The sequence below is a fragment of the Spirosoma harenae genome, from assembly GCF_054776975.1.
Window position 1 is genome coordinate 113,794 of sequence record NZ_BAAHBD010000013.1, and the last position, 115,343, is coordinate 229,136.

At 48.3% G+C, this 115,343-nt stretch carries 71 protein-coding genes (2 of these 71 only partly in view); 36 read left to right on the top strand and 35 right to left on the bottom strand.

Going from position 1 to position 115,343, the window contains the following annotated elements:
- Window positions 1-132 carry the 3' end of a RagB/SusD family nutrient uptake outer membrane protein gene (locus tag ACYVE4_RS19060; protein WP_461041789.1) on the top strand. 1,374 nt of this gene lie to the left of the window's left edge, so 132 of the gene's 1,506 nt are visible here — the last part of the coding sequence; its start codon lies off the left edge, out of view; its stop codon occupies window positions 130-132.
- 56 nt (window positions 133-188) lie between these two features.
- Window positions 189-710 (top strand): GreA/GreB family elongation factor, encoded by a 522-nt coding sequence (locus tag ACYVE4_RS19065; protein ID WP_461041790.1) that lies wholly within the window; start codon window positions 189-191, stop codon window positions 708-710.
- 569 nt (window positions 711-1,279) lie between these two features.
- Here ACYVE4_RS19065 and ACYVE4_RS19070 read toward each other — a convergent pair.
- The 14 genes from ACYVE4_RS19070 to ACYVE4_RS19135 all read right to left on the bottom strand — a co-directional run bounded on the left by ACYVE4_RS19070 (window position 1,280) and on the right by ACYVE4_RS19135 (window position 31,344).
- Entirely contained in the window at window positions 1,280-2,953 is a 1,674-nt protein-coding gene (locus ACYVE4_RS19070; RefSeq protein ID WP_461041791.1) for a serine hydrolase domain-containing protein, read from the bottom strand.
- A gap of 86 nt (window positions 2,954-3,039) precedes the next feature.
- Window positions 3,040-3,882: a LytR/AlgR family response regulator transcription factor gene (locus tag ACYVE4_RS19075; protein ID WP_461041792.1), complete on the bottom strand. Its 843-nt coding sequence runs from the start codon at window positions 3,880-3,882 to the stop codon at window positions 3,040-3,042.
- Window positions 3,883-4,267: 385 nt separating this feature from the next.
- Window positions 4,268-5,962, bottom strand: coding sequence for an AMP-binding protein (locus ACYVE4_RS19080; protein ID WP_461041793.1), 1,695 nt, complete (start codon window positions 5,960-5,962; stop codon window positions 4,268-4,270).
- A 36-nt stretch (window positions 5,963-5,998) separates the two neighbouring features.
- Window positions 5,999-6,811, bottom strand: coding sequence for a hypothetical protein (locus ACYVE4_RS19085; protein ID WP_461041794.1), 813 nt, complete (start codon window positions 6,809-6,811; stop codon window positions 5,999-6,001).
- Between the two features lie 24 nt (window positions 6,812-6,835).
- Window positions 6,836-7,501 (bottom strand): 4'-phosphopantetheinyl transferase family protein, encoded by a 666-nt coding sequence (locus ACYVE4_RS19090; protein ID WP_461041795.1) that lies wholly within the window; start codon window positions 7,499-7,501, stop codon window positions 6,836-6,838.
- The gene (locus ACYVE4_RS19095; RefSeq protein ID WP_461041796.1) at window positions 7,498-9,144 is read right to left on the bottom strand and encodes a PfaD family polyunsaturated fatty acid/polyketide biosynthesis protein; all 1,647 of its coding nucleotides are present in this window, start codon (window positions 9,142-9,144) and stop codon (window positions 7,498-7,500) included. Before ACYVE4_RS19095 ends, ACYVE4_RS19090 begins: the two co-directional genes overlap by 4 nt.
- Before the next feature lie 31 nt (window positions 9,145-9,175).
- Window positions 9,176-16,096, bottom strand: a complete 6,921-nt coding sequence (locus ACYVE4_RS19100; protein ID WP_461041797.1) for a beta-ketoacyl synthase N-terminal-like domain-containing protein — start codon at window positions 16,094-16,096, stop codon at window positions 9,176-9,178.
- Window positions 16,097-16,106: 10 nt separating this feature from the next.
- The gene (locus tag ACYVE4_RS19105) at window positions 16,107-18,608 is read right to left on the bottom strand and encodes an SDR family NAD(P)-dependent oxidoreductase (RefSeq protein ID WP_461041798.1); all 2,502 of its coding nucleotides are present in this window, start codon (window positions 18,606-18,608) and stop codon (window positions 16,107-16,109) included.
- 17 nt (window positions 18,609-18,625) lie between these two features.
- Entirely contained in the window at window positions 18,626-22,570 is a 3,945-nt protein-coding gene (locus ACYVE4_RS19110) for a beta-ketoacyl synthase N-terminal-like domain-containing protein (RefSeq protein ID WP_461041799.1), read from the bottom strand.
- A 137-nt stretch (window positions 22,571-22,707) separates the two neighbouring features.
- Window positions 22,708-23,277 (bottom strand): 1-acyl-sn-glycerol-3-phosphate acyltransferase, encoded by a 570-nt coding sequence (locus ACYVE4_RS19115; RefSeq protein WP_461041800.1) that lies wholly within the window; start codon window positions 23,275-23,277, stop codon window positions 22,708-22,710.
- 36 nt (window positions 23,278-23,313) lie between these two features.
- Complete coding sequence (locus ACYVE4_RS19120; protein WP_461041801.1) at window positions 23,314-24,093, bottom strand: response regulator; 780 nt, start codon at window positions 24,091-24,093, stop codon at window positions 23,314-23,316.
- Window positions 24,094-24,146: 53 nt separating this feature from the next.
- Window positions 24,147-25,946 (bottom strand): histidine kinase dimerization/phosphoacceptor domain -containing protein, encoded by a 1,800-nt coding sequence (locus ACYVE4_RS19125; protein WP_461041802.1) that lies wholly within the window; start codon window positions 25,944-25,946, stop codon window positions 24,147-24,149.
- A 111-nt stretch (window positions 25,947-26,057) separates the two neighbouring features.
- The gene (locus ACYVE4_RS19130; RefSeq protein WP_461041803.1) at window positions 26,058-30,131 is read right to left on the bottom strand and encodes an ATP-binding protein; all 4,074 of its coding nucleotides are present in this window, start codon (window positions 30,129-30,131) and stop codon (window positions 26,058-26,060) included.
- An 88-nt stretch (window positions 30,132-30,219) separates the two neighbouring features.
- Window positions 30,220-31,344, bottom strand: a complete 1,125-nt coding sequence (locus ACYVE4_RS19135; RefSeq protein ID WP_461041804.1) for a sensor histidine kinase — start codon at window positions 31,342-31,344, stop codon at window positions 30,220-30,222.
- Window positions 31,345-31,857: 513 nt separating this feature from the next.
- Here ACYVE4_RS19135 and ACYVE4_RS19140 point away from each other — a divergent pair.
- Window positions 31,858-32,685 (top strand): hypothetical protein, encoded by an 828-nt coding sequence (locus ACYVE4_RS19140; protein ID WP_461041805.1) that lies wholly within the window; start codon window positions 31,858-31,860, stop codon window positions 32,683-32,685.
- 71 nt (window positions 32,686-32,756) lie between these two features.
- Here the strand turns inward: ACYVE4_RS19140 and ACYVE4_RS19145 are convergent, their stop codons facing one another.
- Entirely contained in the window at window positions 32,757-33,071 is a 315-nt protein-coding gene (locus ACYVE4_RS19145; RefSeq protein ID WP_461041806.1) for a winged helix-turn-helix transcriptional regulator, read from the bottom strand.
- A gap of 246 nt (window positions 33,072-33,317) precedes the next feature.
- Here ACYVE4_RS19145 and ACYVE4_RS19150 point away from each other — a divergent pair, with 246 nt between their 5' ends.
- From ACYVE4_RS19150 to ACYVE4_RS19170, 5 genes are all read left to right on the top strand, one after another.
- Complete coding sequence (locus tag ACYVE4_RS19150; RefSeq protein WP_461041807.1) at window positions 33,318-34,034, top strand: DsbA family oxidoreductase; 717 nt, start codon at window positions 33,318-33,320, stop codon at window positions 34,032-34,034.
- Window positions 34,035-34,086: 52 nt separating this feature from the next.
- Window positions 34,087-34,476 carry a DoxX family protein gene (locus tag ACYVE4_RS19155; RefSeq protein WP_461041808.1) on the top strand — a complete coding sequence of 130 codons (390 nt, stop codon included), beginning with the start codon at window positions 34,087-34,089 and terminating at the stop codon, window positions 34,474-34,476.
- A 23-nt stretch (window positions 34,477-34,499) separates the two neighbouring features.
- On the top strand, window positions 34,500-35,195 hold the full coding sequence (locus tag ACYVE4_RS19160) for an SDR family NAD(P)-dependent oxidoreductase (protein ID WP_461041809.1): 696 nt from the start codon (window positions 34,500-34,502) through the stop codon (window positions 35,193-35,195).
- 558 nt (window positions 35,196-35,753) lie between these two features.
- Window positions 35,754-36,569, top strand: coding sequence for an oxidoreductase (locus ACYVE4_RS19165; RefSeq protein WP_461041810.1), 816 nt, complete (start codon window positions 35,754-35,756; stop codon window positions 36,567-36,569).
- Between the two features lie 3 nt (window positions 36,570-36,572).
- On the top strand, window positions 36,573-37,481 hold the full coding sequence (locus tag ACYVE4_RS19170) for a helix-turn-helix domain-containing protein (protein ID WP_461041811.1): 909 nt from the start codon (window positions 36,573-36,575) through the stop codon (window positions 37,479-37,481).
- Window positions 37,482-37,695: 214 nt separating this feature from the next.
- Here the strand turns inward: ACYVE4_RS19170 and ACYVE4_RS19175 are convergent, their stop codons facing one another.
- From ACYVE4_RS19175 to ACYVE4_RS19195, 5 genes are all read right to left on the bottom strand, one after another.
- The gene (locus ACYVE4_RS19175) at window positions 37,696-37,941 is read right to left on the bottom strand and encodes a hypothetical protein (RefSeq protein ID WP_461041812.1); all 246 of its coding nucleotides are present in this window, start codon (window positions 37,939-37,941) and stop codon (window positions 37,696-37,698) included.
- 261 nt (window positions 37,942-38,202) lie between these two features.
- Window positions 38,203-38,982 (bottom strand): TIGR03915 family putative DNA repair protein, encoded by a 780-nt coding sequence (locus ACYVE4_RS19180; protein WP_461041813.1) that lies wholly within the window; start codon window positions 38,980-38,982, stop codon window positions 38,203-38,205.
- A gap of 4 nt (window positions 38,983-38,986) precedes the next feature.
- A complete protein-coding gene (locus ACYVE4_RS19185) occupies window positions 38,987-40,243 on the bottom strand; it encodes a putative DNA modification/repair radical SAM protein (RefSeq protein WP_461041931.1) in 1,257 nt (418 codons plus the stop codon).
- 174 nt (window positions 40,244-40,417) lie between these two features.
- Entirely contained in the window at window positions 40,418-41,092 is a 675-nt protein-coding gene (locus ACYVE4_RS19190; protein WP_461041814.1) for a DUF429 domain-containing protein, read from the bottom strand.
- Window positions 41,093-41,272: 180 nt separating this feature from the next.
- Complete coding sequence (locus ACYVE4_RS19195) at window positions 41,273-42,592, bottom strand: cryptochrome/photolyase family protein (protein WP_461041815.1); 1,320 nt, start codon at window positions 42,590-42,592, stop codon at window positions 41,273-41,275.
- Window positions 42,593-42,843: 251 nt separating this feature from the next.
- Here ACYVE4_RS19195 and ACYVE4_RS19200 point away from each other — a divergent pair, with 251 nt between their 5' ends.
- Both ACYVE4_RS19200 and ACYVE4_RS19205 read left to right on the top strand, forming a co-directional pair.
- Window positions 42,844-43,035, top strand: a complete 192-nt coding sequence (locus tag ACYVE4_RS19200; protein ID WP_461041816.1) for a hypothetical protein — start codon at window positions 42,844-42,846, stop codon at window positions 43,033-43,035.
- A 560-nt stretch (window positions 43,036-43,595) separates the two neighbouring features.
- On the top strand, window positions 43,596-44,645 hold the full coding sequence (locus tag ACYVE4_RS19205; protein WP_461041817.1) for a sensor histidine kinase: 1,050 nt from the start codon (window positions 43,596-43,598) through the stop codon (window positions 44,643-44,645).
- Between the two features lie 172 nt (window positions 44,646-44,817).
- Here ACYVE4_RS19205 and ACYVE4_RS19210 read toward each other — a convergent pair whose 3' ends face one another.
- Together ACYVE4_RS19210 and ACYVE4_RS19215 are read right to left on the bottom strand one after the other, a co-directional pair.
- Window positions 44,818-45,060 (bottom strand): hypothetical protein, encoded by a 243-nt coding sequence (locus ACYVE4_RS19210; protein ID WP_461041818.1) that lies wholly within the window; start codon window positions 45,058-45,060, stop codon window positions 44,818-44,820.
- A gap of 142 nt (window positions 45,061-45,202) precedes the next feature.
- Window positions 45,203-45,541 carry a hypothetical protein gene (locus ACYVE4_RS19215; RefSeq protein ID WP_461041819.1) on the bottom strand — a complete coding sequence of 113 codons (339 nt, stop codon included), beginning with the start codon at window positions 45,539-45,541 and terminating at the stop codon, window positions 45,203-45,205.
- A 657-nt stretch (window positions 45,542-46,198) separates the two neighbouring features.
- Here ACYVE4_RS19215 and ACYVE4_RS19220 point away from each other — a divergent pair.
- Window positions 46,199-46,468, top strand: coding sequence for a T9SS type A sorting domain-containing protein (locus tag ACYVE4_RS19220; RefSeq protein WP_461041820.1), 270 nt, complete (start codon window positions 46,199-46,201; stop codon window positions 46,466-46,468).
- A 302-nt stretch (window positions 46,469-46,770) separates the two neighbouring features.
- Here ACYVE4_RS19220 and ACYVE4_RS19225 read toward each other — a convergent pair whose 3' ends face one another.
- Complete coding sequence (locus ACYVE4_RS19225) at window positions 46,771-48,456, bottom strand: glucosidase family protein (RefSeq protein ID WP_461041821.1); 1,686 nt, start codon at window positions 48,454-48,456, stop codon at window positions 46,771-46,773.
- Window positions 48,457-48,591: 135 nt separating this feature from the next.
- Here ACYVE4_RS19225 and ACYVE4_RS19230 point away from each other — a divergent pair, with 135 nt between their 5' ends.
- From ACYVE4_RS19230 to ACYVE4_RS19245, 4 genes are read left to right on the top strand one after another with little or no spacing between them, the layout of a single operon-like run.
- A complete protein-coding gene (locus ACYVE4_RS19230; RefSeq protein WP_461041822.1) occupies window positions 48,592-49,614 on the top strand; it encodes a hypothetical protein in 1,023 nt (340 codons plus the stop codon).
- Window positions 49,611-51,818, top strand: coding sequence for a hypothetical protein (locus ACYVE4_RS19235; protein WP_461041823.1), 2,208 nt, complete (start codon window positions 49,611-49,613; stop codon window positions 51,816-51,818). Before ACYVE4_RS19230 ends, ACYVE4_RS19235 begins: the two co-directional genes overlap by 4 nt.
- An 8-nt stretch (window positions 51,819-51,826) precedes the next feature.
- Window positions 51,827-53,368, top strand: a complete 1,542-nt coding sequence (locus ACYVE4_RS19240) for a sulfatase family protein (RefSeq protein ID WP_461041824.1) — start codon at window positions 51,827-51,829, stop codon at window positions 53,366-53,368.
- Window positions 53,365-56,331: a PVC-type heme-binding CxxCH protein gene (locus ACYVE4_RS19245; RefSeq protein WP_461041825.1), complete on the top strand. Its 2,967-nt coding sequence runs from the start codon at window positions 53,365-53,367 to the stop codon at window positions 56,329-56,331. Before ACYVE4_RS19240 ends, ACYVE4_RS19245 begins: the two co-directional genes overlap by 4 nt.
- A 7-nt stretch (window positions 56,332-56,338) precedes the next feature.
- Here ACYVE4_RS19245 and ACYVE4_RS19250 read toward each other — a convergent pair whose 3' ends face one another.
- On the bottom strand, window positions 56,339-60,403 hold the full coding sequence (locus ACYVE4_RS19250; RefSeq protein ID WP_461041826.1) for a two-component regulator propeller domain-containing protein: 4,065 nt from the start codon (window positions 60,401-60,403) through the stop codon (window positions 56,339-56,341).
- Window positions 60,404-60,486: 83 nt separating this feature from the next.
- On the opposite strand from ACYVE4_RS19250, the gene ACYVE4_RS19255 reads away from it, so the two are divergent.
- The 5 genes from ACYVE4_RS19255 (at window position 60,487) to ACYVE4_RS19275 (ending at window position 70,230) form a co-directional block, all read left to right on the top strand.
- The gene (locus ACYVE4_RS19255) at window positions 60,487-63,777 is read left to right on the top strand and encodes a SusC/RagA family TonB-linked outer membrane protein (protein WP_461041827.1); all 3,291 of its coding nucleotides are present in this window, start codon (window positions 60,487-60,489) and stop codon (window positions 63,775-63,777) included.
- Window positions 63,778-63,786: 9 nt separating this feature from the next.
- Window positions 63,787-65,289: a RagB/SusD family nutrient uptake outer membrane protein gene (locus ACYVE4_RS19260; protein WP_461041828.1), complete on the top strand. Its 1,503-nt coding sequence runs from the start codon at window positions 63,787-63,789 to the stop codon at window positions 65,287-65,289.
- Between the two features lie 244 nt (window positions 65,290-65,533).
- On the top strand, window positions 65,534-65,731 hold the full coding sequence (locus ACYVE4_RS19265; RefSeq protein WP_461041829.1) for a hypothetical protein: 198 nt from the start codon (window positions 65,534-65,536) through the stop codon (window positions 65,729-65,731).
- Window positions 65,732-65,758: 27 nt separating this feature from the next.
- Window positions 65,759-66,793 carry a GntR family transcriptional regulator gene (locus tag ACYVE4_RS19270; RefSeq protein ID WP_461041830.1) on the top strand — a complete coding sequence of 345 codons (1,035 nt, stop codon included), beginning with the start codon at window positions 65,759-65,761 and terminating at the stop codon, window positions 66,791-66,793.
- Window positions 66,794-66,807: 14 nt separating this feature from the next.
- Complete coding sequence (locus ACYVE4_RS19275; RefSeq protein ID WP_461041831.1) at window positions 66,808-70,230, top strand: VCBS repeat-containing protein; 3,423 nt, start codon at window positions 66,808-66,810, stop codon at window positions 70,228-70,230.
- Between the two features lie 326 nt (window positions 70,231-70,556).
- Here the strand turns inward: ACYVE4_RS19275 and ACYVE4_RS19280 are convergent, their stop codons facing one another.
- Together ACYVE4_RS19280 and ACYVE4_RS19285 are read right to left on the bottom strand one after the other, a co-directional pair.
- Entirely contained in the window at window positions 70,557-70,733 is a 177-nt protein-coding gene (locus ACYVE4_RS19280; RefSeq protein ID WP_461041832.1) for a hypothetical protein, read from the bottom strand.
- A gap of 466 nt (window positions 70,734-71,199) precedes the next feature.
- Window positions 71,200-71,679 carry an HAD family hydrolase gene (locus ACYVE4_RS19285; protein ID WP_461041833.1) on the bottom strand — a complete coding sequence of 160 codons (480 nt, stop codon included), beginning with the start codon at window positions 71,677-71,679 and terminating at the stop codon, window positions 71,200-71,202.
- Window positions 71,680-72,004: 325 nt separating this feature from the next.
- Between ACYVE4_RS19285 and ACYVE4_RS19290 the strand changes: the two genes are divergently transcribed.
- The 5 genes from ACYVE4_RS19290 (at window position 72,005) to ACYVE4_RS19310 (ending at window position 80,033) form a co-directional block, all read left to right on the top strand.
- The gene (locus ACYVE4_RS19290) at window positions 72,005-73,612 is read left to right on the top strand and encodes an OmpA family protein (protein WP_461041834.1); all 1,608 of its coding nucleotides are present in this window, start codon (window positions 72,005-72,007) and stop codon (window positions 73,610-73,612) included.
- Window positions 73,613-73,635: 23 nt separating this feature from the next.
- Window positions 73,636-75,099: a hypothetical protein gene (locus tag ACYVE4_RS19295; RefSeq protein ID WP_461041835.1), complete on the top strand. Its 1,464-nt coding sequence runs from the start codon at window positions 73,636-73,638 to the stop codon at window positions 75,097-75,099.
- 38 nt (window positions 75,100-75,137) lie between these two features.
- Complete coding sequence (locus tag ACYVE4_RS19300; RefSeq protein ID WP_461041836.1) at window positions 75,138-75,953, top strand: M48 family metallopeptidase; 816 nt, start codon at window positions 75,138-75,140, stop codon at window positions 75,951-75,953.
- A 46-nt stretch (window positions 75,954-75,999) separates the two neighbouring features.
- The gene (locus tag ACYVE4_RS19305) at window positions 76,000-76,638 is read left to right on the top strand and encodes a hypothetical protein (protein WP_461041837.1); all 639 of its coding nucleotides are present in this window, start codon (window positions 76,000-76,002) and stop codon (window positions 76,636-76,638) included.
- Window positions 76,639-76,760: 122 nt separating this feature from the next.
- The gene (locus tag ACYVE4_RS19310) at window positions 76,761-80,033 is read left to right on the top strand and encodes a tetratricopeptide repeat protein (protein ID WP_461041838.1); all 3,273 of its coding nucleotides are present in this window, start codon (window positions 76,761-76,763) and stop codon (window positions 80,031-80,033) included.
- Between the two features lie 106 nt (window positions 80,034-80,139).
- On the opposite strand, the gene ACYVE4_RS19315 is transcribed toward ACYVE4_RS19310, so the two are convergent.
- Together ACYVE4_RS19315 and ACYVE4_RS19320 are read right to left on the bottom strand one after the other, a co-directional pair.
- Window positions 80,140-81,024, bottom strand: a complete 885-nt coding sequence (locus tag ACYVE4_RS19315) for a hypothetical protein (protein ID WP_461041839.1) — start codon at window positions 81,022-81,024, stop codon at window positions 80,140-80,142.
- A 16-nt stretch (window positions 81,025-81,040) separates the two neighbouring features.
- Window positions 81,041-82,918: a hypothetical protein gene (locus tag ACYVE4_RS19320; RefSeq protein ID WP_461041840.1), complete on the bottom strand. Its 1,878-nt coding sequence runs from the start codon at window positions 82,916-82,918 to the stop codon at window positions 81,041-81,043.
- A gap of 191 nt (window positions 82,919-83,109) precedes the next feature.
- Here ACYVE4_RS19320 and ACYVE4_RS19325 point away from each other — a divergent pair, with 191 nt between their 5' ends.
- From ACYVE4_RS19325 to ACYVE4_RS19345, 5 genes are all read left to right on the top strand, one after another.
- Window positions 83,110-87,177, top strand: a complete 4,068-nt coding sequence (locus ACYVE4_RS19325; protein WP_461041841.1) for a tetratricopeptide repeat protein — start codon at window positions 83,110-83,112, stop codon at window positions 87,175-87,177.
- A 27-nt stretch (window positions 87,178-87,204) separates the two neighbouring features.
- Window positions 87,205-89,334: a caspase family protein gene (locus ACYVE4_RS19330; RefSeq protein WP_461041842.1), complete on the top strand. Its 2,130-nt coding sequence runs from the start codon at window positions 87,205-87,207 to the stop codon at window positions 89,332-89,334.
- Window positions 89,335-89,544: 210 nt separating this feature from the next.
- On the top strand, window positions 89,545-90,042 hold the full coding sequence (locus ACYVE4_RS19335; RefSeq protein WP_461041843.1) for a hypothetical protein: 498 nt from the start codon (window positions 89,545-89,547) through the stop codon (window positions 90,040-90,042).
- 895 nt (window positions 90,043-90,937) lie between these two features.
- Window positions 90,938-91,627 (top strand): hypothetical protein, encoded by a 690-nt coding sequence (locus ACYVE4_RS19340; protein ID WP_461041844.1) that lies wholly within the window; start codon window positions 90,938-90,940, stop codon window positions 91,625-91,627.
- Between the two features lie 12 nt (window positions 91,628-91,639).
- Complete coding sequence (locus tag ACYVE4_RS19345) at window positions 91,640-92,509, top strand: hypothetical protein (protein WP_461041845.1); 870 nt, start codon at window positions 91,640-91,642, stop codon at window positions 92,507-92,509.
- Window positions 92,510-92,610: 101 nt separating this feature from the next.
- On the opposite strand, the gene ACYVE4_RS19350 is transcribed toward ACYVE4_RS19345, so the two are convergent.
- Window positions 92,611-92,940, bottom strand: a complete 330-nt coding sequence (locus ACYVE4_RS19350; protein ID WP_461041846.1) for a hypothetical protein — start codon at window positions 92,938-92,940, stop codon at window positions 92,611-92,613.
- A gap of 203 nt (window positions 92,941-93,143) precedes the next feature.
- Between ACYVE4_RS19350 and ACYVE4_RS19355 the strand changes: the two genes are divergently transcribed.
- Window positions 93,144-93,581, top strand: a complete 438-nt coding sequence (locus ACYVE4_RS19355) for a DUF3592 domain-containing protein (protein ID WP_461041847.1) — start codon at window positions 93,144-93,146, stop codon at window positions 93,579-93,581.
- Between the two features lie 61 nt (window positions 93,582-93,642).
- Here the strand turns inward: ACYVE4_RS19355 and ACYVE4_RS19360 are convergent, their stop codons facing one another.
- From ACYVE4_RS19360 to ACYVE4_RS19385, 6 genes are all read right to left on the bottom strand, one after another.
- On the bottom strand, window positions 93,643-95,091 hold the full coding sequence (locus ACYVE4_RS19360) for a TolC family protein (protein WP_461041848.1): 1,449 nt from the start codon (window positions 95,089-95,091) through the stop codon (window positions 93,643-93,645).
- 21 nt (window positions 95,092-95,112) lie between these two features.
- Window positions 95,113-98,298, bottom strand: coding sequence for an efflux RND transporter permease subunit (locus tag ACYVE4_RS19365; RefSeq protein WP_461041849.1), 3,186 nt, complete (start codon window positions 98,296-98,298; stop codon window positions 95,113-95,115).
- Between the two features lie 21 nt (window positions 98,299-98,319).
- The gene (locus ACYVE4_RS19370) at window positions 98,320-99,477 is read right to left on the bottom strand and encodes an efflux RND transporter periplasmic adaptor subunit (RefSeq protein ID WP_461041850.1); all 1,158 of its coding nucleotides are present in this window, start codon (window positions 99,475-99,477) and stop codon (window positions 98,320-98,322) included.
- A gap of 109 nt (window positions 99,478-99,586) precedes the next feature.
- On the bottom strand, window positions 99,587-99,967 hold the full coding sequence (locus ACYVE4_RS19375; RefSeq protein ID WP_461041851.1) for a hypothetical protein: 381 nt from the start codon (window positions 99,965-99,967) through the stop codon (window positions 99,587-99,589).
- A 216-nt stretch (window positions 99,968-100,183) separates the two neighbouring features.
- Window positions 100,184-101,248, bottom strand: coding sequence for an acyltransferase family protein (locus ACYVE4_RS19380; RefSeq protein ID WP_461041852.1), 1,065 nt, complete (start codon window positions 101,246-101,248; stop codon window positions 100,184-100,186).
- A 43-nt stretch (window positions 101,249-101,291) separates the two neighbouring features.
- A complete protein-coding gene (locus tag ACYVE4_RS19385; protein WP_461041853.1) occupies window positions 101,292-104,738 on the bottom strand; it encodes a two-component regulator propeller domain-containing protein in 3,447 nt (1,148 codons plus the stop codon).
- 384 nt (window positions 104,739-105,122) lie between these two features.
- Between ACYVE4_RS19385 and ACYVE4_RS19390 the strand changes: the two genes are divergently transcribed.
- From ACYVE4_RS19390 to ACYVE4_RS19410, 5 genes are all read left to right on the top strand, one after another.
- Window positions 105,123-107,510 carry an ABC transporter permease gene (locus ACYVE4_RS19390; protein ID WP_461041854.1) on the top strand — a complete coding sequence of 796 codons (2,388 nt, stop codon included), beginning with the start codon at window positions 105,123-105,125 and terminating at the stop codon, window positions 107,508-107,510.
- Window positions 107,511-107,607: 97 nt separating this feature from the next.
- Window positions 107,608-109,968: an ABC transporter permease gene (locus ACYVE4_RS19395; protein WP_461041855.1), complete on the top strand. Its 2,361-nt coding sequence runs from the start codon at window positions 107,608-107,610 to the stop codon at window positions 109,966-109,968.
- A gap of 46 nt (window positions 109,969-110,014) precedes the next feature.
- Window positions 110,015-112,405 (top strand): ABC transporter permease, encoded by a 2,391-nt coding sequence (locus tag ACYVE4_RS19400; protein ID WP_461041856.1) that lies wholly within the window; start codon window positions 110,015-110,017, stop codon window positions 112,403-112,405.
- Window positions 112,406-112,618: 213 nt separating this feature from the next.
- A complete protein-coding gene (locus ACYVE4_RS19405) occupies window positions 112,619-113,281 on the top strand; it encodes a hypothetical protein (RefSeq protein WP_461041857.1) in 663 nt (220 codons plus the stop codon).
- An 88-nt stretch (window positions 113,282-113,369) separates the two neighbouring features.
- Window positions 113,370-115,343, top strand: partial view of an ABC transporter permease gene (locus tag ACYVE4_RS19410; protein WP_461041858.1) — the 5' portion only. Its footprint extends 390 nt past the window's final position; 1,974 of the gene's 2,364 nt are visible here — the first part of the coding sequence; the start codon lies at window positions 113,370-113,372; its stop codon lies off the right edge, out of view.

Below are 115,343 nucleotides of genomic sequence, written 5' to 3' on the forward strand. Positions count from 1 at the left end.
ACCGAGATACCAAAAGTTAAGAATGCCGATTACCCCGAACGAAAACCGCTGACTAAACACAAATATTTCCCGATTCCGCAGGTGGAAATCAACGCCAACCCCAAGCTTCAGCAAAATCCGGATTGGCAATAATGTATGCTAAAGACTGTTTTTATTAAAGAGCTAAATGCTTCTCTAATACGTCGCTTATGAGCAGTGCTTTTTTGAAAAATGAAACGGCGGATGCGCCTGTTGTTATTCCGGCACGCGCCCCTTTACCTCCCGGTACGCCCAATTATGTTACGCCCAAAGGTCTTGAGCTACTGCGCACTGAACTGATTGAGTTGGAAACCGAGCGCGCCCATTGGCAAGCGGCTATCGGCGATGATGAAAAAGAGCGTAGCCGGCAACTGGCCTTATTTAATGGGCGTATCGCCAATCTAAATCAGCGTATTTCTAGTGCTAAAGTAGTGGACTCTCAGGAGCAGGACAGCATTCGGTTTGGGGCTACAGTTGTTCTAAGAACCCAAATGGGAAAATTAGCGGGGATGGAACGGCAGTTTACCATTGTAGGTGTTGATCAAGCTAATGCTAGCCAGGGACTAATTGCCTTCACGGCTCCCCTGGCACGCGCCATACAGGGAAAACGGCTTGGTGACACGGTGGTATGGCCGACTGGACCTGGTCAGCAACTACTAGAAATTGTACGTATCACCTACGAAATGGCCTGACTATAAGGCATTGACTAGTAGTTGCCTATACTGCTCTAGTCGCGCTGATATCAATCTATTGGCCCATCTCCCCGCAATGTTCAGTACCCGAATTTGCTGCTCAATCAGCCAGACCCGCAGCCGTTGGGTTCACCAGATGAGGCTTTCCTTCCTTAAGGCCAGTGTTATGAGTCCGTTTCGTGCCGCCCATTAGGTCGCGGAAGATCACTGGGTCGCTTTGCCGTTTGGTACGGCACTGGCACGGGTGATAGGCCACCGCGACGCTGTTGCGGGTCCGGAAAATCCACGGTTCACCGTCGCGGTCACTTGGCAAGTCTGCAATGCATCATTAACTTAACTACAGCAGTACGATTGAGACGTTGATTAGTGACTAGGTAGCCAGTGCGAATGGCAGTTTGCGACAGCAGCCAACTTCCACAGGTATCATTAAGGCAATGGGCCGCAGTTAGTTTGGCTATATTTCGTTTCCCTTCACGTTTATCTCGTAAAAGGCTCCCAAATTTGATAGTAAGTGTAGTCGGCTTGTCTGACAATCGTCTTGGCAACTGTACCCTCAATAACTATGGTGATTATTTTTTTATGAAGCGCAGGTTCGTCACTCCATCCCGACTAAGGGTGAAACCTGCGACCGAGCCGGTGGTCTCATCGCTAAATGTCAGGCAATTATTACCCTGCAGATCCGCCAGGAACTGATTGTTGGCTAGTGCCAGCAAGGGCACATGGACTAGATGGAAAAAGCTTAACCGTAGTGTGTTTTTGTGGCGTGTAAGCCGGTAGACTTTCCCCAGCTCAGGGCTGTAATATCGCCCTGCGAGCCGCTTCAAGTCGGATACGGTGTGCTGAGCCGTTTCAACCCGTTCGAGAGTCGACTCAAACGCTCGTGAGCGAAGGGAAAGTGTTTTATGATCAGGCGAAAACGCATACCAATGATGGCTATAGTTACCCTGATTGGTCCATAAAAGAGCTTGTCGCTGTTTTAAGGGCTCTTCCCACCCATGCTCGGATCGGGCGACGTAAAGCTGATTATTTTTTACCCGGATGAACCGAACCTCAGCCTGATTGGCGGGATGAAGATAGAGGCCGGCTAACGGCTGGATGGGTTTAAGCACGCTATCCCTAGCGGGTTCAGTGGGTTGGCGCTGTATCGAGGGCTCCAGCCATCGACCAATCGTCAACAGCAAATCGGTCAGATTATACAAATTAGTCGTATTCGCCAGGCAGATTAGCGACAGTTCTTGATGAGGGAAACGGACCAGCTCCGCCTGATAGCCTGGATCTGACCCACTGTGGGTGATGGCCAGTTCACCGCCATACGGCTCTACTTCCAGCCCAAATGCGTAGGGAATAACCGTCCCATCGTTTAGCTGACTGGGTGTAGTCAGTCGTTGCACGAAGGCTGGCTCCTTTTTACCTAATTGATTCTGATAAAAATTACGATCCCATTTGAGCAAATCCTCCAGCGTAGTCACCAGCCCTGTCGAGCCGACTGTATTGGCTTTAAAGCGGACCGCTCGGTAAGTAGTCTTTCCCAATTTTTGACTAGGCCGATAGCCGGAGGCCAGGTGGGGTATGGACGCAGTTAATCGGCCATAAAAGCGGGTGTGGCTCATGCCCAGCGGAGTAAAGATGGCTTCCTGGGCAAAATCAGCAAACGGTTTTCCGCTTACCCGGCTTACCAGTTCCGCCAGCACAACGTAGCCGCCGTTGTTATACTCATGCCGTGAGCCAGGGGTAAAATTTAACTGCTGCTGCCGATACAACTTTTCCATCACCTGCTGGTTGGTATAATGCCTTTCTCCTTTTAGCGTCAAACCAATCAGGGTAAACCCATCGCGTAAACCACTGGTATGATCAATCAACTGACGGATACGTATGGTATCATGGCCCGTTTGTAGTTCGGGCAGGTACTGGCGAATATCGTCATCGAGCCGCAGCTTACCCTGTTCAGCCAGCAGCGCCACACAGGCGGCCGTAAATTGTTTGGCCATCGAGGCCACCCAGAACTGGTGGTTTACACTCAGCGCTTGCTGGCGGCTGAGGTTGGCCATGCCAAACGATTTTTGATAAAGTAGCTGACCTCGATGAACAATACCCACTACCGCGCCAGGCGACTGAGTGGAGTTCCAGGTTGAAAAGGATGAATCGATTTTAGCCGCCAGCTCGGGCGATAGGGATTGACCAAAAAGTGTCACTGATGAAAGGATGGAGCAGTAACCCACAAAGAAACGTAGTATGCGGTTCATGGCTTGACAAGCTGATTGAAGCCGCAAAACAACCTAGACTCCTGGCCGTTTCCGTAACTTTTGAGGCCAATTCCGACGAACCTGCCTTATTTTACCGACGAATGGTGAGATCGAAGCCACTGCCGGAAGTCGCTGGCTCTGGCCCGGCTAACGAAAAGTGTCTCGGGCAGACTAGGGTGGGGTTTCAACTGCACCAGCAGTTTGCCGCTGCTCGTTGTCTGAACCTGATCGATGAGCGAAGAGCTGATAATATACTTTCGATTAATGCGAAAAAACTGGGCTTCCGCCAGTTGAGCACTCACCTTATCCAGTGAGCTCTCCAGGGGGAAAACTCGGCCCTGGTGGGTAAGCAGATACGTTAGTTTATCTTCGGCGAATAGGCACAGAATGTCCGGTTGAGTCAGTAAAACGTCCCGTTTGCCCAATCGTACCAGAAAGGTATCGGGTGAGCGAGCCATCGTGTCAATGGGTTGGCTTTGCTCTTGGAGCGATAGGTGGTAAAAATAAAGGCCCACGTAGATCGCATTAACCAGCAGAATGAATATACCCGCCAGAACCAGGTCATAGCTGAAGTAGCGCTGGTTGGGGTAAGGGCGCACCAGCCAGTAATCCAGGAACACCAATGCCGTCAGGACGATGCTGCCCAGTAGCCAAGTTGAGCCGATTTGCAGCAGCAGCCTTCCAGGAAAACTACGCTGCCAGGGGAATCTATTATCTAAGGCTACGATAACCCATCGGATGGTTCTCCAGACCAGATAGATTTTCAACGCATCACTGCTCAACTCATAGAGTAACATCCCGTTGAGCGTAATCTGCTCGTAGGTAAGATACTGTATAAAGACTGTAATCAGGGGCACCCCGATCCACATGGCCCAGCCGTCTTGATAATGAGGAATGAGATTGTTCTTGCTGGCTTCTAGGGAATCCATACGGTCTAGTCAACGACTAAATTATTCTCTCTACTACTTGGGGGCTGCGTAAGCCATTGACAAAGATAAAGAAGATTAGGCATGGGCTGTCGACCGGTATATTTCACGCAAAGGACTCGTTGAGCTTACTCGGCAAAAAGCACCTCCGTCTCGCATCCGCCCGATTATTCTTACGTATTTTAAACGTAGTAGGAACGAGCTGCCGAATCAAGTAGTGGTCAGTGCAGCGCAGACAATGCCAACCCATTCGTTCGTTACTGGGGTGATAGCATTTACCCCTCCTGATACCCTGAACTACCACGTATTATATAAATGCTCTATTCTTAGGACGTCTTATTAGACTGCAGATGCTATCTTCAATCAAAATCGTTCATTAAAACCTCCGTTACGAATCAGGACAAGATGTCTCCCACACAATAATCTTGGCAAGTTCATACCAGGAAGTCATCAATGGCTTAAACCGAGCTTCGATCTCGTTCCGTTTGATTTTTAAGGTAGGCGTTATCAGATTATTTTCTACGGTCCAGGCTTCCCGTACTATGATAATTTTTCGGATTCGCTCATAGGGATGTACGCGATCATTTACGGTATTTATTGTATCAATAAGCGATTTTTCAACATCTTTTTGAGCCGCTTTTTGACCAGTTTCTGACAAGACAATTAGTGCTATCGGCTGGGGTAGCTCATGACCCGTAATGCAGATTTGTTCGATAAATGGATTGTCGCTAAATCCGGCTTCAAGCATAGCTGGCGCAATGAATTCACCCTTTGAACTCTTGTACACATCTTTCAGTCGACCCGTAATGCGGAGATAACCTTCCGAATCCAGTTCGCCAACATCACCAGTTCTGAGCCAGCCGTCGGCGATCAGTGTTTCGGCTGTCAGTTCCGGATTGCGATAATACCCCCGCATGATCCAATCCGACTTTGTCAGGATTTCGCCAGTAATCGGATCAATGCGCACGCTCATGCCCGGATTGATGCGGCCCACTGTGCCATCTTTGATCTGATCAGCAGGCATCATACAAACGGACGCCAGATTTTCGGTCATCCCGTAATTTTCCTGTATCCGAATGCCTAATCGGCGGAACCACCGAATTAACGAAGTTGGTGTAGGTGCTGCCCCAGTTAGTATAAGAACAGCATCATTGAGCCCCAGACTTTGCCGAATACGGCGTTTAATTAAATTGGAAACCAGCGGAATACGAAGTAACAGATTCAACCTTTGTTCCGGCAGTTTGGCCAGTACGCCCTGTTGGAATTTCGTCCAGATGCGAGGAACGGCGAGGAAATGCGTTGGTCGGGCGGCAGCCAGGTTTTTGGCAAACGTTTCCAATGATTCAGCAAAGTAAACCGTGCCGCCCGTGATCATGCCCATTGCTTCTACAATAGTTCGTTCGGCCACATGACAAAGTGGGAGGTATGAAAAAAAACGGGCATTGGGTAATTCCTGAAATGTCATTGGCCGGACATTGATGGCGAGTCGGGCAGCCGACCGGTAGTCGATCATGACGCCTTTGGGCGTTCCCGTTGTACCCGACGTATAAATAATTGTGAACAGCTCGTCAAGGTCTGCTTTTGGGCTTTCGGCCATGGGCGAAAAGTTCGCCATAATTTCATCCCAAGAACGTAAGGCGGGATCGGTTTGATAATCGGGAAAAGCTATCGATACGATGCTATCGGGTACGCCAGTCTTCATCGTGTTCCAGTTATCGACCTTGCCAATAAACAAGACTGTACATTGGCTATGGTCCAGCAGTTCCTCTAACTGGTCAGCCGTCAGCGTTGGATAAAACGGAACGGATATGTAACCACTCATCAGAATGGCAATATCCGCGATTATCCATTGTGGGCAGTTTTTTGAGATCAGACCAATATGGCTACCGGATGGCAAACCAAGCGATTGCAGGTAGGTAGCCATCCGGCGAGCCTGTTGCCCCACTTCGGCCCAGGTATAGTCGATGTACGTGTCACCTACCGGTTGCCGTAGATAGATCTGATTTGCTTTTTCGCGCTCCCACTTATAGAAGTAATCAATGAACGGCACAATGTCCGTTTGAGTCTGGATGTCCGTTTGCATAGCATTGATTGGCAAGCATTGATCTTGTTAATGAGCTTATACAGGATCGCTAATTACCAGTTTGGGGTTTCGGGCAGTCGAACCAAGATGCTTTTTCGCCCATCTACGACCAAGTTTCCAGGCGGCTTTCAATAGCTGAATACGCGATGACTGACCTAGTACAAGCAAATAATTACCCATCAAATACTGGCGACCATTGGTCTCACCGATCAGGTTCAGATCAAAAGCCAGTTGATTGTAGGGCACCTTCGAGGACCGATATAACAAAGGCCACTGTTCCGTAATATCCGTTTGCGATCGCTCTTCGTCGGGTGGTAGCACAACCAGTCGATCATCGATCGGATATTGGATCGACCGTTGGTTTCGGACAAAATCCTGGGCAAACCGGACCAGCGGCTGTGTAAGCCGATTATTGTTCGGCAAATAAAGTCGATGCTGTAACCCCATCAGTTGGATTAATTTGGGATTTGGCGTGCGAAACAAAAAGGCGTAGGAACGAATCAGCCAAAACGGACCGAGCGCGAATCGCATATACCGAGCCGACATGTGATGAGCAATACCTTGTCCGGCAGCGACCATATCCTGAAAGCCGATTCCGCCGTATAAAAAAGGTATCTTCCGCCGTCGGAAAGGCGTTTGCATGGTATAGAGCGAATAAGACTGTACGCCCACCAACGCTCCATCCAGATGTGCCAGTACCATGGTTGGGTTATGTACCAGATGTGCCGACTCCAGATAGCCGGGCCGAAATGGGAAACCTGTTCGGGCAATCAGCGCGTAGCAGTCAGCGATCTCAGCAGCAGTCAGTTCAGCAGCTGGTTTAATTGAAATACTAATTGGCGATTTCATAAAGATATAGGGTTAAGAGTCTATTCAACAATCCGTGCAGACTGTAATGCAGCATCCTTCGTAGTCTGTCTGAGCGAACTGAAAGGTATTTTTGGGAGCGGTAAGATGCCAATCCTGATTTTTCAGCTGAAACTGAATCGCATCCAGAGACCATCGTTTATCCGTCGCTTTCAAAAAGGCTTCTCTGGCGGTAAACAGCCGGAAGAATAGCGTAGATCGCTCGTTTTCAGGCAGCTCCATAAGTTGTTCAAATTCGTCTGGACTTATAAAATGTCGAAAGCGAGTTAAGTCAATCGATCTATACGGCTCAATATCGACACCAATCGGATGGTTGGAGAGCCCAATTAGGTAATGTCCGGCGGCATGCGATAAATTAAAAAACGGTAGGTTGGTGCCTACCACCGGACCTAAATATGGTTTTCCAGTGGCCGTTAGAGACAACAGAATAGATGGGGGCGGTATGTCGAGGTATTCCGCTAATACGCGCTTGAGAAATGTTCGCCCAGTCAGGAACTCCAACCGTTTTTGCGGACTTAGATATCGTTGGTAACGAGTTTGTTCTTCGGTATCAAGCAAATCGAAATCAGGCCTAATTTCAGGCTGCTCTTTTTTGACCAGTGTAAATGTATCGGTCGAAAAAAAGGAGTTTGACGTAGTATCCTTTAGGCTGGTAGCGTTCAAAAAACTCATACTGTGACGGCCACTTTTCGGTAGCTTGAATCCAGGTGAATGCCCAGCATTGCCAAGTACTGTATCCGATTTAGGTACGCTGCACCATTCAGAAGCTGATACGCTACGTCAGCCACCCGCCGATTTTGCCAGGCTTCCAGCCGTGTGCCTTTTACCCATTGGTTGAACGAACCCATCGCAGGACCACACCAGATTTGATAATCCAGTTCGCGACCAGCTACCCCCCGGTTGGCCCAAACTGATGATAACCCCAGATACCAGCGGAATACCAGGGCCATTTTACGTTTGGGATTATCAGCGGCCAGGGTAATTTGTTCGGGATCTCGCTCGGCAAAAAACGTTTGGCACTGCGACCAAATCGCATTGAATGATTCACCCAAAAGGGTTTTTTCCAGGCTCATTCGTTCTTGTTCGGGAATAGCCTCCCAACTCGGATGCGCATTATACAAGTCGTATAATTTCTGAGCACGAAGTCCAAAGAGCGTCCCCTTTTTGGCCACCTGAAGTTTTACGCCCATCTCAAACATATCGGCCGCCGGGGCCATCATTACGTCGGTCATACTGACTTGGGCCAGCACCGCCCGCACATGATCGGACGTTCCGGCTTCACGGCAGCCCTGATTGATGGAGCCCGTCACGACGTAGGCGGCTCCCATGGCAAAAGCGCCCGATACGGCTTCTGGTGTACTAATGCCGCCAGCGGCCCCAATCCGCACAGAATGAACGTATTGCGCTTCGGCCTGTAGTTGATCTCGTAAGGCCAATACCGCTGGGAGCAGACAAACCAGCGACCGTTTGTCGGTATGACCTCCTGAATCGGCTTCTACTGTTATGTCGTCGGCCATCGGTACCACAGCAGCCATCAACGCCTGATCAGGGGTTATAGCACCGGTTTCAACGAGCTTTTGCAGTATAGTATCAGGTGCAGGTTTCAGAAAAACCGTAGCCACTTCGAGCCGTGATACCTTCGCAATAATCCGGTTCTTTACTCGAATTGATCCATCCGGGTGCCGGTGAAGACCGGCAGCACGGTAGCGCACTACATGTTCGGTAAGGCCTAAAAAAGCGGAGGCTTCAATGATCGTTACGCCTTTTTTCAGGTAGAGGTCCACCGCTTCCCGTTCCAACGCTTCTTCATTCGGGCTATGAATGAGATTAAAGGCATAAGGGCCATCGGGCAAAGCTTCCTGAATAGTATCGATAGCCCATCTAATCCGGGATGGCACCAACCCGCCCGCGCCAAACGACGCCAGCATACCTGCTTTTCCCAGCGCAATAACCAACTCTTCCGACGCAATCCCGTTCGCCATAGCCCCTGCCATGTAGTTGTAGCGGGTGCCGTAGGCCTTTCGGAAGGAAGGATCACCGAATTGCTCGGCTTTACATGCAGGCTGTGTCGCCAGCAGTTCCATCGAACAAAGTTGAGCGTGGTCGGTCGTGCCAAAACTGGTTGTGACACCAATTCGCCCTTGTGCATCACGTACCCAGAAACACGGCTCCTGTAGGTTTTCAAGCAATTGACGAATCTCCGATTTAGCGAACTTTACAGCCTGGCGATCGCCAAACCATTTCGTCACAGATCGTTCCAGTTGGCAACTGATTCCATTTGGTAAAGCAGACTCGATAGGTAAGCTGGCAGTCATGAGGGTGTACGTTTTTAAAAGAGTTAGGCAGTTAACCGATGCGTATGCTTAAATCCGTCACGGTATAAATTCGCAGAGCGCCTTTCCAGAGGCTGGCGTCGGCAGTTAGCAGCACGGATGAATCCGCTCGATCAATTGTTTTGATATGAATTTCCAGGCTTATTTCAGGGTCAGTGCCTAAAATCTGCCCACGGTACTTCCAGACCGTTTTGTGAGGAGCTGCCTGCTGGAACGTGACACCTGATAAGTCAGCGGCTAAGCCCTGCTGCAGCGCAAAAAGCTGCATGGCCTGCACCATCGCTTCGACGCCTAGCGAACCGGGCATGACGGGGTCCTGGTAGAAATGGCAGGTAAAAAACCAATTGGATGGGTCAATAGCTTTTTGGGCAAATACATAGCCATTTCCATACTTACCCCCCTCTTTTACAATCAGTGCCGTATCGAGTAGATTGAGTTGATTACCAGCCAGATGAAGTTGTGGAGAAGCCGAATTGACGGACTGAAACAATTTTACTCGCCCAAAAAGGGAATCAAGTTTCACCCGTAGGCTTTTGAGTTGATCGGCTGGCTGGTTGACGTACCAGGGGGCTACGTGAATGCCCTGATCGAGCCCAACCTGATTAGCCAGATCATCTTTGGTGAAAAAACCAAACGACGCATTACCCTGGTAAAAGACGGTGCCATCGATGGATAGCGCAAAACTGTATCGCTGCAAAACCGTACCATTCAGCGCGGTATGGCTTTGCAGACAGACCTGGTTCGTGATCGTTTTGCCACGCAGGTCAACTGGGCGAAGTAGATCGCCATCGCCGTCGAGGTTTCGGAAGAAAAGATCTTTCTCCGGGAATTGCAGCGTGGAGCCTAGGTAAGCGCCCAGAAACCCGCACGGTTGCAAGGCAATTTCCATCAGAACCGAATAGGGCATCACGGGAGCTGCGTTCTGCTGGTAATACCACGCATCGGTCGGCACGTCATATTCGCTGATCATTACGGGTTTGTTATTGAAAACATACCGCTGACCCGTTGTCGACAGCACTCTGGAAATCAATTGCAGATCCGTATTGGGTTGCCTCGACAGTGCCCGCCCTTCAAATACGGCATAGTCCTCACCGAAGCATTTATGAACTGGTCCCAGCGCAAACTGAGTCAGATGATATTCATTAAACAATACGGGTTTATCAACAGGTTTGACGAACACACCACCCTGACGATTCAGGGCATTTTTCAGATAGGAAGGCTGATCTTTTTCCTGAAGTCGAAGCCCCAGATTTTCAAAAAACACCGCGATTTGTCCTTCATACAAGATCGTTAAATCAGCGATGACGTACGGTTCCGGCACTAAACCAATTTCCCGGACATCAAGCTGATAAATTAGTTTTCCAACACGGGCTGGCACTTCTTTTCGGCAACGAACTTTCTGCGGTTTACCGAGTACGGGTTGAAAACGAGCATCTTTTGTGAGACGCTGCATGCCCAGCAACAACATATAAAAGCGCAGGAGTTGGCTCCCCCCCTCGGCTTGTAGCGAACCGGCCAGCACTTCATCGTCGCGAAAATGGCAGGGGAAATACCAATCGTCAGGATGCAGATCTTTTTCCGCTTCAATAAATCCAAGTCCACTACTACCGCCCTGCCGATCAACGTGGGTGATTCGGTCCAGCATCAGGATTTCTTTGGGCGGAAGACGTAGAGATGAATTACGACCATTCGGAAAATAGGCGTTCCCAAAACAACGGACCAAATCCCCCCGTACCAACGCCATCATCTCCTCGGTCGAGAAAGCTGTTTTAGTACATTCCAGCAAGGGTGTAAAGAATTGTCGCGGGCGAGTTTCCCGTTGACGGCGTTCCTGCGCAGTAAAGACTACGCCCTGACCCAACGCCAATTCGGCATCACTAAAAAAACCAGCGCAACCGCCATCCATTTTCAGCACCAATCGGTCTTCAACGTAGCATCGATAGCTAAAAAAGAACAGCAGATTCTGCTCGTTGCGGACAAAGCGGTCGATAGAAATGTCATAACGCAGGGTTTGCCCTTCAAACGGCAGATCGTCGGTGAACGTCAGCGTGCAATCCAGCAAGCGGTATACATACTCGCCTTTGTTCTGAAAATCAACCCCTAAATAACTGATCAACAACAAATCACATTGCCCTGATTCAACGGCTACGGCACCAGGAATTTGGCCGTCGGTGGTAAAGGTCGATCCGTATGGAATATCGTATTCGGTTGTAATTCGGGATGGTTTATAGTCATGCACAGTCGCATCCAAGCTGGTCACCCGACTTACCAGCAAATAGGGAGGCATCGGCAACATAACTCGGCGAGAATAGGTATCGATGATGGCGTATTCTTCGCCAAATACGTCCCGAATTCTACCGGAAGCGAACGTGAGCAAATCGGTCTCATTCCAGATAATCGTCTTTTTAAGCAAGCGATCCGGATCTGAATAATCCTGCCTCGACAGCCCATTTTCAGCCAGCTGAGGGGGAGTGCTGTCGAGTATTTCATAAGTGATTTGAGGCTGTTCGATAGCAAACGAGGAAACTTGCATACTGGTTAGCTGAGGGATTTTGGGAAACGTAATGGTTGGCGTTTCGGCCAGCACGGGCGCCCTCTGACCACTTTTCTGGGCGAAATGGCGTCGATTTTCGTCGGTTAGCACGAGTGACTCGAAACGTGGCCCACCAGTTCGCAGCCGTTTAATCAGCGTTTTGCGGGGCGCTTGCCCGGTTAATGAGTGTGTATAAAAAGGCGCTATATTTACTCGTACACCATGCGCAAGTAGTTTGGCAACAAATGCAGTCAGACTCTGCAAAACACTTGCCCCCTTGCGATCCATTGGCAAAACAGCCTGTTCCTTTCCCCGTAGCACCTCCGAAATCCATCGGGAACACGTAGCATTGACGCCCACTTCGATAAATAGTTTGTGGTTATCGTCCGACAGTTTTCGAATAATACGAGGCCAGTCGACCGGGCGACAACACACCTCTAATGAGTTGTTCGCCAGTGTATCAGAGTCGATAGCTAACGGCTCGGCAGTAATGCTTGAATACATGGTTTTGCCGGGCAGCTGCAGAATGTCAAGTCGATGCATCTCTACTAGCTCGCTGGCTACCTGACGACAAAAATCGTGGTGTACTACGTTGTTGATCGTCAACGTGACACCTGTCAGCCCATATCGGGTAAGTAGCTGATCCAGATCAGCGGTATCACCAGAGATGATAATTTCAGTGTCTGTATTGATGAATGTCAGAAACACCCGGCTTTCACTTGAGGCTATTTTCTGGCGGAACCAGTCGGCTAGCGTCGCATAGCCAGGCATTCCGTTGGGCAGATGAATTAACCGGGAACTCCAGCGTTCCCGCGCTTCAGCTTCCGGCAGCTGCCAGAATTCGGCGAGGAGCGTCATTCGGCCACCTACTTTCTCCCGAAATAACGGAGCCTTCACAACTTTTTCTTCGATAGCAGCCGTTTTCCAGATACCCTGACAATAGTACATTGCACTCACTTCGCCCAGACTGTATCCCAACACCGAGTTAGCCTGAACGCCCAGGTACGTCTGTAGTAATTCGGTATAAAAGCCCGAAAATGCACCACCAGTGAGCATCATCGCCAGCGCGTTGGTTTGGAACCGACGCTGTAGTTCTTGTTTTTCCTCCGAATCAGGAGCAAATAAATGGCGGGGATACAGATTGGGACCCAGGGCGTCAGCCATGTTAAGCCCCTGTTTCTGAAGCATATCATACAAACCGGGAAAGGCCTGAAAAAGCATAGCACCTGCTCCAACATACGGACTGCCCGAACCGGGATAAACCAGCGCCAGTTTTCCCGTATTACCGAGTTGTTTTGGCGTGTAGTAGCTACCCGCCGGGGTTTGAAGGGTTGCTTCGGGTTTGGCAACGAGGTTGGTATGGAAATATCGAATTTCCCGCTTAAGCTCCTCAGTTGACGATGCAACAAGCACCACTATCTGTGTCGGCGATTCGGATTCGGCCTGGAAGTTCGTACATAACTGATCGGAAATCTGAGTAAACGATTTGGTTGAAAGAATGCTTTGGATTTGAGCCAATTGCTCTATCAGACCAGAAATCGTATTCGACCGGATCGGGAAAAGGCGTTCCCCACCCCGAAGCAAGTAGGGCGACGGATCATCTGATTTGGGATGATCGCCTTCCGACAGAAGCACATGGGCGCTTGTACCATCAGCGGCCAATCCGTTAATGGCTGCCCGAAGTGAGTGCTGTCCTTTCTCTAAAACCCAGGGGCGGGAAAACGTAGGAACGTAAAAGGGAGCTGAAGCGAATGTAGTCGCTGACGTTGGTCCTTCCCAATTGGGTACTCCCGGCAGAAAACGATAGTAAAGAGATAGTGCCGTTTTAATCAGGGACGCAATTCCCGATGCCGTGTAGGTATGACCGATATGTGCTTTGCTACTACCCAGCGCACACCGTGAGGTAACGTCTTTACCGCCGTATGCCTGAGATAAACCTACCATTTCGGGTTGATCTTCAGCAGCAATACCACTAGCCGAAACTTCCAGCAAGCCGATATCAGATGGCTTTACCTGCTGGCGATTCAGTACCTGAGTGGCCGCATCACAAACGGTCTCCTCGCGAATGGTTCCACGCAGACTAGCGACATCCGATTGCACAATGGCCAGATCATCCAATCGGGCATAGACCCGATCGGTTGCCGTCTCGTCGGCACGTTTTAAGACGATGGCCCCTGCTCCTTCACCAATAGCCCAACCGGTTGTCTTGTGATTCCATCCCATAGATACGGGCCCCGTTTGAACGGGGTGGATAGCCTGGCGAGCCAACACGCTTTCGAACCCACCACCCAAATCCACCGCTCCCAATACGACCGCATCCACTTCGCGGTTTGTCAGTAGACGTCGCGCAATTTCCAGGGCTTTATACACGCCATTTTCGTTTGACGAAACGGTGAAGGCTGGCCCCGTAAAATCCATTAGCGAGGCAATGCGACTAGCAATGATGTTGCCTATAAAACCGGTGTGTTCACTGATCGAATGGCCTTCATAATCAGAGAATATTGCATTTTTCAGCTCAAGGTTCAACGCATTTACTACCGATTCGTCAACGGTAACACCTGCTTCCTGAACGGCCTGCTGAACTTGCAGACCTATGTGCCCCCGTCCCAGTCGATGATGGATTTCCAGTTCGGTTTCCATCGCGATAATGACTGCGACATTAGCCCCTTGTCCTTCCAGCTTGTCCAGGCCCGCATCCCGAATGGCGCGGTCGGCCACTTTCAGCATCAGAATTTGTTGGGGAGACGTTCGCTCAGCTTCGTTTGGTTGAATTTTGAACCGCAACAGATCAATATCGAACGCACCGACCCAGGCACCCCGCAAGTGCTTCATAGCAGGCATTCCAGCAGCTTGTAGTGAATGATTCAATGCATCCATTCCCTTCCACCGTTCGGGGGGTAATTCCCGGAAATGCTGTCGACCCAACAGCAGTGACAAGTAAAAATCGTCGAGATTTTCACAGTCGCCCATGTGCAAATCCATCCCGACAATGGCAAGGGGTACAGGCGGCTGAGGGCTTACGGTTGCCTGGGATTTACTTTCTGGGGTTGAAGACGACAGAATCATGTGGGCATTGGTCCCGCCGAAGCCGAACGCGTTGATGCCCGCCCGCAAGGCCTCCCCCCTGGCTGGCCAGCTTCGATTTTTACGCACGATGCGTTCTGTATTAACCTGACCATCTGCCGATTGCAAGGGTGACTCGATACCCGTTGTAGCGGTAAGCATCCGGTGTTTCATGCCCAGAATTACTTTCAGCATACTGGCCATACCCGATGCGGTCAGCAAATGCCCAATCGTCGATTTTACCGAGCCAACGTACGGAGCGTTAGACCCGAAGAAATCACCGATGCTATTCAATTCAACCTTGTCACCCAGCCGGGTTCCGGTGGCATGACACTCCAGGTAATCAATGAATTCCGGACCAAATCCAGTTTGGCTGTAGGCTCGCTCAAACGCCAGCCGTTGCCCTTTTGGGTTGGGCGTCAGCAGAAATTCGCCTTTCCCATCATTCGACAAACTGACCGTTTCAATAAGGGCGTGAATGGTATCGCCATCCCGTTCTGCATCCGAAAGTCGTTTTAGCACAACCATTCCGGCACCTTCAGAAGAAGTCAGTCCGTTGGAGCGCTGATCAAGCGGGGCCGATAATTCAGAGATGAGCGGATACGCATGGAAATACGAAAAGCCAATGTGAATTTGAAGTGTATGCGCAGCACTGACGGCTCCGGCCAGCATCATATCAGCATTGCCTGCCCGTAATTCATCACAGGCCAACTTCACGGCATACAGGCTGGACGCACAAGCGGCATCCAGCGAATAATGTGGTCCATTCAGGCCAACAGCCTGGGCGACCAGGGCAGAGGGTGTACTGACGACTACTGTATCCCGAAAATTAGCCAAATTTTCCGGGTAGAGCGTCGGTAAAGAAATGGGTTCGCCAGTCAGCGTTTCTACCGTTTGACGGGCGATATCGGCATATAGGTCAGACAGAATCTGCCAGGACTTATGCGTTGGGAACGACAGCGTACCCATAATTACTCCGCATCGCTTCAGGACATCATGACCCCAGTAACCACTGTCTTTCAGTGCTTGCTGAGCGACATAAAGACACCATTGCCCCAATCGATCCTGATTAAGCAGCGTTTGTGGATCGAGTTTATAGCCATGTGGATTGAAGGCAAAATCATCAATAAAGCCACCTCGAAGCGAATAGCATGTATCCAACTTGCCTTTCGCTTTGCTGAAAAACAGGGCGGGATCAATCCCAAAGTCAGCCTCGGTAGCCTGACGGATAGCTGATTTATTGGCCACCAGCTTCTCCCAGAACTGGTCTGGCGTGTTCGCTCCGGGAAATAAAGCCCCTAAGCCAACAACCGCAATTTTTTCCCCTGTTTGAGCCATTTTCATTATATTAACTAGCTAGCGGTTGCTGAGCTGTCCATTGTAAATCCCGGCTAATGGACACATTCGCCCGGTGCGTTTTCAGGAATACCATCCCCGTTATGGAATCGAACGCCGTGAGATCGGCAGACATCGTAAATTCGGTTGATTTTACTACCTGGAGCGACACGTAGAAAGGTCGCCCAAAGGGCAGTTTATGCGGCATCTCTACCCAGTCGGTGCTCAGAGGCAGACAGGCACAACCATGAAACCGACGAACCCAAATCAGCAAACCCTGATACATAACATCGGTCAGGAAGCCATTAATGGACGAGGTCGAAAATTGACCCTGACGCTCCCAGGCTACTCCCGGATGTTCGCAGAGCAGGAGAGCACCGTTTTCATTTAACGTAATTACCTGTTGTACACCCTGAAAATCAGGTCCGTGAAAAAGGGTTCCATCCTGATACAGCACCGAGCCATCCCGAATGATCGGCGTTAGGTTTTGGCGATCGGGTAAGGGTTCAATAGCCGATTTGTCGGGCTGACTTACCAGTAGAATCTGTGCCTGATAATGCGGCAAGGGCAGTCTACCCGCCTGTGGACTCGTAATGGTTACCAACACTTGAATCCGCTCCGAATTTTTCTCCTGTTCCTGTACCGTAATCTGGAAATCTGCCGGTTGATTCCCGTCGAAAACGATACCTTTAAATAGCTTCACATTGCTTTCTTTATACAACTGAAAGCCCGGATAAAGCGTATCGGCGGTTTGGACCAGCCAGGTATTGGCCATGTTGATTGGCAAAACGGGATGACCCTGAATAACGTGATGTCGCAGAAATGGATTGGCTTCCAGCGTCATGGTACGCAGAATTACGTGGCTTCTCAAAGGACCATCCGTCACGGCTTTAGGAACGGGGAGCGTGCCGCCTAATAAAACCTGTACCTGATCCTGCGCCCACGTACTTAGTTGGTCGACTAGCGCGCGAGGCCCCTCATCCGACGGCACAAATTCGACCTTGTGAGCTAGCAGCATCTTCTTCAATTCTGGGCTGACCATACCCGAATCCCAGGCTCCCCAGTTGATGGATACGACCTGCGCCTTCGGGAAATTCTTCTGAAATAGATACGCAAATCGATTCAGAACCTCATTAGCCATTGCATAGTCGGTTTGCCCCACGTTACCATAGAATCCGGCGACCGATGAAAATAAAACGACATGGCGAAGATTCGCTACGGAGATAGCCTGCATCACAGACGCCAGCCCTTGTACTTTCACATCGAAGACGGCATCGAAATCAGCTTCCGTTTTGTGTTCAATCCGTTTATCCGCCAGCCGACCAGCCCCATGAATCAAGCCTGTGATTGGGCCAGTGATTGGTACTAGCTCGCTCAGAACGGCTTTTACGGCTTCAGGATTGGTTACATCTACGGCCCGGTAATAGGCAGTAGCACCTTCGCATTTCAATTGGTTCAGATTCGACTGAATTTCCCGTTGCGCCACAACCTCACTCACCATGCGTTCAATCGTCCGAGGGAGCAGTTTTTCACCTGTTGCTTTCAAGGTTTCCATGGCCCGCCGTTTCAGCTCAGCCTGATCATTGCTACCTTGCGCCCAGACAGGCTCATATTCCTGCAATTCAGTTCGGCCAAGTAGAATAAACGTACATTGGAATGTAGCCGCTAGTTGATTGACACAGCTTGCGGTAATTCCCCGACCACCGCCCGTTACCAGAAATACACTAGTTTGCGAGATCCGGGCTTCTAACGTCGGAACGCTGAGAGCGGCCACTGGCTCAGCTATCAACGTGAACCGTTTTCCCTCCGAATTGTATGCGGTTTGCGTCAAACACTGATCGGCATCATATAGCTCCTGTCGGATCTTTTCAGCGGCTTCGCTGGCGACAAGCTCCGGCGACAGATCGACTGCCCGACAGAACACGGTTGGCCATTCTAAATTCAGCGATTTGGTTAGACCCGCTAAACCGCCCCCTAAAATGGCATTCTGTCCCGAATTGGCGGCACCAAATGCACCATCCTGCCGGGTAACGATCAGGAACGCTGGGCGGGTTTGCCAGACCGTTTCGGTCAAGGACTGTTTTACGTATTTAGCCAGCAAAAACGCGGTCTTTAAATAGCTTTTTTCCTGTGTACTTGCAAACGTTAGCATATTCACCTGACTCGTAAGTCGAGGATGTAAATAGATAAGCTGGCTTACGGGTTTTGCCAATTGACTCAGACCGGCTCGAATGGTTTCTGATTGTCGGTCAGGTAGTACATATTCGGTTATACCCTCTGGAATGGATGGGTTTGCTGTATGATTCGTCGCTGAAAACGTCAGAACAACTACGTCATGATTTTTCAGGGATAGCTCGGTGCAGAGCGCGGGCGTTAAGTCCGATCCGTCGTTGATAATCAGCGTTATGCCTTCCTTTGGCATTAGCAACGTGTCTGGTGCTGGCAGATACCGGAGTGCGGCTACTGAGCGCGGCACATTTGGGTATTTACCCGGTGCGTAGCTCGTCTGAACCATGCTGACGGAATCGGCTTCTACCACTTTTTTCCGTCAGCGACCTCCAACCCTGCTGTCATTTTAGTAGCCAGATAATCGACAATTTGCTGGAGGGTCCGGAGTTCAGCTAACTCCTGTTGCTTTACCCCTTGCACGGATGGGTGCGCTTCAGTCATAGTACCGAAGATTTCTACGCGCTTAATTGAGTCGATGCCCAAGTCAGCTTCCATATCCATACTCATTTCCAGCATCTCGGCGGGATAGCCCGTTTTCTCCGCTACTACTGACAGCAGACTTGTTTCAATGATTTTTCGATCTATTTCGGGTATAGTCCGGGTAGGGATTGAGATGTTATTTGTTGAGGCTGAAACCTGAACCGGCGCTGGCTGACTAACTTGATCGTTTGCCGGTTTGGTTGCGGGGATCGACGGATTTCCATTCGTTGGTGCAACTGTTTTAACCTGACCAGTCGTCAAGTTACCCGTGATTTTGGTAGCCAGATAATCGACAATCTGCTGAAGCGTTCGTAGTTCGGTTAGTTCCTGTTGTTTAACGCCTTGCACGGATGGGTGCGCTTCGGTCATAGTACCAAAAATCTCCACCCGTTTGATCGAATCGATGCCCAAGTCAGCCTCCATATCCATACTCATTTCCAGCATTTCAGCGGGATAGCCCGTTTTCTCCGCCACCACCGATAGCAAACTCGTTTCGATATGTTTGCGGTCTACTTCACTCGTCTTTGGTGCTGACTCTGCCTTTGGGAGGGCTTGTACAGGATGCACAATAGAAGCATCATTGGTAGAGCCGTTGTATGAGCCATTTTTATAGCCATTTATACCATTTACTGGTAATTGAGAGGAAACAGAAACGGGTTGCGATTCCAGAACAGTGGAGGCAGGTTTTGGGGCAGAGCCATTCAACTGGCTAGCCTTGCTGCTTTGGAGCAAATTCGTCAATAAGGCTTCAATTCGGTTTTGCTGGTCTTTTAAAGCGGCAATATCAGACTGGATTTGAGTAAGAAGGGGATTCATAGCTTCGTCGTCGTTTTGGGTATCTGGAATGAGATCAGAAAGAGGAAGGTTATTTATTGGAGGTATCGCAAGAGCTTGTTCGTATCGCTGCTTAGTCGTGTCGGAAACGAAATTGTAGCCACTGATTTTGATCGAAAGTTTGGGTTTGGGCGCTGGCTCTTCAAAGGCTTTTTCAAAGCGGTCGAAGCCTTGAAGTGGCTGCCCCAGTACAGTTAATTGCACGATAGCTTCCCGCAGCTGCTTATCCGCGTCTTTTTTAGGATTCGCATTCAACGAAATCGTGGTGTGCGGTTTGCCAGCCAGTATTTCCGTTACCAGATTACTCAGAATATTCTTCGGACCGAACTCAACAAACACTCGCCCACCCTGTTCATAGATGGCGTCAATTTGTTCGTTGAAGCGTACTGGGTTTACGATATGCCCAGACAGCATCTCTTTAATCTGCTGTGAATCTGCTGGATATTGTTGTCCAGTTGTATTTGAAAATACAGGAGCAGAAGGTGCTGATACGCTGACACGCTTAATTGCATCCGCAAATGGCTGTTGCGCCTGACTGATCAATGGTGTATGGAAGGCAGCCGATACGGGCAGTATCGTAGCCGAATAACCTTTTTCTTTCGCGTCATCCAGCAATGCCAGTAATGCTTCTTTGTGCCCGCCAATTACCAGTTGCGATGGGGAGTTGATATTAGAAAGCCAAACGCCAGTCCGACCGTTCAGGAGCTGCTCAACAGCTGATCGATTGCCCTTAATAGCAAGCATCCCCCCTGATTCTCTACTATCTGCGGATGCTGCGCCCAGCGCTTCACCACGAATTTTGGAGAGTCCATAAAAGGTATTGTCATCCAGCGCCCCTGCCGCCCAAAGCGCTGTCAACTCGCCATAGCTGTGGCCTGCGAAGTAGTTCGCCTGAAAACCGGCATCCGCCAACAGTCGATACATCCCTGCGCTAAGCGCTCCGATGGCTGGTTGTGCAAACGCTGTTTGCCGAAGGGTTGCTTCCTGTTGCTGCCGAACGTCATCCGAAAAAACCGGAATGGGAAACACGACTTCCGTGATTGGTTTCTGACCTTTTGCTTCAAAGAAACGGTTTGCCTGATTAAACGACGATCGCACCTTTGGGTAAGTACAGGCCAGATCGTTACCCATGTTCACATACTGCGAACCTTGCCCGGCAAACAGAGCCACCACCTTATGGCTGGCATCCAGCGCCGATTTTCGATACCAAATGCCCAGAATTGGATGCGACCATTCGTCCTGCTCCGTATTACGTTCCAGCGCCAAAATCACCTGCTCCAGTTTTTGACGGGCTTCGTCGGGAGACGAAGACACAAAGCCTATTCGAGGATGCGTCGGCGGTATATTTGCGATTTTTGACCCATTCGCCAACCGTTTTAAGTGAGTATCGGCCTCCTCTGATTGGAGTAAAGTCAACTGCTGTCGGCACGTATCAAGTAATAGTGATACGTTAGTCTGATGCAGTAAAATGATCGCATGGAGTGTATGCTGACGATAATCCTCCTGCGGTTCGTCGTTGAATTCTTCCAGGGTTGTATGCAGGTTAACGCCACCAAATCCAAACGCACTGACAGCCGCACGACGCGGTATAAAACTCGTTTTTCGAAACCAGGGCCGAGTTTGCGTATTGACATACAAAGCCGAGTTTTCCAGGTCCAGTTGCGGATTCGGCTGATCGACGTTGATGGTTGCCGGAAGAATTTTATGGTGCAGTGCCAAAGCCGCTTTAATCAAACCCGCTATCCCCGCAGCTGATTTGGTATGACCGATCTGCGATTTGACACTGCCAATTGCAATGTGATTCAGCGTTAGATTCGACTTTCCAAAGACTTGTTTGGTCGAGGTAATTTCGGATAAATCACCCGCCACCGTACCTGTACCGTGGGCTTCGATCAGGCCGACCGTTGAGGCATCATAACCCGCTTCGTCGTAGGCTCGTTGCATAGCCAACGCCTGTCCATCTGGCCGGGGGGCGTAAATGCTCTTGAACCGACCATCACTCGACGAACCTAGTCCCCGGATGGTGGCATAGATCCGGTCACCATCTCGAATCGCGTCATCCAGCCGCTTACAGACGATTATGCCCAGCCCTTCACCCAGCAGCATCCCATCGGAATCCTGATCAAAAGGACGAATATGCCCTTTCTGCGAAAAAGCGGGGGTTTTGCTGAAATTCATATACATGAATGGCGAATTGTTTGTATCCACGCCACCCGTCAGCATCATGTCGCATCGGCCTTCGATCAGTTCACTCAGGGCCATTTTGACCGCACTCAACGAAGCCGCACAGGCCGCATCGACCACCGAATTGATGCCGCCCAGGTCGAAGCGGTTGGCAATCCGACCAGCAATCACGTTACCCAGCAAGCCCGGAAAACTGTCCTCAGACCAGGGAACATACGCCGTTTTGATTTTTTCAATGATCTGCTCAATCTGGTCATCAGGCAAACCCGCCGATTCCATCGCTTTTCGCCAGACGGGTGATTCCAGCCGGGAACTCAACGGCAGAATCAGGTTTTGTCCACCACCAACGCCTAAAATGACGCCCGTTCGCTCGCGAAGTTTATTGTCAAATTTTATCGAATCCGGCGCATAACCGGCATCGATAAGTGCATCTCTGGCGACGGACAGACTTAATAATTGAGCGGTATCGGTGGCTTCCAGTAATTTAGGTGGCAGGCCAAACTCAAGCGGATTGAAGTCGATTTCGGGGATAAATCCGCCCACTTTACAGTAGGTTTTATCTGGTGTTGACGGGTTGGGATCGTAGTAGTCGCTGATTTTCCAGCGGTTTTCCGGCACTTCCCGAATGCTATCTACGCGCTGAATAATATTTTTCCAGTAGCTTTCCAGGTTAGCTGCATCAGCAAAAATTGAGGCCATCCCAACGATTGCTACGGGCGTTTGTCGCAATAGAAAATCCGTACGATCCATGATTTACGTGTGTTTTGTGCTTTTTGAAGCAATCAAATCTAACCTAATCGCCGAGCGCATGCTGGGGAATGTCGGTGTATAACGGCAGGGGATGAGTGAACTACCGGAATTTATATGTGAGTGGTTTGCAAGAGGAATTAGCCCTCAATCACACCTGTTTGCTCCCATTGTGTAAACCAGTTTTTTCTGACACCCTGTATTTGAGAAAAAAACTCGTAGAAAGGGATCATATCGGTTTCGTAATTGCCGGTTAGGTAAAGTGGCTCACTTAAAATAACGAGCTTTCGGGGCCAATCGAAGCCAACCAGAATAAGCGGAACATTGGCTTTGACCGCAATGTAGTAGAACCCCGTTTTGAGTTTGTCGACGTTGCTACGGGTGCCTTCAGGCGCGATGCAAATGTGGAGACGTTCGGTCTGGTCGAATGCATTTACCATAGCATCGACCAGATTATGCGCTTTATCGCGATAAACGGGGATACCACCCGTTACCCGAAATAGCCATCCTGAGTACCAGGTAAGTAATGAACTTTTGGCGAAGTACTGAATCCAGATATGGATCGTGGGCCGAACACCAAGTCCAACCAGAAAATCCCAATTGGTGGTGTGGGGCGCTTCTACCCAAATCGCTTTCGGCACCGTTGGAACAGGCCCAACGACACGCCAACCCCAAACTTTAAATAACAAACGGGTAAAGGAACTGAGCATATAACAGCTAAGTCAATTTCGAGTTAAAAAGAGGTTTTACCGATGCATAAAATGCCCCCAAAATTCATCCTTATGGTTTCGGCTGAGAGCGATAAGCTGATTACCGATTTTCACTTCGGTTTCATTAAAGGATTCCACTTTATTGATATTAACCGCGTAGGAACGATGAATCCGAACCAGTTCGGGCTGTCTGATACGGTCTAAAACGGCACTCAATGTAAGTCGGAGCACATATTTACGGCTACTGGTGAAGAGATTCGTATAAATATTGTCGGCTTCTAAGTACAGCAAATCGCTCATATTAATCTTTACAAACTGGTTGTTCTGTTTGATAAACAGAAAATCATTAATCTGAAGGATGGTTTCCCGCCCGAGTGGGTCGCGGCCAGAGGAAGCAGGTTCAGGTTGGCTGGCAGGAGTCGGTGCTGTGCGAACAGAAAAGTTATAAATCGCCAGTTCAATAGCTGTCCGAAGGCTGTGCAACTGATAAGGTTTCGTGACATAGGCTGCCGGGTAGGTTTGTTTCGCACGGTCCAGCGTTTGTCGATCCGTTAGGGCAGTCAGGTAAATAACCGGAACAGGTCGCTCCGCAATTAGCTGATGAGTGGTCTCAATGCCATCCCAATCACCCTTTATATTAATATCACACAGCAATAGATCGACTGGTTGGCGTTTAAATATGTCGAGGGCTTTGCGTCCATTGTTGGCCGTACCGACTACGTCGTAGCCTTCTTCCTCCAGGCAATCACTTAGCTCCATGGCTAAGATCGGCTCGTCTTCAATAATCAAGATTTTAACGCGTTCATCCGTATTCATAACAATCTAATTAACTGGTATTTGTCGCTTATACAGTAAGCAATGGAGATCTATCAACGAACGGTAGGCATCTGTAAACGGAATAGGGTGCCATTCTGATTCAGCAATTCAAACTCCCCCTCTAGCTGCTCACTCAGCGAGGCAATCAACCGCTTGCCAAACGAAGCCTTCGCCCCCTTGCGCTGCCAGTCGACCGAATTGATCCCAGGACCATTGTCCTGCACTTCCAGAATCATAATCGACTGGCTGGCAACTGCTTCAGGCCGTAAGTCAATGCGCAAAAGAGGGCGTTTGTCGGCCAGGTTGCCATAGGCGTATTTAAACGCATTGGTTACCAGCTCATTGACAATCAACCCCAACGGCATCGCCATATCCACATCCAGATCCTGCTGCTCGATGTTGAGTTGCAGGTCGAATTCGCTGGCTTGGTAGTCATAGGCCTGCATCAGGCTCTGGGCCAGATCACTCAGATACTCCCGCATGTTGACGGTGGTGATGATATCGGTTTGATACAGGCGTTGGTGGATCAGGGCCATCGCTTCCACCCGCTGCTGGCCCACTCGCACAGCCTGAATGGCTTTTTCGTCCTCGAGTCGGTTGGACTGGAGTTTGAGCAGGCTGGAGACAATAGCCAGGTTGTTCTTGACCCGATGATGAAGTTCTTTCATCATCAGGGCCAACTGGTCGGCCTGCTGCTGAATTTTAGCTCGGCTGAGCTGGATACGCCGGTAAAACCAGGCTAATATAGCCAACAGAATGGTCATCAGGATGAGGCTACTTCCGCCGATCCAGATCTGGCTTTTTTGCAGCGCATTGGTTGTGGCTAGCTGCTTAATATTTTCTTCTTTCTGACGGGTTTGGTAGCGTGTTTCCAGTTCGGTCACCTGCTGATTTTTAGTCGCATTAAACACACTATCGTGACTGGCCATCTGGCGTTTGTAAAATGAAAGTGCCTGTCGATAATCGCCCCGTTTTTCCCAAATCTGACTCAGGTGGCCGTAGATTTCTTCCAGCGTAGTATGTCTAGACGTGCCTGTACTATCAACCCAGGCCAGTGCCATCTGGCAGTCTTTTTCCGCTTCTGCTAACTTGTTTTGGGGAATCAGCACGGCGGGAAGACTTGCATAAACATAACCCCGTACATAATCGTCCTTATGTTTATCGGCGTAGGCTAGTACGTCCCGAAACGTTTGTTCCGCCCGTGCATACTGCTTCTGCTTTTTATAGAGCTGAGCCAGGTTAAACAGTACTCCGTAATAAGTAGCCGTATCTTTTTTACTTTTATAATAAGCCAGAATTTTCTGGGTATAGGCCATCGCCTGCCCATAGCGCTGACTTTGCCCTTCGAGATTCGCCATGTTGCCATACAGTTCATAAAGCTCCTTCTCATAGCCACCTTGCTGGGCCAGTTTGATACCCTGAAGTAGATACCGTCGGGCTTCGGGCAACTTGTGAATCATGTCATACGCGAATCCAATAAAAGCCGCAGTTCGAGCCTGCTTTCGTAGATTGCCACTCTGTTTAAAGGTTTCCAATGCTTTGAGATACCAATCAATAGCTCCGCTTGGATCGCCGGTTGTCTGGTGCCAGTAGCCCATGCAGCGGTAGCCTAATCCAATATCATCGAGTCTGCCGACCTCCTTGGCCATGGCTAATGCCTGCTCATACGCGTTTCGGGACGCCGTCGTCTGACCAACGTTTATCAGCGAATCACCAAGTTGGCGCAGGGTCCATAACTTAACGGAGTCCGGCGCGTTCACCACTGAAGCAGGCAGCAATCCTAGTTGGGCGTATAATCCGTTGGGCAACAGAATAAGTAGCAGGAAGGCCGAGAGTTTATAGAATGGTTTCATGAGCCCAAAAGAGGTATAGAGACTAAAAATACCGCCCAAATTAATGGAGACCTTGCTTCACTTGTGTGCCAAAAAGCGCCATTAGCGTGCCAACACATGTAATTCCCATCCTTATTTCAGATAATCTATCGGTTTTTTACCGAATCGTTGCTGGTAGACCTGACTAAAGTAAGTAACCTTCCGGTATCCGACTCGGTAGGCTACCTGCTTCACGGACGACACTTGTCGGGTTTCGAGTAGCCGTCGAGCTTCCTGAAAACGAGCCTCAGCCATGTACTGGGCCGGCGTCAGGCCAGTTAGTCGCTTGATCGTTCGGTATAAGGTTCGTCTGGTCATGGCTAGTTCGTCGGCTAGTTCGTCGGCATTCAGATCAAACTGCCCCAGCCGACCGGCCATTAACTCTTCGAGTTTTTCCAGCCAGTGTTGTTCATCGGCCGAAATCGCAGGTAATTCTTCTTCCGGTTCAAGTGGTTGATCGTCTAAGGCTATCTGTCGATTGCGTCGGTTCTGAAGCAGGGCTGTGACACGTGCCGTGAGTTCAGATTCGTTAAATGGCTTCAGTAAATAATCATCAACTCCCAGCCGCAATGCTCGAAGTTTATCGGCAGCCTCCGTTCGGGCCGTTAGCATAATTACGGGAATCGTTCGATAAGTCGGGTGCGCTTTCAGTGTTTCCAGTAATTCAAATCCATCCATGATCGGCATCATAATGTCGGCAATGATGAGGGACGGAAGTTGAGGCAAATCGACAAGTCGATGAAGAGCTGCCTGCCCATTGGCGGCCGTTACTACACGTAATCCCGGTGTCAATAGCGCGGTCAGATAGGTTCGAAGTTCTGCGTTATCTTCTACCAGTAGAACAATGTCTAATTCAGTCGTCTGACCAACTTGCCTGTGGAATGATTCGATTTCTTTGTCTTCTGTACGATACCCCCTACCCGTTTCTGGTATAGTGTGTTGATTCGACTCCGGCTCTTCACTAGTCACTACTTCGCCGGATGCTACCGCCAAGGGTAAGTCGACACAGAACGAGCTGCCTTGCCCTGGTGTGCTTTCCACATGAATAGTCCCTTGCATGAGTCGCACCAGTTCCTGACAAAGTGCTAACCCAATGCCCGTACCACCTTCCAATGGGGTACTGGATTGCTGTGTTTGAAAGTACCGGTCGAAGATGTGCGGTAAATCAATGGGATCAATCCCTCGTCCAGTGTCGGTTACCCATATACGTAATCTATTCCCGTGACAGATAGCCTTCAAAGAAACCATTCCTCCCATAGGCGTAAATTTGCATGCGTTGGCTAACAGGTTTTGAATAACTCGCTTAAGTTTCGTCGCGTCGATAACCACAAAAAGGTCGTCGGGGGTGACTAGTTGCTGCGTTAGATTGATCCCTTGCTGCGTTAGATTGATCCCTTGCTGCTGGGCTTGTCCAACGAAAGGTTCCAGGCATTGCTGTAGCAACCCATTTAGCTGGACAGTCTGAGGACGCAAATCCAGTTTGCCCGCTTCGAGCCGGGTTAGATCCAGTAATTCATTGACCAATTCCAGTAGTTGTTGGGCGCTCCGATCGGCCATTCGAATAAACTGTTCGTCCTGCGGCTCGACTCGGTTACGACTCAACACGCTGTTTAGCGGCCCAAGCATAAGCGTGAGAGGTGTCCGTAGCTCATGCGAAACGTTCGTAAAAAATCGGGTTTTCGCTTCATCTAACTGGCGCAATTCGGCAGCCTGCCGATCGCGCAGAGCCAGTTCCTGCCGGTCGCGAATACGTGTACGCTGCATTCGAAACACCCCCCAACCAACTGAACCCACCAGTACGATATATAACCCATACGCCCAGTTGCTTGCCCAGAAAGATGGTAAAATCGTGATGGCTAACTGGCGAACTTGTCGACTTGCCAAGCCCGATGTATTCGTCGCTGCGATTCGCAGGGTATAATGGCCCGGCGGTAGTTGTGTATAGCTAGCCGTAGCAAGCGTAGTCGTAGTCCATTGATTATCATACCCTTCAAGCGTGTATCGGTACGTTACCCGCTCAGGTTGGTGATAATTCAGGGCCGCAAAGCCAAACGTCAGATAGTTTTGATCATGAGCCAGTTGCAGGGTAGTCAAGGTGTTGAATAATTGTGGCAGCATAGTAGGACGCCCCGTCGAATCGACCAGTTGATTATTGATACTCAGGCTGGTTATAGCCACATCGGGCCGAATAGTATCTCCTTTGAGTTGAGTCGGATCAAATAATACCCAGCCTTCCACTCCACCAAAGGCCAACCGACCGTCGGGCAGCGTCAAATGATGAAACCGATTGAATTCTTCGCCAGGCAACCCATCCGATAGACCGAAGTTGAGCGTTTTATGCGTAACCGGATCGAAGCGGCACAGGCCCCGATTAGTACTCAACCACAAATACCCCTGTCGGTCTGGTAGAATGGAATAAACTGTATTATTGGGTAGCCCTTCTGCCGTAGTGAACCGTCGATAGCGACCAGTCCGCTTGTTAAACCAGATCAATCCCCGATACCCGCCGATCCATAGCCAATCAGGATGTTTCTCATCCTGATGCAGATTTAGCAGGGATTCGTCCGTATTATTACCGGGTTGGCGATCAAAATGAATAGCGCGGCACCGATGAGTTCTGGCATCGTACCGAAGTAGTCCATTGGCCATCGTTGTCGCCCAGAAGGCGCTCGTATCAGCCACCAGATCCAGTGCTTCAACGGCTAACTTCCCAAAGGGTGTTTGCCATCGGCGACCAGGCGAATCATACTGATATAGTGTTCCTGTTGACGATAGCGCCCAAACCTGTTTATCGGCAGTAACAGCGATTCCCCGAAGTAAATAATCCGGAGTGACCCCATTCGATTGAGGAGTATCCAGATTGGGAAGCTGTTTAAACGTGCGCGTTTGGAACGAATAGACGCCTATCTCGTGGCCAATACCCATCCATAATTGCCCCTGCTGGTCGTATTTCGTCCGGAAATAATAGGAGGACGCCGTTTTTGGATTGTCGAAAGGCCATTTAAAAAAACTGGACAGGTTAAGGCCTAAAGTTGTTTGCAGCGCATCAGTACAAAATTCCTTCTGATACCGGTAAGCCTCTAGCCGGGCAGCCGCCACATCGATCCGAAACAGGCCTTTGGTATTGGCACCCATCCAGAGTACGCCCGATTTGTCTAGCCACAAACTGGTTTCCTGAAGTCCGCCATGACGATTGCCATACAGTGAGCGATAGTGCCAAAGTTCGGTTATTCCTACTCCATCTTTGTACTGATAAAGTGTTCCGCCGGCTAATAGATATACTGTACCATTATCGGCCTGGCTCAACAGGGGCTGATCGACGGCGAGTTTATGGGAGGCAAAGGCAACCGACCGGATCGTCATACGTTTGGGGTCAATAAACAGCAGGTGCGTTTGATTATTGATCATAATCTCGCCATTAGGCCGCACGAATGCCCGCACTCGTTCGTCGTTTATGGACATTGCCCGGAGTCCTGGTATTAGCCCGATGAAGTGTGCTGATTTGACCAATTGGCCGGACGCATGAATCTGACTGATTCCCATTGGAGCTACGGCCCAGATATTGCCCTGACGATCCTCAGCAAGCGAGTTAATGGTATCGCTAACCAGACCGTGCGTGGCCCGACGATATCGAGTAAATCGCTTCTGCCGAACATTATAGTGGAAAATTCCCTGGTGGAGAATTAGTCCCCACATATTCCCCTGACGGTCGATGTGTAACTGGCGGTCACCAGACAATCCCCGAAGGCTGTCCTCTAACTGCGTAAAATGCTGACACTGCCCCGTTTGGGCGTCCATCCGGTCGATCTGCCCGGAGTTGTAGCGTAGCCAGATTTGATTGGGTCCACCTCGTTCCAGCCAGCCAACCATGTTGCTGCGGGGCGATGTCGGATTGTTGGGCTGATGATAAAAAGGGAGCATCTGCCGACCGTCGTAGCGCGCGACTCCCCCCAGTGTGCCTACCCAGATAAAGCCAGCATCGTCCTGAACCACACCGGAAACAAACGCCTGTGGTAAGCCCTGCTCTACGCCAATAATCTGAAGTGGGGGCCAGCCTACAAGTTTATTATCCGACTGACCATATACAGACGTATACAGTAGCCCGTTAAACCCATACAAAAGCCATTGGCAAATCCGAAGTAGCGTAGCAGAAAGTGATTTTCGCATGTGCAGCTAACAGATCGTAATAATACTTCTTTGCACCTAGAATGTAAAGAAAGATAGTACGATCAGCCTACTAACATAACATGTCAGATTACGGCCGTTTTATGCTCAGAAAGCTTAAAGGCTTGTTTTTTCCTGGTACCGGGGACTTTATATGAGGCATCCGTAGACGGAACAGGGTTCCGTTCTGTTTGAGCAGTTCAAACTCCCCATCCAACTGCTCACTCAGCGAGGCAATCAACCGCTTGCCAAACGAAGATTTCGCCCCCTTGCGCTGCCAGTCGACCGAATTGATCCCAGGACCATTGTCCTGCACTTCCAAAATCATAATCGACTGGCTGGCAACTGCTTCAGGCCGTAAGTCAATGCGCAACAGGGGGCGTTTGTCGGCCAGGTTGCCATAGGCGTATTTAAACGCATTGGTTACCAACTCGTTGACAATCAGCCCCAACGGCATTGCCATATCCACATCCAGATCCTGCTGCTCGATGTTGAGTTGCAGGTCGAATTCGCTGGCTTGGTAGTCATAGGCCTGCATCAGGCTCTGGGCCAGATCACTCAGATACTCCCGCATATTGACGGTGGTGAGGATATCGGTTTGATACAGGCGTTGGTGGATCAGGGCCATCGCTTCCACCCGCTGCTGGCCCACTCGCACAGCCTGAATGGCTTTTTCGTCCTCGAGTCGATTGGACTGGAGTTTGAGCAGGCTGGAGACAATGGCCAGGTTATTTTTGACCCGATGATGTAATTCATTCATCATCAGGGCAAGTTGATCGGCTTGTAACTGATTTCTAGCTCGGCCAAGTTGAACGCGACGGTGCAGTCTATATAATAAACCCATCAGGATAAGGCTACTTCCTCCGGCCCACATTTGGCCTTTCTGAAGGGCATCAATAGCAGCAAGTTGTTTACTATTTTCTTCTTTCCGGCGGGTTTGGTAACGCGTTTCCAGTTCAGCGAACTGTCGATTTTTGGCTTCGATAAACACGCTATCCCGATTAGCCATCTGAAGCCGGTAAAAGTGCAAAGCCTGCTTAAAATCACCCCGTTTCTCAGCCAGTTGACTCAGTTGACCATTCTTTTCGATCAAGAGGGTATGCTTATTTGCATTAAACTGTGAAGCAGGCAAACCATCCGGTTGACCAATAGATGGACTAGGGTGGCTTATTGTCCAGCAGAAAATGAAGGCGATCGTTAAATAAGTCGACTTCATACCTATAGCGCTGCGATCCTCAATAGTTTACAGTTTCCGATCCGCTCTAAATACCCAGACTGTCCATTTGGTTTCAACAATGAAGCGTCGAAAACGCCACTTTTATGGATGCTTATTGGGTATTGTCTGGCCGGTAAATAAGCTACCAAATGAGTATTCCCTTTGGATTCAAAACCTAAAGGGGTGCTTATAGCATAGTCGGATGAACAGACATTCGTGAAAATCAGACTAATCGTTACGAGTAAGTTTGAACGATGGCAGTATACAGTATCCATGGGAGTAGCCTCTGTTAATTGACTGACTCAAAGGTATATGAGCTACAGAAAGGCACGCTGAAAAATGTAGTGAATGACTACAGTTTGTATGTGAGCAGATGAAATTCAGTAAACGAAGACGACTGACTAATTTCCGGCATTCACATACACGCAACAGTCGTTCACTACATTTTCCCGGTGCAGCTTATTTCTGGAATTTACCTTTGAGCTACTCAATTAATCAAACCAGCTCATTGGGATGAGTTATATCACTACTGACCTGTTTATTGGCTCCGATAAAGTAGGCATGTACCAATTTCGAATGCTGAGAGTGCTCGGTGTGCTCAGTGTGTTACTTCCTCTTGTGCTAATCGCGGGCTCAGCCGCCTTCGACAATTGCACAATCGTACTGGCATCCATTAGTCATTATTATTACACGACTATGGGCAACGTTTTTGTTGGCCTACTATATACTACGGGCTTATTTTTATTCCTCTACAAAGGCAGTACTGTCAGCGAGATTATTGCTACCCGTTTTGCTGGTATCTGCATAATTATGGTGGCCCTATTGCCTACCTCAAAGGATATTTACGGATGTAGTACACATGTTTATCATCCCAATGCCCTGGGCGAAGAATTCCATAAAGCCTTTGCCGCATTTTTTCTGCTGACGATGTCTGTCCTGTTCTATTTATTTACGCAAAAGGCTGAAATGCACAGACAGGCACGTAATCGAAATCGTCTGTATCGCATTTGTGCTGTTATTATTTCTATCATCGTATTTACCATTGTAGCCATATCGAAGCCTGGTTGGTTAGATGCCCAATCAGAACAACGAGTACTTTCCTGGACAACTGAATACAAACCGGTTTTCTGGTTAGAATGGATCGCGTTAGCAGCTGTTGGTCTATCATGGCTCACGAAAGGTCAATGGTTGCTGGCCGATCCAGCGCCCCAATCACACACTAGTTTCCCAGATATCACGTATCAATCAGAGTGTCCTGAATTAGTTAAATTAGACGATGAATCGATTTACGTACAGGTCGAAAGTAGCATGGATTTATCCAGCTCAAAAGCATTCAATTAAGCGCCGTAAAAAGATCTGAACAGGCCGGTTTTTAATACATTCACCACCGTCTACGGGGCACCAGGTGATTGTTAGGACACGGCTCCCATTATATGCTCCCGGTGCTGTACACCCCAGTTCTTCAAAGCCTCGATCACACTCCCCAGGGTTTCCGCATAAGGCAGCGTGGTATAGGTGATCAGAACAGGGTAGCCATCCTCAACAGTACGTTTGATCAAGCCATTCTCTTCTAAGTCTTTTAACTCCTTCGCTAGCACCTTCGTACTTAGGTCGGGAATACTGCGCTGTATTTCACGAAACCGGTGATTGCCCACCCCGATGGACACTAAGATCAGTAGTTTCCATTTTCCGTTCACTACTTCCAACGCATCTCTAATAGGGATCAAAGCGGATAAACAATCTGTGTAATTAGGCATAGCTTGCTTGGTTGATTACCAAAAGGTAACTGATTACCTATGGGTAACTGATAACTTTCGGTTATCAAACGTACGTACTTTTGTGAAGAAAGCAAATGGGCGATTGCTACCAATTAGCGCATGATACACCTTAATAGGATCCGGTTATTACTGAGCCTTTTAGCCGTTCGTCAGCCGTCGACACCACAAGCTTTTCATCACAAAACTATATACAACATGAACGCAAAAATGAGCGTCGATATCTGGAGTGACATCATGTGTCCCTTTTGTTATATCGGCAAGCGAAATTTCGAAAAAGCACTCACTGAATTTCCCGCCAAGGACTCTGTAGAGGTTGTCTGGCATAGCTTTCAGCTTAACCCCGACTTGACTTATCAACCCAACAAAAGCTTTTATGACTATGTGGCCGAATTGAAAGGGCAAACGCGTGAATGGTCCATTCAAGTTCATAAATCATTGGTGCAAACCGCCAAAAATGCGGGTCTGGATTACCGACTGGATCAGGCAAAGATCACCAACTCATTAGACGCCCATCGGCTCATTCAATTGGCAAAAAAATACAACCTGACCAATGAACTGAAAGAGCGCTTTTTCAGGGCCTATTTCACCGAAGGCGCCTTACTGAGCGATCACCAAACGTTACTGGCCTTGAGCACAGAGGTCGGACTGCAACCAGGGGAAGTAAAGCAGGTGCTGCAATCTGATCTGTATAAAGATGAGGTTCGCCAGGATGCCCATCGGGCACGACAACTGGGTGCCACCGGTGTGCCCTTCTTTGTGGTCAATCAAACCCAGGCGGTTAGCGGTGCTCAACCACCCAACCGATTCGCTCAGGCACTAGCCGCGGCCTATGAGCAATGGGTGCAGACTGAACGTGAGCCAATAAACATCATCGAAGGAGCGGTATGCACCCCAGAGGGGGACTGTAAGTAATCTTCATTGGCAGCAAATTAGACCCATTACAATTGTCAACCATCAATCCATTATGAATACCAGACACGTAAAACAAATCTATTGGCTATCTACTCTATTTTTGGCCTTGGTTGGCCTAGCGGGTATCTTCAATATCCTTCAGGTTGATCAGTTGGTCCAGGTCAACCGATCGCTAGGACTACCCGATTATTTCATGCCCTTTTTCGGGGTCGTTAAAGTGGTCGGCGGCATTACTATTCTGGTTCCCGCGCTTCGACGTTTCCAGCAAGCAGCCTATTTCGGTTTTATCTTTTATTTCATGGGGGCAACCTACACCCTGATGGCCACCCATGGCGGCCCTCAAAAATGGGGTGTTACCCTGTTGATTCTTGCCGCTGCCAGTGTTTCATATTGGGCCTGGCAGCAACTGTTTCATCCTAAAGCCAATACCCAACTTTCGTAGTTCTCACTTCCAACAGTCTTATTATGGCACAAACAATCGCCATTATCGGTGCTGGCCCTGGTGTCGGGCTTGCAATAGCTGAAAAATTTGGTTTGCAAGGCTACAACGTAACCCTATTATCCAGAAATACCGAGAATCTGACCCTGCTCCAAAGCAAACTGCAAGCCAAGGGCATTGCGGCAGGCATTTTCAAGGTTGATATTCTGGACCGAGATAGCCTTACGCAAGCGCTCAATCAGGTAATCGACACCTATGGCTCCATCGATGTGCTCGAGTTTAGTCCTTCGCCTGCCTGGGAAACCCTGCGGACCCCGCGAAACATTGATGTTGCCAATGAACAATACCATTTAGACTTTCAGGTGCTCTCGGCCGTCACGGCCGTCCAAACGGTGCTTCCGCACATGCTCGAGCGCAAATCGGGTAGTATCCTGTTCACCACGGCGTCAGCCGCCCAGCGTCCGAACGTTGCTACGGCCAGTTTTGGCGTGGCTGCTGGCGCCTTACTAAATTATGCGCGTTTGCTTCACGAAGATCTGGGTCAGGATAATATTTACGTGGGTATCGTATCAATTGGGGCCATTGTAATCGGTGAGGGCATCGGCTCAAAAGGTGATTTCCCTGAAGATATGCCAACCATACATGTCGACAAAGTGGCCCAAACGCATTGGGATCTTCATACAAAACGTGAGATAGCCGAAATCATTATTGGCGGGAACTAACTCACGCATTCAGGACAAACGAGTACCTTGAAAATGACTATTTCGAGGTACTCGTTTGCATTTAGAAGAGACTTGTGGTTCATAGAAAATGCTTTCCTGGGTGCCTGGCATTTCTCGAAACGCCCGAATTACAGGGCAGATACATAATCACTCCTTCGTCTTAGTAGCTCGTTTCCTTTCGATGACAGGATATGCGCGTTGTTAAACCGAAAAAAGACCTTGATGAATAGGATGGCTTGATGGATGCAACGACATTGCTGATCGAAGAAGATGGTTAGACGCACTATACTCTATGATTACTTCGGATAGATGTTGAAATCAGGGTTTCGAGAGAATTTTTGAAACATGGTTAATCGTCTAGGAGCTAGGGTTGGCAAGGCAAAATCCAATTACGAACTAGCAAGCCTATCGCTGGGAACAAGATTTAAAAAACAGGATATCCTCGCGCGGGGGGTACTTCTCCAAACGAGAATTCGTATACAACCAACCCGGTTTTGTGTTAAGTCTCCCTGATCAATCCTGTAGACCTTTGTGGTGTACTTTAAAAACGAAGCCAACATGAAAAAGGTCATCTTAATTACAGGAGCCAGTTCAGGCATGGGTAAAGAAACAGCCAAAAAACTCATTCAAGAAGGCCATACCGTCTACACTGCGGCCCGGCGTATCGAGCAAATGCAGGACCTAAAAGCAATGGGCGGATATCCCATCCAACTAGATGTGACTAACCAAGCCGATATCCAACGGGTAGTAGACACCCTCATCCAACAAGAAGGCAAGATTGATGTGCTATGGAATAATGCTGGCTATGGTCTCTATGGATCAGTCGAAGACATTCCTATGGAGCAGGCCAGAAAGCAGTTCGAGGTAAACTTATTTGGCCTGGCGTCGATGACCCAAAAAGTAGTACCTTACATGCGCAAAGCCCAGTCAGGCACTATTATCAATACCTCCTCGATGGGTGGTAAGATTTACACGCCGATGGGCGCCTGGTATCATGCCAGTAAGCATGCCATTGAAGGATTAAGCGATTGCTTACGGCTGGAATTAACTCCGTTCAACATTAACGTGGTGGTCTTGGAGCCAGGCATCATCCTAACCGATTTCAGCGATGAAGTCCTGAAAAGTCTTGGCCAGTTTTCCTCCGCCGGAGCGTACGCTGAACTGACTAATAAATTGGTCGTCTCAACAAAAAAAACCTATGCGAGTGGGGGCGGTTCGAAAGCCGCAGTTATTGCCAATACAGTCTCGAAAATCGTGACGACCAATAAGCCCAAAACCCGATACCGAGTCGGACTGTGGGCCAAGCCCCTGGTTTGGCTGCGAACCTACTTAGGCGATCGAGCCTTTGATAAACTAATCATGAGCCAGGTATAAGCTATGAGCAACATCATTCACCTCGAAACGATTTCCGACATGTACCGACTACTTCCCCAAGCGCATGTGAAGCATCCCTTGGGAGCGGTAGTTGACTTTTCTCAGTTCAGCGAGCAGTTCAATTCAGGTCTGAAAGTTACCTTGGGCTTTTACGCGCTGATGTTTAAGAACTATTGCCCCAATAAAATGAAATACGGTCAGCAGGCCTATGATTTTCAGGACGGCAGTTTGATCTGTATCGCACCCCGACAAGTCATTTCCCTGGACGAGCCCACCCAGCTAGATGTGGCCATGTGGGGCTGGGGCGTATTTTTCCACCCTGATCTGATCCGAGGCACTTCGTTAGGCAAAACCATCAAAGAGTACTCGTTCTTTTCTTACGAGACGCACGAGGCCCTGCATTTATCCGACAAGGAAAAACAAAATCTGGCCCAGCTAGTGCAGAAGATTGATGCTGAACTGTCGGAAAACATTGACCGGCACAGTCAGCGGCTGATCGTGTCTACTATAGAACTGTTACTCAATTATTGCACAAGGTATTACGACCGACAATTCCTCACTCGACAAACAGCGAATCAGGATCTGCTTACTAAAATTGAGACGATCTTGACAAGTTATTTCCAGTCGGCCGACCTGACTAAGCAAGGTCTGCCTAGCGTGAAGTACTTGGCAGACCAGGTTTTCTTATCGCCCAATTATTTAAGTGACTTACTGAAAAAGGAAACGGGAATGAACGCTCAGGATCGTATTCATTATTATCTGATCGAAGAAGCCAAGACGTTGTTATTAGGTACGGATAAATCGGTTGGCGAGCTGGCTTTTTCGTTGGGCTTTGACTATCCTCAATACTTTTCGCGCTTATTCAAGGCCAAGACGGGCCTGACTCCCCTAGAATTCAGGCATCTCAATTAGGGAGAATCGACAAAGGTTGCGGATGCCGATGATGGCCGGTTTTTATCTAATTGTGAACCAGTTTGTGTATTTCTGTTTCAGTAAACGTCCCGATTACAGATACCTTATGCAGTCTCATTGGGAGCCATTTTTGAGATTGGGGCAAAGCCATTTGTCTGATTACAGGGTACTAATTTTCGTACTTTACGCCCCAATCTACGACTGGTGAACATTCTTACTTGTAGCTGCCATTTACCAGCAGATTGCCATCTTCCGTGACCGAATAGCTTTCCACATCCTGAAATTCTTTTACCTCATAACTAGCCGTTGGTTCAAGCGGATACTTTTGTTTAAAAAGCTCTTCTGCCTGCTGGCGAGTTTGATCGACAAACACGGCTAGGTACTGATAGGGTTCTTTCCGGTAGACAATCAGAATAACCGGGCGGGGACTAGGTAAGTAGGTTGCGATTTGATTTTGCATAACGGGAGCATTGATTAGCTGGTAAGCCACACAACCCGCTGTTCTTCGTCATTGTTCAGTATAGCCAGGCAGATTGTTAGTTTATGATCATCGCTGAAGCTTTACCCTGTACTCGTTGCCGAGGTAGCGACCGTTTACAATCAATAGGTAAAGAAGAGTTTTTAGTAACCGATCTGATTAACAAAAAGTGAATTTAATCAATAAGGAGAGTTTGCGTGCCTGTCAAAAATTGGTGCTGGACTAGTACAGTTTTGCTCCGTTTTACTGAGAACCTTGACCAGGCAATTGTTCGGTCAAATGTTTCCAATACCGTTTGGGCATATGCTGTAGCTGAAGCCGCTTGTTCTTACGAGCCTCTATTGTCACACTCTTAATATAATGCCGCCATAGTTCCTGATAAAACTCCTCGTTCTCATCGCTAATCTCGACAATCAGCTGAGAATTAGACTGTTCATTTTGACCATTAATCGCCACGGTTGCCACGGTTTCTAAATCATAGTAAATACCATATCGGCGCCTGGCATCATAAATAAGCCAACGCTGATCCGCAAACCGGCTTTCAAAATGAGCCGTAATTAAGGGAATTACATCACAATCTGGTTCAATTATAGCGTAGTACAATTGGGTATTAGTGAGCTTAAACCGAACAAATGCTTCCATGCGATGCGCTTCCCGGTTCACTCGCTGAGCAGCCGTTTTCACCGCCCAAACTGCCGGATGACTATAATCCTCTTCAATATTCTGAGAACTCGCAAATACATGACGGACAAACTGTAGCATGGTATTTTCCACCCGGTCGATCTCAGAAAGGTACGTTTTAGCCAGTCGATCGACCCCTGCTGCAGACAAACGCTTTTGCAACCCAGTCAATACCCGTTTCGCTTTACGTTCATCCGTGGCAACCCGATACGGTGTTCCAAACAACGAAACGGAAGATGCGTCATTTGTAGCGAAATCAACATCCCCCAGGTTGTTGTCATAAATATCGAAGATGGCTGTTAGCCAACCTTCGTACGTTCCGTCATATAGTATACACGTCATCCGGTCAGAATAAACTTAGCTGGGGAGAGAAACCAGGGCTGTATTTACTTGTCTGTCTGGTTAAGATCAACTGTTTGAGTTGCGAGGGCGTATAATCAATTTGCCGGGCAAACGGATGACTGAACGCGATGAAATGATGCGCTCGGTTGTAAGCGATTCCCATTTTCTGTAAATGCTCAGGCATCAGTTTTCGGAAGCGACGCGCAGCAACAATTTTCTGCGCACTTTGAACACCAATACCTGGTATCCGCTTGATTAATTCTAAATCAGCCGTATTAATGTCAACCGGAAACTGGTCCAGATTTCGGAGAGCCCATCCTAGTTTTGGGTCAATATCGAGTTGGAGATCAGGCTGTTCGGCATCCACTAACTCCTTGACGGCAAAGCCATAGAACCGAAGCAACCAGTCTGCCTGATACAGCCGATTCTCGCGGATAATAGGCACGGGCGTACCAATTATTGGCAGTCGATTGTCCTCACTAATCGGCACGTAGCCCGAATAATAAACCCGCTTCAGCTTCATTTTTTGATAGAAGTGGTCCGCCATTGCCAGAATATCCCGGTCACTTTCCTGAGAAGCGCCAATCACCATCTGAGTGCTCTGACCAGCTGGCGCAAAGACGGGCGCCGTCTGGATTCGCTTCTTTTCCTCCTGGTAGCCAGTAATCTGGTTTTTTAAATACGCCATAGGCCGAAGCACATCCTGGTGATTTTTTTCGGGAGCGAGCTTCTTCAAACTTTGCTCGGTGGGCATTTCTATATTGACGCTGAGACGGTCGGCATAGAGACCAGCTTCGTTCATTAGTTCCTGGCTAGCCCCTGGAATGGCTTTTAAATGAATATAGCCGTTGAAGTTTTGCTCAAGACGCAACTTTTTGGCAATTCTCACTAAGCGTTCCATGGTTGAGTCTGGATTATCGAAAATACCAGAGCTTAAGAAGAGCCCTTCGATGTAATTCCGGCGATAAAAACCAATGGTCAAATCAACCACTTCTTCGACGGTGAAAGCGGCTCGTTTGACATCATTGCTTTTGCGACTCACACAGTAGGCACAGTCAAAAATGCAATGATTGGTCAGCAGAATCTTCAGCAGGGATACGCACCGCCCATCTTCAGTGAAGGAATGACAAATGCCGTAGCCTTTTGAATCACCCAATCCTTTGTCTTTGTTGTCTCGTTTGCTCTGGCCCGACGCGCAAGACACATCGTATTTTGCGGCATCGGAGAGAATTTCCAGTTTTTCCAATACACGTTGCTTCACCATTACATCAATACGATAGTATGTTTAAAGTCAAACATACTACTTTTTCGTATGCTATAAGAAGCAGGGCCTGTGAAAACTAAAATTAAGACTGTTCAGAATTGCTTTCTCATCGGCCTGTCTGGCAAAAACATGTATATCACCAGGAACTATTTCAGCCTAGACTACTGGTTATCAACCATTCAGACTAGGAAGGATTAGATATCCCTCTACTTCATTGCCAAACGCTTCGTAGCGATTAGCGAGGTAAAAACAACCGACGATCGCTGAAGTAATTGCATCCAGTTCGTCATGAGAAACTCCTTTCTGATCGAATAAGCCGCTTAAGCCAAAGCTTTGTAATCCGTTTACCAGGAGGGGAATGCTTTTACTTTTTCGAGGAATTCCTAACACATCCTGGGCACCTCCCGGATAGCTTTCGATGACGGTAAATCCTCTTTTCCTAAATTCAGCAGCCAGTAGCATGCCCCGTTCCGTCAGCTTCTGCATACTTCGAATCAGGCACGGATAAGATCTTATTCCCCGTTTTAACAGGGTTCGCTCGCATTCCCGCTGGATACCAAATGCCTGACGACCTGGATCCGTATCGTACACGCTGAGCCGGCCTGCTGGCAGGGATAGTGGCGCATCGATAGAAATGACGGCTGGCTTTTGTCCAATCGTTGTCTCGATTAACTCAAGATCAGTAGAAATGGTCCGGGTAGCCACTATCCCGTTCGTCAACGTAGCCCAGCCGCTCTTCTTTTTCTCGGAGCCCGTAAGGTCAATTCCAACTACCGTCTTATTATGTATTTCGGCTAAGTCAGAATAGAAAACGCCCGGTTTCTTTGCAGGCTCGTATGTTTCCATCGAAAATGAGCGTCTACTGATGAATACCAATTTTAGGCCAGTCGTTTATTGACTTCAACATCGCCATTGTTAATCCTAACTGTGTTCAGATGGCATGGCTACGCTTACCACTTTGCGTAAGCCAGCGCTCCCACAACCTTAATACCTGCTACACGTGAAAACGGAGATGAAAATTTTCACTTATCCGGATTGTAAGGCTTTCCGGTACGTATCGATAGCTCGTTGGCGAGAGGAGGCAAAGTCAATTATCGGCTTTGTATAGTCCGGTGTGCCATATTCGGGTACCCACTGGCGAATATAGTCGGCATGAGGATCGAACTTTTTAGCTTGCGAGATAGGATTAAATACCCGAAAAAACGGCGAAGCATCATTGCCTGAACCCGCTACCCACTGCCAATTGCCGTTGTTTGCCGACAAATCGTAGTCACGCAACTTCTGAGCGAAATAAGCCTCTCCAATCCGCCAGTCAACCAGCAGGTTTTTTACCAGAAAACTGGCGGCATTCAACCGGGCGCGATTAGGCAACCAGCCCGTCTGATTCAGTTGCCGCATGCCGGCATCCACCAACGCATACCCCGTTTGCCCTTGCTGCCAGCGCACAATGTCTTCCTCACGATTCAGCCAGGGTATGGCTTCGTAGGCCGGTCGGAAGGGTTTATGTTCTACATGGGGAAAGTGATCCAGAATCTGAAAATAAAAGTCTCGCCAGATTAGCTCGGTCAGAAACCGATCACTTTCCGCCAGCGCCTGTCGAACCAGCTTCCGAAAACTGACGGTACCAAAGCGTAGGTGGATGCTTAACTTCGTTGTGCCGGGTAGGGCCAGTTTGTCCCGGTCACGGGCGTAATGGTGCAGCAAGGTGTCCGTAACATGGTCCGGTGGAAAGTTCTCCTTGACGGCCTTAAACTGCATGGCCGATAAGCTGGGGATGGATCGGGCCGAGCATTTATGAAAGTGCGAAAAATAACGACCTGTTGGATAAGACCGAACATGAAAGTCTGTCATCGTTGCTTTCCATTTCCGTTGGTAAGCCCCAAAAACGGTGTAGGGAGTCCCTTTTCCAGTTAGAATTTCGTCGCCCTCGAAAATAGTTTGATCCTTATACGTATGAAACCCAATTCCTTTTTCAGCCAACATCTGGCTTATCTGCTTATCCCGCCCTTTAGCGTACGTTTCGTAGTCGGTATTGGTGAAAACGCCGGCTACTGGCATGGTTTCGAGTATCTGTTGCCACACCGCAAGAGGTTCACCGTAGTACACCAAAAGGGTTGATCCCATAGCAACGAGCTGCGCATGGAGTCGATGCAGCTGCTGATGAATAAAACTCACCCGCCGATCCTGCCGATCCTCCAGTGGGTCCAGAATCAGGCGATCAAAAATAAAAACGGGTAAGACAGCTTGCCCACTTTTGAGGGCATGATACAACGCTGCGTTATCCTCCAGACGCAGATCGCGCCGAAGCCAGCACAGCGATAGGGGTTGGTCGGTTAAATTAGCCATTTGTTTAAGCAAAAACGATTGGTAGCCAGCGGTGCACACCCCTGACAAATTAAATCAGGCGTTGCCGCCATTGATATCAAGCAGACTGCCCGTTAGGTATGAACCATCATTCGGGGCGAATTCCTTGGGCTGACCAGATCGTTGCAGCATAAGGTAGTTAATTTCGTTTTTTAGTTATCACTCGATTAATCCATCCTTATGTCAAAGAAGAATGTTTTAATACCAGGCTAGCTTTACACAAAGGGGTGCAAATGAAGTGGACAGTTGAGATTGTCGACCCCAATCAGATACTTAATGGTTACTGGGTCATTGATGAAGCGGCTATCAAAGCAGACATTACCAATGGCATTTGGCAACTATCGGGTGTGCCCAATTATCACGTTTCGTCAGCACTAAAACGGGCGTTAGGGAGCGTATTCAACAAGGGTCTTTCTATCCTGTAAAGTCAGCGCAAGTTGATTACAGCTAGTAGTCGATGTATCCAATACAAGCCCACTGCAAATCAATGAGCCGTCGCATCGAAAAAGCGCGACATGGGGCCCAGCGAAACAACGACCACACCCGTATACGGCATACACAGTTTGACCCTGATAAGTACCCTGGACGATGCTGGAACCCAAATTATCATTCTGATTTAGCTTTTTAAGCCAGGGCAGATCCTGAAGGGGATTAGTTACACCACAGGTATTGGGAATAAGCTCATCTTGATGACAAGACACCAGCAGAAGAAGTAGACATAACCATTTCATCGTATTGTCTTTTAGGGAGTAAGACCCCGTGATAGCTCCACGGGTTGGATATCAAAGCAGCGACTGTCTTCAGGCAACAACATTATGATGTGGGCTGTTGCTGATACTGGCAAATTTTCAGCAGTCATCGCAACATTATAGAAACGAAAGGCGAAAATTAGCTCCATTTTATCAATAGACTTTCGGATAATCTATCTTTGGCAATCAGCAAAAGTTCGTATTTTTAGCATAGTAGCTTATAGCGTTGATTCTGCGTGCAAACAATAATCTCGGTCGATCCACAACGGGCTAAACCAGACGACAAATGGTTTCGGATCATTGGTGTGCCGGTGGCGGTTTTACCATTTGTGTACTTCTACATACGTGAGTACAGCTTTGCCTGGCCACTGGTATGGCTGACCTTCAGCTGGGGACTGGTAACGACTGGCGTTGTGTGGGAGTTATTACGCTGGTGGGTGTTCCAGGCACGAGCCAACTATTTTCAAATTGACAATACCGGCCGGCGTGTTCTGCTTACGTTTGTTGGTTATGCGGTGCTGACTGCTCTGATGCAGCCTATCGAGACCTGGGGCCTCAGCCAAATTGACCCAACGGGCCTGGTTAAACCGCCAACAATTCGCGTATACGTGACGCATATCGTCATGGCTATTTCGTTTGCCTTTATTGTTGGGGGCGTCTATGAAGTAATTTACTACCTAAAACTGTATCGATTAGCTCTAACGGATGCCGAAGCGCTCAAGAAGGCGAAAATGCAGACGGAATTAGATGCCCTACGCCAGCAAGTCAATCCACACTTTCTGTTCAACAGCCTCAATTCGCTCACTGCACTGATCAGCGAAGATCCGCAGAAAGCCGAACTGTTCAGCGAGGAATTGAGTTCGGTGTACCGGTATTTGCTCCGCTGTAACGATTCTCCACTGGTACCTCTGTCGGCGGAGCTGGACTTTCTTAACTCCTACTATCACCTGCTTAAAACCCGCCACGGCGATTCGCTTATCTTAACAACGCATGTTCTGCCCGGCAACGAACACCGGCAACTTCCCCCCCTGACGCTCCAGTTGCTGATTGAGAACGCCGTCAAGCACAACATTGTACTACCCGAGCAGCCGTTGACCATCTACCTGTATGCCAACCAGGACAATCAGTTGATTGTCACCAACAACATACAGCGCAAGCCCACACGGGCGCTGAGCAACGGTATAGGCCTGAGCAACATTATCTCCAAATACCAGATGCTGGGTCGACCCGCTCCCGTTATTGAGGACACGGGTAGCGAATTTCGCGTTACCTTACCCTTGTTGTAAGAGCTATTCGGTAATTTTTTGCTCCTGCTCGCCCACCCAGACCGATAGTTAGGTGTACTCGTGTACTCATCCAACTATCCTAGTCCTACAGGAAACGCAGCTTGATCGTCGCCCTCTCATTTTACAGGCAAAATGAAAGCCCCACGCTATAGCTTATAGGTGGGGCAGATGACTAGTCCGTTTCAAATCCTTTCGGAATTTTCAGGCTGATATTACTGCGCTCAAAATGATCTTTTGCCAGCTTAAGGCTCAGAAATAACTCACTCTCTAGCTTACTCAGACCATTATAAAGGGTATACATGTGCTTACTCCTACCCTTCACTTTCGTACTATAAATAGCTTTAATCTTATCTTTCGCTAACACTTGGTCGGCTGTGGCATAATACACCACATCACCGACAAACATCTCGAACATATAGGATAGAAAACCAGGGAATCTTTCAACCAGTATTCTATAAGAAAAACAATACAATCTACAGGTTAATTCAGCTTTTAAGCAAAAAATCAACTTTTTTCAAGAATACTAGTTGCATTATACCTGGAAGTCGCCATACTGATTACCACTCTTCATTTGAGTTTACGTCTGCTAATATTCCCGAACCAATTAGCGTATAGTCGTCAAATCCATCATCAGGTTTTCGCCCCTTTAGCACGAATTCAGTGAAAATTCTGTCTCGAAACCGTTTCTTTTTGATCCGGTCTTCCTGCGTATACCCAACAGCACTCATCTGAGTAAGCCGTTCCGCCTGTTTAGCTGAGTAGTAAAAATCATATTGTTGCGCCGTTGTTTGAGTGCGCAGGGAGCTATCGCTATGCACCTGAGAAACGGCTTGATTTGGCAAAGGTATCTGCGCAAACGCAACAGATGTGAGCAGAAAGCATAGGATAAATTTCATAACGAACTCGTGTTGATAAGGAATTGATTCCGACCCAATTTGGCCGTTTTTTATACCGGCTTAGTGCCAGCCTCAACCTATCCTGCACGAGAGATTAATTAGCCAACCCTATATAGGTAACAGATTCGGGCTGATTTAGGCACTGGACAAACGTAAATACCTTAAGACTAGAGCCCTATCAACTTAAATTGTGAGGGTAGTGACCAAAAAGAAATAACGAACTTAGCAATAGTGTCAGCGTCAACAAATTAAAAGATGCCATTCATGATAAATGCAAAGGCAATCAAATACTTACGCTTTCTCAAGCATGATTTGTGTTATATCCTCGTAGCAGCTTTGCCAGGCTTGCCGGACTTGCTCATTCCATTCTTTACCCAACCCCTGTTCAAGTGTCCAGATTCCGAAACGGTGTCTGTACGTGCTATCCAGCTTCGTGTTTTCTGATAGGCAATCAAACTATCCAGCACCAAACTAACGCCAACGAAGCCAAACACAGCTAACCTTTAGCGGTAATACCATCAGTGGTATTGCTTCTCAGGTGGGTAGTTTTCCTCTCATTCTCACAGCTACTGATCCAGACGGCCTTTCAGCTCAGGCAAACTTCACTCTAACTATTACACGTCTGCTGTTGGAGCGCGCCAGGCAGCTAGTGAACCGATGGAATACGCGACTAAACTGGATGTGGTCGTTCTAGGGAATCCGCTGACAAACGATGAAATAGACATTGAGATTCGGGGTGCAGAAGGTCAGTCCTTATCGCTGGTAGTAGTCAATGCGCAGGGGTATTTGATCGCCAAACGCAGGATTGAACAGGCGAAGGCAACCGAGCAGCACAAAATCAATGTAAGTCAACAACCGGCGGGCGTACTGTTGCTACGGGTCAGTAGTTTACGAGGTAATAAGACCGTCCGAATTAGTAAACCATAAAGCAAACGTAATCCCTGGCTCTGTTAACGGAGCCAGGGATTAGCCTCTAAAAGGGATGCCATACAGAATCACGTTATTGGCATGACACTCACTAATCTACTCAGTGGGACTCTTAACTGCTGGCCTATCCTGCTCAACGGAAAACGAAAAAGTTTATCCAAACCTCTCTCTAAAATCAGGCATTGAGTCGTTAGCTACTATTTCGAGAGAATTTCCCCCGAATGTCGAAGGAGCCATCTTACACTAAAAGGTAGAAGTAGAACTCCCTACCCCATTGTGATCCGTCTATACGCCCCAGCTCATTATTTATAGCTCAATTCAATCGAATGATTTCCGCCGGGTATATCCTTTACCAGAACGTATTGACTATTACGCACTGTTTCGAGCGTCGACGCACTTGCTTTACCATCAATTGTCAGTCTTTTTAAGCGCTTGCCTGCTGGCAGAAGCTGGCGGAGATTATATTGTTTAGACGCTCCGTCAATGGTCAGCTTAATGGTTTTGCGTTGCGGGCTGTGCTGATAATCGTAATGCACAAATTTTCCCGATGGGCCATACGCAATCGTTATATCCGCTTCATTTTTACCAGTGGCCAACCACCGGGGAGCCAGTTCAACCTGCTCGAACGAATGGCCCAGATCGACTACACCCGCCAATCCTTCAATCATCGCACTCATAATAGCCGCTTGCCCCCAGTTATCGGGAATGCCTTCATCAACCGTACCATCGGGTTTATAGGATACAGGAAGTTTGCCGCCGTGTTTTTCATTGAGTTTGATCATGCGTTTCAGAATATCGACGCCGTATTCTTCAAAACCGTGCTGAAAAGCAGCTTTGGCCAATTCTCCGCCGACAATCGTATTGACGCCCCCGTTCATGTAAGAACCCGGCAGGTAATCCGCATAACTGGGCTCTACGGGCGGGTAAACGCCGAACCATTCCGCAAACGAATTTTCTACATTTTTACCTTTCAGCCCCTGATACGTTTGAATAATTGACTGAGCCATATCACCTGTCGGTAATCCCCGGTTGATGTCATACGGATTCGACAAGCTCAGCGTGTTTTTCTGATCCATTTTTAGATAAGAAGGGATAGGATCATCCGCAACAAAGTGCGCGTAGTATTTCCCATTCCAGCAAAGGTCATTCGTGCGTTTGCGAATGCCATCGGCCTGCTCCGCCCAGTACGTTGCTTTGGCAGAATTCCCTAAAGCCGTATAAAGTTGAGCCAGTTGCCGACAGGCCGCATACGTACCGCTATTGTCACCATGCATAATACCCATTGGCGTATTCTCATCAATGTTGAAAATGCCGGTCTGTACGTCTTTGCCCTGTTTTACGTACTCCGCCCGCGTGGTTGGTAACTGCATAAAATCCCACGTATCGAGGGTGTATCCCCGTTTCACCAACTGGTATTTTTTCGACCAACGTAGCGGATCAGTCATGGAATACCGAATCCCTTTCTCCATTCGGGGAATCCAGGTTTTGATGTACGACGTATCGCCGGTTGCCTGCCAGATGTAATGCCCGCCTTCCACCATAAGGTATTCCAAATCGGCCTCAACCGGCAGTCGGTGCATTTGAATGGTATCTCGGGCAAATACTTTCCAGTATCGCTTCTCGAACAGGTTGAGCCGGTGATTTTCGCGCGCCACCATGGGGTAGTAATAATCAAAATACAAACCCTCGGACGTTTGCTGCTCAATGAAAAATTGCCAGAACGTACTGATATCCGGCTCCAGGTATTTCATGGCTTTCATTACATGCACGTGATCCCGAATCCATTGCACAAACTGTTTTCGTTCCTTGCCGCCAAAGTGAACCGTTTTTCGGTATTGAGTATGAATAAGTTGATCTTTCAGGCTGTTGAAGAACGTACCATATTCATCCGTCCCTTTGCCAAATTGAGTTGGCTGCTGGCCAAAACTGGTAGATAAACAATTAATAATAAATGCAGAAAGTAGAAGGGCTTTACAAAGCGATTTCATAGTTCTTAATGGACTATAAATGAATGAGCGGCAAGTAAGATGATTCCGGTCAGGTCATTGTCCTGCTTTGTCGATAGTCAGGATAAAGCAGGACAAGTAAGCCAAACTGGACACGTTGTTTGCAAAAGGAATCTTATGAATCGGATGAATACGTTCGCTTTTGTTGTTAAAAAATACGTTCTGCTGCTCGGCATGGCGGTTACGTGCTATGTCACTTATGCTCAGTCTGCTACCTCAAATAATGCTACTGAAACGGCAAAATTACCTCTGGCAAGTGATCGGGCTGAGATACAGCAGTTAGTTGCTCATGTACGGACGCTGGCGGCAAACGAGAAAAATCCACTATTGAAACGCCATTTCGAGTCGGTTATACTAATAAGCCTCGATTCGACGCACGGGTTACGCCCTGACGATAAACAGGTTAAAGCCGCTATTGGTACGTTGGCCTTTTTTCAGAGCGAAGGGGCCAGATGGAAAACGTACCTTCAGGGAACAAGACCGCTTATTATGGCTTTCAAATCCAGGGCCGATGGAAAAAATAGTTATTACTGGTTATTTCTGCCAAAGGGTTTTGCCGCTAAGAAAACTGATTTTCCATTTTACGTAGAGCTGCATGGCAGCGGTGGAGGAACGAATAACCCGCCCTGGCACATGCTTTATGACTATTTACAACCAAAAGCTGCGGGTGCTACGGCACAAATGAGCCGCCGGGAAGGGTTCATGATTTTGCCCTGGGGACGGGGTGATAAAGGCTATCGCGACGTAGCGGAAACCGACATTTTTGAATGTCTACAGGATTTTGATAAGCAATTTAAAACCGATCCGAAACGGCAGTATCTCTATGGTTTTTCGATGGGGGGCGGTGGTACGTTCCGCATCGCTCAGAAGACACTGAACCGTTGGGCCGCTGTCGGACTGTATTCGGCAGCACTCGGCAAAAACGTGACCTATGATGATGCCGCCAAGTTTAAAAATATGCCGGTCTGGATGGTTTGGGGTGAAAAGGAATGGCTGAACGTAGAGAATCGTAAACTAAAAGATGACTTTCTGAAGGCGGGCGTAAAGCTGTGGTGGAAAGAAATCGAGGGCGTTGAACACAGTTACCTTGGCGAATATCAGGAACAGTTGATGGATTGGTTAAAGACCAAAACGAAATGACGGCGAATCGAAGTAGTCAATTACAGATGAGGTTTATCTACATTGTAATCTTATTTTTTTGCTGTCAATCGCTGCTGGCTCAGTCGCCCAAATCAGCTGATATCAAGCCGTTTAACGGCCGGCCAACGCTGTTTGTGAACGGAAAAGCTCAGGCATCCGCGTTTTACGCGCTGACTCATGCTTACGGAGGACGGTGGTCGTGGGAGGAAGTGCCTGCCCGAAATTTGAATAACTTCTGTCAGATTGGCTTTCGGCTGTTTCAAGTCGACTTGTGGTTCGAAGATATCTGGTACAAAAACGCCGATACACTTGATATTCGAAAGGCGCAACGCCAAATACGGGGTGTCCTCGACCAGTGTCCGGATGCGGGTGTCGTGCTACGTATCCACGTCAATGCGCCTTTCTGGTGGAACAAGGCACACCCGGAAGAATGCACGCAATACGCTGATACGCCGGTCGATACAACATTGTTGGCAGGACCGCCGTATCACAACGAAGAACACGACATTCATGCAGCTTTACGAGCCAGTCTGGCATCAACGCGCTGGCAGCAGGAATCCGGTCAGAAATTAGTTGAACTGTGCCAAAAACTTTCGAAAACGCCTGAAGGCAACGCCTTGATCGGTATGCACGTAGCAGGCGGCATTTACGGCGAATGGCATTATTGGGGCTTTATCGAACACGACCCCGATACCGGTCCGGCCATGACGAATTACTTTCGCAATTGGCTGAAGACCAAATACAAAACGGTTTCTGCGCTTCAAAAAGCCTGGCAATCGCCAAACGCTACGTTCGAGAATGCAATAGTGCCGAATGTAACGGAGCGTCTCAAAACGCAAGACGGTTTTTTCAAAGACCCCGTTCAGGACCAACGTACCATCGATTACTTCACCGCGCAGCAGCAAGTCGTGGCTGACGATGCTATTTATTTCTGCCGATTGGCAAAAGAGAACTGGCCAAGGCCGCTAGTTACGGGCATTTTCTACGGTTACCTGCACATGACGTTCAATCGCCAAACCGTTGGTGGTCATCTGTTTATACAGCAAGTTCTCGATAGTCCTTACATCGACTATTTATCGGCTCCACAAACGTACTGGCCCGACAGCCGAAAAGCGGGTGGTTCCGGCAATTCGCGCGGAATCATCGAATCGACCCTGCTGCACGGCAAACTCTGGTTCGACGAAATCGACAACGGTTATTTGTACAAAAATGATTTTGAGAACATTCGCTATACGTCACGATTCGACACTACGTATGCGAACATCATGAAGCGGTGTGCGCTATTGCCCCTGATGCGTGGCATTGGCTTCTGGTTTTATGATTTTGGTCCACAGAAAGGCTTCGGCTGGTGGGACGATCCAAAGTATCTGGCCGCTATGAAAGCCGAAAAAGAGCTGTTTGAGAAGCGACTTGCCGTTCCGTATCATTCTGAAGCTGATGTGCTCTATGTCTGGAGTCAGGATGTGTTTTATTACCTGAAATCAGCCCCGTTGCCCATCACTGTAAACGTATTGGATCACTCCATTGAGCAGGCCATGCGTTCCGGCGCAGTCGGCGATCATGTCTATGATTTCGATCTGAGTCGGGTCAATCTGGCGCAGTATAAAGCTGTGGTTTTCATGAATGTGTACAAGCTGACGGATGCGCAGCGAACCTACATTCAAAACAACGTAGCGAAAGGCGGACGTACCATCGTCTGGAATTATTTGACGGGTTATACGAATGGCGAACGACTCGATTTAGCCTTCGTGAAATCACTGACGGGCATGAATCTGGAACGTATTGACGGCAAACAAACACCGGCCGTTACGTTCCTAAAACCGGCTTATGATTATAAATTCAGCGGTCCCGTTGAGCCGCTCATCACCATAAATGATAAATCTGCCGAGCCATTGGCTGAGTTACAGACGAGCAGGCAGGTCATTATGGCTCGCAAAAAAACGAAGGATTTCACGTCGATTTTCTGCGGAGTGCCACTCAACGGAACCGATGGCTTTCGGGAAATTTTCCGGAAGGCGGGTTGCCATATTTACAACGAACGTAACGATTTCACCTATGCAAATTCTGGACTGTTGTTGCTGCATACCAAAGATGGCGGCATGCGAACGCTACGGCTGAAAAGTGGAAAATCGGTAACGATTCCGCTGGAACGCGGATCTACCTTACTTTTAGATGCCCAAACGGGTGACATTGTCTTAAAATAAGGTATGCCATGACTCGAATTACTAAACTCATTTTCGGCGTAGTCACACTAATTGGCCTTGCAGCCTTTAGCCGGATTCCGGTCAAGGACGTAGCGCCCTCACAGCCAAACATTATTATCATTTTCTCCGACGACCACGCGCTGAAAGCCATCAGTGCGTACGGTAGTCCGTATATCAAAACGCCAAACATCGACCGGATTGGGCGCGAAGGAGCCGTGTTCGAAAACATGTTCTGCACCAACTCGATTTGTGCGCCCAGCCGTGCTACGTTGTTGACGGGAAAATACAGCCATATGAACGGCCATCGCGACAATCAGGGAACGTTCGACGCCAGTCAGGCTATGTTTCCGAAATACCTGCAACAGGCTGGCTATCAAACGGCATGGATTGGAAAATGGCACCTGAAAGCTACTCCTCAATATTTCGATTTCTGGGAAGTCGTACCCGGCCAGGGGCTGTACTACAATCCGAATTTCATTCAAATGGATGGCAAAACCGTTCGGAAAGAGGGCTACGCGACGAACGTAATTACCGACGATGCACTGAACTGGCTCGACAGCGGTCGCGATACGTCGAAACCGTTCTGCCTGGTCATTGGTCACAAAGCGCCCCACCGCGAATGGCAACCCGACACCACAGATTTACACGCGTTTGATGGCAAAACGTTTCCGATGCCAGCTACTTTTTACGATACGTACGAAGGTCGTAAAGCCGCTCAGCATCAGGATATGCAGATTGCCACGCCCACCATGCGGCTCGGCCTCGATTTGAAAGTTGACATCGATACCATGCCGATTATCAAACGCATGAATCCGGCTCAACTCAAGGCATGGAAAGCGTACTATGATCCAATCAACAAGGCTTTTAAAGAGCAAAATCTGACGGGTAAAGCGCTGGACAACTGGAAGTTTCAACGCTACATGCACGATTATCTGGCCTGTATTTTATCCGTCGACCGGAACGTAGGGCGTGTGCTGGATTATCTGGATAAGCACGGCATGAAGGAGAACACGCTGATTATGTATTCGTCGGATCAGGGATTTTATCTGGGCGAACACGGCTGGTTCGACAAGCGGTTTATGTACGAAGAATCGCTTCATATGCCGTTACTGGTCCGTTATCCGCCTAAACTCAAACCCGGAACCCGGACCAAACAGTTGTTCGTCAATACCGATTTCGCACCGACGATTCTGCAAACGGCGGGCGTATCGATCCCCGCCGACATGCAGGGAAAATCGTTTCTGCCCTTGCCTAAACCTGCCGAATCGCGAAAAGCCATTTACTATCACTATTACGAATACCCTTACGACCACCGCGTGATGGCGCATTTTGGTATTCGGACGGAGCGCTACAAACTGATTTATTTCTACGGAAACGGCGAATCCTGGGAATTTTTCGATCTAAAAAATGACCCTGACGAAATGAAAAATGATTACGCCAATCCTAAAAATGGGGCAATTATCAGTCAGTTAAAACGAGACTTAAAAAAGCTGACACAGGAATATAAAGACACGGAAGCCACCGATATGCTGGCGAAAGAGGGTGTATGAAGAGAGGAATATCGATAGGTGTTATCGTAGCTGTATGCATTGGTTTTGGGTTCGTCAGTATATTGCCTGAACACGATCCACGGGCAGCGCTGGCAACGATGCAGGTGCCCAACCGGTTTATGGTTCAGCAGTTTGCCGCCGAACCGCTGGTGACGAATCCGACCAATATGGACGTGGATGAACGCGGACGCGTTTGGGTAACCGAATCGCATAACTACGACGTAGCACCCGCTGAATTCGACAAAAAAGGCGATAAGGTTGTTATTCTGGAAGACGTAAACGGCGATGGTCGGGCCGATAAACGTACCGTTTTCTTTGAGCATCCGGGCATGAAATCGCCAATGGGTTTGCTGCTGGCCGAAGATCGCGTATATCTGGCGCAGGCTCCGTACATGCTAATGCTGTTCGATACCAATCACGACGATCATGCCGACCGTATCGATACGTTGTTTTCAGGTTTTGGCCAGCGCGACCACGGCATCCACGCACCTTTCTGGGGACCCGACGGTAAACTCTATTTTTCGATGGGAAACAACGGTGGTGAGGTGCGCGACAGGCATGGGAAACCTGTCCTCGACGTAGCAGGCAATCCCGTACATGGCAAAGGGGCTCCATATCGTAACGGCCTGATTCTACGCTGTAATCCCGATGGTAGCCATTTGGAAACCATCGCCCATAACTTTCGCAATCACTACGAGCCCACGCTGGATTCGTTCGGCAATCTTTGGGTGTCGGACAATGACGACGACGGCAACCAATCCGTTCGTATTGATTACGTAATGGAATACGGCAACTACGGTTTCGCCGATGAAATGACCGGAGCCGCCTGGACCGCGTCGCGCACCAATCTGGAGAAAACCGTTCCCGAACGACACTGGCATCAGAACGACCCTGGCGTTATTCCAACCATGCTGATTACGGGTGCTGGTTCGCCAGCGGGTTTGTGCGTGTACGAGGGCAGTCAGTTTCCAGCTTTGTATCAAAATCAGCTGCTTCACGCAGAAGCGTTATACAATGTAGTACGGTCTTACACAACGCAAAAACAGGGTGCTGGCTATAAAGCCACTATTCATAACGTATTGAAAAGCAGCCAGCAGTGGTTCCGTCCTGTCGATGTGAGTGTGGCTCCCGATGGCTCAGCGATGGTAGCCGACTGGTACGACCCCGGCATCGGCGGAGGCACTGCCGCTGATGCGAATAAGGGGCGAATCTACCGGGTTAGTTATGGCGGTAAAGCAACGTATCATTCACCGAAACTTCGCTTCGATACGCCCGAATCCGCTACCGAAGCGCTGAAAAATCCGAATTGGGCTGCGCGTCGGAAAGCCTGGGCAAGTCTGCAAAAAATGGGTAGTAAAGCCGAAACTAGTTTGCAAAAACTGTATCAATCGACGAATCTGGTTTGGCGAGCACGGGCATTGTGGCTACTATCACAATTGCCCTCAACGGGAGATTCTTATCTAAAACAAGCATTACGTGACGCAAACCCTGATATACGTATCGCAGCTTTGCGAGCGGCTCGGCAACTGACAAACTTTCCCTTTTCGTTGTGTGCCGCGTTAGCGAATGATCCGGCCCCCGAAGTTCGTCGGGAGTGGGCCATTGCGCTACGTTTCTTCAAAACACCAGAAGCCGCTGAGTCGTGGGCAAGGCTGGCAATGCAGCATACGGGCAACGACCGCTGGTATCTGGAAGCCCTCGGCATTGGCTCCGACCTAAACGCCGATGCTTGTTTCGACGCCTGGCAACGGAAAGTTGGAGAAAGCTGGAATACTCCGGCTGGGCGTGATATTGTCTGGCGCATTCGTTCGGCAAAGGCCTTGCCATTGCTGGGGCAACTTATCCGACAAACCCCCAACGTAGCCGAAACGCTACGTTATTTTCGAGCCTTCGATTTTCACCGATCGGGTAGCAAAAAAGACGTATTACTTTCGTTGCTTAGCGATCCACGTTCTGATATTCAACGGCTGGCGCTGGAGCACATGGATGGAAGCAACGTAGTACGTAACGAAACGCTGAATCGGGCGCTCGAGACGGCGTTGGCAACGGCAGGACAAACCGAAAGCTACGTCCATCTGGTCGAAAAATTTCACCTGACTGATAAACGGGATCAACTACTCAATCTGGTACGTTGCTGTGCCTCTCAACAGGTCGGTGTTGAAGCCATGCAACTGCTATGGAAATTCGGTGAGAAAGAATTTATACGACAGCAACTGCATGTTGATACAACTGCTGAAGCGATCATGACAGCACTCAAAGGCAATGGAAGCCCTGATGCACTAGCATTATTAAGTGGAATAATGCTGGACGATTCACGCCCAATAGAACTTCGCAAAACAGCGACGCGCTTGCTGGGAAGTAGTTGGGTTGGTGAAAGTACCTTGCTTGATGAAGTGAAGAAAAAAGCGTTTCCAGACGTGTTGAAACCGACCGCCAGCAGCGTATTATTTAGCGCTTACCGAAACGAAATCAAACGCGAAGCCGCTGATTATCTGCCCAAACCTGCCGGCAAAAACGGCGAACCCTTACCACCTGTGTACCTGCTCGTTCACGAAAACGGCGTTGCCAGTAAAGGGAAAACGATTTTTGCGCAAAACTGCCAGCCTTGCCATCGCGTGCAGCAATCCGGCGCGTTGTTCGGCCCTGAATTATCGAAAATTGGCGCGAAACTCTCCAAAGAAAGCTTATTCCGCGCCATTCTCTACCCTGACGAAGGGATTAATTACGGCTACGAAACGTATCAGATTCACACCCGAGATGGTGGCCAGCTAATGGGTCTTCTCGATAGTGAATCGAGTAATGAAGTAGTTTTAAAGCTACCGGGTGGCGTTAAACAGACGATACGTAAAGCCGATGTCCAGTCGAAAGTCAAAGCGCCCCAATCCATGATGCCGCCCTTTGGCGAAGCGCTTTCAAAACAGGAACTGGTCGACTTAGTAACGTATTTATCAACGTTGAAGTGATTAGCTCTCAAGATTTCGCTAAAAACTCCTGCGGGGCTTTGCCAAACTCTTTTTTAAAACAGCGACTGAAGTAGGCGGGATCATTAAAACCAACCTGCCAGGCTACTTCCGATACATTGTAATGTCCGCTTTCCAAGAGTTGAACGGCTCGTTTCAGACGTACCTGCCGAATAAATTCCGCTCCCGATACGTTCAGAACACTTTTTAATTTCCGATAAAGTTGCATCCGGCTCATGTTCATCGCTTCTTCCAGTTGCTCTACGTCGAAATGGGCGTCATCGATGTGGGATTCGATGATGGCAACGGCTTTCTGGACGAACAGCTCTTCCAGCGGTGGCAATTGGATATCAGATGGAGAAGCCAGTATTTTCTTTTGCCAGGTTTCACGCAACAACTGTCGATTTCGAATCAGGCTTTTGATTTTCGTTTCCAGAATCGACAGGTTAAACGGCTTAGTCATGTAATCATCGATCCCCGTTCCAAAGGCCATAATCTGACTCTGGTTAGCCGCCCGTGATGTCAGTAGCAGAAATGGAATATGGCTCGTTTTTTCGTTGGATCGGATTGCCTGACACAGCTCAGTCCCGTCTAGTTCGGGTCCAGAGTGGATGGTCCCGGCCTGGACGGGCATGAGCCAATCTGACAGAATCAGATCGGGAATGTGCTTCTGTGCCAGCGAAATAGCCTGCTGGCCGTTGGCTGCGGTTAGTACGTGATACATTCCTGAAAAGCTTTCTTTCAGATACTGCCGAAGTTCCTCATTGTCTTCAACCACCAGCAAAATCGGTAAAGCTTTGGTGGGTAACGTAGTGACTTGCTCGGGCAACGTAGTGGGTAGCAATGGCTGAATTGCTTCCGTAGGCAACTCCGTTGTTTGTGAAAGCCATTCCGGCGGAAAAGCCTGCATACCGAGTGGCAACGTAACAGTGAACGTAGTGCCCACGTTTTCTGCACTTTCGACGGTGATGCTCCCTTTGTGCAATTCAACTAGTTCGCGGGTAAGGGCCAGTCCAATGCCGCTACCCGTTTTCTTTTGCGTATGCTGTTCGGCCACCTGATAAAACCGCTCGAAAATATGCATCTGCGCTTCCGGAGAGATACCAATTCCTGTATCGGTAACGGTAATACGTACACTTTTTTCGGCTGGAATTAACATCAGGTTAACTCGTATTTCTCCATTCTGTGGGGTAAACTTGAACGCATTTGAGAGGAGATTATAAATGACTTTCTCAACAATATCGGCATCGAAATACCCATCGAACGTATCGAAATTACTTCTGAACGACAGTGTGATGCGTTTACTCTCAGCCAGTTCATCGAAATAATGAACGATACGTTCGACAAACGGCACAATATCGTTGCGGCTAATATCGGGCAACAAACTCTGACTTTCCAGCTTCGATAAATCCAATAACTGATTGATTAGACGTAGCAATCGCTGGGCGTTGCGTTGAATAGTCTGGAATTGGTGCTGAAGTCGGTCGCCAAAAGTAGGTTCTGAAATGAGTTTATCTAAAGGTGTCAGAATCAGCGTCAATGGCGTCCTGAATTCGTGTGAAATATTCGTAAAGAAACTGGTTTTGGCATCATCGAGCGCTTTAATGGAATCGGCTTCCAATTGCTTGATCCGTATATCGGCTTTTAACTGCTCCCGAATTTTTACAATTCGGCGGAAGGCCAGCAGTGCGCTCACTAATAGCAATCCATACAACAGATACGCCCACCACGTCCGATACCAGGGCGGCAACACGGTTATCTGCACCGCTTTCGGCTGACTCCACGCACTATTGCCAATGGCCGCTTTGACCAGAAACTGATAATCGCCTTCGCGCAGGTTTGTATATGTAGCGGATCGCTGTGAACCAACGTAGTTCCAATCAGTGTCGAAACCTACCAGTTGATACGCATACCGAATGTTGCGATGCGGCAGAAACGACAAAGCTGTAAAATCGATAGTAAAAACCGACTGAAAAGGACGGAAAACTAATTTCGTTACGTCGGTCATATCCAGATGCGTCGGTGCATCAGTATCAGTTGGATTGGTGGGGCGGTTAAAGAGCTTTAAGTCAGAAAGATAGGCGGATGGCGGGGTTGTTTTCGCCCGAACGCGCTTTGGATAAAAAACAACCAATCCCTGCATGTTTCCGAATGCCAACTCGCCCGACGGGAGTCGTGTGCAGGCATCGGGTAAAAACTCTTTACCAATCAGTCCGTCGCTCTGGTCGTAATTTTCGATGGCATGCGTTGTCGGGTTGAAACACGAAATGCCGCCGTTGGTCGATAGCCAAAGATTATGCTGCTCATCGCCAATAATTCCCGCAATGAAGTTGTTTGCCAGACCACTTTTTGTTGTCCATGACTGAAATGTTTCGGTACGGGCATCGAATAACTGAAGCCCATTGCCGTTCGTACCAATCCAGAGTCGTTTTTGCTCGTCTTCATAGAGAGACGTAATGCTGTTACTGCCCAGCGTAGCCGGTTTATCACTAGCTGAAAAATGACGAACCTGCCCTGTTTTTCGATTCCAGCGTAGTAGGCCGGAATTGTATGTGCCGATCCACAGATTCCCTGCCGCATCTTCAAGCAATACGTTGAGGTCAAACTTTTGAAAAATCTGCGCTAACGCACTCGTCCTTACGGGCGTTAATTGACCAGTCTTTTCATCGAACAGATACAGTTCCCGTTCATGACTCCCAACCCAGATACGTCCATCTTGAGAAGCCGTAAACGCCTTCACCGACTTACTTTTGCCCGGCAACAAAAACGACGTAAAGCGATTATGATCAGGGTTATATAGTGAAAATCCAGCCGTCCAGGTGCTGATCAGTACGTTGCCTGTTGGCGTTCGGAACAGTACGTTAACATCGTTGGCTTTCAACGGGGAATTGGCCGACGTAAACCGGCGAAATTGTTGTCGGTTAGGCGAGATGGCCGTTAATCCTTTGATGGAACTTGCCCAAAGATTTCCTGATCGATCGTACGTAACAGCCGTAACCCGGTCGGCCAGCAAACTCTGCGGATTGTGGGGTTCATGCCGAAACGAACTGAACCGCTCGGGCTGGGCGTAGCGAATGTTAAGGCCGCCTTGCCAGGAACCAATCCAGAGATTGCCATCGGCATCGCAAAGCCCTCGTTTTAAGGCGTGTGTACTGAGACTGTGACTATCTTCGCTGTCGGGCAATAAGTATAGTTTCCGATCAGAATTTCCATGCGGGTAGAACCATGCCCCGTAATCGGTCAATACCCATAGATTTCCCGATTTATCATCGACAATATCGGTGATGACATTGACCGTTTCATAGACACCCGACTTAATAAATTCCTGCCGAAATTGCTTCGAATCGGGCTCAAACTGAAATAGCCCACGCCCATTTGTGCCCACCCAAAACCGACCCAAATGGTCCTTTTTGATGACATTAATAGAACGGTGATGCGCTGCTACGTCGGCTGTAAAGGGGATGGAATATAACTCCAATTCGCCCGTTCCAGGGTTAAATTCCAGTACGGTACCCTGGTTTTTGCCAATCCACATTTGCCCGGCTTCACCCCGATACAACGCCGTAACCGACGTACCGATTCGACCATCAGAATAGTGACTTACTTTTTGCGTAGCATAATCATAATAGAATAACCCCTTTTCTGCCGTACCGATCCAAAGCCGATTATCGGCTTCCGCAAAACAGGAAATGCTTACTTGACTTTCATCTTCCCCTGGCGCTAGCAGCGGAAAATGATCAAATGTTTCGCCATCGGGACGAAGCCGACAGAGGCCATTGTTACGTGGACCTACCCAAATCGTGTTATGCTGGTCGGCGTAAAGGGCTGCGATGTTGCTGATGGGCAAACTATTCTTCTGGCCCGGCTGTCGACGAAAGACTTTAAAACTGTAGCCGTCGTATCGGTTAAGTCCATCAGACGTCGCCATCCAGATAAACCCTTTTTTATCCTGCACAATCGCCCATACCGTACTCTGCGACAAGCCATCAGCCGTAGTCAGGTGCTCAAACGGGACCTGGCTGTAAGCATGTATGCTCAGAAAAAGAAAAATGACAAGTGGCTTAAGTATGTGCATACCTATGACAGAATAGGACAAAGGTATCTTTTAATGATACCAATTTTCGTGTCAGGAAGCTAAATATTATCCCAACGACACGTATGAATCAACCCTACTCTATTTCCAGAAATCTGGTAATGGCGGTGATTTTGCTACTCAGTTTCAGTAGCGCCTACGCGCAAACCCGAACCATAAAAGGGAAGGTTCTTGACGCGGGCAACAACACGCCCTTGCCGGGTGCCAACATCGTCATAGCCGGTTCGGTACAGGGCACAACCAGTGATGCCAACGGTAATTTCAGTCTGTCGGCACCTAATTCGGCACAGCAATTCGTCGTCTCCTTTGTCGGCTACGTTAAAAAAGAAGTCCCCATTACCAACGCCAGCGATTATACCGTTTCGTTGAGCGCCGAAGAAGGTTCGCTGAGCGAAGTGGTCGTAATTGGGTATGGCTCGCGGGAGAAAAAAGATTTGACGGGAGCCATCTCGACAGTTTCATCCAAAGAAATCAGCAAGAGCGTTGCGCAGGCACCCGAGTTGGCCATGCAGGGCCGGATGGCGGGTGTATACGTATCGACACCGGGCGGTAGTCCGTTGGCTCGTCCGCAGGTACGCATTCGTGGGGTTAGTACATTCGGGAACGCGGAGCCGCTCTACGTAGTGGATGGCATTCCGCTGACGGAGTATGGTTCGGGAACCGACAATGCCAGTGGTTCGGTCACGCGCGACATTCGGGGAAATGTGAACGTATTATCGATGATTAACCCCAACGATATTGAGTCGATGTCGGTGCTGAAAGATGCGTCGGCAGCCGCTATTTATGGTGTACGGGCCGCAAACGGTGTGGTCCTGATTACGACTAAGAAAGGAGCTCGTGGTGCGCCAAAAGTCGACGTATCCGTTTCACACAGCATTCAGAACGTAACGAAGAAGCTGAGCATGCTGGACGTACCGCAATTTGTGTCGCTCTACCGCGAGGCTTACGCCAATAATCCCAACGAAGCCAAGAACTTACCCGCACAATTCGACCCTACCAATGCGGCCTATTTAGGTAACAAACCCACCACTGATTGGCAAACCCCGTTGTTGAATAAAAACGCCCCAAACACAGATTATAGCCTTCGGATTTCGGGTGGTAATGATGCCACACGTTATTACGTGTCGGCAGGCTACACAAATACCGAAGGGCCACTGATCCAGAACAATTTAAAGCGCTACTCGCTGGCTACAAACGTCGATACGAAAGTATCGAAATACCTGTCAACGGGGTTAACGTATCGGTTGGCTTATTCGGAAGCGGTTGACAATACGCCCAGTGCCTTGCAATACGCGGCTGAAACGTCGCCCTGGCAGCAGATTTACGATCCAAACGGTCCATTGGGGTATGCGCCTTCGGTAAACCTGACGTTTAAGCCAAATCCCGAATTAGGAACGCCCGTTACGTCGCGGCCGCAGTATTTGCCCTCGATTCCGCCCTTCGTGGTCGATGCCACTACGTTGTTGTGGGGGCCGGAAACGAATAACAACCTTTACGGTATGGTCGCTACGTCCGACCGGACCTACACGTTGTTGCGGAATATCGGCACCGCCTTTGTGCAGGTTGAGCCGGTTTTAGGGCTGAAATTCAAAGGCACACTCAGCGTAGACTGGTATTATAACCGACGTAACGACTGGACAGCGGTCAATAATTATCTTTTCCTGCAAAATCCGGGAAATCCGTATTCTGTGGGCGATGGTACGTCGAAAGGAACGTATGGCGAACGACATTCGCGCAATGCCAACATTGTTAAAGAATTCAGCATCAATTACACAAAGTCGTTTGGCGATCACAATGTCGATGTGCTGCTGAACGCGATGGATCAGAAATACACCTATGAGTTTTTGCAGGGGGGCGCGTCGCAGATTCAGTATGCACAGCTGGAATTTCGCAGCCTGACCAACATACAGCCTTACACCAATGTCAGTTCGTTTCGTGACCAAAACGCGTTGCAGGGATATCTGGGTCGGGTGAGCTACAACTATGCCAGCCGGTACTACGTCGATGCGACGGTACGTCGGGATGGGGCATCGCGGTTTGCACCGGGTTACAAATGGGGTACGTTCCCGGCGATTTCGCTGGCCTGGCGGATTAGTGCTGAGCCGTTTATGAAAACCGCTACGTTTATCGACGACCTGAAAATTCGTGGAGGTTGGGGAAAATTGGGTAATCAGGAAACCCGTTCGTTTGCGTATCTCTCGCTCGTTTCCGATGCGCCCGATTATGCGCTGGGTTCGGGAAATGGAAACGGGATCGGTACGTTGCTGAACGGTACGTCACTGCCCGATTTTCCGGTGCAGGATTTGACGTGGGAAATCGGCAAAACGACCAGTTTAGGTGTTGACGGATCGTTCCTAAAAGGAAAACTGACGGCTACGGTCGAATACTATAACCGTCTGACATCCGGCATTTTACAGGCTGCGAACTTGGCCGCCAGCGTGGGTAATCAGAACCAGCCGATCCTGAACATTGCGTCGGTGCGTAACAGCGGGATGGAGTTTCAACTTGGCTATAATGGTACGGTTGGCAAAGACTTCCGATACAACATTTCCGGTAACCTGACTACCGTAAAAAACCGCGTTGAATCGACATTCCAGAACCTGCCCTTTGGCAACGAGTACGGACGTATCGAAGTGGGTCAGCCGATGAACTACCTCTGGGGGTATAAGAAAGGTGGAATCTTCCAGAACCAGGCCGAAATAGATGCCTGGAAAGCGAAGAATTCGGATGCCATCAACAACAACAATTTCGCGCCGGGAGACATGTACTTCCAGGACGTCTATGGCGATCCGAAAGATGCTGGTCAGCTACGTTCGGAAACGCCTGATGGCAAAGTGAATACCAACGACCGGACGTTCCTGGGCAGCAGCATTCCAGGATACTACTACGGATTTAATCTAGGCGGCAGTTTTAAAGGTTTTGACCTGTCGATTTTCTTCCAGGGTGTTGGCGATGTGTATCGCTACAATAGCTGGCGAGCTGCCGGAGAAAACATGAGTGGTGCGGGCAGTAACCAATGGACGACAACGCTAAACCGCTGGACGGCACAAAATCCATCGACCACAATGCCCCGCGCCGTTCGTTCGGACCCCGCCGGAAATAATCGTTTTTCGGATCGTTTCGTCGAAAGTGCCGCGTTTCTGCGGCTGAAAAACGTGCAGCTTGGTTACTCACTGCCCGCTTCACTGACTCGCTCGCTTGGCTTCGTGAATGGGCTGCGGGCTTATGTAGGCGCTACGAACCTGTTCGTCGTCACACCTTGGACAGGCCTTGATCCTGAAGATGTTGACCGGGGCGGCACTGATTTGATTCCGCCGGTACGTTCGATCACGATGGGTATTTCGGCCACTTTCTAATTCCTGAACATGAAAAAATATTCGATAATCGTTGTCTTGACCGTCGTTTTCACGACACTATTCTACGCAAGTTGTAGCGAAAAAAACCTCGACCTGCAACCGCTCTCGCCGACTGAAGCTTCGTATTTCACCGAAGAGTCTGATTTTAACAAAACGGTGCTGGGTGTATATGCTAAACTAACTGATTACTACTGGTTTAATGCTAATAGTCCGATTCACGGATTCTGGCAATTGCCGGGTGATGACATTACGTCTACCGGTACGTATGCGTTCGAAATTTTCGGTACGTTGCAGCCATCAACGGGGCAGAACGCAGCCTTCTATCGGATTGCTTATCAGTTAATTAACCGGGCGAATACAGCTTTGCAAAAGTTGGATGCAGAAAATGGCGTTATCAAAACGGCTAATTTGAAAAACTGGCTTCGGGGTGAAACGCTGTTTCTGCGCGGATACACAAATTTTCTGCTCTGGAATTACTACGGTACGGCGCCCCTGATCACCGAGCGAATTCAGACGCCGGACAAAATTACGCCACCCAGCTCAAAAGATACCGAATTGCTCGATCAGGCAATCAAAGACCTCACCGATGCTGCTACGTTACTGCCAGCCACCTGGGATGCCGCCAACCGGGGACGTGTGACTAGCAACTCGGCCAATGGATTGTTAGGAAAGGCATTGGTATTCAGAGGGTCCGCGAAGAAGGCTGCGGCTGACTTTACGGCAGCTATTGCCGCGTTTAACAAAATTTCTGGTGTTAGTCTGGTGCCGAATTTCAACGATAATTTCGATGTCAAAACCGAAAATAATGCGGAATCGCTGTTCGAATTTCAGGCTTCGCAGCCCGATTTCGATAACGTTTGGCTGGCTAATGATTTCCAGCGGAATGGCGTAGGCTCTACGTCGGCGTTCTGGGGATGGTACGAAAATAGTTCGCAGTTGGGCGGTCAAGCGCCTTACATTGCTACTCAGAAGTTAGCACAGGCTTTCGATGCTGGAGATCCACGAATTGCCTCTACGTTAGATACTAAAACGCTGAGTTTTTATAAATACTGGCATACCGGGGATCAGAAATCGCAGTCGGGTGTAGCGTCGGTTAATAATCCGCGCATTCTTCGGTACGCCGACGTACTGCTGTTGAAAGCTGAAGCAATCCTGGAATCAGGGGGTTCGACAACCGAAGCCATTGGTCTAATCAATCAGGTACGTACCCGCGCCCGCGAAATGGTGAAAGGCGGTACGTCGCCCGCCAATTTTGCGGCAGCTGAAACCGACAAAGCCAAAATTTTCGACTGGATCATGAGCGAACGGTTGCGTGAACTGGCGGGTGAAGAAGGTGGGCGCTGGCTTGATTTACGTCGTTGGCACATGGCCGGTAAAATCAATCTGGCTTCTTTTAACTGGAGTTCGGCACGTACCGATGTAGCTTTCAACGTACAAAAAAATCTGTATTACCCCATTCCCGACATCGAGACGAATCTAAATCCGAATGTCAAGCAGAATCCGGGGTATTGATGTACGAAAACCATTACCTCCCGTTGCTGTGTCTTCACAGCGACCTATGCGTCAGCAATACATTATCTACCGCATAAGTTGCTGTGAGGACACAGCAACAGGGAAGATTTCAAATTAGGTTGGTAAGAGACCTAGTGCAATTGCATACATTAGGTTTAGAATAAACAGCCCAGACACCCTGTATCTGGGCTGTTTCCATAAAAAAGATGGCCAGAAAGCCTATTTGCAATTATTATCCAAGTTTTTGCGCAAATCGTCCAAGTTGATTCTTCTCCATCGGTCTACTTTCGTTTCGGCATCAGTTATGGCCTTTACCCGAATAATTCGGCACTGCTACAGCAAGCTCAGACAGACAATGAGCACCAATCAAAGCTATCTGCTCGAAGCTTTGATTGTCCTGCTGATCATGCTGTTGCTGGTGTTGGGTATCGGCTGGATGTAGTCAACAACTCAACTAACCGAACCGATTATGATTGGGGGAACTGCTTTGCGAAATGAGTCTTTTTTGCGCATTGACGAAAACGGAAAAACGCCCAAATTTCAACAGATTGTCAACGGCGTTATTGCCCAGATTGAAGCGGGCATTTTCAAACCCGGCGACCGATTGCCGTCCATCAACGAGACCAGTGCCGAGTATTATCTGGCGCGCGCTACAGTCGAAAAAGCGTATTGCAACCTGCTCAAAAGCGGCCACATTACGTCCTTATATCGTAAAGGATTTTTCATTTCGCATGGTAAAATTGTCAAACGGGTTCTGTTCCTGACGGGCACAATCAGCGAAACGAATCGGGCTATTTTTAAAGCCGTTAGCGAACAACTGGGCAAATCCTACAAAGTCGATATTTACGCCTACGAATACCAGCGCGATTACTTGTTGGATGGACTTGAAAAACAGGCTGGAAACTATCATTACTTCGTACTGATGCCGCACCATCTGGGCGAAATCTGCGATCTGACCGACCTACTGAAGAAAATCCCATCGGATCGTCTCATTTTTCTGGATGGTTCAACCGCAACGGCTCCGCGAAACTGTGCATCAGTACGTTTCGGTTGCGGGGAACATTTTCGGTCTATTCTCGAAGCGAATGCGGCTGCTTTCCGTAACTATCACACGCTGAATTTCGTCACAACCGACAACGAATACATTCCGGCCGATTGGTACAGCGCCTTCCTGGAATTTACAGAAGCCCATAACCTGAATGGTCAGGTACTGGACGACGTTCGGGAGGCTCCGTTGCAGCGTGGGTCGGCCTATCTGCTTGTGGATGATGACGATCTTATAACCACAATTCAGGAAGCTAGTCGAAAGGGGTTAGAACCGGGCAAAGACATAGGCATTGTATCGTTCAACGATGCCAGTTACAAAGCGGTGCTGGGTGGCGGTATTTCGGTGATCAAAACCGACGTAGCAACGATTGGATGGAATCTGGCGAACATCATTTCGCACAACCAGAAACAGATCGTTCGCATTCCGATGCAATTTATCGACCGTGGGTCACTGTAAATCCCTTCTGACTCATGCAACGACTTTTTTTGCTTCTGATTCCGGTGGCGGCTTCGCTGGCCTGGGCCGTTGGGCATAAATCAACCACTCCGAAACTGTTCCATCGGCTTCCTTCCTCCCAAACCGGTATTACATTCAACAACCGAATTCAGGAATCGGATTCGGTGAATATTCTGCGCTTTGAATACCTCTATAATGGCGGTGGAGTCGGCATTGGTGATTTCAATAACGATGGCTGGCAGGATGTTTTCTTTACGGGGAATCAGGTTTCTTCCCGGCTATATCTAAGTAAAGGAAAGAACCAGGAAACGCCACTCAGTTTTGAGGACGTAACGGAATCGGCGGGTGTAATAACGCATGCCTGGTGTACGGGCGTTACGGTCGTTGATCTGAATCAGGATGGCTGGCAGGACATCTATGTGAGCGTAGCCGGTTACGACAAAGACACGACCAAACGGGCTAATCTGCTGTTTATCAACCAGACAAAGAAAAAAGGCGATCCGGTCCAATTTCAGGAGCAAGCTCGCGAATACGGCCTGAACGACATGGGTTACAGCACCCAAACCGCTTTCTTCGATTATGACCACGATGGCGACCTTGACGCTTACGTACTGACTAACGCACTCGACCGCTATAACCGCAACGCGCTCCGTCCCAAGATGGTAAACGGCGAAGCACCAAGTAATGATCGGCTGTATCGAAATGATGGGCATGGGGCTAAGGGCAATTTACTACCTACTCCTCAAACCCTCCGTCCTCTGCCCTCTACCCCCTGCCATTTCACCAACGTTTCCCGCGAGGCTGGCATCTTGACGGAAGGGTATGGGCTGGGGATTGCGATTGCGGATCTGAATGGCGATGGCTGGGAGGATGTATACTGTGCCAATGATTTTCTGTCGAATGACTTGGTATGGGTTAATAATCAAGATGGTACGTTCACGAACCGCGCAGCCGATTATCTGAATCACCAGACGCACAACGCAATGGGCGTCGATATTTCCGACATCAATAACGATCTGCTACCTGATATCATGGTCGTCGATATGTTGCCAAATACGAATCAGCGGCAGAAAATGATGCTGCCCGGCTACAATTACGACCGCTTTCATATGGATTTGCAAATGGGCTACCAGCCTCAGTACATGCGCAATACGTTGCAGTTGGGCGTTGGGCAACGCACCTTCTCCGAAATCTCCCAACTCGCGGGGGTTGATAAAACTGACTGGAGCTGGGCGCCATTATTTGCTGATTTTGATAATGATGGATACCGTGATTTGCTGATTACCAATGGCTATCGGCGCGACGTAACGAATCTGGATTTTACCGCTTATCTGGCCGATTTACACGCCGGTGGTTTTGGCGATGAGCAGGAGAAAAATAAAAAAGCTTACAAAAAGCTAATGGAGCTTCCAGACGTAAAGCTGGCTGATTTCTGCTATCGGAATCGGGGGGCGGAAGGGAGTTTAACGTTTGAAGACGTATCAGAACAATGGGGATTCGAAGCACCAAATTTCTCAAACGGGGCCGCCTACGCTGATTTAGATAATGATGGGGATCTGGACGTAGTGATCAACACTATTGATGATGAGGCTTTTGTGTATGAAAATGGCTCGGAGCAGAGGACAGAAGGTAAGGGGCATGATAATTCATGGCTTCGATTAACTCTCGAACGGAATCCATCGCAGGGAACCCGCGTCAATGTGTATTACGGAAATCGTACGCAAACGGCTGAGTTCAATCCGACGCGGGGATACGTATCATCGGTAGAGCCTTACCTGCATTTTGGGTTGGGTGCTACGTCGGTAATTGATTCTGTGGAGGTCATCTGGAATAATGGCACGTATCAGATGCTACGTAATGTAAAACCGAATCAATTGCTACGTATTGATTATAAGCCTGTTGGCAGGTATAGGCAACGTAGCGTTTCGACGCCTGCTTATTTTCAGGAAGTTTCAGCCGCTGAATCTGGATTGGATTATGTCCACATTGAGAGTGAATTCAACGACTTTGCGCAGACGCCTTTATTGCCGCATAAACACTCGCAGAATGGACCGCCGATGGCCGTTGCTGATGTCGATGGAAATGGATTGGAAGACATGTACATTGGCTCTGATTTTGGGCAGAAAAGTTATCTGTATTTTCAGCAATCAAACGGTCGCTTTACGAAAGCTGAACTTCTGAAAAATGCGAATCAGGAAGATACAGGTGCTTTATTTTTCGATGCCGACCAGGATGGAGACCAGGATTTATACGTCGTTAGTGGGGGAAGTCACGCAAACGGCCCGTCGGACGCTTACCAGGATCGACTTTATGTAAATGATGGGAAAGGCCGTTTTACACTTTCCAGTCAGGCTTTACCACGTATCAATAGTAGTGGTTCATGCATTACTGCCTGTGATTTTGATCATGATGGTGATATCGATCTGTTTCGGGGAAGCCGACTGATACCGGGCAGTTACCCGATGCCCGCCAAAAGTTTTCTGCTCAGAAATGATAAGGGTAAATTCATCGACGTAACAGCAGAGGTCGCTCCCGAACTACAAAACATTGGGCTTGTTACGTCCGCTGTCTGGGCTGATTTCGACAAAGACGGATTGCAAGACTTGGCCCTTTGTGGCGAATGGATGCCTATTTGTATTTTGAAGAATACAGGTGAACAATTCATTCATTCGCCTATTCAACATCCGTTGCGGCACTCATTTGCTCATTCAGATGGCTGGTGGAACACGCTTGTTGCTGCCGATTTTGACAATGACGGCGATATGGACTTGATGGCTGGGAATCTAGGGCTTAATACCAAATACAAGACTTCGCCTGAGCAACCAGTTGAGTTATTTGCCGCCGATTTTGATAAAAACGGACGTATCGACCCGATCTTAACGTATTACAACGGTGATCAGCAATGGATACGCCAAACCCGCGATTTGCTGACGGCGCAAATTCCATCCATGAAACGCCGTTTTCCGAATTTCGATACGTATGCAAATACGACGTTCAAAGAGTCTTTTACTGAAGACGAACTGAAATCAGCCTATCACCTAAAGGCGACTGAATTTCGAACGATGTATTTTGAGAATGTTGGTGGTGGTGAGTTTAAAGGACATCCCCTGCCGCAGGAAACCCAATTTGCACCCGTATACGGTATTCTGGTCGATGATTTTAATCGGGATGGACATAAAGACGCGCTGCTCGTTGGGAATTCCTACGCTTCGGAAACTATCGGTGGCTGGCAGGATGCGTCGAAAGGAACGCTTCTACTAGGTGATGGGCATGGCCAGTTTGTTGTAAATAACAATAGTGGCTTGACTATTGACAGGGAAGCAAAATCAGTTGTCCAATTTCTTCGAAAGGATGGTACAGGCTGGTTTGTAATTGGCAATAATGGCAGCCCACTTCAACTCTTTAAAAAAAGAAAAAATCTTGTTGAGGAGCAATAAACCACCCGGTTAAAGACAAAGCCCCTACTAACAGCAAAGGCTTGTCTCCATCATGTAAAATTTTTTGTAAACAAATCGCTTTCCCTCACTCATACTTCTTTCTCCTAAGTCAGCAAATAATAGTTAATTACCCACCTTTACGTAGATAGTTAGTTGCACCATTTACAGTAACTCGAATAGTACGAGTAGCGCGAATGTAGCCAGGAAGTCAGGGAAAGAAAGGGGTGTTTTTCTCGTTCTCGATTAAAACAAAACCCGGACTCGTTGAGAGCCGGGTAGAATTTGGGATGACCTTATATGGAAGCTCAATACCTGAAGCTTCTGACTTATTCGTCGGCCTCGTCTGGTTCGGCGTGTCCGTGAATATAGCCACCGGGCAGTTCTTCCTGATCCGCTAAAGGCGTATTACCCGGTTCATGCGATTCGGCTGATTCTTTGCCATCGGCCGTGTTTCCTCCTTGCTCTGCTTCGCCCCCTGGCGAATACCATCTGATGATTTTCATGTCTGTTTCGTTTTTGAGTACCTTCAGAAAACTGATGAAGAAAGATAAGGTTTTCAAAAATAAGATTTGCTCCTAAATCTGGATAATTTTCAACCTACACGATTTTTACAGGTGCCTGGTTGAACAAATAAGTGGGACTATAGCCGAACCAAAATCTGACCAATTTAGTGTAGCGCAGAACTGGACTACCTTACTAAACAAAACAAGCCCCCGCCGTTGCTGACTAGGGGCTTATCAATTGTGGAAGAAGCTTGAAAAACAATACTTAGACGGACAAACTCGATTCTGGTAACATAAAAAACGCCCTAACTAATAGTCGGGGCGTTTCTCGCTTCTATCCACACCATTGGAAGTGTTATCTTCCAATTCGGCTATAACCTACTCAATCAACCGTAAACGACCAACTCACATTAGGCAACGGTGTAAAAGCGTTGAAAATGCTGGTCAAGACTAGAATCTGGCTTGATCAGGGGTCGAGTCTATCGTTGGCTACTGTTTTTATTGGATTCAGTGGTTCAGTATACCAGAAATATTTCTGTAGGAGTTGATCTACAGCAATCCAATTGACAAAAGGTCGATTGCTCAAGGCTCTGTCAACTGTCAGCGGACACCCCACTGCAGCATCATCAATATACAAGTGAGCGTAACATTTGTTGCTGCTCGTCCAACTCGCCTGCGTGGGATTTGATTGAATACCATACAAGGGAATGTTCCGGTCAGCAAACCAGTTTACGGCTTCATCCAGATAGTGATCGTGTCGCATGGTAAATAGTATCAATCCTGCCCCATTGGCAGTGAGTGTCCGTAGCACTTCTACGGCATCAGGACAGTCTATCCCTATTTCGGGATACGCATGGGTTACACAGGTGCCATCAAAGTCAACAGCAATAACAACGATTGGCTCTGGTGTGGGCTTACTCTCTTTTTGTTGGTCCTGGTTGCTCATTTCTATAATTGGTGGTGAGTCAGTGAATCGTGAGTTAAACGGTACCGAATTTATCACGCGCTTAGTTTTACGGTGCGGCTAAGATAAATTCAATACAATAGTAATTGGGAATACCTCACCATTTCTCTGGTTTATAGTTGACTGGCATACAAATCCCAGGCCAATCAGTTGCAGTTGCATACCGAAAATCCTGTAGCCCCACGAATTGTGCAGGAACGAAAAAGTAGTGAGAGTTGCGTCAATATTTCGTCAAATCCAATCTCAGGAACTCTTCGTGAGCGGATAATCCAGTACACAGCCTTCCACTGGCTTAAACCGGATTATTATGATGAATTGTCAAAATCTGTCGCGGGGCTCCTCTCGTCCGATTCCAACAAGGGCAAGTAGGCTGAAGCTAACCTTCAGCCAATTCGAACGAAAAGAGAATTCCGTGTTTGCTGCGTTGTTAAAAACGGGACGCTTTTTTGGATTACTACTCGCCATGTGCTGGGGCATTACACTAGTCACTTTTGCTCAACCCCGAAAACCCGATGTAATTGTAAAAACCGACGAGCGTCGAATTTCGTGTCGGATCATCGGTGCCGACACGGCTGTTATTCGATACACAAACATGGCGGGAACGGCAAGTTACCGGATCAACAAAACCGCCGTTAGCTATATCGTTTACAGCAACGGGAAGGTGGTCAGCTTTATCAAGAAACCTACCCCTCCTATAAAGCCCCCAACCCTCTCTACTCTTCCCCAGAAACGCATATCCGAATTCGACGAGATTATAGCCGATCTGGAAAAAGGCAGGTCGATTCAGGGACGAATTATCAGGCTTCATCCTATCTTTTTCGATACAGGCTCAAACGCGGTACTTCCCCAATCATATGCCTATCTGGATTCTATTGCCCGCTTTCTGGTGAAGATACCTGCACTGACGGTTGAGATTAGTGGCTACACCGACAATACGGGAAATGCATTGTCGAACCGTCAGCTTTCGCATCGCCGGGCCGACGCGGTCAGAAATTACCTGGTTGTCACAAAAGAAATTGCCTCCCACCGAATAGAAGCAATGGGCTACGGGCAGGCGGGTGCCGTAGCGTCCAATCAAACCGAACAGGGCCGGGCAACTAACCGACGGGTTGAACTGAAATTTCTTGCATTAACTAACCAGACTTATGTACTACATCGCAAAGACGGTCAACGTATAGAGACTACGTTCGTGCTATTAAGTAATGACAACCAAACGATCAGCTATAGGGTAAATTCAACCACGCCAGTAGTACGAGTGTCAGTCGACGATATCGAGTTTATTACGTATCCTGATGGAAGCCGCCATGGAGTAGACTTAACCGAAATCATTGAGAAACAGGGTAATCCCCCGCCAACTGAGCCGACCCCAAAAAAGGTTTCGTTTCAGATAAACGCTTTACCAACGCTGATGCTGGGTGGTAAGGTGTGGTCCTCTCTCCCAAACGGATATGGCCATACGTTCGGAGGAGGTGCTTCAGCCCAGGTAGACTATTGGCTGACGAACGGAATAAGTATGGGTGCGGAATTGGGGTACTCAACCTGGAGAACGCAGGTAAATTTGGTTGAAAACCCAGGCGATCTACCCTATTATACCTATTCTACCTCCGCATCGCAGTTCTCGGCATCAGCTCATCTCCGCGTAAAGCTGGGAAGTCGTTTCTACCTGATGCCCCAGGGAGGAGCCGCCTGGCTTCAGGTAGCCATCCAGGATGCCGAAAACAAGGTTAGTTTCGATGGCCTCCAAACAACCTACGGAGGAGCAATAGGTTGCCTCATTCCGCTGGGACGAACGGTACATCTTGACGCTGGCTTGTTCTACCGGGCTGCTACTCCATCAAAATCACTAAAAACTGAATATGGTGTCGAACCTATGCAGTACGCAGGGGTTCGTCTGGGATTTGGCTTTTCTCATTGATCGCTTTTCAAACACACACAACCATGACAATCAAATCAATAGGCTTTTTAATTGGCCTTTCACTACTGGCGGGATGCACCGTAAAACGGGAATTTGTAACACCCCAGACAAACACTCCGCCCGGCCCTACGATTCCGAAAAATGTTGACCCAAACGCGCCAATAACCGGCGAATGGACGCAGGCAAGAGGAGGAGCAGGAGGTTTCGCAAACTACGAATCATTTAAAAATTTTCAGTATAACTTCGACATCGAAGGGAGTAATCAGCCAGTGGCCATCCAGTTAACATCCGATGTTATTGATGTGCAGTATGCCCTGTTTGATCCACTCGGCCAGCTCATCGACGTGCAGGGTAGAGGTCGGAGTGTAGGCGTAAACAACTATTCGCTCAACGCCGGTAAGTATCGTATTGTGGTTACGGCAGATCGGCGAGCAGTCGGTAAGTTTTCGCTCAGCCTACTTGGTACTAAAGCGGGGGCCGACCTTATTCCATCGTTTATTCTGCAATCGAACACCCAAAATTGGGGGTCGTTTGGGGGAGGGGGCCGAGAAGTAACCTTTAAAAATCACTTCTATACGTTCGATGTTAGTGAAGACAACACAACACTAGATGTTGAGCTATCATCGGCCGATGTAGATATTGCCCTCACCATATACGATGCCTTAGGTCAGCAAGTGGCCTCCGCAACCGGTAGCCGCTATCAATTTCTTTTACAAGCCATTAAGAAAGGCACCTATACAGTGATGGCGGGTACCAATGTACGAAGTAGCATCGGAGACTATCAAATGAACCTTTTCGGGAAAAAGATAGCCAATCTTAAGCGGGTTGAATCGCAGCTACTACAATCGAATACCCAAAACTGGGGGCCTTTGGGCGGTGGTGGCAAAGAAGTGACCTATAAAAACCATTTCTACACTTTTGAGGTAACCGAAGATAATTTTACCGTTGATGTTGAACTGGAGTCACCCGACACGGATGTTGCTCTGTATGTGTATGATCAGCTCGGCCAGCCATTAAACACCTCTTATTTTGGCGATCGTTCCAAATACGTTATACTCAAATTAAACAAGGGCACTTATAGTGTAATGGCGGCTACTGTTACGCGGGGTAGCGTTGGAACGTATAATCTACGACTGATCGGTAAGGTCCAAAATCTTCAGCGAGTTGAGTCACAATTCACGACTGTCAAAGGTACGTGGGACAACAAAACCTCCGCTGATATCTATTCGGTTGATCTCACGCCCAATACCTCGCCTTTAGACATCGAGCTGACTTCGTCGGAAACAGTCTGCCAGATAGATCTGCAAAACAGCTCAGGAACTACGCTTACCTACACAGTACTGGCGAATAACAGCAATCATCTGCTCGGCAAAAATCTGGCGAAAGCTACTTATCTGATCAAGGTATATCCTGGGCGAGTCAGTGGAAAACCGGGAACCTATACACTCAATTTATCTGGACGTTATGGCAACTTCCGAAAGCTTTAAATCTATCCTCTCGAACTAGTTAATCTCACTTAATAACCATGAAAAAATCGCTGTTGCTGATGCTGACGATTGGGCTGCTTGCGGCCTGTCAGAAAGTTCCGATGACAGGCCGCAAGCAGTTTATCGTGATTGGTGCCGACCAGTTAAACTCGCTGAGTGCGGTCGAATATAAGAAAGTATTAAATGCAAGCCAGGTGATTCGTAGCGGTGCTGATTACCAGATGATTCAACGAGTAGGCAATCGGTTGCGGGTGGCCATGGAAAACTATCTCAATAGCCACAATTTTGGCAACCGAATCAAAGGGTTTCAATGGGAATTTAACCTGATCCAAAACGCACAGGTCGTAAACGCTACGTGTATGCCTGGTGGTAAGGTTGTATTTTATACAGGAATTCTACCGTATACCCAAAACGAATCGGGAGTAGCAGCGGTAATGGGTCACGAAATCGCGCACGCTATTGCTGCTCATGGTGCCGAACGATTGAGTGAAGGGCTTATTGCCAACGGGCTGATGCAGGGCGGTCAGCTACTCATAAATGATTTATCGCCCCCGCAAAAGCGCCAAACGAATCTGCTCTTACTACAGGCCGCCGGGATAGCATACCAGTACGGAATGGCGCTTCCTCACAGCCGGACACATGAATCAGAAGCCGATCACCTGGGTCTAATATTCATGGCGATGGCGGGCTACCATCCCGAGGGCGCTGTCAAATTCTGGCAACGGATGGCCAAGGGGAGCAGCGGTCAAAATCCTCCTGAATTTACATCTACGCATCCATCGCACGAACGCCGGATTCGGGATTTACAAAAAGAAATGCCTGAAGCCATGAAATACTATAAGCCAAGAAAATAACGAATGGCGGATTCAAAAAAACGTCAACCTCAAAACAAATACACACATGAAATATTTACTATTACCCCTGGCCCTCCTCACACTTTTAGGCGCGTCTATAGGTGCGTACGCCCAAACCGGCAGACCTTCGAGACCTTATACCGGACAGAATACCAAACCAAGATACACCCCACCCCCGACCCGACCCTACACGCCAGCGAAGCCCAAACCCATCCGGTTGGGCTATCATCAGGGAGATAACTTAGTGTCAGTCGGGATCGGTTTAGCCAGCTATTATGGCTATGGTACGCCAATTGGCGCATCGTATGAAGCAGGTATCGACAAAGACTTCAGCGTTGGTGCCCAGATCGATTACAACGCGGGAAATTACGGAGATTACTACTACAATAACTACCAATGGCGATACACCTCAACGTATATTGGGGTAAGAGGATCGTATCATGTCAACCGGATATTGAACCTCAATACGCAGAAGGTTGATCTATACGCTGGTGCTGGATTAGGGTATCGGTCCTTTCGCTGGAATGACTCCCGTTACGGATACGGCTATGATTACAGCAGTGGCTTATTTGTGAATTATTTCCTGGGCGGTAAGTACTATTTCACTCCTACAGTTGGTGCCTTTCTCGAATTAGGTTACTCGGGCCTTTCTCCTTCGCGCATTGGACTTGCCGTTAAGTTTTAAGCCTGCGGTCTTCTTGGTCTCCTTGTCTGGCTGTAAAATAGTTATCCGTCTAGGTTAGCTATTTTACAGCCAGACAAACGTGCATTATACTATCTTTAGGAACTACTTACCTTTTTGATACCATGAAGGTTCTTCCACTCCACTTACTGTGTCTGGTGCTGTTGACCCTATCCGCTACCGCCCAGATCAACCCCCAACTCCTGCTGGCCATTCAGCAAAACAACCCACAGGCACTTAGTGCCGCCTTGAGTGCCAAGGCCAGGGCGAACCCCAATGCCACCGACTCGCTGGGAGCCACGCCCCTGATGTGGGCCTGTTACAAAGCCGACACTCCGCTGGTAAAGATCCTACTCCAGGCCGGAGCCAAACCCGAGTGCCGGGGCGTCATCCGCGTCGATGCCAGCACTAATTACGGCAACCTGACTAGCATCGCTGCCGGGCTGAACAAACTACCCTTGCTGCGCTACTTGGTGGACACCCTCAAACTCTCGGTCAATGAGGCAGGTTATAATCCTATTACGAAAAAAAATGATGGCTGGACCCCGGCCGAATGGGCTGCCTCAAAGGGCGATGCCGACATTTTGCGCTACCTGGCCGAGCGGGGAGCCGATTTGCAGGTGGGACAGGGTAATGTGATGGTGCTGACCGTTGCTCATAATAAATTCTCCATTACAAGTATTTTGCTGGAACGAGGGATCACTCTGAACAAGAAACACCCTCGTTTTAACGAGGTGAAAGACGGTTATCTACAGCAATTATTTGCGGGTGCGATTGTCCTCGGAAATTTGGGACGCTTTCGCATATCCATATTAGCGTTTGAACAACTGCGTGATTACTACAAGGAAGAGTTCAAGAGAGAAGACGAGACATATGCCATGTTCCTCCATTTGTTAGGAGGTTTCTATTACCTGGTGGGAGAATTTGATAATGCTATACAGTCGTACAAGCAAGCCAAAACCATTCGAGGGAAAGTCTTATCAACTGCTCATCCTGACTATGCTGCTAGTGTCAGTAACTTAGCTTTGATGTATGTAGCTGTAGGTCAGTATGAAGATGCGCTTACACTATATGAGGAAACCTTAGTCGTTATTGTCAATTCAAAAGGAAAGAATAGTCCGGAGTACGCAGGTATTCTCAACAATCAGGGAGAGCTGTACCAACTTATAGAACAGCACGAGAAGGCGTTACAACTGTATCAGGAAGCCTTAGGCATTATGGCTACTTTCAAAGACACGAAACCGACCGATTACGCAACTGTGCTCAATAATATCGGCCTATTACATCATAGAATGAGCCAGTACGAGAAATCACTGACAGTATATCTGGAGGCTCTTGCCATCATGGAGAATTACCAGAACTACCCCGGTTATTCCCAGGTCGTGAACAATTTAGCTATGTTGTACCTGATCATGGAGCGATACGAAAAGGCACTGCCACTATTTGAAAAAGCATTGTCAATTCGGGAAAAAACGTTTGGCAATACCCATTCCAAATATGGTGAATCTCTCAACAATTTGGCGGAGTTGTACCGGTATATGAGCCAGTACGACAAGGCGTTGCCATTGTATCAGAAAGCTTTAGTCATCGTAGCCAATGCGAAGGGAAAGAAACATTCTGATTACGCAACGGTCCTTGACAATATGGGGAAATTATACGAGAACATGGGCCAGCCTATGAAGGCCTTTCCTTTTTTTCAGGAAGCTGACCAGATCAATCAACAGAACCTGATGAACACCTTCGGCTTTATATCGTCCTCACAGCAGGCCAACTATGTGCAAGAGAACGAAGCAGTCTTTACGTCTAGCTACTCGTTTGCCTTACGACACCGTCGACAACAAGCTGATTTGGCAGGATGGGCTTATAATAATGCTTTGTTTCACAACGGTTTATTGCTGAATGCCAGTCAGCAACTCAACCGTACGATTGCTCAAAGCACCAATCCTGCTATCCGTCAGACGTTTGCACAGCTTCAACAGGCAAAGACATGGCTATATGCGCAATGGAGTTTGCCGGCTGAAAAACAGGTTGGCTTGCCCCAGCTTGAAGCGAAAGCCGATTCGCTCGAACAGATCCTCACCCGTCAGTCACAGGCGTTTCGCGACTTCCATCAAAATGCCCAGATCCAGTGGCCACAAGTGCAGAAGAGACTCGGCCGTAATGAGGCCGCTATTGAGTTTGTGGCCTTTCGTTACTCCAATAAACAGGTTACGGATAGCACACTTTATGCTGCGTTTTTACTCCGACCTGGATATAACCAACCTAAATTGGTACACCTATTTGAGGAACGCCAATTGGCCAAACTTTTAGATTATGCCCCGCCCCAGAAAAAAAAAGAGGAACCAGGTGATTTAATTAACAATATCTACCGTGCCGGACCTATTGGCGTAAACTCTAAAGATGAATCGGCCCAACTCACGAATGGTCAGGAATTAAGCCAGCTCATCTGGCAACCCCTTGACTCCCTCCTGCAGGGGGTCGATATAGTGTATTTTTCCCCGGCTGGCCGACTCCATGAGGTAGCTTTTTCTGCCCTCCGCTATCCAAACCCAAAGCGGGCTGGCAGCCTCACCTTCCGCCAACTTTTCAGCACTCGATTACTAGCTCAGGTTGGTACATACCATTCCCAACTTCCGGCCCAGTTCTCCGCACAACTCATTGGCGACATCGACTACGATAACTCACCCATCTCCTCAAGCGCCCAGTCTGCTGCTTCCCAGGCTAAAACCAACACAGGAGAGTTCCCCTGGCTGGAGCATAGTGGTGAGGAATTGAACAATCTTAAACAGCAGCTTCATTGGTTGAGTGTTGATCAAGTCTGGCGGAAAAAAGCTGCTTCTGAGCCTCAGGTAAAATCATTGTCGGGGAAATCAGTAGATGTGCTCCATTTTTCGACCCATACCTTTAGCCGAAATACCGCTGGTAGCCAGCCGAGTGGGCGATCCGGTAAGAAAACGGCACTGCAAGGGGATAGCAGGGTAATCAATCCTCTTTTCCAAACAGGACTGGCCCTGGCCGGAGCCAACCGAGCCACACATCCAAAAATACCAGGCAGTGAGGTCGATGAGGGATTGTTGTATGCGCAGGAAGTAGCCGAGATGGACTTATCGCGTACGTCGTTAGTATGCCTGGCAGCCTGTCGGACCGGCCTGGGCCAAGTCCACAGAAGCGAGGGCGTATATGGCCTAGCGCGAGCGTTTAAGCTGGCGGGTGTACGCTTTCTGATATTGAGCCTATGGAATGTTGAGGATAAAGCAACCAGCGAGTTTATGAGTCGTTTTTATCAGAAGCTGTCCGAGAGTCGGGATGTACGAAAAGCATTCGAAGCCACCCAAGCGGATTATCGTAAAAACCAACCCAACGATCCCTACAAATGGGCTTTCGTATTAGTGGAGTAGTATTTACTGATATTTATTCCTACTTAAGTTCTGTAAAAGAAGCCTCCCAAACGGGAGGCTTCCTGAAAGTTGACTCCGTAAGCAAATCCCCTGGTATGGTTCCTTTCTACCACCAGCCTTTACGTGACGTTGCTTCTTTTTGCAAATCGGCAGCTATCCCAGCAAAGTAAGGGTCAGACCAGCTTGACTGGCTATTCAGCAGATCTATGCATTTTTGTTCCTCTCCTGTTACCAGATAACACAAGGCCAGATCGTAGGTAGCCATGTCCTTCGTGAGCGCGTTGGCATTAGGCGAAGAACGTACTTTTTTGAAGGATTCAATGGCGGCCGGATAATCATCTTTCCACAAATAAGCCCGACCAAGGTAATAGGCCCGACAGGTTTCTGGAATGCTGGTCAGTTGGTTCAATTGGCCTATTCGTTCGTCTATTGTGGCCGAGGTTGTTTTACTTTCATAGGTGTAGAACTTGTCTTTGAGTTCAGCCGAGCAGATTTCTTTATTTTCATTGGGTGCAGTTAATGCCCCTTGCGTGTTCAACGCATTCCCAAAATTGCCTTTTGCTCTGTCAGGATACTGAGTTTCCTGATACATATAGCTACCTCCCCCAAAAATGACCAGTCCAGTGGTCAGTGCAAAGGCTAACCGGGCGGCTGGTGGTTGTAATACCATCTGGAGTTTTTCGACGGCAGCGTCCAACCAGATATTGAGTTGCGAGCCTATCTTTTCCCACCAGCTTGGTACGGGTTTGATGGGCGGTTCCACTACAGGAGTCACCATTACCTGGGCTTCTGCCTCTTCAAACCGTTTAACAAGCAACGCTTCGTAACCGCCTGGGTCGTGTGCGTCATGGGCTAATCGCAGTGCCTGATAGGCTTGTGCAAACTCGGTGTTTTCCTGTAGTAATTTCCAGAATTCCCGCTTTTGGGTTCTGGTTTCCTGTCCGTTTATATGTAGAAGGAGCTTCTCCTTTAATGCTTCTGAAAGTGCCATAATTCTAATGGATAATTTACTCGTTCAAAATGTCAACTAAAATGTGTTCCTGGGCCTGAATCGTCTCAAGCACACAATAGAGGATAAGATCCTTTTCCGATAGCGAGGCCTTTACTTGTTGATCCGAGCGAAATTCATCCGGAAACGAAAGTAAAATCGGTTCTCCATCTTCTCTGGCAACACTAATCAAGACATTTGATTTCTGATTTTTCTTACCAATAAATGCTAGTCCGCTATTTGTTTTTCTATTGAAAAACAAGCTATTAAATAAGTTTACAGCTTTATAACCACCGTCGCGAACCTGTCCTTGATAGGTATTATATCCAACATCATTCAGATGGCTTTGCTTCTCCAGATAGTTTTTTTCTTCTGGAGTATCTTTTTCTTTGGGGCTGATGCTGTATGCATAGTTCAAAAAGGCATTCATGCCCTTTTCATTAAGAGAGTCACTTAATTTATCCCGCCAACTCGTCAATAATGTAGCATGTTTATTGGTAAAATCGTCTATAGGAACATCCTTGAACCTGTACTTGCCCGAATCGTCTTCTAAGTTAGTCTGAACTTGTCTTCGGACCGAAGGGAGCGTGGTCAGATTACCGGAGCTCTCTGTGCGAGCGTCTCGCTGTTCGCGCTGCATATCAACTATTGTGTGTTTTGAATACTGATTAAGTGTAGCCATCACCGAGTCAACAAAAGTGTTCTTTTGGGGTTCAAAAGTGCCGTTCCGAAGAATGTCAAAAAGTTTCCCGGCAGCATCGCTACTAATGATGTTGGCATTTTCGGCGGCATCGTTGATATTCTGGCGCAGGAGCGCTTTCTCTTTTAATCGATCAAAATCTTTAACCATAGCTTCTCCCTCCCGAAGAAATCGCCAACGAAAGCACAGGATGCTATCTTTGAGTTCAAGTGGATCATAGGGCCTTGTTATGGCTTGCTCAAAGGCAGCGACGTATGGATCAGCCAGAGCAATTTTCATAGCGCTGATTTTTGACTCCACTAGCTTTTTCAGTGTTTCGAGGCTGCTCTTCTGAAAGAACTCGATCGAAAGCTCAAGAACGCCTTTTGCCTTAGCAGGGATTTTACCGTTTGATTCAAGCCGATTTTTGGTTTTGTCAGCGCGCTCCTGCTCCTTCCGTAGAATGGTGGGGGAGGCATATACGTTTTCCAAAAGGTATGCCAGGTCGAGAACCACATTTTCATTCTCCTGTTTCAGGGCGTCAAAAGCCTCTTCATCGGTAATGCCTTCCAATTGTTGCCAGAGCTCAATCGCTATCGCCAGGTCGTCACGAATCCCATCAATTTGCGTTTTAAAATCGGCGATGAGGCTGTTGGCATCTTTGGGGGCTTTTGTGTTTTGCTTGTCAACCTGTGTAATATCGACAAACGTTGTTGGATTATGAAACAGGATAAAACCCGCCCGAATAAGGTGATGGAGCGGCTGATCGGCCATTTGGTACGACTCTTTCAGCGACTTCAGATCTAGTGCACGCTGTTCGTCTGCCTTATCGTCAGTGTCTTTTACCCCCTGAAGGCGATTGCGCAACCTAAAGGCTTTCTTCCAGAGCGGCTCCAACTGCTTCACACCCTGTGCTAATGCACCCACGTGTTGTTGAATCGCTTTAACGTCGGCTGTGGTGCGAGCTTTTTCAGCTTTCAAAGCTTGAACGCGTTTTGTCGCCTTTTGGTAGGCCTCTGTCGTACCGTCCGGATCTTTAGAAAGCAATTTAGCCTCCTCAGCACGGGCGTCTTTGAGGGCTTTATCGGCTTTCGAGTCAAGAGTAAGTAGTTCGGCTTCTTTGTCCTGAGCCTCCCTGAGGGCTTTCCCAGTTTCAAGAACCTTTGTGCGTACTCTACAATGCTCCCAGAGCGGATTCTGGTTATTGTTTGTCTGCATGCTGATACATGGATTTAATAGTACATCACCTGATAACGATCTTCCCTCTCATTACAGAGGTTTTCATAAATATATCGCTCGAAGCAAGCGTTGTGAGATGAGGTTAAAAAATATTTTTTGAGCAATTCTCCGGACACCTAAAGGAAAGTAAAAAATGCTATTTTCATCTTTCTATTGACACAATTTTATCCATGCGCCACACCCTACTAACCCTTCCTGTCTTATTACTAATCACCCTCAAGGCAACTGCTCAGATTGCACCTCGCCTGTTGGTGGCCATCCAGCAGAACAATCTCCAAGCCGTGCAAGCCGCACTCAGTGCTGGAGACAGCCCAAACACTACCGACTCACTGGGAGCCACGCCCCTGATGTGGGCCTGCTATAAAGCCGATATCTCCGTAGTAAAATTACTGATCCAACACGGAGCAAGAACCCAATGCCGTGGTATAATCCGCGTTGATAACAGCACCTATTACGGCAATCTGACCGGCCTGGCTGTCGGACTCAACAAACTACCTCTACTGCGATACTTGATCGAAACTTTAAAACTACCCATCAATGAACCAGAATATAATTACAAAACAGGCAAGTATGACGGCTGGACGCCAGCTGAATGGGCGACTGCCCGTGGACATCTGGAAGTGCTGAGGTATCTGGCCAAATGGGGTGCCGATTTAGAGGTAGGTAAGGGCAACCTGGTAGCCATTGCTATAAGCGAGTCTCATTCCGCTATCGTGGGCTGGCTTCTGGAACAAAAGATTGTCCTGAATAAAGCGCACCCCCGTTATAACTACCTATCATATTTTTACTTTCATCAGCTTCTTCCTCTGGTTCAGGCATTCGAACAACAAGGACGCTATGAGACAGCAGCCCTGGGTATTGAACAAAGGCGAATTATTTACGGTGAAAAGGTGAGTAAAACTGACAATGAGTATGCCAATATTCTGAATAGTCTGGGTGGCTTGAGCCATAAGATGGGTCACTATGAAAAGGCAGAGTCCCTGTATAAGGAGTGCCTCCTCATTCAGATTAATACCCTTGGAAAACAACATCCTTCCTATGCTACCACCCTGAACAACCTGGCTTATCTATACGGTTCGATGGGCCAATACAAGAAGGCGGAACCCTTGTTTCATGAAAGCTTGATCATACTGGAAAAGGCCTTTAAGAAACAGAATTCTCATTATACTACCACCCTGAGGAACCTCGCGGACTTGTACCATTGGATGGGCAGATATAAAAAGTCGGACTCTTTATATCAGGAATGCCTGCGAATTCAACAAGCCTATTTGAACGAGCAAGATCCAGAGTATGCTACTACTCTGAACAATCTAGCAGACTTATATCGGTCGATTGGCCAGTATAAACAGGCAGAACCCTTATATCGGAAAGCCTTGTCAATCAGAGCAGCAACCCTGGGCGAACAGCATCCTGATTATGCCACTACACTGAATAATTTAGGGCTTTTATACTGGGAAATGGACCAGTATAAACAGGCAGAACCCTTATACCGGAAAGCTCTAATGATTACTGAGACCATTTTAGGCAGGCAACATCCTGACTATGCTATATCCCAAATCAATTTGGCCACTCTATATAAGCGTATGGGGCAATATGAACAGGCAAAGACCTTGTATCAGGAAAACTTAGCGATTATAGAGACTAATCTGGGCAAGTGGCATCCCGACTATGCTGTTACCTTGAACAGTTTGGCAGGTCTATATAGGTCGATAGGGCAATACAAACAGGCAGAATCCTTATACAAGGAGGCTTTGGCAATTACAGAATCCGCCAATGGCAGGCTGCACCTCTCCTATGCTACCACCCTGAGCAATCTGGCGAGCTTGTACAACTTCATGGGGCAGTATGAAAAAACAGAGCTGTCGTACCGGGAAGCTTTGGCAATTATTAGAGCTTCTGTAGGAAAGCAACATCCCTCATATGCTTCATTACTGAACGATCTGGGAGATTTTTACAAGTTCTTAGGACAGTTCGAAAAGGCCACGAACTTATACGTTGAGGGATTTTCAATTATACAGGCCTCTCTGGGAAAGCAACAGCTTTCTTATGCTAGCGCCCTGAGCAAACTAGCTGACCTGTATCGATCAATTGGCCAGTACACTAAGGCGGAGCCATTGTATAATGAGTGCTTGCACATTCAGCGAACCGCCCTGGGTAACCAACATCCCTCCTATGGCTCGACTCTGAATAATCTTGGAGAATTATATCGATTAATGGGCCAGTATAAACAGGCAGAACCCTTATATGAAGAAAGCTTGATAATTATAGAAGCCAGCCTAGGCAAACAGCACCTCTCCTATGCTATCACCCAGAACAATCTGGCTTTGCTGTATATGTTAACGGGCCAGTATAAACAGGCAGAATCCCTGTATAAAGAAAGCCTGGCAATTATAGAAACCAAACTAGGCAACCAACACCCTGATTATGCTATCACGTTGAGCAATCTGGCAGGCCTATACGAGTCGATGGGTCAGTATGCAAAAGCGGAACTCTTTTTTAAACAGTGTTTGCTTATTAATCAGCATAACCTCCTGCAAATCTTCACCTTTACGTCTTCTATCCAGCAAGCTGACTATACCCAGGCAAATCGTAGTCTATTCACCCAGAGTTACTCTTTTGCCTTTCGTCGCCACCATGATCAGCCCAGTTCGGTTGGATGGGCGTATGATAATGCCCTGTTTCACAATGGCCTCCTACTCAACGCCAGCCAGCACCTCAAGCGAACACTTAGCAATAATACTGATCCAAAAATTCGGCAGGTATTCGAACAATTTCAGCAAGCTCGTACGGCCCTCAACGCCCAGCGAATTCCCCCAGCAGACAAACTGACGAGCACAACTACCCTGGAAGCCCGTGCTGATTCGCTTGAACAGGTACTCATCCGCCAATCCCAAGCATTCCGCGACTTCCGCCAGAATGCCTTGATTAAGTGGTCGCAGGTTCAGCAAAAACTCCGGCCAAACGAGGCAGCCATCGAATTTGTTGCTTTCCAGTATCAGAATGGCAAAAAATGGACCGACAGCACTCTGTATGCCGCCTTTGTACTGCGTCCTGGTTATAGCCAACCCAAACTCGTTTCGCTCTTCGATGAACGTCAACTGGCCAAACTCCTCGATGCATCAACGAAAAAGGACATTGACCAGAAAGTGAACGAAATTTACCGCGCAAACAGATCGGCAAAAGGTCCTATCGGTGTAAGCACTCACTCAGGCAGTACTCAGCTCACTAATGGTCAGCAACTTACCCAGCTTATCTGGCAACCGCTGGATAGCCTTTTGAAGGGAGTCGATACGGTGTATTTCGCTCCTGCTGGTCGGCTTCATGAGGTAGCTTTTGCCGCCTTGCCCCACCTTAGAGCCTCCGCCAACCTTTCCGATAGCCTCTGCTTGCGTCAGGTTCTTAGTACCCGCTTGATTGCTCAAGTCGGTAACAACTATACTCCCTTGCCCAGTCAGTTCTCGGCTCACATCTTCGGCGATATCGACTACGGAAACAATCCTGACCGACTCGTTACTCCAACCATGCTACCGATCCGTCCAGCTCGAAAACCCACTCATCGCAACCCCAAAATGCGGAGTGAAGAAGAGGAGTTCAGCGATCTCGAATACAGTACCAAGGAGTTGAATCAGTTGCAGAAACAACTCGCCTGGCCCAAAGTCCAACTATACCGAAGACAAGCCGCATCCAAAGATCAGTTTATAGCACTCTCTGGCCAAAACTTCGGTGTGTTACATGTCTCAAGCCATGCTTTCTTCCTAGCTGATCCACAACCACAGGTACTTGCCCAGGCAGGCTCGTTGGATGAGAACCAACGTAAAGACCGCCCCCTGCTGCGATCAGGTCTGGCGTTGGCTTGCGCCAACTACTTTACCCGTTCAGGTCAGCGTCTGCTGGGCGAGCATGAGGGAATTGTAAATGGGGAAGAGGTAGCAGACATGGATCTATCGCACACTTCTCTGGTATGTTTGGCAGCCTGTAAAACGGGCCGTGGTGTTATCCATGACAGCGAAGGCGTGTTTGGACTACAGCGGTCGTTCAAACTGGCCGGAGCGCGCTATCTACTGATGAGCCTTTGGGATGTAGCAGACGAGGCTACCAGTGAATTCATGATTACGTTCTATGAACAATTGAGCAAGCAGAAAGATGTGCGAAAAGCCTTCGAGTCCACTCAGGCTACGTATCGAGTCAAATACAGGAATGAACCCTTCAAATGGGCTGCTTTTGTGCTAGTCGAATAGTCGCCACACCATTAACACCCGATTGTTATGTATACACGCTTTTTTCTACTACTTGCCCTTTTTATTGGCTTTGCCCAACTGACTTATAGCCAGCAGAAGGTGGTGAGCCAGCAACGTTTAAAACAGCAAAAGACGCCAGCTTCCCCGCATAAGGTGGCTCTGCTCATACACATTGATACCTTTCTGAACAAGAACCATGATAGTCTTGTAACGGCCGGTGGACTAAAGTTGGTGCGAGATGCCCTGAAACGGCAGAAGTTTACAATCTATCGGGAGCTGAAAAATCAACAGGCTACCATCCAGAATATCCATAAGGTACTGGCCTCGCTCATTGAGCATTTACAGGGAAAGAAGGGTGCTATCGTAACCATTGTGCTTGATTCTCATGGCGAGCAGGTGCCTGACCTGAATGGCGATGAACAGAAAAAGACGACCGTTCCGTCTGCGCTTGGAGTAGATCTGAAGGATGAAGCCTTTGTGGCCTTCGATAGCCCTAAAAGCATGGGAGAGGCTGAATTGGAATCACTCCGAAAAACCAATCTATCTAAGCTGAAGGACTATATTGCCGGATTTCTCATCGACGACGAGCTGGCAACTTATTACGACCAAATTCGATGTAACATTGGTTCTCAGGGGCACTTGGTGGTCGTACAACCCGGCTGCCACTCCTATTCGGGAATGAGGGGGAATGAAGGTAAACTAAAAATTACTCAACGATGGGCACCTGACGAGGCTATACCTAATCCAGGATGCAGGCCCGAAGAACAGGGAAAGTTATTCTATTTTTCGTCCACCGAGGACGACTCTTACAAAGTAAATACCGATCATGAACGAACAACCAGCGCGTTGCTATATCCCTTCAGCAAAGCCCTGGACCGATTGTCGACAGGAATTACCTACGAAGATTTGTGTGATATGATTGTTGATATTCGGCAGGATGAGCAAACGGAAGTCAATCCATATTACAACCCGGCCCTGTCGCAGGATTCCGATAAGCGCCTGCCTGTTTTCAGAGGGTTCATCACGCCTGCTGACCAACTCACTCAATTTGTTACCGACCTAACCCTAATCAAACTAAATTTCGCCAAGCTCTTTGACTCGTTCTGGAACAAAAAGCAAACTCGAAGTGGACGCACCCGCGGTCCCAATGAGGCTACTGTACCCGAGAATCTAGTCGTCATTAACGACGGTATGGCGGGTGGTTTCGCGCCGGGGCAGGTGGTTGAGTTTGCCGATACCGCGGGCAACAGTGTGGTCTCAGGCGTTGTCGTGGCCGCCGACAATGTCCATGCACTGGTTCAGTTAGACAGAGCCAATTCACTGGTAAACCTCTCCGTTCGCCGACCCTCGCTTACGTTGCGATTATACGCCGATGCATCCGTTCCAGCTTCGTTACGCATTGCGTTGAACCACTGGGTAGCCCTTACCCAAACACCTCAAGAAGCGCAGCTTCGCCTGACGTGCCCGGACCAGTCAGGAGCCTATACGCTTTGTGCCTCTGGCTTACCCTACAGTCAAAACGGCTGTACGTCCCTTTCGGATGACAAAACAGTGCTTCGAAAGCTGAGAGGTTTAGTCGTATACCAGATTCTCCGAAGCAAAGAACGTCGGGATTCTATCTCCATTTTCCAGCAACAAGCCAGATGGGTTAGCGGAAAAATGATTAAACTAAAAGACACAATCTCTCTCAAGTCGTGTTATGATAAAATAGATGAGGGGTGGAGGAGAATAGATCTGCTCGAAATCCTGCCAAACAAACCCACATTTGTCTATCAGGACCATCTCGTAGTTGACACAATTCAGTCCAGTCTGGTAATTAAAACGACAGAAGCTAAACCGAATCAATACGTCCAGTACCTTGATATTTTACCTGATCAATACACCAAAAAACCAGGAGGTCCCGCTTATGACTCACTTGGGCGCGAGTTAGTTGTTCAATCAAGCTACCGGGGTAACAACACGATAGATATTGCCTGTTTTAGCCCTCCCTTTGGCCTTGAAGAAAACGCTTTTGTATTCTCCAGCGAGCCAATAAACTTACAAGATGTTCTGGATGGAAAAGTTCGGCCGACCGACAAGCTATTGAATCAGATTCAGTACGTTATTTTCTCATACCATTATATCCTACCTGATCGGACAGAATACCAAGTCAAATAAAACGGGGTATATCTCAGCCAGCTTTCCAGAACGATAATCCTTTTAGAAACTTCATAAAACGGTTATCATCATGTTAGCTCTCCTGCTTTATTTGGATCACACACCGCTCATACGGGTGGGTTTAACCTGCCTCAACAAAAATGACCTTTTAAACTGGCTGCACAACGGCCCCCTGGCTCTACACCGAAACCAATCCTTTATGCTGACCGTATGAACAGCTTCTTACGCTCCTTTCTAGTAATGGGTGTGGTAGGAATGATACTGAGTAGCTGCAAGGATCTTGATGAAGTCCCTGCTTTAGATGCCCCCAGAAAATTTCTGACGGATCGTCCCTGGCGCGTTTGTTGCCAAACGATTCATCCGGCGGTTCGCTTACCACACCATACCACACCACTATCAAATCTGGACCCCATTCGGCCCGATTGCGACCGGGATGATATTCTCTACTTTGCCTCACATGGCCACTACCTGTTTGCTGAAGGGCCAACCTCCTGCCGCCCCCGTGCTGATACAATACTGAATTCGGGAGATTGGAGCCTCACCGGCCCGCTCGATTCACTCTATCTTCATACAATTGATCACGAAGGGGATCGGATGACATATCAGATACTCCATCTCGACTCAACGCTGCTTGTCCGCCAGTTCCGATATGTCTATCGGCACCAGCCCCACGTGATCACCGAAATGCTAAGGCCAGTTCGTCAATAACTTTCCCATCAGCGCGTCGCAATAAGTTGTTTCGTTTGTATTACCGATCAGTACATGATTGAGTCGCAGCTCCTATTGCTCTGAAAAATCGAAACATCCATCTCACAGCCCTTAATCAGGTCGGTATATCTATAGAAGGTATAAAACCAGGTTAAGTCATGGAAGAACTGTTGCTTATTGACGAATCTGTTGCGCTTACAAGGGCCCAGGAAACAGCCAGTTGCAGCGCCCATAAAGCCATCGATTGGACACTACCCTCTGAGATGAATAGCTCCATCATTGGCTGGATTGATGACACTTGGGAATACACTTACCACCTAGCGAATGGGCAAGTGATCTGAGCCAACTGATTTTCCTGGCCGCTGTGAAGCACAGTGGCCAGGAAAACAGGGGATTACTAACCACAGCCTGAATACGCCTTTAATTGATTTCCTTGAACAGGCGTTTTCGAATAAGAACTTGCGCTACTCATACCGATACTTTCCGGTTCCATCCACACCTAGTTTCGTACAAGTTGCGCAGAAAAAAGGAGCTCGAATCGCTCCTTTTTTTTCAAATCTATGTACTTAAAACGCTATTTCTAAACCACTATTAACTAAGTATTCAACTAGAAATCAGGGTACTCTGCATCGTTTTTTTTGTCATGCTGACCGGTCAGCATGACAAAAAATAAGCTAATGTATTTTCATCGAGCTACTTATAAAACCATCGGTAAACCCCACTAAATAGAAGACATACGTACAGGCAGTTGATTCAAAAGCACTCCATGGTTAGAGTTTTCTTGAGGTAGCTATCTCAGGAGGGTATTCATTCAGGATAATCAGTTAGAAGCAGGGGTCGAGTTTAACCAACTGTCCCGACTGCTCTCACTCTTGCTTATCAAATAGCTATGAATATGCCCATACTACTTCTTTACTGCCTGTTAACGCTGGTATTTGTGTCCTGCGATCAAATACCCCAATCCATTCCAGTCTCGCAGCCCACGATTGTTGTGGTTGGATATGATATTTCGGCCTCTACTAAAGGCTATTATGCCATCACAGCGGCTCATCTGGATTCGCTCTACGATCGAATGGCTCGCCGGGGTGGTGGCGAGGTCTATGTGGTGATGATCCAGAGTAATTCAGCGATCCAGAAACCCCTTCAAGCTAGTGTTGCTCCTTACCCAACTCTGATGCCTGTTACTGGTATTCCACCCCGACGCGAGAAAATTCGACGAGCGAATGAACAGCTAATGGCCGAGCATCGCGCCCAGCGAGATCGGTTCATTCATCAGTTGATGGTGATGACTCAGCAATCATCTCATGAAGCCTACACGGATATCGATGGAGCCCTGGCCCTTATGCAGACGATCGCCAGCGAAAAACGGTACCAGACCTATGCCAGGCGAGTACTGCTCATTACGGACGGCGACCAGGAACTACCCCGGCAGGGTCACGTACCGATTCGGACCGTAACGCTCGATGCAAACCAGGTTCATCTGGTTCGCCCAAAAACGCAAAACCTGCGAAACGCAATCAGTAAATCGCAGCCAGTGCATATTCATGCCACACTCGACGATGCTATTCTATCGATCACAATTTAACCCAATACAGTCATGACAACTCAAATCAATCTCTTCGATGTAATGACAGTCAAAAATAGAGCTGATCACCATGCCAGCCTGTTTAATTACTATAGCCGACTCTACACCCAGGCATCTGAAGAGCGAAGCCAATTTATAAGCCGTCACCCGGAATTGCAGCACCACCATGCCACCCCACTGACGGTCGGTATCGTGGTCTTGATTCTGGTATTGCTGGTCATTTTTCAGACCAATACCGATGGGGCTGCTGTGGCCGAAATCCTCTTTGGCGATACAATCAGCGATTCACCCCTTTTTACTTTTGGGCTCGGACTGGCCCTCTGTCTGTTTGGCTTTATAGCCAGCAAAGGGTTAAATTTCAACTATGGGCAGGAAATGGATGCGATTGGCCGTCGAAGATTGACCACCAACTGGTGGGTCAGCCTGTTGGCTACGCTGATCTATATTGGATTTCACGTTTATATCAGCGTAATGCTTTACCAGACCGGCGGGGAGAGTGGCCATTGGGCGGCCTGGTTGCCAACCTTTATCGCATTTATCGACGTTTGCATGAGCATACTGTTCGGAAACCTGACGGTGCTGGTCATTCAGCGAATGAGCCGCGACAGCCGTATCGCTAGTCTGACCCGAAAAATGCGAAAGGCCGCCCAACGCACAGGGGAAGCGGTCAATCATTATCGATTGCTACTGAAGCTTTATAATGAGTCGCTACAAATGGGTGAACTGGTTTACGAAGAAACAGGAAATGTTTCCCAGGCACTGGCTTACCATCAGAACCCCGGCATCTATCAGTTGCCCACTGGCTCATTGGCGTCAACCGAACCTCCTCGCCAATCGCAGCTCGACGATGCCCGGTATGCTAAAGTTGGTCATGAGCAATGATAGCGTTCTTACTGGCTTAGCGTTTTCAAAGGGAGGATAACTAACTATCCTCCCTTTATTTATTCCACTACATGATACAGCGTTTGAATGTCATTGCGACATTACCAACTTCCCCCCCATTTGAGGGCAAAAGCCTTTCGGCGCTCTTCCAGATCAGTAATCGGCAGTAGATCATCAAAGTGTACCCAAACATCCATATAGACAATTCCGTAAGATCCCTGTAACACGTCAATACATTCTTCTTCATAATACCAGGTCCAGACTCCTCCCGGCGGTGAAATTTCTATATCCCGATGTTCAACAAATTTTTTCTCGGCCAGTTCGTACGCTTTTTCGATTGCTTTTTCACTAACAACCTCTTCGCTGGAGTACAATCTGACATTGTAGCCATAATCCGTATTGATCAGAAAAAAGGATTGGTAATCAAACATTGCAATTAGTTATGCCTTAGTAAGATGTCTATGGAATAAGGGGGTAATATAATCAACTGGCTACAGATCTGCTTGGCGCTTTTTATTACTGGATGATAAAAATACAGGGCTTCCTAGACCATAAATACAGGTTTACCTCGATTTTACCGCATCAGTCCTAGCCTCAACTTTGCCATACGTTTCATCTAATCCAGTCAGCACGTATGGAAACCCATCTAAACATTAATGGTGCCTGCTTACCTCCTAGCCTATTACTCTTTGCCCTTGGTGCCTATCTTCTTTACCAGGGCTATCAAACCATCTCATTTTTCCTCGCTCTGGGCCACCGAGGACAATCGACCATAGGGCGAGTTATTGGCTTACAGCGGTATATCTCACATGGGGAGCATAGCGTTGAACATACCCACCCCCTGTTTTCGTATAAGGTTGATGGACAATGGTATGAGATTGAGTCAGAGGATGGATTATTGCTGGAAAGCTTTAGGATCGGCCAGGAAATGGAGATACGGTTTCTCCCGGAAAATCCCAGAAAGTTCACCTGGCGCAAAACAGCAATAGCCGGCGTCGGATCGGCCGTTTTGGGTCTACTCCTTATGTCAGTATCCGGCTGGGTACTGCAGCAGCTTCTGAATAGTCTCTAGGCTCTGTACGCTATTAGTAAAGTTCTGCTGCGTGATGTATCAAGCAGCAGAACCAAGAATTTTATTTCCAGCCTCCTCCTAAAGCGCGGTATAAGCCCACTAACGATTGAAATTGAGCCTGTTTGGTATTCATCAGCGCCAGTTCGGCATCCAGCACGGAACGTTGGGCCGTAATCACTTCTAAATACGATGCGTAGTTGGAAGCAAATAGATCATCCGATGTGGTGGCTGCCTGACGAAGAATAGTCACCTCCTGCGTTTGCCAGTTGGCTACCGCCCCATAATTTTCTAACCCCTTTAAGCTCGTTACTACTTCGCTGACGCCAGTCAAAACCGTCCGTTGGTAGGCGAAATAGGCTTCGCGGCTCTGGGCTTCCGAGATCGCCAGGTTCCCTTTCAGCAATCGCCGATTAAAAACAGGGCCTACTAGACCCCCTAAAATGCCTATAGCGACGGAAGCTGGATTGATTAGTACACCAGGGCGAAATGCATTTAGCCCCAAATAAGGAGTTAGCGTAAGGCCAGGCAAAAATTCGGCACGACTGGCAGCTACATCTACGTGAGCCGCTTCTAGTTCCCGCTCCGCCTGCCGGATATCGGGTCGTCGACGAAGCAATTGTGCAGGAACTCCGGCGATCAGGGTTGCTGGTAAGGATTGCTGCCGAATAGATGCCCCTCGTCTGATGGGTTGCGGATAGCGTCCCAACAATAAATTGATCTGATTTTCAGCTTCTACGATTTGCTGCCGTACCCGACCTTCCAGACCGCGTGTATTAAGCAACTGCGCCTGAAATTGCTGTACCGCCAGTTCCGTAACTCGACCCGCTGTTTTTTGAATCTGAACCAGATCGAGGGCGCGTTGCTGTAGGCCGACATTCTCCCGAATGATTTCCAGCTCACCATCTAACCCTAATAAGGTATAATACAACCGGGCCACATCAGCAATCAGCGCTGTCTGTACCAGATGTTGCCCTTCCTCCGAAGCTAAATAGCGCAGGTAGGCCGCCCTCCGACGCTGCCGAAGTTTACCCCACAGATCAATCTCCCACGACGCGCGGAATCCGACAAAAAAGTCAGGAGTCGGGTTTGGGATACGCAATTGACCGGCTACGTTATCCGACAAATTTGTATCAAAATTACCTACGCCATTTTGCGTGTACCGGCCATAGCGATCTACACCCGCCGTAGCAACAGCATCGACCTGAGGAAGCAGCGCCCCCTGGCTCATGGTGAACGTAGCGCGGGCCACCTCAATTCGTTGCAATGCTATTTTCAGGTCCAGATTCTGCACTAACGCGGTATCGATCAGGGCGATTAATGTAGAATCCTGAAACAACAGGTTATGAGGCTGCTCACCAATCCCGACTGAGTCCTGATCGCTCGTAGTCTTAGTGCCCACATAGGTATCAGGTACCGTCACGGGCGGGCTGGTCGATGGTGAGTGCATGACTTTACAGCTGTTCAGTACAAGCATGAGTACTAACACAACAATTAGAACAATACGGTGCATCGTTTTGAATGGTCGGTCTCGTTACTGAAGAGATTCTTGTAGCAGGATATTGTTAGCTGGTGTGCTGGTAGAATGCGTTGGATGTCGATTGCGATTTCGTCCCAGGCGATTAGCGAGACTGGCAAAGACAACATACAAACCCGGCACAACGACCAGTCCAAAGAGCGTTCCCATGAGCATACCCCCGGCGGCTGCCGTTCCAATCGTCCGATTCCCGACCGCTCCCGCACCAGTTGCAATACAAAGCGGAATCAGACCGGCGATAAAGGCAAACGATGTCATCAGAATGGGGCGCAACCGGGCAACGGCTCCCTCCATGGCTGCCTTTATCACCGATAAGCCTTCGCTTCGGCGTTGATTGGCAAACTCAACAATCAGGATCGCATTTTTACCCAGTAGGCCAATGAGCATGACCATCGCAATCTGGGCGTAGATATTATTTTCCAGTCCCGTTAGCCACAGAAAAAAGAATGCACCAAAAATCCCCGTTGGCAGCGAAAGGATCACCGGAAGTGGTAACAGAAAACTTTCATACTGAGCCGAAAGAATCAGGTACACAAATACCAGACAGATTAAAAAGATGTACACGGCCTGATTACCCGATTGCACTTCGTCGCGCGAGATACCGGCCCAGTCGATTCCATACCCTTTTGGTAGCTTGGTCGCGGCTACTTCCTGAACAGCTTTAATTGCACTGCCACTACTAAAACCTGCTGCCGCCTGACCGTTTATTTCCGCTGACGGGTACATGTTATACCGAGTTGCCTGCTCCAGTCCATACACCCGCTCGACCCGCATGAAAGCCGAAAATGGGACCATTTCTCCCTCATCATTCTTCACGTAAAGTTTCAGCAGGTCATCGAGCTGAGCCCTGTATTCCGGCAGGGCCTGGACCATCACTTTGTACATCTGCCCAAACCGGATAAAATTGGTGGCATATTCCGATCCAATCAAAGTTTGTAGGGTTTGCATGGCCTTACCAACCGATACGTTCTTCTGAGCCGCTTTATCGGTATCGACATAGAGCAGATACTGGGGGAAGCTGGCGTCGAAAATGGTAAACGCATTCTCAATTTCAGGTCGACTGGTTAAGTCCTGTACAAACTGCCGAACAACGGATTCCATTTTTTTGTAATCGCCCGATCCAGTTCTATCGAGTAAGCGCAGCTCAAATCCGCTGGCGTTGCCGTAACCCGGTACGGCCGGAGGAGGGAAAAACTCAATTTTAGCGTCCTTAATGGAATGAGTTTGCTTCGCCAGCTCGTCCATGACCTCATCCACCGATTCTGTTCGCTCTTCCCAGTTTTTCAGGTTAACCAGACACGTACCGAACGTAGCTCCCGTTCCATCGGATAGAATATTATTTCCCGCCAACGACGATACGGATTTGATGGCTGGAATGCGCTTAGAAATCTGCTGAATCTGATCAACAACCGTACGAGTCCGCTCCAGCGTAGAACCGGCTGGGGTAGTAATACTAGCGTAGAACGTTCCCTGATCGTCGTTGGGAATAAATCCGGAGGGAACCAACGAACTGGTCACTCCGATGCCGACGCAGAACGCAGCCAATACACCAAAGGTGATTACGCGCCGGTTAATGATGACCTTGAGCAGCCGCTGATAGCGCCCTTCCAATCGATTATAGGCCGAATTGAATCCGGAAAAGAAACGATTCAATAATCCGGTTTTGTGCGATCCGTGGTTGTTCTTGAGAATAAGCGCACAAAGAGCGGGGCTAAGTGTCAGCGCATTGACAGCCGAAATCAGGATCGCAATGGCCATCGTCACCGCAAACTGTCGAAAGAAGATACCGACGGGCCCTGATAAAAACGTGACGGGAACAAATACGGCGGTCATTACCAGGGTAATCGCTACGACGGCTCCTCCGATTTCGTTGATCGCTATTTTGGACGCTTCCCAGGGTGATAAATCTTCATGCTCCATTTTCGCATGGACGGCTTCTACAACAACGATCGAGTCATCCACCACAATACCGATTGCCAACACGAGCGCAAAGAGTGTGATCAGGTTGATCGAGAAGCCAAACAACTGCATAAAAAAGAAGGTACCCACCAGGGCTACAGGAACAGCAATGGCCGGGATAAGCGTAGAGCGGAAGTCCTGTAAAAACAAAAACACCACCAGCGCCACCAGCACAAAGGCTTCGATCAAGGTCTTGATTACTTCATGGATCGATGCGTCCAAAAAGCGCGATACATCGTAGGTGACTTCGTAGTCCATTCCGGAAGCAAATCGCGTTTGCTTAAGCTCCGCCATGCGCTCTTTAATCCCGGCAATCACCTCACTCGCATTGGAGCCGGGTAATTGTTTGAGCATGATAGCTGCAGAAGGTCGCCCATTGTGTTTGGAAACGACATCGTAATAGGTTGTGCTAAACTCAATATCGGCGACATCTTTTAAGCGAAGTAATTCACCACTCGTGCTCGAGCGTAAAGGGATATTGCCGTACTCCGCTTCCGAGGTGTATTTACCGGTGTATTTAAGAACATACTGCAGCGCTTGCCCCTGTTTATCAGAACTTTCGCCCAATTTGCCCGGTGCCGCTTCCACATTCTGTTCCTGCAATTTCTCGACGATTTCGTCGGCCGAGATGTTATAGGCCAGCATTCGGTCGGGTTTGAGCCAGATACGCATGGCGTATTCGCGGGCACCCATAATGTCGGCAAAGCCAACTCCTTTAATTCGCTTCAGCTCGGCCAGCACATTGATATCAGCGAAATTGTAGAGAAACTTTTCGTCCAGCTGGTCATTGTCGCTAAAGATGTTCAGATACATCAGCATGGAGTTTTCTTCCTTAGCGATCTTGATCCCATTTTTGATCACCTCCGAAGGTAATTCAGCCATCACAGCGGCTACGCGGTTCTGTACGTTAACAGCCGCCACATCCGGGTCTGTGCCTACTTCAAAAATGACCTGTACCACACTGACGCCATCATTAGTCGCATCGGAAGACATGTATTTCATGCCCGGTACGCCGTTGATGGCCCGTTCGAGGGGTGTAATGACAGCCTTGACGGAGGTTTCTGCATTGGCTCCCGTGTATTCAGTGGTCACGTTTACCTCCGGTGGCGCCACCGACGGGAATTGGGTCATGGGAAGCTGGGTCATAGCCAGCACGCCCAAAAGCGTAATAATGAGCGAAATAACGATGGCTAAAACCGGTCGTTCGATGAATCTTGAAAACATAACGGTTGCTTCGGTTATCGTTTATGGATGGCCTAGTTGGGCCATCATCTGAGGAGCTGATACCAGTTGGGGCTGAATAGTATCCCCTTCTTTTACCGTCTGTATTCCTTCGTACAAAATGCGATCTGAAGCCCCCAAACCTGATCCGACTACGTAGAGCTGTGGTAATCGGTACTTGGGGATAAAACTGCGCATCTGCACTTTATTGTCAGCGCCAACCACAAACACAAACTGCTTATCCTGCAACTCAAAGGCCGCTTTCTGAGGAATCAGCAAAGCATTCGTCACCGTCTGATTCATGCGCACTTTACCGCTGGAACCGTGTTTGAGCAGATTTTCAGGATTCGCAAAACGTGCTCGAAACGCAATATTTCCGGTGCTTTTGTCGATTTGTCCGTCGATCTTCTCAATACTGCCTTTGTTACTCAGCAGCTGATTATTGGCTAACACCAGCGACACATCTCGATCTTTCACCACCTGCTTGGCCGTTACAAAGTCCAGATACTCGCCTTCCGGTACGTTGAAATAGGCAAATACCTGTCGGTTGTCCGATAGCGTAGTTAGCAGCGTACCTTCTTCCACCAGACTGCCTACTTTGTTGGGAATCCGGTCGATGACGCCGTCAAACGGGGCCCGTAGTTGGGTGAGGGCCAGTTTTAAGGTGGCACCACTTTCGGCCGTTCGCGCTTCGTCGATCTTCGCTCGCAAAGCTGACAGTTTAGCCTGCGCTTTTTCGAGTTCGATGGAGGATACTACTTTTTTATCGACGAGTAATGAAACGCTCTTAAGCTCCACTTCGGCGGCTTTGGCTTCGGCCAGCGCATTGTTTAGAGAGGCCTTGGCTTTCATTAATTCCTCCCGGTATTCGGGATTATTAACCGCAAAAAGCAGCTGCCCCTTCCGAACAAAGGAACCTTCATCGACATAGATACGGTCCAGATACCCTTCAATACGCGTACGGATTTCTACGTTTTGCACGGCATGGATATCAGCTACATATTCTTTGGTATAGAGCGTATCCGTAACAATGGGCTGGATTACGGGATACGTTTCGGTTTTAGCGCTTTCCTGTTGCGGTTGTTTGAAGCAGGCCATAAGCAAGGCAATGGCCGCGGAAACCGACAGGGCAAGCGTCATCAAGCGGACCCGGCGAGCGCGGGTCAGTCTCTGAATAAGCATAGTTTAGTAAGAAATAAAAATGGAAATCAGAGTAAACAGAACAACGCACCGCTGGCTAACCACGGGCTAAACCAGGGCATAGTGCAGGCCTAGTATCCCCATCATGGGTTCATGCCAGGGTCAGTAAAGCGAAAATAGTAGCCGATTTGGGCGGAGGTGTGTTGATTTGGGCGGGAGTTGAGCCGTAAATCACACCTCTGTAGGGAAGCAATGCCGAAAACCGAAATTCGGCAGTTGTATTAAATTGATAGGCGATAACCGGTGCGGGAAGCGACCAGTCGAAGAAGATTTTAGAAATCTGATCCTCCTCTTCATCCGATTCGTCGTGTTCAGGAACAGCATTTTGAATGCCGAACAGTCCTTCTAACAACCATTCGCCAATACTTTCTACCTCATTGACGGACAGATCTTCTTTATACTCACCCTTACTGTTCGGAGTTACGTACCCATCCGGCGCATCAATACTCACGTTGATGACATAGAAAGCCATCAACAGGCAGAAAAGGCGATGGATGAATTGGTTAGGTTTCCCCACGAGGTGCCAACGACATTGAGTATCTATCAAAGATACTTTGAATCACGCAGTCTTTATGCCAAAAAGAGCCGATTAGAACTATATTATTAAAAATGTATTAAAAGTTATCCGCATATTATTATTGTATACCAATAGGCTACCTAATACCTAATTCTTAATCACGTTGATTTTTCACCGGGCGAAATAACGTCGAATGGGCTCATCATATACCCGTAGGACCAGATAGGCGAATGCACTAAGTAAAATCACACCAGTGACCACAATCAGGGACAGGTGCAGGACATCTGGTTTATGAGTGGTTAAATAGCCACCGAAAATCCACATAACCCCATAGTGGGTCATGTAGAGCGGGTAAGAAAGTTTGCCCAGGCACACACACAGTTTTTTTAGTCCAGGCGTTGCCGTAGCACCCGCTCCAGCTGCAATTAAAGTTGGGAAATAGAACAGTACAATGATCGGCTCAGTCAACCAGTTCCATTGCGTATAGGGCATGAGAAAAGCCAGCATAAGCAGCACCGCCATACCCGCAAAGCCAAAGCGATTCTTTAGAATCCAGTTGGACCGGTAAATGAATAACCCGGCCAGAAACGAGTAGGCGATTCGGGCACCGCCATCCCAGAAGGTTGGTCCCGACCAACCACCTAACAGATTACCGGCCTGATAGCTAACCCAAAAGAGCGCTGCTGCGGCCAGTACAATACATACCGACAGATAGCGTCGGCTGATCCGATACAAGACAAGAGCATAGAGAATATTGGCAACGTATTCCCAGAATAATGACCATGCTGGCGCATTAAAACCAAACAGATTGAAAGCCCGCTCTTTCAGGATGGGCAGCGGAATGAGGAATAGTGAGCAACCAAACGTCAGCCACAGATTTGCCCGACCCGATAAATCGGGCTGAGTCGCAAAAGGGTCGAACAGGTACGCCAGCAACCCTATTACCGATCCCAGAATTACCAGGGGGTGTAAGCGGATCAAGCGTAATCGAAAAAAGGCTGCGAGTCCCAATCCCCGGATTCGGTCATCATAGGCGTAGCCAATAACAAAGCCCGATAAGCAAAAGAAAAAATCGACGGCCAAAAATCCGTGACCGATGAAATTGCGGCCGGGATCGGTATACACCCACTCCATGAAATGAAAGATGACGATGGCCAGGGCAGCTACCCCACGCAATCCATCCAGAATAACAAAGTGTGGCTTTGTACGTAGGGGGGCTGACTGTATTTCTTCCATGCATATGTGGTTGGGTTTCCACCAAGAACCGGGGCAAATGTTGTCATAATTTCTGAGTTGGTACGGCCAAATCAGGTAATTCAATAATAAACTCCGTGCCCTGGTTTTCCACACTATTAACCCGAATAGAACCCTTATACCCCTGAGTAATAATATCATAGCTCAGAGATAACCCCAGACCAGTTCCTTCTCCAGTAGGCTTGGTGGTGAAAAATGGCTGGAAAATTTTGGATTTGATGGACTCAGAAATGCCCGTGCCATTATCCCGAACCCGAATCACGATCTGTCCTTTCTGCCGTTTTGTGCTAACCTCCACCCTGGGAATATAATCAGGCGAGTCGTTTTGTTTAGCCTGTACGCTGGAACGTCGCTCTAAAACGGCGTAAAAAGCATTGTTATAGAGGTTTAATAACACTCGTCCGATCTCCTGCGGCACTAGATCTACGTCACCTACATTAGGATCAAGGTCGGTTACTAACTCACAATTGAATCGGTCGGAAGATTCCGTCTTATTTTTAGCCTTCAGACCGTGGTAAGCAATTTTTAAGTACTCCTGGGCTAAGGCGTTGAGGTCAGTAGGCCGTTTCTCACCCGATTCGTGGCGGCTATGCTCCAACATACCTCGCACAATGCTGCTGGCTCGATCACCGTGATGTTGAATTTTTTGCAGGTTTTGCGTCAGGTAATCAGCAATGGCTAGTACATCATCGGTGTTTCCTGCCTGTACTTCCTGCTTCAGTTCATCTACTAAATCACTACTAACCTCCGAGAAATTCGTAACGAAATTGAGGGGATTCTGAATTTCATGGGCGATACCGGCCGTCAGTTCACCCAGATTGGCTAGTTTTTCTTTCTGAATGAGTTGGGCCTGAGTGGTTTTCAGATCAGTCAGGGCGTCGGCGAGGTGGTTGCGTTGGGTCTCGATTTCCTGCTTCTGTTGGATCACCTCTTCCGTACGCAAGGCCACTTTACGCTCCAGGAGTTGGTTGGCCTGCAGCAGTTGCCGCGACCGATAACGAACCAGTGCCCATATACCCAAAACTGCCAGCATAATACCGAGAGTATAGGCCCACCATGTACGCCACCAGGGGGGCAGAATTATCAGCCGAATTGCGGTTCCCTCCTCATTCCAGACCCCATCGTTGTTCGACGCTTTTACCCGAAAAACATAGTCGCCCGGTGCCAGAAACGAATATGTAGCCGTGCGCTGGGTTCCGCAGTATACCCACTCACCGTTTACACCTTCGAGTTGGTAAGCATACTGGGCCTTTTTCGGCGCTATATAGTTAAGTCCCACGAAGTTGAACGAGATTACATTATCGTGGTAAGCCAACGTCAGGGGCGACTGTGGAAACAGACGGATTGAATCCAGTATCTGAACCTGCGTGATGCAAACGGGTGGTTTGTAGGGATTACCGCCCATTTTCGATGGACGAAACACAACAAACCCATTTGTACAACCAAAGGCTAGTTCGCCCGTAAGTGTGCGAGTACTGGCACCCGTGAAGATCTGGCTCAACAGCCCATCCTGATCGTCGAATACCCGAAGTTTGCGCGTCACGGGATCCAGTCGACATAACTCTTTACCGGTAGCGATCCATAGCATTCCTGCCGGGTCGGTAATAAGGGCAACTACATGGTTGTCGGGCAACCCGTCGTGGATAGTGAACGTAGAAACGGTCGCCATTTTTGGATCGATGCGAAATAGTCCACCAATGTTGGTAGCCACCCAGATGGCTCCGTCGGCCGTTTCGCAAAGCGCCAGCGGATCCCGACTATAAAACACTTTCTGTGTTTCGACATAAGGGGGGTGATAACTCTTAAACCGGCCCGTACGAAGGTCTAGTTTGCAGGGGCCTATTCCCCCCACCGCTACCCATACATCCCCTTTCCGCGTCACCAGTACGTCGTTGACTTGCCCTCCGCCCTTGCCAATGGGATTATCCTTATCAATTCGGTAAAGTGTATACCGGCCATTGGTTGGGTCGAACTGAGCCAGGTTCGACTGACCAGCTACCCATAATTTCCCCTGATTGTCTTCGTCGATACTCGTGATAGGAAAGCCTGCCGGATACTGCCGAATCTGACCATTTGCCTCCATGATGTGTAATCCCGATGGAGTGGCCATCCAGATTCGCCCAGCCCGGTCGCAATGAATAGTTGAAATTATATCGGCAGGAGCAGTTACAACGAAATTTTTCGGTATCAGCAGACCCGGTGCGAGGGGTTGTGAAGTGTGGCTGAGATACGATTGATTATCGGACAGATTCAGGCGAAATACGCCCTCAACATAAGGACGGAGTGGATTACCGAACCAGATATTCCCCCGCCGGTCGGCCGACAGCATGGTCACGTTGTTCTCCGAACGGGGTGTTGCATTGTGGTCCGGAATGGGTTGATAGAAAGCAAACTGGGGCGCCCGCATGGAGTATCGGTCGATGCCGTTTGATGTACCTATCCAGAATGTGCCCCGATTATCGGCCAGCAACGCCCAGACCACGTTATGACTCAACGAGCTTGCAACAGTCGGGTTTTCCTGGTAATTGACATAGCTGCCCGTTTTGGGATCGAGCTGAAACAGCCCTCCCCTTGTTCCAACCATCAGATTATGGTATTCATCTTCTCCCAGGCCCTTCGGCAATATTTCCAGGTTAGTCAGATATACCTGCCCTGTTGGGGCGTATGTGGTTGTTGCGTTGTTCCGATCAGGTAACGATTCTTTCCCCGGTAGCAAACGATAAACCCCTTTATATTTGGTTCCAATCCACAGGCTATTGTCAGCACCCAGATACATCGACTCGACCCTTGGCTGCTCTTCAGTGGGACCGGGACCAAAGTAGAATGGCTTGAATTTCCCCGTACGTCGGTTCATTGTAAACAGCCCGTTGGAGGTGCCGATCCACAAGGTCCCGAACCGATCCTCCTGAATAGTCCACACCCGATCGTCGCCCCCCTGCGCAACGGGTATATCGTAAAGTTTATATTGTTTCGTACGGGGATCGAAGCGGGCTAATCCTCCTTCTGAACCAATCCAGAAAAAGCCCTGCCGGTCTTCCATCATCGTGTAACAGATGTCGTACGGCGCAAACCGATTCGATCCACGCCGTTCTACACGGAAGAAGTTGATCCGACCCGTTTGCTCATTGAGCCGGTGTAGTCCTCCACCGGGTGTAACAAACCAGATTTCACCCGACTTCGACTCAAGCATATCCCAGACTGTGTTGTGGGCCATGTGGTTGTTCGGATCGCCGGGATCAGGTTTGTAAACCGTGAACGTGTACCCATCGTAGCGATTGAGGCCGTCGCCTGTGCCAAACCACATAAACCCCTGCCGATCTCGATAGATACTGAAAATTCGATTATGCGACAAACCCTGTGCCGTACCAATGTGTTCAAACCGTAATGGATGCTGCCCATGCAAAGCGGACGTAAGCAGCATAAAAAGGGCAACGACAAGCAACTGGCAGTATCCACTGCGGTATTGATTCATGGGTTTAGGCATGGAAAAGAGGGAGTCAGCCTGTTCGCGTCAAGAGGTAGCGGACATTCGGCTGGTTTGCTCTTCAAGTTTAGCACGAAGTGGTACAAAATCAATGGGTTTGCTCAAAAAATCGTCGGTTCATCCTGCATGGTCAGTTGATAGCAGGACCGTATCATCTGGATACATCCTGTCTCTGTATTCTACTCTATACCTTGTCCGCAAATGGTCGGCTACTACGTCCGTTTGCGGACAATTTATGTATGAGCCACAATTTAAATTACTAATAATCAATAGTTTATCTATTTGGTATGGCATTTGGGCGTTTATAAATAGAACGTAGTCGTCTACGGCTCTGGATTGTTTTCTTAACTTCGAACGTCAACCTTTTAGGCTATGCTGAGCAATCACATCAAAATCACAATTCGGACCTTCTGGAAAAACAAACTGTTCAGTGGTCTTAATGTAATCGGGTTGGGCATTGGCATGGCTGCGGTCTGGCTGATGGTGCTATACGTACTCAATGAATGGAGCTACGACCGCTTCCACGCCAAAGCCGACCGTATTGTACGGGTTGTGCACTATGCCCAATGGCCGGGTGGCAATCTGAAGCTGGCCCCCACGTCGGCACCGTTTGCAGCGGCACTCAAAGCTGATTATCCTGAAGTTGAAAAAACCGTTCGTATTCATCCCGAAGGTGGTGGAACCATTACATTTAAGGATAAAAAAATAGAAGCAGGCGACATCTATTTCGCTGATCCAACTTTATTTGACGTCTTCACGTATCCTTTCCTATACGGTGATCCTGGTTCTGCGCTGAGCAAACCACAAAGCATTGTTTTGACCAAAAGTCTGGCCGAAAATTTATTCGGTGATGCCAGCAAAGCCGTTGGACAAATTATTGAATTCAGTAACCATTTCCCCAACACGGTAACGGGCGTTATCGAAGACGTCCCAACTAATTCCCATTTGCAGTTCCACGCACTGCGCTCACTACCGGAGAATTTCACCAATGGTTGGCAAGCGTTCGAACTCTATACATATCTGCTCCTGAACGAAGGCAGCAATGCTAAAAACCTGGAAGCCAAGTTACCGGGTTTCTTTCAGAAGTACATTCGAAAAGAAATGGGTGAAGGAATTGATTACCGGATGGAGCTTCAACCGCTTACGTCGATTCACCTAAACTCACACCTCGATTACGAAATCAGCCCGAATGGCAACGCGCGAACCGTATCCATTTTCGCGGTCGTAGCCGCTCTGATTCTCCTGATTGCCTGCATTAATTACGTGAATTTATACACCGCTCGCGCACTTAAACGGACTCGTGAAGTGGGCGTTCGCAAAGCCATTGGTTCGCATCGGCAGCAACTAATTGGTCAGTTCCTAACCGAGTCGATGCTGATGACCTTGCTGGCAGGTATAGTTAGTGCCGTATTGGTGGTTTTCGCTTTGCCATTTTTCAATCAGATGGCCGATAAATCGCTGACCCTGGGGAGTTTGCCAACTACGTTACTTACTGTTTTAGGACTATCCTTATCGATTGGTCTCTTAAGTGGTATTTATCCCGCTTTACGCATGTCGGGTTTCCGCCCAGTAACGGCGTTGCGAGGACAACTTGGCAGTCAGGTAGGTAGTATTATTTTCAAACAAGGGTTGGTCGTTTTTCAGTTTGTGGCAACAGTTGCGCTGATTGCCTGCTCGGTCGTTGTGTATCGACAGATGCAGTTCGTGATGACCAAAGATTTGGGCTTCAACAAAGAGCAAGTGCTTACATTCCATATCGACAATGGCGACGTTCGCCAGCGAGTTGATGCGTTAAAAGAAGCACTGCGTCGTAGTCCGCTGATTGAGGGAACGTCGGGAGCCAGCAACCCCATCGGCAATAACAATATTGGCGGCAATGGGATGTTCTTCGAGCAAAACGGAGCCATATCCCCCACCTCACAGGTCGTTCAGAGATTTCAGGTTGACGAGGACTTCCTCAACACCATGCAAATCAAGCTGTTGAGCGGTCGTAATTTCTCGGAGTCCTTCAAAAGTGATTCGCAAAACGCGGTATTGGTAAATGAAACACTAGTAAAACAACTCGGCTGGAAAAACCCCGTTGGTAAACGGGTACAATACTATATTGATAATGAAGGACATACCGCCGAATCCCGTGTTATAGGCGTTGTGCAGGATTTCCATACGTATTCGCTTCAGCACAAAATAGAGCCATTAGTCTTGCAGATGCCCGCTCCAGCCGATAAAGACAATATCTACGTCAGAATTCAGCCTGAAAAAACGACGGAAGCCCTGTCCTACATCCAATCCATATATAAAACGTTCGATCCGTCCAGCACGCTTGACTTTCATTTTCTGGATGAAAATTTTTCGAAACAATACAAAGCGGAGCAGAAGCAGGGCGAAGTCTTGCTGACTTTCACAATTCTGGCTGTACTCATCGCTTGCCTGGGTCTATTCGGACTAGCCGCTTTTGCCGCAGAGCAACGCACAAAAGAAATTGGTGTTCGCAAAGTGTTGGGCGCTTCGGTCATGAGTATCGTTACGATGCTCTCTAAAGACTTCCTGAAACTGGTTATTATCGCCATTGTCATTGCCACACCCATTGCCTGGTATGCGATGAATCAATGGTTGCAGGATTTCGCGTACAAATTGCCGATTACATGGTGGATATTTGCTGTAGCGGGTCTGTTAGCGCTCATTATTGCCCTGTTAACAGTCAGCCTACAAAGCGCAAAAGCTGCTCTTGTCAACCCAGTCAAATCACTTCGGTCTGAATAAATAGCCGAGGGCTTAGGGTATAAGGAAAATCAACTATGCCAAAACCTTACCCTATACCCCGAGCCCTTTGCTCCATGCCCCTTAACCCCTATCTTTTATGCTATCGAATTATGTCAAAATCGCCATTCGAAGTTTACTGAAGCATAAACTCTTCTCGCTAATCAACATATTGGGTCTGGCACTGGGCATGGCCTGTAGTTTACTGATCAGCCTATGGGTGAAGGACGAACTGAGTTATGATCGTTTTCTCCCCGATGCCGACCGCATTTGCTTTGTCCGGGTTAATTTTCAGCATCCGGTTACGGGTGAAATCGGGACTAATTCGGTTACGCCTGGCCCCTTGCAGGAAGTGATTGCGAAAGATGTGCCAGAAGTAGCTGCCGTTACGAAGGTCAATTATGGACCAGAGTTGCTGATCAAAGTCGGTGAAAAATCGGCGAAGGAAAAAGGTCGTTACGCTACTGATGGTTTTTTTGACGTATTCGATCTGCCTGCGACTGCCGGAAACCCGAAAACCGCCCTGAGTCAGACAAATCAGATCGTTATTACCCAAAAAATCGCCACAAAATACTTTCCGAAAGGCTCCGCTCTCGGCAAAACGCTTCAACTCGACAACGGAAAATTCTACGTTGTGGGAGCTGTTATTCAAGACATTCCACACAATGCATCCTTACAATTCGACTGGTTGGTTAACTGGAAAGTACAAGAGCAGGATTGGATGAAAACCTGGGGAAATAATTCCTTTTACACCTACGTTCGGCTAAAACCCCATACAACGATAGCCCAGGCAGAACTGGCGATGAAAGGCCTTTATGGGCGATACGGTGGCAAAAATTTCGAAGATGGTCGTCCATCACTGCAACCAATCACTGATCTGCATCTGTACGCCGATTATAAAGACGGCAAACCAGTTGGTGGTCGGATTGAGTACGTTCGCGTATTCGCCATTGTTGCCCTGTTTATCCTGCTGATTGCCTGCATCAATTTCATGAACCTGGCCACGGCCCGGTCGGCAACTCGAGCCAAGGAAGTTGGTGTCCGGAAAGTGGTGGGCGCACTTCGAGCTTCTCTGATTGGGCAATTTTTGAGCGAGTCGATTTTAACAAGTTTAGTAGCCGCGATACTGGCTCTGTTATTAGTCTGGTATGTATTGCCGCCTTTTAATAGCTTGTTTGGCAAGCAACTATCGCTTGATCTTACCGATCCGATTATCTGGCTGATTACGGTAGGTCTGGTACTTATTACCGGCTTTTTATCAGGTAGTTATCCAGCCTTATTCCTCTCATCGCTGCAACCCATTAAGATCCTGAAAGGTCGCCTGCAATTTGGTCGAGGTCCGGCCTTTTTCCGACGTGCACTCGTAGTATTCCAGTTTTCCCTTTCGATTTTTCTGATCGTTGGAATGCTGGCCATTGGCAAACAAATGGACTATTTACGGACAAAAAACCTTGGTCTCGACCGCGAAAATGTTCTTTACTGGCCTATTGAAGGATTTACAGACGCCAAACGATTCGATGCCTTTTTGCAGGAAGTAACTCGCCAGCCTAGTATTGCCTCCGCTACCACAGCCGGTTCGCTGCCCGTCAATATCCAAAGTTCATCTGGTGATCTAAATTGGCCCGGCAAAGATCCGAATCAAAATTCTAACGCATCGGCGATGTACGTCGGCAGTAATTTCACCCAAACACTGAATATTACATTAGTCGATGGTCGCGATTTCCGCGCGGATAGCCCTGCTGATTCATCTAGTTATATCATTAACGAAGCCACTGCCAGAATGATGAACATGAAAGATCCGGTAGGGAAAGAGGTGCAGTTCTGGATGGGGAAAGGCCGAATCATTGGGTTGATGAAAGATTTCCATTTACAATCACTGCATCAGGCGATAATGCCTTTAATCCTTTGTTTTAATTACCAGAATACGAGTTATCTGCTCGTAAAAACGAGAGCAGGTCAAACAAGTCAGGCGCTCGCCGACATGGAAAAAATTTCGAAAGAATTTAATCCGAATTACCCGTTTGATTTTCATTTTCTGGACGAAGAATATGAGAATATGTACCGCAGTGAACAGCAGGTCAGCGCGTTGGTCAACTATTTTGGCATCATCGCTATCCTGATTTCCTGCCTCGGTTTATTCGCTCTGGCTGCTTTTACAGCCGAACAACGCACAAAAGAAATTGGTGTTCGCAAAGTGCTGGGTGCCAGTGTCTCGCACATCGTAAGCATGCTCTCCACCGACTTCTTGAAACTGGTTATCATAGCCCTACTATTCGCTTCGCCGTTAGCCTGGTGGGCGCTGGATAAATGGCTAGGCTCCTTCGCCTACCAAACCGAATTATCCTGGTGGATTTTTGCGCTGGCTGGCATTCTTGCCATTGTCATTGCCTTTTTAACCGTAAGCTATCAGAGTATCAAAGCGGCAACCGTAAACCCCGTAAAATCACTTCGGTCCGAATAAATCGCATGGGGCATTAGTACCCCATGCCTCTTAACCCCTATCTCCTATGCTTCGATTCGCCATTCGTAATTTACTCAAAACCAAAATCTTTGGTTTATTGAATGTAACAGGCCTCGCGGTAGGCATGGTGGCAGCTGTCTTCATTTTGCTGTGGGTACAGAATGAGTTGAGCTTTGATTCCTATCACCAGAAAGCGAATCGAACGCATGCAATTATTACGCACAACCAGGTCAATAAAGAAGAAACATGGCATTGGTCAACCACACCTTTACCTCTAGCCGATCAGGCAAGAAAACTACCTGATATTGAACAGGTAACTCAGATAATACGCCCGTTCTGGCCTGACTTAACTATAAAGATTGGCGGTCAGCTAGCCCGCATAGAGAAAGCGGCCTGCGTTGATGAAAACTGGTTTTCGGTATTCGATTACTCCCTTGTCGATGGAAGTCTGACGGATTTCAATCGTAACGTGCGGAGCATAGCGCTGACCGAATCGAAAGCGGATCAACTGTTTGGATCGGCGAAGGCCGTGGGCCAACTCATACGCATCGATACGCTGGACTATGTCGTTCGGGCGGTTGTAAAAGACAATCCGGTCAATTCCAGTTTTCAATACGATTGCCTGATTCCCCTTGCGGCTCACCTTGCCAATCCGGAAGCAGTTAAAAACGACAACAACTGGAATAATTTTAACTATGAAACATTCGTAGTTCTTCGCCCAGATGCTGATGTAGAAAAGGCAGAGCAAAAGATTACGCAGATTATTCGTCAGGATAAAAAAGATGAAAAAACGGGTAAGCCTGATACTAGCATTACACTCGAATTGGAGCCATTGTCAGATATGCACTTTGATACCATTAGTCGATACGGTGCTGATGCAGAGCAGGGCGACCGACGAACGGTGTATATTTTTCTGGCGATGGGGCTGGCTATTCTGCTGATGGCCTGTATCAACTACGTAAACCTGACTACGGCCCGTGCCAGTGTTCGAGCCAAAGAAGTAGGCGTTAAAAAACTCATTGGCGCAGGTTATAGTCAGTTATTTGGGCAGTTTATGCTGGAGTCAATACTAATGTGTCTGGCGGCTTTATGCATTGCTTTATCACTGATTTACAGCTTACTGCCGATTTTCAATACCCTGACCAGCAAAACGTTTTCGCTACAATTTACCTCCCCTTCCCTTTGGCTGGTTTTAGGCGGAACAACCTTACTTGCTATCGTCCTGACAGGGATTTATCCAGCTCTCCTGCTGTCCTCATTCCAGCCCGTCCGAGCCATCCGAGGTTTTAATGTGATGGGCTCCACCAATAGTATCTTTCGGAAAAGTCTGGTGGTTGTCCAGTTCACCATTTCCATTATTTTCCTGATTGCTACGCTGGTTGTTTATCAACAAATTCGATTCATCCGAAATACGAAACTGGGCTATGACCGCGACCATATCGTGGCCCTGACCATTCCGTGGCGAGTTCAACCAAAAGTCGATCCGACGGTGATGAAAGAAAGGCTCTTAAAACAATCGAGTATTCTTGATGCGACGATTGCCAGCCAGAATATTGTCGAAATCACCAGTTCGCACAGTGGTAGTCTCGATTGGGATGGTCGCCCAGCGGATTTTCAGCCCACGGTCGGTCAGATTTCAGTAGAGCCTTCGTATCAGAAATTATTCAACCTGAAAATGATACAGGGCCGCTGGTTCGAGCTAAATAATACGGCGGATGAAGAGAATGTTGTCCTGAATGAAACAGCGGTCCGGAAATTCAATCTGCGAAAACCTGTCGTTGGTCAACGGTTTCATTTTCAGGGTAGAAAAGGGATTGTGTTAGGCGTTGTAAAAGACTTTCATTTCAAGAGTCTGCACGAAAAGATCGACCCGCTGGTGATATTTAATCAACCCGGCTGGCGAAGTGGTCTTTACGTAAAAGTTGCGCCCGGTAAAGAAGCAGAAGCGTTGAAAGCAATTCAAACCGTCTGGACCGACCTGATTCCGAGCCGTCCGTTGCAATATAAATTTCTGGACGAAACCTTCGACCGCCTTTACAAAACCGAAGCCCGAACGGCTACGCTGTTCAATGCTTTTGCTCTTGTTGCGGCCCTGATTTCGTGCCTGGGTCTTTTCGGATTGGCAACGTTCACGGCTGAATTACGCGTCAAAGAAATCGGTATCCGAAAAGTATTAGGTGCTTCGGTTGTAAGTCTAATGGCCTTATTATCAAAAGACTTCATGAAGTTGATTGTCGTTGCTATGATCATTGCCATTCCTGTCGGGTACTATTGCATGAACCTCTGGCTTCTGGAATATGCCTATAAAATTGACATGGCGTGGTGGCTCTTCGCGCTGGCAGGATTACTCGCGATTGGCATTGCACTCCTAACCATCAGTTTCCAAAGTGCCAAAGCCGCCCTAACGAATCCGGTGAAGTCGCTTCGGTCTGAATAGCATAGGGCATGGGGTAAATGCAATAATACTTCTTTAGCCCTATGCTATTCGCCCCTTGTCCACTGCCGTACAAAATTTGTCCGTTATCGGACATCTGATTTGCTCATATATTAGTAACTTATTGCAAATCAACAATATACACAGTTGGCATGAAGATAGCAGAGAGTATTTTTACTTACTTAACTTAGTTTTATTCCCTATTTCTGCCGATTCATGAAAACGCTCTCTACACTCCTTTTGGTTGCAGTTAGCTTCGGTGCACTTGCACAACGGTCGTCTAGCAAACACATTTCAACCGATGGTCGGCATCTTCGTATTCGTGTTGACATGGATCAGCCTGGCCGCTCAATCCATTATAACCGTTCGTTCGATGTGATCGACATGGAAGCCAGTGCTATTAAAGCATTGGAAACCAGCATCGTCGACTCATTGGAGCAAGCCTTCAATGAACAGTCAATGGCCGTTGCCGTTAGCACAAAGCACGAAAAACGGAAAGCAAAAAAGTCGGAAGGCTGGGGCAGTGCTAAAGCCGAAAGTGATGACAATGACGATAAACCCTGCGCTGAACAGGTAGCCGTAGCAAGTTCTTATGGTAAGACTTACGGTGGATCATACAACAAAACTTATGACGTTGATGCAGAAGCCAAAGCTACGCCAGAACCTTCTTTCTCGCCCAGCGAAGTAAATCCATCGTCTGTGTTGGTAAAGGAAGATAAAGAAAATGGCCGGCTTTGGATGCAATATAAGTTTGTGAAAGATGGCGAAGAGCTGGTGATCGAACGAACAGCGAACGTGATTGGAAAAAGTGAGCGTGAAAAACAGGCTATCATCCGAGAAACTGAACGCAGCTTTGGTATAAAAACCGGGAATCAATAGTATATTAGCACTGAAAGGTGCATGGTGCCCGAAGCACGGTTTTGGCCTTGTTTCGGGCATTTTTGTTTTTCGCTATATCCTAATCCATATGTTCAGCAACTACCTTAAAATTGCCCTCCGTAACCTCCGGCGTAACATCCGGTACGTAATCGTCAACGTACTTGGCCTTGGGTTAGGGCTCAGTTTTGGCATCCTGACGTTTTTGAATTACCGTTATGCCCATTCATACGATGACTGGCATACGAAACGAGATCGAATCGTTCGGGTCGAATGTATACGTGCTGAGAACTCTTCGCTCTATGGCGTATGTCCATCGCCGTTGACCGATGAAGCAAAGCAGGTCACCGGTGTCGAAATGGCTGTTCGGCTAGCGTCGAAACAAGCTGTGGTGAAGCAGGGAGAAAACATATTCAATGAAAAGATTCATTTTGCGGATCGAAATTTCTTCCGGGTTTTTGATTTTGATGCCCTTAACGGTACAACCGATTTTTCCGATCCGTCTTCTGTCCTGATTTCAAAGGAAATTGCTACCAAATATTTTGGCAATCAGGACCCAATTGGCAAATCACTAATCGTTTATGCTGACCAACCCGACAGAAAAACACTGACGGTCAGAGGAGTAGTCGATGGACAGCTAAAGCACTCCAGCATCCGATTTGATTTTCTGACTCAATTAGACAATCAGGTCGATGCGGGTAAAGCTGTTGACTACACTGACTGGAAATATCGTGTTGATGCGGTATTTCTGCTCCTTCGTCAACCAATGGATAAACCATCGGTTGAGTCATCTTTAGCTTCTTTTATAGCTCCTCAGCGAGCTGCCAGCCCGGATTGGAGAGTGAATCGGTTTGTGCTGGAACCTCTCTCCAATGTAGCCCTTCAAGGAAGGGATTTACGAGGCAACCGATTACTTCCGTCATTACCTCCAGCTGCCGTTTGGGGTACGTTGGTCATGGCAATCCTGATTCTTCTGACAGCGGCCCTCAATTTTGCCAATATGACCATTGCCGTATGCAATCGTCGGCTCCGCGAAATGGGCGTTCGAAAAGTGATGGGGAGTACGCAAACGCAAATTATGCTTCAATTACTGGCAGAAGCGGCTATCATTTGTGGGCTTTCCGTCATGCTGGGAATGATTCTGGCTTTCCCGGTTGTCAGTTGGTACAATCATATGTGGTCGTATATGGAGCTTACAATCGACTATACCGATCCGGTCCTGCTCACGTATATACTTGGCTTATTTGCTTTTACAACGCTTCTGGCCGGATCGTATCCTGCTTTCTACGTTAGCGCTTTTCGCCCGGCGAATATTTTTCGAGGAACGCTTCGTTTCGGTGGATCGGGACTTTTTTCCCGCGTGATGATGGGCATACAGGTAGCTATTTCGCTCACGGCCGTGGTGACAGGTATTAGTTTTCAGCAGAATGCCGAGTACAATCGCACCGCCGACATTGGTTACGACCGACATAATCTCATCGGAGCAAACGTATATGACGAATCGAACTGGCGTGTACTGAAGGCAGAAGCCCAACACATTCCGAATATTGAAGCCATGAGCGGCACTCAACATTTACCGGGGTATAGTTATACGATGGCGACTGTCACGCTCAAGAGCCAACCCCACGAATCGCTCGTCTTTAACGTAGGCGATGATTTCAACAAAATGCTCCAGATCAGGCTCCGCGAGGGCCAACCGCTGCTTCCATTGCAGGGCGATGAGCCTACACAAACGGTGTTAATTAATGAAATGTTTGCCCGTCAATTCGGGGATGGCAAATCCCTGATTGGTCAATCAATCCGGCTGGATTCAACCACTTACCGAATTGGCGGACTCGTTCATGATTTCATGACTAGCAACCCGTTCAGCCCCATTTTACCCGCTATCATTCGACCAGTAGCGCCCAGCAAGTACACCTATTTCATCGCTCGTGTCAACGCCAGAAACCAGAAGCAGGTATTTACAGATCTTGAAAAAACCTGGAAACGCCTTTTTCCCTACCGTCCTTTCGACGGGTTTTATTTGGACAACAATCTTGCTGAAGCCGAAAACGTTTCGACAAAC

Coding starts and splice junctions, on each gene's coding strand:
- ACYVE4_RS19310 (WP_461041838.1), top strand. CDS start 76,761: ATGAAGGTTCTTCCACTCCACTTACTGTGTCTGGTGCTGTTGACCCTA.
- ACYVE4_RS19240 (WP_461041824.1), top strand. CDS start 51,827: ATGACTCGAATTACTAAACTCATTTTCGGCGTAGTCACACTAATTGGC.
- ACYVE4_RS19220 (WP_461041820.1), top strand. CDS start 46,199: ATGGAATACGCGACTAAACTGGATGTGGTCGTTCTAGGGAATCCGCTG.
- ACYVE4_RS19380 (WP_461041852.1), bottom strand. CDS start 101,248: ATGGAAGAAATACAGTCAGCCCCCCTACGTACAAAGCCACACTTTGTT.
- ACYVE4_RS19165 (WP_461041810.1), top strand. CDS start 35,754: ATGAAAAAGGTCATCTTAATTACAGGAGCCAGTTCAGGCATGGGTAAA.
- ACYVE4_RS19260 (WP_461041828.1), top strand. CDS start 63,787: ATGAAAAAATATTCGATAATCGTTGTCTTGACCGTCGTTTTCACGACA.
- ACYVE4_RS19175 (WP_461041812.1), bottom strand. CDS start 37,941: ATGCAAAATCAAATCGCAACCTACTTACCTAGTCCCCGCCCGGTTATT.
- ACYVE4_RS19155 (WP_461041808.1), top strand. CDS start 34,087: ATGAATACCAGACACGTAAAACAAATCTATTGGCTATCTACTCTATTT.
- ACYVE4_RS19375 (WP_461041851.1), bottom strand. CDS start 99,967: ATGGCTTTCTATGTCATCAACGTGAGTATTGATGCGCCGGATGGGTAC.
- ACYVE4_RS19280 (WP_461041832.1), bottom strand. CDS start 70,733: ATGAAAATCATCAGATGGTATTCGCCAGGGGGCGAAGCAGAGCAAGGA.
- ACYVE4_RS19335 (WP_461041843.1), top strand. CDS start 89,545: ATGAACAGCTTCTTACGCTCCTTTCTAGTAATGGGTGTGGTAGGAATG.
- ACYVE4_RS19325 (WP_461041841.1), top strand. CDS start 83,110: ATGCGCCACACCCTACTAACCCTTCCTGTCTTATTACTAATCACCCTC.
- ACYVE4_RS19245 (WP_461041825.1), top strand. CDS start 53,365: ATGAAGAGAGGAATATCGATAGGTGTTATCGTAGCTGTATGCATTGGT.
- ACYVE4_RS19270 (WP_461041830.1), top strand. CDS start 65,759: ATGATTGGGGGAACTGCTTTGCGAAATGAGTCTTTTTTGCGCATTGAC.
- ACYVE4_RS19385 (WP_461041853.1), bottom strand. CDS start 104,738: ATGAATCAATACCGCAGTGGATACTGCCAGTTGCTTGTCGTTGCCCTT.
- ACYVE4_RS19400 (WP_461041856.1), top strand. CDS start 110,015: ATGCTTCGATTCGCCATTCGTAATTTACTCAAAACCAAAATCTTTGGT.
- ACYVE4_RS19180 (WP_461041813.1), bottom strand. CDS start 38,982: ATGACGTGTATACTATATGACGGAACGTACGAAGGTTGGCTAACAGCC.
- ACYVE4_RS19080 (WP_461041793.1), bottom strand. CDS start 5,962: ATGCAAACGGACATCCAGACTCAAACGGACATTGTGCCGTTCATTGAT.
- ACYVE4_RS19250 (WP_461041826.1), bottom strand. CDS start 60,403: ATGCACATACTTAAGCCACTTGTCATTTTTCTTTTTCTGAGCATACAT.
- ACYVE4_RS19225 (WP_461041821.1), bottom strand. CDS start 48,456: ATGAAATCGCTTTGTAAAGCCCTTCTACTTTCTGCATTTATTATTAAT.
- ACYVE4_RS19315 (WP_461041839.1), bottom strand. CDS start 81,024: ATGGCACTTTCAGAAGCATTAAAGGAGAAGCTCCTTCTACATATAAAC.
- ACYVE4_RS19170 (WP_461041811.1), top strand. CDS start 36,573: ATGAGCAACATCATTCACCTCGAAACGATTTCCGACATGTACCGACTA.
- ACYVE4_RS19300 (WP_461041836.1), top strand. CDS start 75,138: ATGAAAAAATCGCTGTTGCTGATGCTGACGATTGGGCTGCTTGCGGCC.
- ACYVE4_RS19345 (WP_461041845.1), top strand. CDS start 91,640: ATGACAACTCAAATCAATCTCTTCGATGTAATGACAGTCAAAAATAGA.
- ACYVE4_RS19130 (WP_461041803.1), bottom strand. CDS start 30,131: ATGCGAAAATCACTTTCTGCTACGCTACTTCGGATTTGCCAATGGCTT.
- ACYVE4_RS19255 (WP_461041827.1), top strand. CDS start 60,487: ATGAATCAACCCTACTCTATTTCCAGAAATCTGGTAATGGCGGTGATT.
- ACYVE4_RS19275 (WP_461041831.1), top strand. CDS start 66,808: ATGCAACGACTTTTTTTGCTTCTGATTCCGGTGGCGGCTTCGCTGGCC.
- ACYVE4_RS19390 (WP_461041854.1), top strand. CDS start 105,123: ATGCTGAGCAATCACATCAAAATCACAATTCGGACCTTCTGGAAAAAC.
- ACYVE4_RS19095 (WP_461041796.1), bottom strand. CDS start 9,144: ATGACTGCCAGCTTACCTATCGAGTCTGCTTTACCAAATGGAATCAGT.
- ACYVE4_RS19105 (WP_461041798.1), bottom strand. CDS start 18,608: ATGGTTCAGACGAGCTACGCACCGGGTAAATACCCAAATGTGCCGCGC.
- ACYVE4_RS19065 (WP_461041790.1), top strand. CDS start 189: ATGAGCAGTGCTTTTTTGAAAAATGAAACGGCGGATGCGCCTGTTGTT.
- ACYVE4_RS19355 (WP_461041847.1), top strand. CDS start 93,144: ATGGAAACCCATCTAAACATTAATGGTGCCTGCTTACCTCCTAGCCTA.
- ACYVE4_RS19305 (WP_461041837.1), top strand. CDS start 76,000: ATGAAATATTTACTATTACCCCTGGCCCTCCTCACACTTTTAGGCGCG.
- ACYVE4_RS19120 (WP_461041801.1), bottom strand. CDS start 24,093: ATGAATACGGATGAACGCGTTAAAATCTTGATTATTGAAGACGAGCCG.
- ACYVE4_RS19100 (WP_461041797.1), bottom strand. CDS start 16,096: ATGGCTCAAACAGGGGAAAAAATTGCGGTTGTTGGCTTAGGGGCTTTA.
- ACYVE4_RS19160 (WP_461041809.1), top strand. CDS start 34,500: ATGGCACAAACAATCGCCATTATCGGTGCTGGCCCTGGTGTCGGGCTT.
- ACYVE4_RS19395 (WP_461041855.1), top strand. CDS start 107,608: ATGCTATCGAATTATGTCAAAATCGCCATTCGAAGTTTACTGAAGCAT.
- ACYVE4_RS19340 (WP_461041844.1), top strand. CDS start 90,938: ATGCCCATACTACTTCTTTACTGCCTGTTAACGCTGGTATTTGTGTCC.
- ACYVE4_RS19230 (WP_461041822.1), top strand. CDS start 48,592: ATGAATCGGATGAATACGTTCGCTTTTGTTGTTAAAAAATACGTTCTG.
- ACYVE4_RS19125 (WP_461041802.1), bottom strand. CDS start 25,946: ATGAAACCATTCTATAAACTCTCGGCCTTCCTGCTACTTATTCTGTTG.
- ACYVE4_RS19330 (WP_461041842.1), top strand. CDS start 87,205: ATGTATACACGCTTTTTTCTACTACTTGCCCTTTTTATTGGCTTTGCC.
- ACYVE4_RS19210 (WP_461041818.1), bottom strand. CDS start 45,060: ATGTTCGAGATGTTTGTCGGTGATGTGGTGTATTATGCCACAGCCGAC.
- ACYVE4_RS19365 (WP_461041849.1), bottom strand. CDS start 98,298: ATGTTTTCAAGATTCATCGAACGACCGGTTTTAGCCATCGTTATTTCG.
- ACYVE4_RS19115 (WP_461041800.1), bottom strand. CDS start 23,277: ATGCTCAGTTCCTTTACCCGTTTGTTATTTAAAGTTTGGGGTTGGCGT.
- ACYVE4_RS19215 (WP_461041819.1), bottom strand. CDS start 45,541: ATGAAATTTATCCTATGCTTTCTGCTCACATCTGTTGCGTTTGCGCAG.
- ACYVE4_RS19140 (WP_461041805.1), top strand. CDS start 31,858: ATGAGTTATATCACTACTGACCTGTTTATTGGCTCCGATAAAGTAGGC.
- ACYVE4_RS19150 (WP_461041807.1), top strand. CDS start 33,318: ATGAACGCAAAAATGAGCGTCGATATCTGGAGTGACATCATGTGTCCC.
- ACYVE4_RS19405 (WP_461041857.1), top strand. CDS start 112,619: ATGAAAACGCTCTCTACACTCCTTTTGGTTGCAGTTAGCTTCGGTGCA.
- ACYVE4_RS19285 (WP_461041833.1), bottom strand. CDS start 71,679: ATGAGCAACCAGGACCAACAAAAAGAGAGTAAGCCCACACCAGAGCCA.
- ACYVE4_RS19295 (WP_461041835.1), top strand. CDS start 73,636: ATGACAATCAAATCAATAGGCTTTTTAATTGGCCTTTCACTACTGGCG.
- ACYVE4_RS19090 (WP_461041795.1), bottom strand. CDS start 7,501: ATGAGTTTTTTGAACGCTACCAGCCTAAAGGATACTACGTCAAACTCC.
- ACYVE4_RS19320 (WP_461041840.1), bottom strand. CDS start 82,918: ATGCAGACAAACAATAACCAGAATCCGCTCTGGGAGCATTGTAGAGTA.
- ACYVE4_RS19195 (WP_461041815.1), bottom strand. CDS start 42,592: ATGGCTAATTTAACCGACCAACCCCTATCGCTGTGCTGGCTTCGGCGC.
- ACYVE4_RS19110 (WP_461041799.1), bottom strand. CDS start 22,570: ATGGATCGTACGGATTTTCTATTGCGACAAACGCCCGTAGCAATCGTT.
- ACYVE4_RS19085 (WP_461041794.1), bottom strand. CDS start 6,811: ATGAAATCGCCAATTAGTATTTCAATTAAACCAGCTGCTGAACTGACT.
- ACYVE4_RS19370 (WP_461041850.1), bottom strand. CDS start 99,477: ATGCTTATTCAGAGACTGACCCGCGCTCGCCGGGTCCGCTTGATGACG.
- ACYVE4_RS19290 (WP_461041834.1), top strand. CDS start 72,005: ATGATGAATTGTCAAAATCTGTCGCGGGGCTCCTCTCGTCCGATTCCA.
- ACYVE4_RS19360 (WP_461041848.1), bottom strand. CDS start 95,091: ATGCACCGTATTGTTCTAATTGTTGTGTTAGTACTCATGCTTGTACTG.
- ACYVE4_RS19190 (WP_461041814.1), bottom strand. CDS start 41,092: ATGGAAACATACGAGCCTGCAAAGAAACCGGGCGTTTTCTATTCTGAC.
- ACYVE4_RS19200 (WP_461041816.1), top strand. CDS start 42,844: ATGAAGTGGACAGTTGAGATTGTCGACCCCAATCAGATACTTAATGGT.
- ACYVE4_RS19350 (WP_461041846.1), bottom strand. CDS start 92,940: ATGTTTGATTACCAATCCTTTTTTCTGATCAATACGGATTATGGCTAC.
- ACYVE4_RS19075 (WP_461041792.1), bottom strand. CDS start 3,882: ATGGATTCCCTAGAAGCCAGCAAGAACAATCTCATTCCTCATTATCAA.
- ACYVE4_RS19235 (WP_461041823.1), top strand. CDS start 49,611: ATGACGGCGAATCGAAGTAGTCAATTACAGATGAGGTTTATCTACATT.
- ACYVE4_RS19135 (WP_461041804.1), bottom strand. CDS start 31,344: ATGAAGTCGACTTATTTAACGATCGCCTTCATTTTCTGCTGGACAATA.
- ACYVE4_RS19070 (WP_461041791.1), bottom strand. CDS start 2,953: ATGAACCGCATACTACGTTTCTTTGTGGGTTACTGCTCCATCCTTTCA.